A 115,343-nucleotide genomic window follows, 5' to 3' on the forward strand; every position below is an offset into this window, starting at 1 on the left:
TGTCGATTCCTGAAAATGCTATACACTAAAATCAGTGTATGGAAATAAAAGAAACAGAGTTTATCTATTCCGCCCGGAGTAGTAAACAGCAGAAGTTTGACAAACGTTTAATCGCCCATATTGTTGAGTTATCTGAAAAAGGAGTTCCCCGTAGGGATCTGCTCTCAGAGTATGGCATGAACAGCTGCACCCTATCAGAATGGATAAAAAAATATGGTTCTCGTGGATCCAGGCCCAAGACTTATACTACGGCTGAAAAACGTTCTGTTGTACGTGCTGTAGAATCCGGGATGAGCGTTAAGCAGGCACAAATTGCATTTAACATTTCTTACCCAAGTGTAATACGGGGGTGGATAAAGAAATTTAAGTTAGAAAATGCCGAACTTAGTGCCTGCAAACCTATAGAAGTGGCAAAAAAAATTACAGAAACTTCAGAAGAACTGGAACTGAAAGCTTTGAAAAAGGCTTTGGAAGAAGCTAATTTGAAGATTAGAGCCCTTGATACCATGATTGATATTGCTGAAGAGCAGCTTAAAATTGATATTAGAAAAAAGTCTGGTGCCAGGCAGTCATCAAAATGAAACAGGACTTTCCCAAATTTGGGATCAGGTTGCTGTGCAGACTGTTTGGCAGAACAAGACATGCTTATTACGATCATCAATGGAGACAGCAGGATCTGGGCCTGAAAGATGAGATTGTATTGCAGCATGTGATGGATATCCGTAAGAAACAAAACAGGATAGGCACTTTAAAACTGCACCATATCCTGCAACAACCATTAAAAGAACATGGGATCAAAATCGGCCGGGACTACCTTTTTGAGCTGATGCGCGAACATGGACTGCATGTGAGGACCCGTAAAAGAAAAGCGGTAACCACCAACTCAAGGCATTGGATGCACAAGTACAATAATCTAATTAAGAAACTGCTTATTAACGGGCCTGAGCAGGTATGGGTAAGTGATATCACCTACGTCCAGCTTGGAAAACAATGGGGATACCTGAGTTTGATTACCGACGCCTATTCCAAGAAGATAATGGGTTGGGCGCTCAGGAAAGATTTAGCAGCCCAAGGTTGCATAGATGCCCTGAAAATGGCTTTAACTGAGCGTAAATATCCACAAAATAGCCTTATCCACCATTCCGACAGAGGGTCACAATATTGCAGTAAAGGTTATATTGAAATACTTAACAACGCTTGTATTGCCGTTAGCATGACTGAAAATGGAGATCCTTATGAAAACGCAATAGCAGAACGGGTGAACGGTATACTTAAGACCGAGTTTAACCTATATGGTGCACAAGCAGGATTGAGGGAAACAACAAAAAAAATCAGGGATAACATTATAACCTACAATCAATTAAGACCGCATGCCAGCTGTGATTACCTAACACCTGAACAGGCACATCTTAAAAAGGGTGAACTAAAAAAAAGATGGAAGCCAAAAAAATATAAACTTAATCAAAATACAACTTGTATAACCAAATCAGAAATACCAAATTTGTGTGTATAGTCAATTCAAAATTAAATCATTAACCTGTATAGCTATAACAGGATAAGACAAGCCACCATAATAATCCACATCAATTTCTTATAAGTCCGACTCAAATCCGTATCTAGTCCGTGTTAAGTCCGTATTTCGGCTATACCTGCTTGCAGCTTGATCCTACTATGCTTTGGGGCTCCTTGCATCATACTTCGGTATTAGGAAACGAATGCTTAAGTAATTATGCAGTCTTAGCAGTGCGGTAGGGTAATAAAAGGGTAAAGCGGAGGTAAAGATTAGGTAATATTGAAGCGATTGTATCTTTAACTTGGATGGAAGATAGGCTCTGTTAATCGTTATTAACGGGATATTTTGCAAATTCGAAGTGAATAGCTTCGGCGGATGGTAAACCAGTTGATAGCCAAAATATTAAAAGAATATTCCAGAAAAATCTATCAAGTCCTTAATTACCTTAATGATAAAATCTTCCAGCAACTCCCTTCTCCTTGTAAGCTTCCCCATTTAAAAAGCGGAATAAAGGGAAGATGACCACGGTTGCTGAAAATCAACCTCGTTACCTGTCCCGAGCATTCGGGAATGAAGAGTTGTAGAGTAATAAACAATTGAACAATAAAACGCATCGCTATCTGCACCCTGCTTACTGGCCTAGGAGATAATGGAGAGAGAAAAGGATAAAGTTTTTGTAGCAACTTTAATTAAAACCACAGCTCAAGACATCGCACACGCTGCGATTTTTCATCGCAGCTTGTGATGCCGAAAAGAAACTTTATTCCTTTTATCCGACATCAGATCCACATGTCCCGAGTATTCGGGAAGCCTTGATGTTATGCCTAATTGTGTATGTTTTTAATGGTAGGCATGAGCTCGCAGAAATGCTCGGTTTTGTTTCTTTTGTATCAAGACAAAAGAAAGAGCCCTCAGCGGCGAGCCGAAGCAAGCCTGTAAAGCAGAAAATTACGAAACAGATTGCTTCGTACCTCGCAATGACGGCCTTAGGCCCCTATTAGAGTAGTAGTGAGCACCGAAAGGACTATAAGCAAATAATACTTTTGCTATAGCCACCCTGCTATCCGGCATAGCAGATTTTGGAAGCAGAAAGCAAGAGAATACTTGCAATAACCTTAACCTAACGAATGAACAAGGAGATTTGAAGCCTCAAGGACAAAAGCCNTTGTTCGGACTGAATTGTCACAAGTCCGAACAAACTCCGAACAAACTCCGAACTAACATCGAATTAACTCCGTCTTAACACTTAATCTTTTAAGTTCTAAAGATTATTGTTGTAATAAATTCGGTTTCTTCCTTGGTCGTATTTTCATCATCAATTGAATACGATTTTATTCCCAAAATCTTCAGTTCATCAATTACATCAATCAAATCTTTGTACCTCGATTTTTGGGTTGGCTTGATGATTACAATCATAAATTTATTCGGATTATTCTTGTGGAGTTTAGCGATATCCTTTTTGATTGTTGTAATTACATTTCCAATTGCACTCACTTTTTCCACTTTTAAATTCGCCTTATCCGTTTCCCCGAGATAGTACGCTGCTTTGTTATTATTCCCAAGCAATATTGTCATGGTTCTGGATGCCGGGTACGGTTCACTAATCTTTGATGGAATTGGTTTACTTACATCTGCCGCTTGCAGTTCTGACAAAGATGTTGTGAGCATAAAAAAGTGGTGAGCAGAAACATCAAATCGACCATTGCCGTTAAATCTACTCTTGGTGCTGTTTTTTTGGTTCTTCTGCCAGAAGCCTTGCCTCCGTTAGAAATTTCTTGTGTTGCCATAATTTAGGTTTTTCTTTAAGGATGACAACACAAGCATTATTTCATAAAAAAGGCGATTAAAAAATCGCCTTTCACTTATACATTAAAGTATTTTATTTGGATAGCTCTATAACACCACAACCAACCCTGGGACCAGAATTTCCAGTTGGTTGTGTTACGTAATCATCGGTTCCACCGTGAACAATTATCCCTCTACCAATAATATTTTTTACATCCCCATCTTTTATGTTCCATCTATCTGTTGTTACCGATACAGAACCATGTCCTTTATCATCTAAAACAATATTTCCAATATCACCAGAATGATATGCCGCAGAACCCCATTTGCCATGGTTTTCTTTTGTTGGATTCCAATGTCCATGTGTATTTTCGCCCATATTACTACAGTCGCCGTGTTCATGAAAATGTACGGCTACATTACTATCAGCCCTGCTGGCAAAATTAATTTCCAAATCCATCTTGATTTGACCATCACTCAGCTCATAAAATTTGGCTGTACCGATTGTTTTGGAATTATCTGCCGTTTCTGATAAAGTTGCGCTTGCAATCTGTTTTTCGGTTTTAGTGCATGCGCTTAAAAAGGCTAAGCCTGCAATTGATAATGTTAGGATATATTTTTTCATGTATCTAATGTTTTATTCCTTTAATTAACAACCTGAATATCATTTGGTTTTATAATTGAAACATTTAGGCAAAACCATTTCTCAACCCACTTGTTTAACTATTAATAAAAACTAAAAACTATGGAACAGCCAATTGCAATGAACACTTTGAGCCAGATTTTGGAGAAATTGAGGCTGAAAGGAAGAGATAACGAATTAAAAATGACCGACCATGGCAAAATGCAAAGCCAAAGAGGTAAAATTTATAAACCAGAAAACTTAACAATTGTAAAAACATACCGCTTTGAAGGGGATTCAGACCCAGGCGACAGCTCAGTGCTTTACATAACTGAAGACTCGGACAAAGAAATCGGCTATATTTTAGATGCTTATGGTATTTATTCGGATAATATAGGCTCTAGCTTTGATGATTTCTTGAAGAAGATACCCACAGCAGACCGAGATGAGCAAGAGTTATTCTGTTAGCAAAATACATAACTATAACAACAAGAAATGGGCACGAGCAATCGTGCCTTTTTCTATTAATGGAAATTTTTATCTTTAAAATTTATGGTTCTATTAGTTAATCATCTACATTTTGAAAGTATTCAATATCGTTTTCTCCTTAATTTTTATTCTATCAGCAGCATTACAATATAACGATCCCGACCCTTATATCTGGGTTCCAATTTATCTTTACGGGGCATGGTTTTGCTTTCAAGCATTCAGAAGAAAATATTACCCAAAGGCTTATTTAGCAGGCATTATAATTTACGCTATTTATGCACTTTACCTTTGGTTTGATAATAGCGGTGTTATGAGTTGGTATAGTGAACACAATGCAGAAAATATTGTTCAAAGCATGAAAGCTACCAAGCCATGGATTGAAGAAACAAGGGAATTTGGTGGACTTTTACTTTTAATTATTGCTTTAGGTATAAACTATGTTGTTTACAGAAAGCATTCTTCTATTCGGCTTTAGACAAAAGTTTGTGCTCTATTTTATCTACCCAAGAAGTTTATTTGTTTAAAAGACTAACAGCATAAGCAAGCATTACGAATGCGAAAATTGCAACTAAAAACGTTGCCATAATTTTATTGTTCGCCTCTATCTGGCGATTTGTTCTTCCTTGGTCCATGAAATAGAGATTTTTAAGAGTTAAGGAAGATTTTTGAAAGCGTATATCAGCCTGCACTCGATGGATATTAACTCAAATTTCATCACATTGTTTTGAAAAAAAGTATATAATCGAAGAAAGTCGATAATGTATTGCAATAAGTAGATAAAGTTAGGTTTACACACTAAATCTATATTTGACATCTAGCTAAAACAGATCTATCTATCTAAATCATCAAAACTTTTCAATTTAAAAAGGGTTATCAATAACAATAAATTAAGGTAATCATTGAAAAATAAAAATATAGCCATTTTAGGCGGCGGACCAAGCGGATTATTTATGCTCAAAAGATTAATTGAAGCCGGCGAAACCGACTTCACCATCGATATTTTTGAGAAAAATACGCAGTTAGGTGCCGGGATGCCCTACAGTACCTTAGGTGCTAATACAGAACATATTACCAACGTGTCTGGCAATGAAATCCCTGAAATGGTTACTACAGTAGCCGAATGGATTGGAACGCTACCTGCTGAAACACTAAGCAGATTTAAAATAAATCCTGAGGAATATAACGATTACAAAGTTATGCCCAGACTGCTTTTTGGTTTGTACCTTCAGAACCAGTTTGAGCTTCTATTAGATATCGCCAGACAAAAAGGCATTGAAGTAAAGGTATTCTTAAAAACAGAGGTATTGGATATCATTGATGTACCAGAGCGTAAAAAAGTAACGATTAAAACTGAAGCAACACCAGCAGGAGAATATGATTATCTAATGATTTGCACTGGCCATATCTGGCCAAAAAAACACGAAGGTAAAATAGAGGGTTATTTTGATTCGCCTTACCCACCTTCTAAACTTGATCTTAAGACCAATCATCCCGTTGCGATAAAAGGATCATCTTTGACGGCTATTGATGCGATAAGAACGCTTGCAAGGAGTAATGGAGCCTTCAGCACCGATAAAAGCGGAAAATTATCATTCAAAACCGCTGAGGATTGCCCGGAATTTAAAATGGTGATGCATTCAAGAAACGGTATGCTGCCTGCGGTAAGGTTTCATTTGGAAGATCCACATTTATTAAAAGATGCGACCTTAAGTAAAGCAGAAGTTGAAGCCAATATGCGTTTAAACAATGGATTTCTATCTCTTGATTATGTATTCGACCAGAATTTTAAGCAGTTGTTCAGAGAGAAAGAACCAGCATTTTATGAAAAAATTAAAGATTTACAAATAGAGGAATTTGTAGATATGGTAATGGATTTACGTGAAAAAATTGACCCTTTTTTACTACTAAAGGCAGAATATGCTGAAGCAGAAAAATCTATAAAAAGACAAGAATCGGTTTATTGGAAAGAATTACTTGCTGTACTCAGCTTTGCGATGAACTACCCTGCAAAACATTTTTCAGCAGAAGATATGTTGCGCTTAAAACGCAGCTTAATGCCATTAATTTCAATTGTAATTGCATTTGTACCCCAAAGCTCTGTTGAGGAAATGCTCGCCCTTCATGATGCAGGAGTACTCAGCATGGTGGCCGTAGATGCAGAAAGCCAAGTTAAACCAAATACCAATGGAGGTATAAATTATATATATCGTGATGAAGCGGGTGCCGAGAAAAATGTTTACTTTAAAACCTTTGTTAATTGCGTTGGCCAGCCGCATTTATGGTATCGCGATTTTACTTACCAAAGCCTGATAAAACAAAGGGTGGTTAGCGCTGCAAAGCTGAAATTTAAAAGTGAGCAGGCAGCCTTAGCCGAACTTAAAAATGAAAACGAGGAAGTAAGTCAATTTGCGGGGGATTATTATTTAAGCGTACCTGGTTTGAGCATTAACGATAACTTTCAATTGTTGGACAGTTACGGCGCATTAAATGAAAGGATTTACATCATGGCAGTACCTTACATTGCTGGCTTCAATCCCGATTATTCGGGTTTGGATTTCGGTGAAAAAGCATCGTCTATAATCATTGAAAGCCTTATAAAAAATTAGCATTAAATAGCCACTATTAAATCTGGCTATCTCATTTAAATATAAAATATGACGGAAATACTTAAACCAAAATTATTTATGTTGTTGCTAGGCTCAAAAGCACCAAAAAGAAATGTAGAGCAACACGATTACTTCTTCGGAATTGCAACCTCCGTTAAAGCATTGGTTCCAAAGATTAAATCATTCTGGCCTGAAGCTGGTTCGAGCATACATATTGATGGTTGGCGAGAAGTAAATCAAGTTGATGGCTACGAAATTAAAGTTATACCACGTAGCGAAAATACCGAAGCCAACAATCATAAGTTATTTTTCATTAACCTGGGTGGCTATCAATCAAATAAATTAGAAGAGCAACATTACGCCGTGCTCACCGTTCAGCAAGATAAAGCACAAGCCATTCAAGATGCGAAGAAAACCATTTTCTTTAAGCAGAATACCATTAAAGGTGCAACCTCTCATATAGATGATAAATACGGCATTGATGTAGATGATATTTATCGCGTGGATGATATATTAGATATTGACCAGAAAGAAAGTTACCAATTGCAAATTACACCCACCACAAACTTAATAGAAGATGAAATTCGTTTAGGGTATTTTAAATTGGATAAGTTGTAGGGGTAAATAAAATTCAGAGTAGATTTACAATGGTAGTGATTTAAGAATAAAGCCAATTCCACATAATAAACATACAATTATTGTACCCCAGCCTTGAACGTATAATGTTTGCGTAGGGCCTTCCCAATTATTTTTTTCTGATGAAGGGCCTTTTTCAATTCCCCTAAAGATTAAATATCCTACAACAAGAAAAACTACTCCCATAAAAAAATAATTCCAATCCATGTATTAACTAATTTAGCTATGTCTTTACTGGATTACCTGGTAACCCCAATTTAAAACGTCCAAGCGCTATGCTTAAAATTTCGAATGGTGAGCTAATCTCTAAAATAAAGTGTAATAAAAAAGAAAACTATCGGAAATACTAAGGCTATTATTGTTGTTATTATGCTAACAGTTTTTTGTTTCTCTGATTCATTTTCAAACTCTATTATAATTGATTTATGAAAGCCTTTCTTGTTCATAAAATAAGTCAGCAAAAAATGTAATGGTACGTAAAAAAGTAGTGGCCACAAATAAGCAATTGTACCTGGCTTAACTTCGGAAAACAATACTAATTCCCTATCTAACAACACACTAATAACATTTAATACCCAAAAGACCATGAAAGTTATCATTGAAAAAACACACAAGAAACCGACACTAAAGGAATTGCCCTTTCATTATCAAAATAACTGTAAAGCCTAAAATAAATATTTCTTATAATTTTCATGTCTGATAGTAATCTTCAATATGAAGATATGCTGAACGCTTTCTTTAAATTTTATAAGTATAATAAAAATAGAAAATAATCATGAAATCCTTAGAAACAAAAAATAAAAGCCTTAACTTTTTCAAGTTAAGGCTTTTGTTGCGGAATGGACGGGACTCGAACCCGCGACCTCCTGCGTGACAGGCAGGCATTCTAACCAGCTGAACTACCACTCCTTTTTGTTTACTTTTTAAAAGTTTAAACCTCTTTCCCCTTTCGAGGTTGCAAATATAGGCACAAAATCTATACTTGCAAATTTTTTTTTAAAATAATTATAACGCCTTAATTAACAGCACCTTCTTGCATCTTCTCTGCATTCTCTGCAAATTGCAAAGCATCAATCACCTCTTGAATTGCGCCATCCATGATGGTTGGAAGGTTATAAAGCGTCAATCCGATGCGATGTTCAGTTACTCTACCTTGCGGATAATTGTAAGTTCTAATCTTCGCAGAACGGTCGCCGGTTGATACCATAGTTTTACGTCTTGCAGCAATATCGCCATTCTTTTTCTGTACTTCAATATCATAAAGCTTACTGCGAAGCATTTCCATCGCAATAATACGGTTACCCAATTGCGAACGCTCCTGCTGGCAAACCACTACAATACCCGAAGGCTTGTGCGTTAGCTGAACCTTTGTTTCAACCTTGTTTACATTCTGCCCACCTGCACCACCTGAGCGTGAGGTTTGCAACTCAATATCTGCCGGGTTAATGTACAAATCAATTTCTTCTGCCTCTGGCAAAACTGCTACAGATGCTGCAGAAGTATGCACACGCCCCTGAGTTTCCGTATCAGGCACACGTTGTACACGGTGTACGCCACTTTCATACTTTAGCTGACCATAAACATCATCACCACTAACTTTCAAAATAACCTCTTTATAACCACCAGCAGTTCCTTCCGTTACATCAACGGTTTCAACTTTCCAGCCTTTGGTTTCAAAAAAGCGGGTGTACATTCTGTATAAATCGCCGGCAAAGAGTGCAGCTTCATCACCACCTGTTCCACCTCTAATCTCAAAAACAGCATTTTTAGCATCTTCAGGGTCTTTCGGAATTAACATTAAACGAATGTTACTCTCCATAGATTCTTGTTGTTCAAGCAATAAATCAAGTTCTTCCTTAGCCATTTCACGCATTTCTGCATCTTTTTCCACCGCTAAAATTTCTTTATTCGCCTCAATATTGCTCATTACATTTTTGTAGATTTTATATTCATCTACAATCTTGCCTAAATCTTTATATTCTTTATTTAAAGCTGCAAAACGTTTCATATCCTGAATCACATCCGGATTACTTAATTGCTCCTCTACATCTTCCCAACGCAGCTTTATTGCCTCTAATTTATCTAACATATTATTCTTCAATTTATAAAGAAATGCAAAAATAAGTAAAAAAAGCCGAATGGGCTAAGCAGATAAAATAAAGGGTGTTTTAAAATAATTTGAAAATGAATGTTTAACACTTTTGGCGGTCGAAAGCCCTGCTGTTGCTTATAGTCCTCGTTCGTTCCTCACTCCGGGCTATTTAGCGCCATCAGGTTTATTAATAACGATTTGTGCTACCGAAAAGCAAAACCGTAAATCAATAGCCCCGATTTAGCGAAAATACTTTTTTGTTGCACGAAAGATAAGATTACCACATCTTTACTTCTCGCAATAAACATAAATTGGAGCAGTACAGAAGTTTAAAAAGATTGTAGCGAGAGCGGGAATGCTTGAAACCGAAGCACCACAGGTTTTGCGCTTCAAAAAATTAATCAATTAATCTTCCCTGAAATATTTAAGTTCCAGATTCACACCATCAAACACGCCATAAGAATTGTATTTTAACCACTCGCCAATATTTACATAACGACTATTGTTTCCAAGGTTAATATCCATTGGTAAATGCCTATGGCCATAAATGAAATAATCGAAATGCGCTTTCTTCAAGATTTCCTTTGAGTAAACCGCAAGCCATTCGTAATTATCGCCGAAGAAAACTTCATCTGTACCGGCTCGCTTTTTACTATGCCCACTCCAGGCATTGGCTATACCAATACCTAAGTTTGGATGCAGGCGGGCAAAAAGCCACTGACAAAGCGGGCTTCTGAAAATTTTACGCAGAAACTTATATTTCTTATCGCCAGGCCCTAAGCCATCGCCGTGGTGCAGGTAAAACTTCTTACCATTTCTTTCCAGTATCATTTCATCACTGATAATTTCCATGCCTAATTCTTCGGTAAAATAATTTCTTACCCACATATCGTGGTTACCTTTAAAGAAATAGATTTTGATCCCAGCATCAGCCATTGCGACCAGTTTGCCTTGAAAACGAATAAAACCTTTCGGGATTACCTTTTCATATTCAAACCAGAAATCGAATATATCGCCCATTAAAAATAACTCGCTGCAAGTTGGTTCAATAAAGTTTAGCCAGGCTACAATGCGATCTTCTCGTTTGCGGCTCTCGGCATAATTTGGAGCACCTAAATGAAAATCTGAAGCAAAATAAATATTCTTTGTCATGAGCATGCCAAAGGTAAGGGAAAAAGCGGAAAGCCAAAAGCTAAAGGCGGAATGCTAAAAGGATAAAACTTTAAGATGTATAATCATAAGTACAAAATAATTTATATACTACAAAAACTATAGACCAATTATAATTTGATTAAAATACCTTAAAGAATTTATTTTTTGTTTTTACTATAGATAGAGCATATAAAATATTGAATACGATGAGCTTAGCAAATTATCTGGAATATTTCTAAATAAGGAAAAAGATTGTGGTTTATTTTGTAACTTTGCGTCAAATTTTTTCGAATGATCTCTACTGATATAGCCGTAATTGGCGCTGGTCCGGTTGGTTTATTTGCCATTTTCGAAGCCGGTTTATTAAAAATGCGTTGTCATTTAATTGATTACCTTCCGCAAGTTGGTGGTCAGCTTTCTGAAATTTACCCAAAGAAACCGATTTATGATATTCCGGGTTACCCATCGGTATTGGCGCAAGAACTTATAGATAATTTGATGGAGCAGGCAAAACCTTTCCATCCAACTTTTACTTTGGGCGAACGTATTGAAGGTTTGGAAAAACGCGGCGAAGCCGATTTCGTTTTAACAACCAACATGGGGACGGTTATCGAAGCTAAGGTTGTGGTTATTGCTGGTGGTTTAGGTTGTTTTGAACCTCGTAAACCTGCTGTAGAGAATTTAGTAAACTTCGAAAACGGTAAAGGTGTGAATTACATGATTTTGGACCCGGAGAAATACCGCGACCAGAAAATGGTAATTGCAGGCGGTGGCGATTCGGCGTTAGACTGGACAATTTACCTGGCTGAAGTTTGTTCTGAATTAACTTTGGTACACAGAAGCGAGAGTTTCCGTGGTGCGCCAGATTCGGTTGCGAAGGTTATGGCATTAGCGGAAAGCGGAAAAATCAATTTGATTTTAAACAGCAATTTGCAAGCCGTACACGGAACAGACAAACTGGAGCAAGTAGAAATTGTACAAAACCGTACAATGGAAAAAACTGTAGTAGAAGCCGACCATTTAATTCCTTTATTCGGTTTAAGCCCTAAATTAGGTCCGATTGAAGAATGGAACTTAAACATTAGCAAAAGTGCAATTGAAGTAAATACCGATGATTATTCGACAAACATTCCGGGTATTTACGCTATTGGTGACATTAATACTTACACAAATAAGTTAAAGCTAATTCTTTGTGGTTTCCACGAAGCGGCATTGATGAGCCATAGTGCTTATTCGTACATGAACCCAGGTGTAAAATACACCATGAAATATACAACTGTAAACGGAGTTTCTGAATTTTAAGCAATTATTTATATTTGCCAATATAAGTAAGCAGCGAAGAAATGGAAAACAATATTACAATATATATGGAAGAACCGGATGGTTCTGTTACACCTCACGAAGCACCAACCGATATGGGGCTGAGTTTGATGGAGTTTTTAAAGGCATCTGAATATGATATTTTAGCCACATGCGGCGGAATGGCCCTTTGCGCAACTTGTTGTGTTGATGTTTTAGAGGGCGAAGAAAAGCTTAATGAAATGACGGATGATGAATATGCAATGTTAGATACCTTGCCAGATTTATTACCTAACTCTCGTTTAGCCTGCCAATTACAGCTCAATAATAATATGGATGGATTGAAAGTTAAACTTCACGGTGTGAGTTAATTTCAACTCTTTGATATTACTATTTGGATTTGTATTGTCTTAGCCAGACATGCTTTTTTCTTTTTGCCGTCAAAAAGAAACAAAAAACGTCGCCTTAAAATTTTTGTTTTGAAGTCCCTGCTTTGGCTTGAACTGTACAACCCCAAAAATTTATTAGGCCGGATTTAAGTAGAATGTAGGTTTTATGCTATGGCTTTACATAGCGCCGTCAGCTTGAATTAATAAGTAGCTTTTTGATACAGCTAATGAGATGCTGAAATAAATTCAGCATGACGATCGCGTTAAAGACTATCTAATTTCTATTCTCTTTTTATCTACATTCCAGCCGTAAACTTCAATTGCGTTCTTTTCGTCACCAGTATATTCTACCGTAACAGTTTTACTTTCACCAGGTAAAATGCTAATGTAATTATCAGAATAAAATGCTGGTAAAATTCTTTCCCCTGTTACGCTATTTGTTAAAGCTATTCTATTAAAAAATGCTACCGGATTACCTTTATCGTTGCTTAAAATTACCTCAACTTTTCCTTTTGATTTCTGTGTGGCTGTTATGTTCACCGGAGTGATTTTCATTTTTTGCAAGCCTGTATATTCACCATTCTTTCCGGGCAACCAGTAAAAATTATCACTCAATACTTTCTTCTCAGTATTTAAAATCTGAAGGGATACAAAAACACCTTCTTTTTTATCTAGTTTCTCTAAGAAAGAATTTAAAGGAAAAAACCTCCTAACCGATGATGGCCCGATGCTATTGAATACTTGAGAATAGAAATATTCCTTTCCATCCATATCAAAAGCACTTGCCTTTATCATTAAATTATCAAGGTTTTTAAAACCATTATTTACAACTGTTACCATGCTATCTAATGGATTCATCATAATATGCAATGGCTCGCTACCTTTACGTAAACCGTATAAACAGGCATTTGGATCGAGGTAATAATCATACATTTGGCCGCGTAAGGCTGTCCAGGGGTTTTGTGTTTTCCAGATAATTGAACCGGTGTACCAATCCCACATTTTGTTAGAAAACCCTTCCATTAAAGCCCGGTATTGATCATAATTAACCAATTGCGCCTTCATAGCAAAATCTTCAGCATTTTTAGCTTTTCCGTAAGGATTTATATGCTCATCGTAACCGATGTACTTATGGTAATCCCACACAGAATCTGGCTTGCTTTTAAACTGCGGTGCAATCATATTTTCCTTCGGGATAAACCTTTCTAAAGAAACATAATCGCCAACCCCTACCGAACCAACCTCTGAGTTGTATGGAAAAGTTTGATTTGCCCAAAAGGTTTTAGTATTCTGAATACCATAAGGTCCATCGCCATTACCACCTAAAGCGTTAAACGACATTTCGTCGCTGTTTGAAAAATCGAATAAAATTCTTGTGCCATCTAAGCGAGGTAAAATATCATTTTTTAAAGGCTGTAAAATATCTTCTGGTGGTGTAATTTCGTTACCTCCGCACCAAAATGCCAGTGAAGCATGGTTGCGAATCATCTTTATCTGATCTTCCATTGCTGTTAGCACCAGATTATGGTTATCAGGATATTTTCTTCTTGTCCATTGGTCTTCCTTTTTCATTGGGTCTACCCAACGACCGTTACAATCGCCGCTAAACCAAAAATCCTGAAATACCAGCAAACCGTATTTATCACAGGCATTGTAAAATTCTGGTCTTTCAATTAATGCACCGCCCCAAATACGTATAAGGTTCAGGTTCATATCTTTATGGTAACGAACTTCTGCATCGTATCTGGCATCGCTAAAGCGTAACATTGCATCAGAAATTATCCAGTTGCCACCTTTAATAAAAATCTTTTGCCCGTTAACATAAGCACCCATACTTTTAGTATGTTCATTCCAGATGTTATCAATCTGACGGATACCAACATTAAGATTTTCCTGGTCAAAAACTTGATTATTAGCTAAAAATTTAACCTGCATATTGTACAGGTTTTGCGCTCCATAGCCACTTGGCCACCAAAGTTTTGGGTTCTCTAGTGTTAAATTAGGCAGAACAATTTCCATTTGCTTATTTGCTGCAATAACCACTTGCTTTGAAATAGTTTTACCGCCGATTACATATTGTAATGTTCCGCTAATCGGTTTTTCAGTTGGGTTTTCAACTTCTACGGTTACCTTAATGGTTGCTGGCTGCTGTTTGCCTTCTGGTAATCTTTTACCTGGTAATATAGTTACCACATGTGGATTTGAAATGTTGATTGCCTTAGTTTTCTCGATGGTAACTTTATCCCAAATACCTGTATTGCGGTCACGAATAGGCTGAATCCAATCCCAGCCAGCGGTATATTGCGTGGTTAAGCCTTTGGCTATTGTACCATCGCCGCCCTGACCGCCATTCGCATTACCCGGATGATCTGGTGGATAAACAATTACAGCCAATCTATTTTTACCATTTGCAGCCAATAATTTTGTAATGTTAAATTGCTGACGAAGGTGCATACCCTCATAAACCTGTGCATTAACTTTTTTGCCATTCAGGAAAATTTCTGCTCTATAGTTTATACCACGAAATTGAAGCCAAACCTGTTCGTTACTTAAAGCCTTTTCGGTGAAATCTTTAACAAACCAATAGGTATAATAGTCGTTTCCGGTTTTATAGATGTCTTGAATTTTTTCATTATTCATCCCATAAAATGGGTCGGGTACTTTCTTGTTGTTAAGCAATGTGGTAAGTACCGTTCCAGGAACGGTTGCGGGCATCCAGCCAGAAGTAACGAAGTTTTCTTTTGAAATTTGTATTCCGTTGGCATTAATTTCTTTAACATTAGCGCAAAACCAACCCGAATTTAGTTCATAACGTTGTTGTGCTTTTGAAGTAAAAGCAGCAAGAATTAAAAGGTATGTTAAAATTTTCTTCATAATTATTTATCTATTTTGTCTTAGCCAGACAGGCTTATTTCTTTTTGACGTCAAAAAGAAACAAAAAACGCCGGCTGAAAATTTTTCTATTCAAGTCAGTGGATTGGATTTGACTGTGCGCACCGAAAAATTTGTTAGGCCGGATTAAAGCAGAACGAAGATGCGCTGCTTTGGCTTAGCTAAATGTTAAATGCACAATACTAAACAAATTCAATACTCTAATAATATAATACATTGGGTTTCTCATCCGATGAAACACAAACTTCAATGATAAACCTGATAGAACGGAAATACTTTTTGTTTTTTAGCCTGAGCGAAGCGAAAGGCAACAAAAAGATTGCAGAGATAGCAGGACTGCTGACCGCCAAAAGCTTTGGTGATCATTTTCTAAAATAAAAATTACTTACCCGAAACTGGTCTATCGGCAGGTTTTACACCCCAGGTTTTAGATGGTTTGTTGCCCATATAAATATCCATATTCCCGCCAGCCATTATAGTTTTGTGCAACAAGAAGGATTTATTGTAAGCCTTTCCATTTAACACAATTTTTTGAATGTATTTATTTTCAGCGCTGTTGTTAACCACTTTTACATCAAAAGCCTTGTTGCTACCAAGTTCTATTCTGGCATTTTTTACCAAAGGTGTACCAAAAACATAGGCACCATTTGCCGGGTTTACCGGATAAAACCCAAGCGACGAAAACACGTACCAGGCGCTCATTTGGCCTACATCTTCGTTTCCGCACAAACCATCAGGTTTTGCCGTATAAAATTCACGGTCAATTTTTCTGATTAAATCTGCTGTTTTCCAAGGCTGACCTGCATAAGCATATAAATACGGAATGTGGTGACCAGGTTCGTTCCCTTGTGCATAATTGCCAATTAGGCCAGAAATATCTGGAGAACTTCCTGCATCTAAGCCCGGCGGCACGATGAACAGCGAATCTAACTTGTTCAAAAATGGTTTGTCGCCACCAAAAAGTTTTATCAAACCTTCTACATCTTGTGGTACCAGCCAAGTGTACTGCCATGCGTTACCTTCGGTATAATCATCGCCACGGTGTTTTGCCGCAACCGGACTAAAAGGCGAGCGCCATTTGCCATCTTCAGTTTTGCCACGCATAAATTGAACGTCTTTATCAAAATACTCTTTATAAAGTTGCGCTCTTTTTGAAAAGTATTTGTAATCTTCGGTTTTGTTTAATGCCTTTGCCATCATAGCGATACAATAATCGTCTATAGCGTATTCAAGTGCTTTTGCAACAGATTCCTCTACTTTACCTGATGGGATAAACTTTAACTGCTGAATGTATTCGATACCGTTTGTTTTTTGCAAAGCAGATTGTTTTACCGCTTGATAAGCCAGGTTTACATCAAAACCACGATAGCCCTTCAAATATGCATCTACAATAACCGGAACGGCATGGTAACCAACCATTGTATTGGTTTCGCTGCCCATTAAATGCCAAACCGGAAGCTTGCCTTGCTGTTTGTAAATGGCAAGCATGGTATTTACAACATCGCTTATTTTATCTTGGTGGATGATGGTGAATAGTGGATTTGCCGCACGGTAGGTATCCCAAAGGGAGAAGGTAGTAAGGTTGTTAAACGAAGCATTTTTGTAAACCTGTTTATCGGTTCCTAAGTAATCTTTATTTACATCATTATACAAAGATGGCGCAACCATTGTGTGGTAAAGTGCGGTGTAAAAAATCTTTTTCGTGTTATCTGTAGCATCAATTTTAATCTTTGATAATGCAGCATTCCATTTTGCATCTGCGGCCTTTACAGTCGAAGCAAAATCCCAACCAGGTAATTCTGTTTTTAGGTTTAGTATGGCGTTTTCAATGCTCACCGGAGATAAGGCTACTTTAATTTGAAGCTCCTGATTATTTAAGGAAGCAAATTCTACCGCAGCCTTAAGTTTAACGCCTTTTAAAGATTTGCCACTTTTTACTGCTGTACTATCATAAAGAATTAAATTTTTAATGGGTTGAGATAACTTTATTACAAAATATAAACGCTGATCGTTTGCCCAACCTTTTGAATTTCTATGGCCAACAATTGTAGTTTCATCAACTTGTTTTAGTGAAGATTCAACTGGGGCATCCCAACCAATGCCTTCAATTAAATCGATAATGATGTGCGGATTTTGTGCATTTTTTTCAAATGAATATTTATGAAAGCCAACACGTTCAGTTGAAGTTAATTCTGCCTTAATTGCATATTTATCTAATAAAACACTATAATAACCTGCTTTTGCAACTTCGTTGTTGTGCGAAAATTTTGAAAGGTAACCATCGCCATCTGCAGTTTTGCCTTTATCCATAATTAATTTACCAGTTGCGGGCATGATGGAAACATCACCTAAATCGCCAATACCAGTCCCACTTAAATGCGTATGAGCAAAGCCTGTAATGGTGTTACTTACATAGTTATAACCGCTGCACCAATCCCAACCTTCCATAATGTTGTTTGGCCCCAATTGTACCGCACCGAAAGGCACATTTGCACCTACAAAAACGTGTCCGTGTTTGGCTGAGCCAATTAACGGATCGACAAATTGTGCTAAATTATTTTTTTGTTGAGCGAAGGTTTGGAAGCCCAAAAGCACTAAAAGAATTAAGCTTAGTTTTTTAAATTGCATTATGGTTTGATTTTGTTATGCTAAAACAGAAACTAAAACGTTTTACCTATTTCTATCCTATATTGATTTCTTGCCTAAGGTAAATATTTATTTAGAAACTTCTAAAACGACAACATTATCGGTTTCCTGATTTGAAAAGCCAGTTGTAACTTCTACCGAACCACTTTTGCTTATAAATTTTACTGGCGATTTATCTTTAAGTAAATAAGCTTTTATGATTTTTTTAAAAGGAAACTGGTTAAGTTTAACGGATATATTTTCATTATCAAGAATGTGAATGTAAACCTTATTATCGGTTTGTGTTACGCTACCCCAAGCTTGCGACTTGATAAAGCCTGCTTTTGTACCATAAATACTTTCGCCATAAGTTTTTAGCCAACTACCCATTGCACTTAACCTATCCACAAATTCGGGTTGTATTTTTCCACTTGGCATTGGACCAATGTTAAGCAGTAAGTTTGCCCCTAAGCTTGATGCTTTAACCAATATGCTTACCAATTGCTTATTGCTTTTATAGCTGGTATCGCTTAGGTTATAGCCCCATGAATTTGAGATGGTTTCGCAAGTTTCTAAGGGCAATTTATCAGATGCCTTTTGAAAACTCAAGCCTGAACTGTTTTCGCCAGGTAAATCGCGTTCAAACATCTGAAAATCCTCGCCTGCAAATGGTGTTAAGTGATGGTTGTTTCCAATCATACATTGCGGTTGGAGTTTATGAATTAGTCCATAAATTTCATCATACTTCCAATCTAATCTGGAAGAACGGTCTGCAGCCCCTTCTGGCTGTGTTTGGTCCCAATGGCCGTCAAACCAAATCCCTCCAATTTCACCATAATTGGTTAAAAGCTCGGTTAATTGATTTTTCATAAACGCAAGGTAACTTGCGTAATCACTTTTAGCTTTCCTTCCAGAATGCTGACCGGTTCTTCCGGTTTCGTAAGGATAATCATCTCTGCGCCAATCGAGCAACGAATAATATAAATACAATTGAATACCTTGCTTGTGGCATTCATCCGCAAACATCTTAATAATATCTTTTTTGTAAGGCGTATTCATAATGTTAAAATCAGAATACTTGGTATCCCACATACTAAAACCATCATGATGTCTGGTAATTAAGGTAATGTATTTCATACCTGCATTCTTAGCCAGGCTTACATAAGTTGCAGCATCGAAATCTATCGGATTGAAGAAATCTTTGAGATTGGTGTAATTGTGAACGGTCAGTTTTCTATCGTTCATAACCCATTCGCCACTACCAGGTATGCTGAATGGCCCCCAATGAATAAACATTCCGAAGCGAGCATCTGCAAACCATTTGCGCTGGTCTATATTTTCCTGAGTAGGTGTATAATCCTGTGCAAAAGTGCAGAAACCGCAAAGCACAATAATTGCTGACAATAAAAGTTTTTTCATTGTTATATTTGGTTTATTGACTTGAAAGAATTCTAATCTATACTAGCGGTTTCTTTGACCGGTTTGCCAATCACCTTATAATTCCCATCGCCTTTTAAAATGGCAAGCATTTGAGTTTGATTGTTGAAAACAGATTTCGCCGCAGCCAATTCTTTATCGTACTGAAAACTCTGCTCGATTCTGCCCTTTTCGTAAAAATAACGACTTACTATTTGTGTTTCTAAAACCCTTTTAATTTCTGCCTTATGGTTGGCTAAATCCATTTTTTTAGCTGATGTAAGCTTGCTTTTCAGATTATCCAAATCCGCTTTTACTTCTGCGGTTTTGTTTTCCTTATCTGCTTCGTATCGAAGTTCTGTTAACAATCTTTCAGTTCGGCTTTGGTAGCTTAAATCTTTCTCGGCTAAACTGGCAGAAAAAGCAGTATAATCAGCATCACTTATTTGAAATGTTTTGGCAGATTGAATACTGGGTTTATCTCTCCTAAATTGATTGGCGTAATTAAAGAACAGGCTTTTATTTAACATGGTAATCGTTATAGGACTTAACTTATCGGCACTCACTACAACATCAGGATAAACGCCATTGCCGCTGTAAACATTTCTGCCTCCACGGGTTTTGTACATGGTAATTGTAGAATCTGCGAACCTATCTACAGAACCATCTGCATTTCTGTGTGCGTAATCTAACTTTTGAATGCATCGGCCTGATGGCGTATAATACTTGGCCACAGTAACCTTTACCAAACTGTTGTAAGGCAAATTAAAGGTTTGCTGCACTAATCCTTTACCATAACTACGCTGACCAATTACAATGGCCCTGTCTAAATCTTGCAATGAACCTGCCACAATTTCAGAGGCTGAAGCCGAACCATTATTTACTAAAACCACCAAGGGTACTGTAGGCGAAATTGCTGCATTCATGGTTTTATAGCTGATGGTTTTCTCTGCATTTTTTCCTTTTTGAGTAACGACAAGTAGGTCCTTATCAACAAAAAGATTTACAATTTTAACCGCTTCCTGTAAAATACCACCACCATTATTTCGTAAATCAAGTACAATGCCTTTTGGGTTTTCTTTGTTGATGCTAACCAATGCATCTTTAACTTCTTGTCCGGAGTTTTCTAAAAATTTATCAAGTTTGATGTAACCAATACCATCAGCAACCATACCTGAATAAGTAACATTAGGTTGTTTTATTTCTTCACGAATAATTTTTTTGGCGATTTCCTTTCCATCGCGAAGCAAAACTAAATCAACGGCAGTACCTTTTGGTCCACGAAGCAGCTGACTAATTTGCACTCTATCTTTACCTTTGGTTTCGATATTATTGATTTTGATGACCTGGTCTCCGGCTTTAATGTCTTGCTTGTTTGCAGGATAACCTTCACTTACTTCATTAACAAATAGTTTTCCATCAATAAACAAAGTACCAGCGCCAATACCACCATATTGTGTGCTTATATATTTAAGTTTGTAATCCTCTATTTCTGATTCGGGAACATATTCGGTGTAAGGATCTAAACTTTCCAGCATCGCATCAATACCGGCTTTCATCAAACCAGGAGCGTTGGTTTCATCAACATAGTTGATGTTAATTTCCTTATATAAGGAGGCAAAAATATCCAGATTTTTAGATACCAGAAACAGATCTTCTTTGAAAGAAAAGGATAAAATTGCAATGCCAGATACGGCTGCAAAGATTAAATATTTGATTTTTTTCATCCCTTTATGTTTGATACTTTAAAGGCCTGAGCATTATTTGCCAGCCTTAAAGATTATTGAATTGTACAAATGTAAATGTACAAAAAGGGATAAAGATTAAAAACAGCTTAGAACGGCTTAACGTAATTTAATCGTTATTAATTGAGCGCTTTCTCGATGGATTTCTAAAGTCTGTTACCTTTAGTATCAGCCAATGCCTTTTGAATGGTAAATTCAACGTAAGTGCGGTCGCGTTTAACAAGCTGCATAATATCTTGAACCAACTTATCTTCGTTACCTGGAGTAAAATCTAAAGGCGCATTAACAAGATCGCGATACTTTCTAAAAAACTTAATTTTTACTTTCTCTGCGTTGTCTTTTGTAAGTTGAAAATTTGCCATTTCTATTTCGTTTGATGCAAAAGTAAAAAATATTTGGGCGTAGTCTAATTGTTTTCGAACATTAAATGTAATTTTTTTCGAGCTAAGAAATTTTCTTGCATGATAATTGTGTTAAAAGTGCGTTATAGTTCAAAAAATCCAAAATATCGAAAAAATTAAACACAATTAAAATGAAAAAACTAATCTTCTCTATTGTTTTCCTAACCGTGGGTTGGGCAACATCCCACGCTCAAACATTTAATTTAGGTATAAAGGCAGGTGTTAACCTTGCAAAAATGAATGCTGATTTTGCCAGTGAGGAAAATCGTTTAGGTTATCAGGTTGGTGCCTGGGCAAGAATTGGTGGTGCAAGTTTTTATGTACAACCAGAAGCTTATATTGGTAGCAAAGGCAATAAATTTATCAGCTTCACAAATAATAACAATACAGAAGTTGCAGCAGAGGGTAAAGTTAAATTTACGACATTGGATATCCCGGTTTTATTGGGAACAAAATTTGGTGCTAAAAACTTAAACTTCAGATTAATGGCTGGTCCGGTTTTATCATTAATTCTTGATGACAGTTCTACTTTTAATTCGGCTTACCAACAAGCAACAGACTTTAGCAATTACAAAAACCAGGCTTTCGGTTTACAAGCTGGCGCTGGTGTAGATGTTGGTGCAATTTCTGTTGATTTACGTTACGAAGCTGGTTTAACCAACATCAGTAAAAGTGAAAAATACAAGCAAAATCCAAACTTATTTCAATTGAGTTTAGGTTTCAAAATTTTGTAATTAAAATACTAATTGCATAAAAAAAGCGACCAATTGGTCGCTTTTTTTATTTAATGTGTTTAAAGACTTATCGATTAGGCGTATTATCTATAAATGGCCTGTTCGCAGCTGTTGTAGATACCACAGTCATATCTCCCCGTATGCTAAAACTATAAGTGTTTGATTTAATTACAGAAACAGTAGATGTTCCGTTACGTGAAATAATATTGGCCGGGTTATTTGGATAACGGCAGTACAATTCATATATCCCGAAAGGAACCTTAACGAAGTTTGATGCAGATTTGTAGGCAATATTTGTAGCTATTACAGTTTCTACACCGGTAGTGGTGTTTTTAATTACGAAATTAAATGGATTTGCATTAGAGATTGCATGTACAAAGCGCACATAACCACCTGATGTATCTACAGGAGGTAGAACATCTTCTATAATAAACGACTCTACAGTTTTGGCTGTTGTGTTATATATCCCAGATAAATATAAAGAATAGTTTTTCCCATCTTGAACTGTCGTATTAAGTGTAGATATGGCAAGATTTGCATCAGTTGTAGCCGTTGAAGGCCTTTGACCTTTAAAATTATATGTTCCTGCGGGAATTACTGAATATGAATTTATCGCTGGAAATACTGCACCATATGCTGTACCGGCAGTACTGCTTTCTGCGCCAGTAGCAGATAGTGCCGCTGAAACTTTTGTATCGTTAGCATAAAAATTAACTACTGGTGCATTTACACCAAAATTGAAATATTTAAGCTGTGCGCCACTAACAGGAACATCTATAATTTGTACGGCAGTTTTTTCACAAGAATATAGAAATACAGAAAGTATTATTGCTAAAACTGGAATTAAAATATATTTATTTTTCATGTCTATTAGTTTTAAGGTAAAGTAATCCAGGTCTCCTTCGTATGATAATCTACAGCTAAACCGCCAATTTTATCAAGCTCTGCTCTGTTCCAAACATATTCTGAATTATATCGTGGTCTTATTCTGTAAACCAATTTTGTTGCATTATCAGGGTAAATGTTTACTGGCGTAGTAAAGCCAACAAACACCTGATTACCAGTAACCGGATCTTTATCTGTATAATGATACCTTCTCAAATCCATCCACTGTTCTAAATGACCCCAACCCCACTGCGCAATATACTTCTGACACATTATTTGCGAAAGTGTCAATGCATTTGCGTTTGTTGGAATAACGCCAGGCGAAGCCATATAGGCTGCTTTCTCTGCCGCAGTAATTTGAGTTGGCGACTGACCATCATCAGTATTACGGGCATTTACGAAATCAAAGTGTGATGAAATTCCTTTTGTGTATGCATCTAACGCTGTAGTTTTATCACCTTTTTTATAGGCTGCTTCTGCTTTTATAAATTGAAGTTGTGCATAAGTAAACGCTGGCATTTTAGTTTTACGAGCAAAAACGTATCTAGCTGGTGTGGAAACACTTGCATTTGCTAATGCTAATGTTGTATAACCCCAAAAGTTATTTGGTTGTTGCGCCGCAGTTAATGCGCCAATACCGAAAGTTGGCTCTAAACCACGATAAGCTCCATCAGGTGATGGCGATAACATTCTTGACAACCTTGGGTCAATTGTGCCAGTTAATGTTCCATCCAATAAACTTAAAATAAAACGAGTTTGTCTGTAACTTGTTAAGTTATCACGTGCTGCAGCATAAAAGTTAATGTCATCATTAGCAGTACCTGTATATGATAATAATGGATCATCAGCATTACTCGCTAATCCAGCATCAACAAGTGCAATAACGTCATCTGGTTTATAGCTAGCCTTATTCGAGTAATGATTTAAAATCATTGCTTTTAATGAATTTGCAAACTTTATCCATTTAGTAACATCACCTTTGTAAATAATATCAGTTTTACCTAATACAGCTGCATTAACACCACCATCAGTACGTTTTAAATTAGCTATTGCAGCATCTAACAATCTGATAGATTCTTCGTATGCATACTGCTGAGAATCATAAGCAAATGTTGTTTGATTTGCATTGATTGCTTCTTTAACAATAATTTCACCATGTAAATCGGTGGCCGTAATCCAACCCCAGGCTTTTAAAATTTGCCCAACACCTAATAAATCCCATCTTTGCTCATCTTGTGCTCTTTTGTTCATGTCTACCAAATTCTGACCGAAGTCAAAATAAGTCATTCTAAAAACCTGACCACCATTATCGGAACTTGGGTCATATCCCATTCTATCCCAAGTACTACTTACAGATGTTAATGTCCAGTTTTGAGTATAACGACCAACAAAACGGGCGTCGAAAGTAGGTGCAGTAATCATCCAGTGCAACATTGGAGATAGATACAAATTTGCTTCAACCTTTTCAGGGTTATTCGGATTTGTATTTACATCCAGAAATTTTTTACAGCTGCCCAAGGCCAAAAGCCCGAAAAGTGCTGTTATGATATATATCTTTTTCATTTTATTTTCTTTATAAACCGACTCTAATACCAAAGTTTAAACCAATAGGCATTGGAAAGTTACCATAATCAACACCTTGAGCGCCAGAACCACCAACAGCAGCTGTATTTCCGTTTACAACAGGGTCAAGACCTGAATAGTTTGTAATCAAGAACAAATCTGTACCAGTTACAAAAACACTTGCTGATTTAACAAATTTTTGGCGCTTTAATAATTTAGGTGATAAACGATAGTTTAAGGTTACATCTTTTAATCTAATCCAGTTGATGTCTTTTTCTATAAATAACTCCTCACTCATAGTATTATAAAATCCATTTTGATAAAAAGGAGTTACTGAAATATTATTAACTGTTGGATTTGCAGAGTTTTCTTTTCCATCTTGCAATACACCGGTTACAACACGTGGCTGTAAACGATCTAATGTTTTGGTTGATAAACCACGTTGCGTTAAGAAAGCTTGCGTACCGTTAAATACATCGCCACCTCTTCTAATATCTAACAGAAAAGAAAGTGAGAAATCTTTGTAACTGAAACTGTTTGTTATACCCAACTGGAAGTCTGGCTGTCTATCATAACCACCTTCGATAAATACGGTAGAACGTACTGGCAAGCCTGTTGCCGGGTTAATTAAAATTTGCCCACTGTTATTTCTTAGGTAAAAGAATCCAGTTAATGAACGTGTAGATTGACCTGGAGTTACACCATTACGAACGTTACCATACAACCAAGTATCCGAAACATAAGATTCAGGCAATGAACGAGGAAGTTCTAGTACTTTACCACGTGTAGCATCAAAGTTTGCTAAAATATCCCATTTAAAGTTTTCTGTTTTAAATGGTGTTCCTCTTAAACTAACTTCCCATCCTTTATTTTGAGTTTTGGCACCGTTTAAGTTGAATAAAACAAATCCAGTTGCGTAACTTCCTCTAATATCATTTACAATTTGATCGCGTGTTTCTTTACTGTAATAGGTTACATCTAAACCTAATCTGTCATTAAAAAAGGCTAACTCTGTACCAAACTCGTAAGAGCTTGCAAACTCAGGAACTAAGTTTGGATTCGGACCAGTAAAACCATATCCATATCCACCACCAACGGTCGTTTTGCTCTCCAAAGCAGGAACATACGCGTAAGGTCTGGCATCTTTACCCACATTAGCATAAGCCGCTCTCAACTTACCCGAAGTGAAGATTTTGCTTAATCCTGACTTGAAAGCAGGAACATCTGTAAATATAAAACTTCCAGAAACTGATGGGTAGAAGAATGAATTTTCTCCAACAGGAATTGTAGAAGTCCAGTCATTACGACCTGTTGCGGTTAAATAGAGATAATTCTTGTAACCAATAGTTGCTCTACCAAATAAACTCACAATTCGTTGTTCAATTGTAGTTGATTTTGCATTTCTTAAAGTTGCTGTTGTATTGTTTATAGATACAAAATTTGGATCCAAAAAGTTTTCCCCATAGGCACTCTCAGTTACTGATTTTAATGCTTTAACAGCATTACCAATCGTCATATCGAAGGTAATATCCTTGGTGATATTTTGTTTGGTTAAGTTAACTAAAGTTTGTGAGTTTAGGTTTCTGGTATTATCATTTGCTAAATCTAAAATACCTCCTTTTAACAAACCTCTTCTACTTTCCGGGTGACTTACCAATATTGCATTGTTATTGTAGGCGTCAATACCGAAAATAGTTTTGATGTTTAAAAATTTGAAAGGTGTAATAGTAAAACTAGCGTTTGATAAAATTCTATTGTTTTTAGTCGAGTTTTTATTCTTATTTACATTGAAATATGGATTTTCAACTTCAGATGTTAAATCAGTTGCGGTAGTAAAACGTCTACGCGTACCAGATGCTGTTAGATAATTTCTTGCATCATCTTCCTGAGGCCATAATAATAAACCAATTAGAGCACCACCATCACCTTTAAACGCTTGGTTATTCAGTGCATAAGAATAATTCATTGAAAAATCTGCAGTTAACCATTCATTTAATTTACCACCAGCAGAACCAGTTAAAGTAAAACGGCTGTAATCCGAACCAGGCACTACACCATTTTGGTCAGTATAAGATGTTGATAATCTGTAGTTAGCTTCATTTCTACCACCTTCTAGCGATAAATTGTGTTTTTGTGTAAATGCTGTTTGAAAGAAACCATCAATATTATCGTAGAACTGTGTATTAGGCGCATACCTTGGGCCAAAATAAGCAAATGCAGTACCCGCAGATACGCCACCTGTACCTAAGCCAAACTCACGTTGTAGTTCTGGTTGATACCTTGTTTTTTCTACTCTAAAGCTATTGTTGTAATTAATGATACCTTCCCCAGCTTTACCTCTTTTGGTAGTGATTACAATTGCACCGTTAGCCGCATCAATACCATATAATGCCGCAGCCTCAGGTCCTTTTAAAACTACTAAACTTTCAATATCTTCAGGATTAATATCGGCTGCACGGTTTGTAAAATCTACGCCTCTATTAAATAATCCGGTTGTAGAGCTATTATCAGAATAGAAAGACGATGTATTCATCGTTTTATTATCAATTGGCAAACCGTCTACCACAAACAATGGCTGATTACTTCCACTAATTGAACTGATACCACGAATAGTTATAGATGATGATGCACCAGGAACACCAGATGAACTTGTAACTTCAACACCAGCAACACGCCCTTGTAATGCATTAATAAAATTTTCTCTTTGTGTTCCTGCAATGTCAGCACCTTTAACGGTTTGCTGCGCAGTACCCAAAGAACGCTTTGATGCTGTTTGCCCCAAAGCCGTAACAACAACTTCATTTAGCGAGTTGCTATTCTGCTGCATCACGACATTAAAAATTGTATTATTACCAACGGTTTTTTCTACCGTTGTATAACCGATGTATGTAAATGTTAAAACATCAGTTTTTGCGACTTTGATGGCGTAATTACCGTCGCCATTTGTTTGAGTTACCGTTGTGCCTCCTTTTATTTTGACAGAAACACCGGGTATTGGTCCGTCGGACGACGTAACCTTACCGGTAACAGTTATCTGCTGAGCAATGGCATGAGCCAACAGCAAAAACGTACCGATAAAAACTAAGAGTAGCTTTTTTTTCATAAACAGCCAATAAGGTTAGTAAAAGTTTGTTTGTAGTTAGTTATTCCAGTTATAAAAAAACACGCATAATACCGCACGTTTTCCAATATTTAGCTAATATCATAAATGTTTTTCAATAAAAGAGCAAACTTTATTAATTATTATTTACAACCAGCAACACATAATTGCATAAAGCCGCAAAAACACGCAACTATTCAATATTTTTTTTACATTAGTGCAAACCAAACATATATGCTTAAAAAGGAACGTCATGATTTTATAATGCGCCAAATCAATTTGCACAACAGGGTGCTCACATCCGATTTGGTTCAGCTGCTCAATGTATCTAAAGATACCATTAGAAGAGACTTGCAGGAACTTGTCGATTTAGGCAAACTTTATAAAGTTCACGGCGGGGCACTATCCAAATCTTATCATTCATCATTTGATGATAGCACCGTTTATGCTCGTGACAGCAAAATAATCATCGCTAAAAAAGCAATAACCTTAATAAAAGATGGTATGGTGGTTTTAACCGGAGGCGGAACCACTGTGCTGGAATTTGTGAAGCAACTGCCCGAAAACCTAGAAGCCACATTTTTTACAATCAGTCCGCTAGTGGCGGTTGAACTTGCCAAATACAATAACATTGAAGTGATTTTAATTGGCGGCTCCTTTTCAAAAAACTCTCAGGTATCTTATGGCGGTAGCGTTATTAATCAACTATCAGAAATAAAAGTTGATTTATGTTTGATGGGGACGAGTGCTTTGCATCCTGAAGAGGGCATGACCGATACGGACTGGGAAATTAACCAACTGAAAAAAGCCATGCTTGCTGCCTCAAAGAAATCGGCTGTGTTATGTATTTCAGAAAAATTAGATATCTCGCTCCGATTGAAAGTTTGCCCAATAGAAAGCATTAGCTATTTGGTTACAGAATTAAATAACGAGGATGAATTACTTCAGCCTTATTTATCTAAAAGCGATGTGAAAATTTTATAAAAAAGCCCCAAAATATTTGAGGCTTTCTAATTTATAATAGACGAAACTTAGTTTACAGCTATATCTTTAGCCGGTTTATTGGTTTCGGGATTTTTTGGGAGTGATATCTTCAAAATTCCATCGGTATAACTAGCCGAAATATTTTCGCTAATTACTTTTCCATTTAAGGCAAAAGCTCTTTCGAATGCGCCGTTGCTATATTCTCTTCGGCTAAATTTTCTATCTGTTTCTACATCCTCTTTTGGTGTGTAAGAAATGGTTAAAACGTCATCTTTGGTTACAACCTTTAAATGCTCCTTTATCAATGCCGGGGCATAAAGATGAATGATAAATTCTTCATCCTTTTCTTCAATATTTGCAGCTACACTTCTAAATCTGTTAAAAAAGTGTTCTGCATGTCGGGCAAATCTGCCACCGTGGTGATGGCCAAATCTGCCGCCGTTTCCTACCCAACCTCTATTCATTTTGCCTTTATGGCATCTATCTTCGTTATACATTGTGTTATTTTTATTTATAAATATTAATTAATTTGAAACACCATATTGTGTTTTCGGAATACCCAATAATTGAGTTATGATGTTCGCGTAAGGATAAGCCGGTGAAAAAACAGCATAATCAAATTTTAACCCCTTAATTTGCCCAATAATATTGTCGATAAACTTCATTGGTTCTAATAATGACGTTATTAACCCTGATTTCTGGCTTTCGTTATCACTTTTGCTAAAAACATCCAAATTTGCGGCATAAGCTTTAAAGTCAGCACCGATGTTTTCTATAGGCTTTTTAAATTCATCTGAGCTAAAAAATGTAACCTGTTCGCCACGGGTAACCATTTCGCTGGCTAAGTTTAAAATAGGTTTAACCTCATTTTGCAACGGATTGCTTAAAAATAAAACTTGTGCCATTTGCTTATTTGTTTAAACTGTCAACCGGTGTAATTATATTTTCGTTAGCCTTTCTGTTGTGGTGACTAAAACCACGATGCCTGTTATATCCATCGCAGCAATTTTGATCGCGATAGTGTCTGTTTTTAAAATCTAACCTATCTCTGTATCCATTTTGAATTGCCAATACATTTAAGCTGTAGAATGTTGCACCTGCAACAACCAAGGCCAATAATACTCTAAATGCTTTCATCGATTTAATAATTTATGTGGATATTTTGAACCGAACCATTTCCCTGTATTGTAGGTCTGTACCATTGATTGTCAATCGGAACTACATTCGAATAATGGCTTTCAAATTCATTAAATCTTTCTATAAAGTGCCTGTGCTTTCTGTAGGCAAATATTCTGAAGACCATGCCGATTACCATTGCAATCAATATAAACTTAAATATGAAGGGTATGAAGAATGCGGTTGCACCAAGTACTATCCCGAATCCTATTGCTTTTAATATTTTTTTCATTTTGTTATATCCTGTTATTTAAATGGGTAGACGATGGAGATTTATTTTTACTTTAAATAATTTGAAAAATGTTTTACCACAAAAGAAAGCTTAGAAATTCTAGGCGATTTTTATAAATAAAAACATTTAGAACAATCGTCATTCCTGTGAAAACGGGAATCTTAATTCGGAAGAAACAAAATTTATGCTCACTTTTTAGGATTCCTGCATACGCGGGAATGACGACAAAGCGTTACTAAAACAAAACACAAAAAAAAGCCAGCTGAAAAGCTGGCTTTAAAATCATTCCTTATTGCGATGTCCCCATCCTCCGCACCTGCGCTTATATTCCTCTTTAAACTTTGCCCGTTGTTCTTCATCCATGCTATCCCATTTGGAGCGTAAGTTCCATGCTTTTTCTCTAAAACGATTTCCCGGACCACCGCCGCCCTTGTTAAAATTGCCGAATAGCAACCTGCATAAAACCAATAAACCCAAAGCTTGCCAGAAGTTAAGTCTTCCAACATGCGTTACTTCAGGTAAAATCCAGTTCCATAAATACATTACAATAAAGCCTAAGGCCGTAGCAATTAAGGCCACAACAGGTAGAAAGAAAATAAATTTCTTGCCTTTACTAAACTTTCTGTTTCTCATCTCCCACTAATTAATAGTTTATAAATTCTTGATATAAATTTTGTAATCGGCTACGCAAATGTTTCACCGCATAACCTTTTCTCGATATTAAAGTCTTAATGTTTTCGCCAGTTTCATCTGCCAATTCCTGAAAAGTTCGGTCTTCTAATTCATTCTGCACAAAAACGTAACGCTGATTTTCCGGAAGCTCTGCCAAGGCTGTAAATAATTGATCCCAAAAAAGCTTTTTTAAACTTTCCTCCTCTGGCGAGAATGATTCAGCAAATAAAATCTCCCTGAAATTAATTTCCCCATCTTCGTCTTCATAGCTCAAATCCTCAATTAAAACATCCTTTTGCTTGCGGTAACGGTCGGTAATTTTATTTCTGGCCACACGATAAAGCCAACCACCAATCTGCTCAATTGCCCCTGCTTCGGGTTGGTTGCTTAATTGATACCATACATCCTGCAAAATATCTTCCGCGTCCTCATCTGTATTCACCCGCCCGCGGATGAAACTGAATAAGCGTTTACCATAATCGGCAACCGTGGAAATAATATTTTGTGATTCGTTTGTTGGCACTAAAATTCGCTTTATAAACCAGTAGACGTACGGATGCTAGAATTACTTTAAATTATTTTATTTTTTTTCAAAAACGCTAATAAGCTAAAGTTAAGGAATATATTTTTTCGAAAATAAAAGGCAGTATTTCATGGCGGTTTGCAGTCCTGCTTTCCATTACAAGGCCGCACTCGTACCTCGCTTGCGGGCTTTTCATTACAATCAGGTTTATATAACTTCTTTTTTGTCTTTTATGAAAATTTTAAGCCACACTTTGCCCCTCCTAAATTTAGGAGGGGAGTAGGAAGAAAGTTATTTTATTGCTGAGTTTATAATTAAGGTCCAATTAGTAAACCCAAAACCTGCTTCAGTTCCTTTTGCAGTGTCCAACTCCCCTCCTTATTTTCAAGGAGGGGGCAAGAAGGTGGTCTCCAATCTAAAGCAACATCAGACTTACGAAGTTTAACCCAATAGAATGCATAAAAAACTTGGTAGGTCTTTCTGCACTATTTCAACGCTGCGGTGGGATAGGTCCCTTTATCTACAATTAACTTGCTGTTCCCTTTTAAATCAGAAACATAAATTTTACTCCCCAAAGATTTTTCCGAAGCGCTGTAGAAAATCCTTTCATCAGCCGTTACAAAAACATAAGGAACATTCATTCCAGCCGGAGAAATTTGGGTGATTTTCTTTGTTGATAAATCTAACAGAAAAACTGCTTCGTTTTGTTCATTTCGCTTATCAACAGCATTAAAAACCAAGCTTTTACCATCGCTTGTATAAAAAAACCGACTTCCGCTTGATATGCCATAATCCCCACCAATTAATTCGGTAATTGCCTGAGTATTTTTTAGTTTTCCGGCAACATCAAAAGTGTAAAGATTAATTAAATCATGCCCCAATACTTCTATTTCACCTTTCCAGGTTGGCGAGTATACATTAATTTGCGAAGTGGCATCCAAAATCACTAAACCTTTATTATCAGGTTTAACCACGCCAACTTTCCAGAAATTTTTATCGTTAAAAATGCTAAAAGCGATTGTATTTCCACTTGGCGACCACATCGCCTGGTCGTAATTACCGCTATTTGCCAACAATTGCAGCTGACTTTTGCTTTCCATATCGGCCACCCAAATGCTTCTGTGCCCTGAGCTGTCTGTAACCGTATAAGCTAATTTGTTGCCATCGGGAGAAATTGCCGGGTTTGTAGCCCCACCAAAAGAAATTTGTTTCATTGTATCAATACTCGTCGCTACGATTTTATTTTCATCCTGATAAGCCAAAGCAAAGTTTTTATTGCTTAAAGACACGGTATCTAAAATCGCCTTTGAACTTTTCTCAACGGATTGGTTGTTGCTGCATGAAACCAAAACCGTTACAAATGGAATTAAAAGGATTGCGAATCGGGCTGAAATTTTAGTCATGCACAATTTTACAAATTGTTTTTAAACAAAAAGATTGGGTTATAAAAGAACAAATAACTTTTTGTTTTTATGATGTTCATCTAACAATAAATGCAAGCTTATTATTGTGCAAACAACTACATATCATTTAAGCATTAAATGATAAAAATTAAATTGTATACAGCGAAATTAATGAATATACAAAAAGGTTTTTTATGAAAGTTTTTGTTTAATCAGCGCTAGGATTTATTGCACCTTTTGGGGTACTTGTTCGAGACTTCTTCGAGAAACTGGTGCTTTTTTCGAAGAAGTCTCGAAGAAGCTCCGAAGAAAATGCATCTTTTTAATTCGATTTACATTGGAATAGCAGAAGTTTTCCTCATCATTATTCTCCTTACGACTTAACTTTTCTTCTTATCCGCGTAACCAAAAACTTTCTGTAAAAGCGTTGTACTTCTTGAGTTGAAATTATTTCTGATTTTCAGTTCCTCTTTGGCTACCTCTATAAATAAACCATCAATTGCTTTTTGTGTAACGTATTCTGTTAAATTAGTGTTCACCGGTTTAACCAATGGTAAACGGTTATACTGCGAAGTTAAATCGCTGTAATATTTAGTGGCGTTTACTTTATTTAAACTTGTGGTTACAATCGGACTAAACTTTTGCATTAACTGCGCTGTGGTAACCCGTTTAAAATATTCTGTCGCCGCATCTTTATTTCCTAAAAGGATATTCGTGGCATCAGTTAAAGTCATGCCTTTAATTGCTGATACAAAAATCGGTTTAGCTTCTGTGGCTGCATCCTCTGCAGCACGGTTCAGGCTGGTAATTACATTATCGCAAAGTTTATTTAAACCGATACCCCTAAGCGTTCGCTCTACCTTTTGAGCTTCGGGTGGCATTAAAATTTTAACGGCTAAATTACCCAAGAAACCATCTTTAACCGATAACCTGTCTGCACCAGCAGTAACACCGATTTGGAGGGCTTCTTTAATGCCTTGTCCAATTTCGAAAGTAGAGGGCGTTCCGGTGGTGCTTGTGGTCGTCGATTTTTCGGTTACCTTTTTAAAAATGTCGCTCAATTTAAATTGAGCATTGGCATTCAAATTTGTAAATAATATTAATGCCAGAGATGCAGATAGAATATTAATTTTTTTCATTTTGTGTGTGTTTAAATTTGGTCTGCAAAACAACTGCCATAATTTTATCAACGCTCAAAGATAAAGCTTTGCGAAAATATGAAATGTTAATTTTACACCTCAATACCGTAGATTGAAATCTACAGGTTGAAATTAGCCATTAAATATTTAGGAGAAACCTGCAATGTAAACCCGACTGATTGAAAATCCTTTTAAAAAAAAGCAGTAACCTCGAATTAACTGTCGTGACAGAAGTTTTTTTTTAAAAGATTGCAACGAAAGGCGGGACTGCCGGAACCGATTTACGCAGTACCTCGCTTTTCAAAAACATTTTATGAAATCATCATTTCGACAGAAATATAAAAATTTTTAAATTAAGGCATTAATGGTCCGTGAAGACACAGACCATTGCGTTAAGTCGTCATTTCGACCGCAGTGGAGAAATCTTTGAACTTTAAATGCTTAATCTAAAGATTTCTCCATTTCGCGGTGCTCCAGTCGAAATGACGATGTGGGAATAAATAGGATTTTTTGGATACATAGCCTAAATTATTAGTTTATCGTCCATCACTCAGAAATATTTTTTATACTTGAAAGATAATTTGCCTTAGCTATCCATTACTTGAAGTTTATAAAGAACAAAGCTGGAAATAACCAGAAAGAAGATGCAGAATTAATTGCCGAGTATAAAAACACCGGCAATTTAGATGCGTTGGGTACGCTTTATAATAAATACATGCATTTGGTTTTTGGGGTCTGCTTAAATTATTTCAAGGATGAGGAGCAAAGCAAAGATGCGGTAATGCAAATTTTCGAAGAACTGGTGAGCAAATTATTGGTTCATGAGGTTCAGAATTTTAAAAGTTGGCTGCATGTATTAACCAGAAACCATTGTTTAATGGCGCTGAGGAAATCCTCGAAGCAAAATAACGTTTCAATTGATGATACTTTTGTGGAAAACACGGAGTTTGTGCATCTGGATATTGACAACACAAAAGAAACGCAGCTTACCATAATGGAAAAGTGCATGGAAACTTTGCCCGAAGAACAGCGAAAAAGCGTAGATTTATTTTATTTACAAGAGAAATGTTATAAAGAAGTAGCCGATATTACGGGCTACGATATGCTTAAGGTTAAAAGTTACATTCAAAACGGTAAGCGGAATTTAAAGATTTGTATAGAGAAAAATAGTAGTGAATAACGATTGGTTAGATATTGATGTTCTGGAAGATTACCTTGATGGTAAGCTTGATGCTAAAGCTATGCACTTTGTAGAACGCCAGGCCTTGGAAGACCCTTTCGTGGCCGAGGCTTTAGAAGGTTTGAAGCAGTCGCCAAAGCGCAAGCAAACACTATCTATCCTTCAAAAACAGCTTTATGATAGGGTTTTGCAGAAACCAATAAGGCGAAAAATGTGGGGTATTACTACCCAGCGCTTAAGTATTGCGGCAACAGCTACGGTTGCCTTTATTGCTGTAAGCATCTTGTTTTTTATGCGAGAAACCAATCGCAAGAATGCTGAAATTGCTTCAAGAAAATCGAACGGTGTGATGGTTGATGTTTCACCTAAATCTGATTTAGCGGCAGTTAAAGAAAAGCAAGCAGAAACAGCTGTTAATGATGGAACAAAAAGTGCCCTAATTGATAAGGCAATTACTGAGGCAAAATCTGGAGATTTAGCGAAGAATAATAAAGCGGCAAAGGTTTCTAAAAATGCAACTATTGCTGCAGCAGTCGCTGATAATGTTCCAGCTAAACAGGAGCGCCCAATGCTTTTACGTGATGCTTCTATTCATAAAACTGAGTCTGCTAGGATGGAAAGTGTGGCGCCATATGCTGAGAAAAAAGCGAAAACTAGCGCAGATGTTGCAAATAGTGATGCTGTAGCTTATTCAGCAGGTTCACTTTCTGATCGTGGTTTAGTTTACAGTGGCAACGTGATTTCACAAAGCGGACAACCAGTTTCTGGTGCAGTTATTAAAGTGGCCGGAACAAAAGCGGCAACAACCACAGATAATAAAGGGTACTTTTCACTTCCGGTTGATAGCTCTGATAAAAACAAAGAAATACTGGTTAAAGCACAAGGCTTTGATGATAAAACGGTTTCAACAGATCCGAACGCAATAAGAATGGCTTTAAGTGGAAATTATTCGCTAAATGAAATTGCTGTAATGACGGGCTCATCTGCAAGAAGGAAAGTAACTCCACCGGCTGCGCCTAAAATCGTTTTAAGAGCTGTTGAGAATTTAGATAAAAATGCTGTAGAAGTTAATAAACCCATTCCGGTTTCTACTGTAAATTACACGCAATACCTAGAGCGCAATAATAAACTTTTAAATCCCAAAGGACCAGAGCAATTTGTTATTGTAAGCTTCAAGGTAAAGAAGAATGGGCGACCATCTAACGTAAAGGTTGTAAAATCTATAAATAAAAATGCTGATGCTGAAGCCAAACGGCTTGTTTTAGCTGGCCCGGATTGGGTGTTACCTAAAAAAGGAACAGACAGTGTTGAACTGAGCATTAAGTTTTAGGCTAACAGCAGAAATCATCTATATCTCTTATAATTTTCCTATCCATTTTCCAATGTACAAACTTCCCTACTATACCGCAGAAAACCAGGATGAAGTTCTTGAATTTATGCATAAAAATACCTTTGTAACTTTAATTGGTTTTGATGGAGCATTTCCAGTAGCTACGCAAGTGCCGGTTAAAACTGCTGTTGAAGGAGCATCTGTGAAGTTAATCGGTCATATCATGACAAAAACCGACCATTGCAAAGCCTTTGCGGAAAATCCAAATGTACTTGTAATTTTTACCGGAGCACATGCGTACGTAAGTGCATCGGTTTATGAAGAGCCTTCAGCAGCATCAACCTGGAATTACAAATCGGTGCAGGCCAAAGGGAAAATTAAGCTTTTAAATACTGAAGAAACTTACCACGTAATTAAAGATTTAACAGATAAATACGAAAACCCTGAGCGTAGCCCTGCAGCTTTTAATAAAATGGATGAAGCCTACATTCAAAAGCATTTAAAAGCAATTACAGGTTTTGAAATTTCGGTTACACAATTGGACCATGTTTTTAAAATGAGCCAAAATCATTCTGCGAAAAATAAAGCCAGCATTGTTGAGTATTTAGAAAAAAGCGAGGATGTTTTGGCAAATGAGGTGGCCAGAGATATGAAAAACAAGCTGTAAGGTCATTGTTTTAAGGCACAAGACTATCTTTGAAGGTATCAAATTAAGATTACTTCCTTTCCTCGCAATGACGTTTCCTTTGCAGCCCCTTCATTATAAACCCGATATAAGCGACAGCCCCGAAATGCAATGAGGGCTACAGCGTTTAGCGGGGCTGAAGCTGCCGAAGAGCTGTGAACATTGCTTTCCAAATCCCTTATAACGAAAAAAGACTAAAGCAATTTGCCTTAGTCTCTAATAAGAATGATTTTTGAATTTTATTTGAAGTAATAAATTGCGGCGTAAATAATTGCGGCTAATGTTGCAGAAACTGGGATAGTTAAAATCCATGCCCAGATTAAGTTGATGGTTACACCCCAACGTACAGCCGAAACACTTTTTACAACACCTACTCCCACAATCGAACCTGTGATGGTGTGCGTAGTTGATACCGGAATACCGAAATGCTCGGTTATGCCTAATGTTATTGCGCCAGCACCCTCAGCAGCCACACCTTCTAAAGCGGTTACTTTAGTGATTTTAGAACCCATTGTTTTCACAATTTTCCAGCCACCACTCATTGTACCCAAAGATATTGCAGAATAACATGCAATTGGTACCCAAGATGGCATCGCTTCGAAATCCGGAATAACTTTAGCGGCAATTAATGCTGTAGCGATGATACCCATAACTTTTTGTGCATCGTTACCACCATGGAAGAAACTTAACGCTGCTGATGATAATAACTGCAAACGTTTAAACCATTTTTCTGCAGTTGCAGGTTTTGCGTAGCGACAAATGTTAATGATGATTAAAGTTAACACAACAGATATCACCATACCAATTATCGGTGCTAAAACAATAAAAGATACAATCTTAACCACATAACCCATGTTTACTGCATCCATCGGACTTGCACCTGTAAGCAAAGCATGTGTCATACCTGCACCTGCAAAACCGCCAATTAAAGTGTGCGATGAACTTGAAGGAATACCGTACCACCACGTTAAAAGATTCCATATAATTGCGGCAACTAAACCAGCAAGAATAACTTCTAAAGTAATATAGTTTTCAATTACAGTTTTAGCAACGGTATTGGCAACTTTATGGTCGGTAAAATAAAAGTAAGCGGCAAAATTAAATAACGCTGCCCATAAAACGGCTTGGAAGGGTGTTAGTACTTTTGTAGAAACAACCGTTGCAATCGAATTAGCGGCATCGTGGAAACCATTTATGTAATCGAAAGCAATAGCTAGAATTACAACAACAACCAGTAAGGTAGTTACCATTTTTGTTTTTTATTAAGCGTTTTTAACTAAGATAGTTTCAAGCACATTTGCTACATCTTCGCATTTGTCAGTCGCTTTCTCTATCGTTTGTAAAACCTCTTTTTGTTTAATTAATTCAATTGCGTTGGTTTCGTATTCAAATAAACGGGCAACCGCCAAAGTAAATACATAATCTGCCTGGTTTTCGCCACTGTTAATACGAATACAAGCATCAGCAATAACGCGAATGTTTTTAAAGCTGCGTAATTCTTTAATTGCTTTATCAATATCTGTACACATTTCTACCAAAAGCTCAGCGATTTTTACAATCGGTTCACTAATTGCATTCATGTTATACATTTGCATTCTATTAGCCGTACCATATATATAATCAGCTACATCATCAACTGCCGTAGCTAGCGCATGTATGTCTTCTCTATCGAATGGCGTAATAAAATTTCTGCTTAGTTCTAAAAAGATGGAGTGTGTAATATCATCACCCACGTGTTCTAAACGCTCAATTTCCTTGAAAATGGTTTTTCTGCTTTCTGCATCTGCAGTGCTAACCATTTCTAAAAGTGCCTCTGCTATTTTCAAAGCGTTGCTTCCGGCTTGCTCAAATAGAGGATGAAATTTTCTGTCTTGAGGTGTAAAGAACTTAAAAATATTGTTCATGTTAATTCTTAATATGTTGCAAAGCTACGAGCCCAATGTTAACTTAATGTTAAGTTGCTAATTATATTAACGAATTATCATGCTGTGTATTAATGCATAGTCTGTTTTACATCAACTATATTATAGTTTTAGAAAATTGAAGTGCGTATTTCATTGGAAATTACAGTCCCGCTAAACGCTGTAGCCCTCATTGCATTTCGGGGCTGCCGCTTATATCCGGTTTATAATGAATGGCTTATTACTCTTCGGAGAAAACAAAACAAGTAGAACTAGCCAATTTTCTGCAAGGTAAATGCAAAGGTTGTTCCAATTCCGGGTGTACTTCTAACTGAAATGGTTTGCTGGTGAGCCTCAAGGATATGCTTAACAATGGCTAAACCTAAACCCGTTCCGCCAACCTCGCGAGAGCGGTGCGTATCAATACGATAGAACCTTTCAAATAAACGTAACAAATGCTTCTCTTCTATTCCAATTCCATTATCGGTTACTTCGATTAAGAACTGATCATGGAGCTCAAAAATTTTGATGGCCGTTTCGCCTCCATCAATACCATATTTAATACTGTTAACCATTAAATTAATCAAAACCTGACGGATCTTCTCCCTATCAGCCGATACTAGTGTTAACGCAGTATATTTATCTTTGAAGAAAAGCTTAATGTTTTTTTGTTTCGCCCTGTCTTCAAGGTTTTCCATTACCTCCTTTGCCAATTGCACAAAATCGAATTTTTGGTAATTTATAGGCGCCTCGCCGGTTTCAAGCTTTGCGATAGCATCTAAGTCGTTAATTAAATAACTTAAACGTTCTACATTATTTTCAGCTTTTTTTAGGAATAGAACAGCTTGGTCTGGGTCATCAACAATACAATCTTGTAATGTTTCAATGTAACCTTGAATGGCAAAAAGTGGGGTTTTAAATTCGTGAGAAACATTGGAAAGAAACTCTCTTCTAAATTGTTCTTGCTTTTTTAGCAAATCAATTTCCTTTTTTTTCGCTCCTGCCCATTCTTTCACTTCTTGTTCCACATCGTTTATGGGGTCTGGGCTCACATATTCTCCAAGTGCATCTTTTAAATCTTTGCCTAATTTTAAGTTATGAATGAGTTTGTAGATGAGTTTAATTTTGGTATAAATATACTTCTCTAATAAATAGTAAAAAACTAAGAAGCTACTTAAAAAAGAAACGCCAAAAGAAATTGCAAGATAGTACCAGCTGTGCTGAAAGTAAAAGTTTACCATACCGATAGATAGCGCTACAGCAAGGGCAGTAAATAAAACCAGCACACTTAATTTCATGTTGCAATTTAGGCTTTTTGTGTTAATAGAATATTAACTCAATTGCTTTTCGGTTAAATATTTCCAATATCGTTTAGGAACATGCTTTATGTGTAACTTTGTATTTTTTCGGGCCACGATATTTGTGTTTTTGAAATAATCCTTCCATAAAACAGAATAAAGTTCTTCTTTTTCATCCATAAAAATAGCGGCCGGGTTAACTTTACTTATATTTTTATCGAAAGAAATTGTAATTTCTTCTACTGTGTTTAAATTATAATGCAAGCCATATTTCCTTTTCAAATCATAAATTATCCATTGTTGGTCGGCATATCTATTTTTAAAGTGATTAGAGATTAACGGCAAAACATTAAAATCTGGATCTACGCTGGCATAAAACATTCCATCGCCTGTTTTTTGAAAACGGATAAACGCTTCCATTCTGTGTTTTTCTCTTTCTACACTTTTTGCATATTTAGATAGTGCAATTACATGCTCGTTTCCAAAATTATTTTCTGCACCATTCTGATTTTGAAAAACATATATTGTAAATTGAAAAAGATGATTATAAGCTTCTGGGATTTCAGACAAATAGCTACAATAAAATTTCCGCAGCCAATCTTTCTTTATTTTCTTTTGCAAACCTGCCCAAACCCTATCAGATTTCTCTGCGTCTGTTTCCACTGTAAAGCTTTCTGCAAAAGCCTCTGGCTGAAAAACAGTAATCGACTTTAATACAACTTTACCTGGCTTACGTTCAAACCATTCAAAAACAGCCGTTAGAAGTCCTGCCAGAGAACCATCAAATACATAAATCATGTAAACAAAAGCATTTGATTATTATCTGTTTTTAAATATTTACTTTGGCTTTCGGCCAAAATAAAAGCCTTAATCTGTGTTCCTTGATAATCTTTTAATTGATAAGGAGAATCGGCACAAACTATAAAATGCTTAGCCCGGTTGTAGGCGACTCCGATTTTTTTCAGTTGGTTGATTCTAAGTTTTCCAAACTTACGGGCTTGTACAATTTTTTGTGCCGACATAACACCTATTCCCGGAATTCGTAAAATCATTTTATAATCAGCAGTATTTATATCAACCGGAAAATGTTGCATATTTCGAATCGCCCAACTTAATTTGGGGTCAATATCAACATCAAGATTTGGATTTGCGTCATTCAAAATTTCTTGAACTTTGAAGCCATAAAACCGCATGAGCCAATCGGTTTGGTAAAGTCTGTTTTCTCTTAAAAGCGGCGGCTGAGTACCTAAAACCGGCATCCGGCTATCATTGCTTATTGGCACATAACCAGAATAATAAACCCTTTTTAGAGAGAAGTTTTTGTAAAAAGCATTCGCAGTATACATAATTTCTTTGTCGCTTTCTGGTGTTGCGCCAATAACCATTTGTGTACTTTGCCCGGCAGGAACAAATTTTGGGGTATGTTTTATTAACTTTTTTTCTTCAGTTAGCTGAATCATTTGCTTGTTCACAAAATCAAGCGGTTTTATAACATCTTCATGATTTTTTTCAGGAGCGAGTAATTTTAAACCAGCCTCAGTTGGCATTTCCAAATTAATACTCATTCTATCGGCATACAAGCCCGCTTCTCTAATTAAATCTTCGCTAGCGCCAGGGATGGTTTTTAAATGTATGTAGCCATTGTAACGCTGTTCTAAACGAAGTTTTTTACAAACTAAGAGCAAGCGTTCCATTGTAAAATCGGCATTTTTAAAAATCCCCGAACTCAAGAATAAACCTTCAATATAATTTCTCCGGTAAAAATTCATGGTTAAATCTACCACTTCGTCAACAGTAAATGCCGCACGTTTAATATCGTTGCTTTTACGAGATACGCAAAACAAACAATCGTAAATGCAATGGTTTGTTAGCAAAATTTTCAAAAGTGATACGCAACGACCATCTTCTGTATAAGTGTGGCAAATTCCTGAAGTATGCCCATTTCCTAAACCCTTATTATCGTTTTTTCTATTGCTTCCACTTGATGAACAGGAAACATCATATTTTGCGGCATCAGCAAGAATGCTCAACTTTTCACGAATTCTATCAGACATACACAAAAATTTACTAACAAATATAGCTTTAAAACTAAATATATTAGCAATTTATAGCAAAGTAATTAACGCTCTTTAGGAATACTAAGCTCGGCAAAATTAATGTTAAGACTTTTTGTTGATGGGCCTTTTATCCGCTCAGTTGAAAATGTAGTGATACTATTCTATCAAAAAAACAAATAACTTGTTTTAGAATCTTTTTAAAAAGGCAAATTTATTATCATGACTGGTATTTCTACCTTTAATTAATTTCCCTCCCATTCACTGTAAAAGTTATCCAAATAGGTTATCATAAAATTATGACGTTTTTCGGCAATCGCTTTCCCGCTTTCGGTATTCATCATATCCTTTAATAATAAAAGTTTTTCGTAGAAATGATTAATGGTGGGCGCAGATGTATTTTTATAACTTTCTTTTGAATGATTTTGTTCTGGTTTGATTTGCGGATCGTATAAAACACGGTTTTTATAACCGCCGTATGTAAAAGCTCTGGCAATACCAATTGCTCCAATAGCATCTAACCTATCTGCATCTTGAACAATATTCATTTCCTTAGAGGTAAAACCTGTGTTATCAAAACTATTCTTAAACGACATATTTTGAATGATTAGCTTTACCTGACTAATTATATGTTCATTTACCTCAATAGATTTTAAGAATTCTGCAGCTACATTGGGTCCTAATTCTTCATCACCGTTATTAAATTTAGGATCGGCGATATCATGCAAGAGTGCTGCAAAGGACACAATCAATTCATCGCCTTTTTCAATCTTATTAATATTTAGGGCAGTTTTAAAAACCCTTTCGATGTGAAACCAATCGTGACCAGCTTCAGCATTTTCAAGGGTTTTTTTAACGAATTTGATTGTTGTATCTATATAATTCTGCATACCCAAAGGTATTAGAATTTAGAGTTGAAAGAAAAACCGAATGGCTAATTTTTCTGATTAGTTGTGTTTACTTTGTACCAACACCTTCCAATTGATTTTCGGAAGAAATATTTTTGATTAATTCTGTATGATCCAAAGTTAGTAATTGCGTTACATCGATATCTAAAATTGCAGAAATCTGAAATAATCTTTCAATTGTTAGTTTACTGTAACCAAGTTCTATTTTACTGTATGCATTTTGCGAAATCTTTAATTTAGCTGCAAGATAATCTTGAGTATAATCTCTGTATTCTCTGATTTTTCTAATGTTCCCTGCAACATTTTTCGTCTTCAAAGCCATCTGATCTTCCATAGGGGTGAGGATTTTTTTTATTAACTAATACGCATATAAACGAAAATTGTTCCAAAAAGGATCTTACAAAAGTGCTTTTTGCCAAAAAACAGCTTTTCTATTCAGGAAATATATATTTTGTTAATATGTATTTGACAATTAAAATGAACAAATTAAAACAAATACTACAACTTTTTAAGAAAAATTTACGTAAAATTTAATCGAGAGATTATTTGAGATACATTTTTTTACTCTTCTACCGAAGCTACTCTTCTCGTACCATCATACAATTCATACTCTAAAAGTCTGCAATCTAGCTTTCCGTTATAAAACTCTACCTTTTTAGAAGCTTTCAAACCGATTTTTTTTGCTAAATCAGGATTCCCTGTAAAAATATAACCAGAATAGCCTTTGCAATGTTGCTTCATAAAATCGCCCATTCTTTTGTATGTTAATTCAAGTTTACTGTGTACACCTAAGCGTTCGCCATATTCTGGATTAAAAACAACCGAACCTTTTCCTCCTTCAGGAACTGGTGTTTGCTCGAAATCACACACCTGAAAATCAATAAGTGTATCTACACCGGCCGTTTTTGCATTACGTCTGGTAACTTCTACAGCATCTTCGGAGATATCGGAAGCGATGATTTTTATATCAACGTTTTTAATGACCTGGTCTTTAAGTAATCTACGCTCGGCAAAAAATACTTCTTCATTATAACCCATAATATGCATAAAACCATAATTCATACGGTATAAACCAGGGGCACGATTTGTTGCAATTAAAGCTGCTTCGATAGCCAATGTTCCAGAACCGCACATTGGATTTATAAATGGTGATTTTTTATCCCATTGCGTAGCATAAATTACACCTGAAGCCAGTGCTTCTAACATTGGCGCTTTACCCGGTATTTTACGATAGCCATGTTTTGCAAGCGTTTCGCCCGATGTATCTAAGAAAACATCAGCTTCTGCATCTTTCCAATATAAATGAACCACTGTTTTATTTGCATCAGAACCAGAATTTGGCCTGATTCCTTTAATCTCTTTTAGCCTGTCCACGATAGCATCTTTAACCTTTAGATTAGCAAAAAGTGGCGTTGTAATATTTGGATTATCTACGTTTGATGTTACAGAAAAGTATCCGGTAAAATCAATCAACTCTTCCCATTCAATAGCCTTAATTTTTTCGTATAAATCATCAGGTGTTATGGCTTTAAATGCTTTAATTGAATACAAAATCTGGCTAGCGCAACGCAGATTCAGGTTTAACTTAATACACTCCGTTAGGGTAATATTTAGTTCAACACCTGTTGAAAAGACTCTTTCAATAGTGTAGCCTAAAGCCGAAACTTCTTCTTGTAAATAGGGAGAAAGGCGTTTGTTGCAGGTGATTATAACCTTGCTTTTATTGTGGAAAACTTGCATCATATTATATGCGAAGTTATCAATAAAATTATAGAGATTTGATCTTTATAGTACAATAAAGTAGTATTTAATATGGAAATTAAGGGAAAAGTACACGAAGTAGGTGCCACACAGCAAGTAAGCGAAACATTTAAAAAACGTGATTTAATTGTAGAGTATGCAGAAAATCCAACATATCCGGAATATATCCGTTTTGAGGCTTTGCAAGATAAAACTGCATTATTAGATACATTTAAAGCTGGCGATGAGGTTGAGGTTTTCTTTAATTTACGTGGCCGTCCATGGACAGATAAAACTGGTAAAACATCTTACTTTAATAGTCTTGTAATCTGGCGTATTAATGCAATTGCCGCAGGAGCACCTGCAACTGTTGCCCCAGCTTACGCTGCTCCGGCAGATGTAAGTAATACAGCAGGAGAAGACGATGATTTGCCTTTCTAAATAAAGAATCTTTTTTAAGCAAACAATTTTGAACCATGCCGAGGCTTTAGCTTCGGCATTTTTTGTTTATAATCTGCTGTTAAAATATGTTAAAAACAAACACTTACATTCTCTATTGACTATTTTTGAAGTTAGGAAGGGTTTTTTATTAGATATTAATTCTAAATCAATTAACTTCCACCAAACACAAATAAATGAAGAAAAGGAGTTTTTGGTTAATTACTGTTTTAATGACGGTAGCTTTACTTGGTGTATTTGTAATGCAATTGTATTACATAAGGGAAGCTTACAACCTAAAATCTCAGCTATTCGATGAGCAGGTTAACCAAACCTTAACATCAGTAGTAAATAAAGTGCAACGGTTAAATGCCGCCGATAGAATCAGTAGAAAAGATTTTGAAAATAAGGTAAAGAGAAGTCAAGATTTAAGGCAACGTGAACTTGATATTAAAGATTTAAGACAACAGTTTGCTGAGGCCTCAGAAATACGTCAAGCCGAACGGGAAAACGAGATTGAAAACTACCTTAACCAGCAAGACAGCTTAATTAGAAACCGTTATTCTGCACCCAAAGTAATTTCAGAATTAGAATTTGTTTCTTTATCGCCAGGTGGAGCTGCAAGGTTGGACTTACAAATGGACGCTTACATCGACATAAAAAATTATGCGCTTAGAGGTTTAAGCTTACGTTCGAAACCACAAGCCACTAACGATAAAACTTTTAATTTCAGAAGTGCACAAACACTACCAGATACTATTCGCTATCAGGTTTTTGAGCCAAGTACTGGTAAACCTCTATTACTTACACTCCCAAAAATTTCTGATGATTTAGAGAAGAAATTTAAACGGGAGGATATAATCGCAAAAAGACAGTTAAAATTTAAAATTGCAGCTTTAGGTAAAGATACAACTCCATATAAAAATGGCTACAATTTGCTTGAAGATGTTGCGAAGGAGATGACGGAGAAAAATATTCCCTTAAATCAACGCATAAACTTTACTTCTCTTAATAAACGGTTGAAACAAGAATTTTTAAATCATAGCATTACTCAAAATTACAATTTCAGAATTAAACTGGCAGAAAAAGACTCTATTCTATATCTTCAGGCATCAAACTCAATCAAAGATTTTTTACCGAAAAATACGTATAGAACCACACTGTTTGGCAACGATTTGTTTCGCGACCCAGGAATTTTGGAAGTTACTTTTCCGAATAAAAACTCCGCAATTATTGGCAATTTAAGTGTTACACTGGCTTCATCAGTCGGTTTGTTGTTAGTATTGGTTTTTATTTTTAGTTATACACTTTATGCCATTCTGAAACAGAAAAAAATATCGGAGATGAAAACAGATTTCATCAACAACATGACGCATGAATTTAAAACGCCTGTTGCTACAATAATGATTGCAAGCGAAGCGCTTAAAGACCCAGAAGTAACAGAAGATAAATCTCGTTTAAAGCGGCTTGCAAATATTATCTATGATGAAAATGTACGTTTAGGAAGTCATATAGAACGCGTTTTAAGTATTGCACGATTGGAAAAAGGCGAACTGAAGATGGAGAATGGCGATGTAGATATGAATGATTTGATTGTAATTGTTTTAGATAGCATGAGCCTTCAACTTCAAAAGAAAAATGCTATTTTAACAGTTAATACAAATGCAGAGCATGCAACTGTTTTTGGCGATGAACTTCATCTTTCTAATGTACTTTACAATTTGATAGATAACGCCAACAAATACAGTAGAGAAACTCCCGAAATAACTATAAACACACGAAACGTTGGTAAAAATTTGGTTATAGAAATTGCAGATAAAGGCATTGGAATGAACAAAGAACATACTAAGCGTATTTTTGATCAGTTTTATAGAGTACCAACTGGTAACTTACACGATGTTAAAGGTTTTGGACTTGGTTTAAATTACGTACAAGACATTATTAAAAACCTCGATGGAACAATAAAAGTGAGTAGTGAAAAGGATAAGGGAACTACTTTCGACATAATTTTACCATATAAAAAATAATATTTTGACTATCGACACAAGTGCAGTCTTTGTCGATTTATTAAAAATTTTGCAGGCATTCATTCTGTATATAGCTGTTGATTAATTTAACTATTTCCAACTTGATTAAACCGTTATGCAGAATTTCACTCAAACCTTAAGTAGCGTTTACTTTAAAGGCAGCGTTTACTCAAATAAAATAAATAAGATGAAAAAAATACTTCTGGTAGAAGACGATCCAAATCTTGGCCTTTTGTTGCAAGATTACCTGCAATTGAAAGGTAAATTTGATGTAGTTTTATGTACCGACGGAGATGAAGGATTAAAGGCATTTAATAAACAGAGTTTCGATTTATGTATTTTAGATGTGATGATGCCTAAAAAAGACGGTTTTACATTGGGTAAAGACATTAGAAAGGTAAATGCACAAGTGCCAATAATTTTTGCAACGGCTAAAACCATGCTCGAAGACAAAGCTGCCGCTTATGATTTAGGTGGTGATGATTATATTACCAAGCCGTTCCGCATTGAAGAATTGTTATTACGTATTAATGCAATGTTTAAGAGGATTGCTAACAAAGTTGATAATACCGAAGAAACTATAGAAAGTCAATTCTCAATCGGTAAATATAATTTCGATTACACAACACAAATTATTACACATGACGATCAGATACAGAAGCTTTCTACAAAAGAAGCAGAATTGTTAAGGTTGCTATGTTTGAAAAAGAATAACGTTTTAACCAGAGAAGAAGCTTTACTGACCATTTGGCACGATGATAATTATTTTAACGGTAGAAGCATGGATGTTTTCTTAAGTAAGCTCAGGAAATATTTACGCGAAGATTCTTCTGTAGAGATTATAAATGTACACGGTAAAGGCTACAAGCTTTTAGTGAGCTAGCAGAGCGAGGATAAAGGAGCAAGGACAAGAGACTATTCATCTTTGGTTTGCCCATTTTTTGGAACCCAGCATCAATCCTTGCTCTTTCATCTATGTTCATTAATGCTGCTATACATATAAATTTTTAGGTACAGCTGGTATCAAGTTTCGCTCCTGAGCAAGGTTAAATAGGGTATTTACTGCTTTTTGGCCTTCTTCTCCTAAATCAATACTATATTTATTTACATAGAGTTCTATGTGTTTATACATGACTGCCTCGTCCATTTCTTGTGCATGTTGCCGGATGAATTCTATGCATGACTTTGGATTCGCAAAAGCATATTCTACAGATTTTCGAATTAACCTGTTTACTTTTAGTTGAACTTCCTTATCTAACTTTCTGTTGATCACAATTCCACCTAGCGGAATGGCGCATCCAGTTAATTTTTCCCAATAGTCACCCAAATCGACTATTTTATTAAGGCCTTTATCCTGATAAGTAAATCTGTTTTCGTGTATAATTAAACCCAAATCAATTTCTTCATTTAGCAAAGCTGATTCTATCTCTGAAAAAACCATAACTTTTTTATTCTGCAATTGTGGATATGCGATGCCTAACAGAAAATTAGCTGTTGTATATTTGCCAGGAATCCCAACTTTTAAGTTGTCGGCTAAATCATCATCAAATTTTTGCTTGCTAATAAGCAATGGCCCCACACCAAAACCGAGTGCACTACCAGCATCAAGCAAAGCGTATTGGTTGGCAACATAAGCAAATGCATGAAAACTTAATTTAGTAATGTCTAGCTCACCTTTTAAAGCTTTTTGATTTAGTGTTTCAACATCATCAAAATAAACTTCAAATTCTAAACCTTCGGTATCAATTTTATTGTGAATTAATGCATCGAAAATAAACGTATCATTGGGGCAGGGTGAAAAACCGAGTGTAAGTTTCATATGCAAATCATGTTTTTTATGGTCATATGGAATACGCCATGTATCTCATATGTGTTTGAGTGTTTCGTTACATGGCTATTTCAAAATTCAAAATTATAAAACAAAGCAGCATTAGTTCGTCATAATCAATTCATATCTCCAATAAAAGAAATTGCCCAATCGTTTAGGTTTTTAATAGCCAAACCAATTTTCCATTTGTCTTTATTTCGAGGTTCAACATAGTTGGAAATGCTCCTAACCTGCAAACAATCAATTTTTTCATAATGGCAGGCATATAATACGGCCGCACCCTCCATACTTTCTGTTGTGGGATTTAGTCTTTTTACCAAGTTTCTAATATTCTTATCATTTCCGCTAACGCGATTAACCGTAATACCCGAAACTTGTGGCAAATCTACCTTAACATTACACTTGCTAGTGTAAGTACTTTCACCAAAACCCAAATCGGTGATGGTTAAGAAATTATCGCCATCTTCTGCCCCTAGCTCGGCAAAAGTATCTTGTGTAATATTTACAATTTTTCCCAACTCAATACTTCTATCAAAACCACCCGCAATTCCTAGATTCAAAATCAAATTGTATTTTGATGATAGATGTTTGCCTAAAGAAAATGCCGTTGCAACCATTCCAACTCCAGTAATCAGCACATCGAATTTTTTTTCTTCGATAAAATCGCCTTCAGGCAAACTAAAATGCTGATAAAAGAAAGTAAGTTCTGCTTTGGTTGCTGCAACGATAAGTATTTTCATAGTTTGAAATTATGTTTTTAAATATTGATATGGAACATGCCAGAATCATAGGTTTAAAGGTAAAGAATGCGTGCTGAAACTTCCATAAATAAAACGGCTAAGTTTATCAATCATTTTACCTGTTTTATAATTCGTTTGCCTTTGGAGGTAATACGTATATTTGCATTTTATTATTTGAATAATGATCTATATAACAAGAAAAGCATCATTTAATGCGGCTCATAAATTAGCCAGAACAGATTGGGATGCTGATAAAAATGCTGAAGTTTACGGCAAGTGTGCTAATCCAAATTGGCATGGGCACAATTACTGGTTATACGTTACGGTTAAAGGCGAAGTAAATCCTGAAACAGGTTTTTTAGTTGATTTAAAGTGGCTTAAAGATGTAATGAATACTTATGTTGTGGATAAGGTTGACCATAAAAACTTAAATCTCGATGTAGATTTTATGAAAGATAAATTGGCTTCGACAGAAAATTTAGCAATTGCAATTTGGGACCAGCTTTTAGCGCCAATTAGCAAAGCAGGTGCTATTTTACATTGCGTTAAAATTTACGAAACTGAAAATAATTTTGTTGAATACTTTGGTTAAACCTTAATGGAAAAGAAAGACATTTTAAAAGGAGAATCGAGAGATGGTTATGTAAAGATAGACCGCTACGATGAATCTAAAATTGAAGCTGTAGCCACACATTATAAAGATATTTTAGTTAATCTGGGCGAAAACCCTGAACGTGAAGGTTTATTAAAAACGCCGGAAAGAGTTGCAAAAGCCTTGCAATATTTAACTCATGGTTATGATTTAAAACCTGATGAAATTTTAAAATCGGCAATGTTTGAAGAAGATTATAGCCAAATGGTTGTAGTTAAAGACATTGAGGTTTATTCAATGTGCGAACACCATATGCTGCCTTTCTTCGGCAAAGCACATATTGCATACATACCAAACGGACATATTGTTGGCTTAAGTAAAATTCCAAGAATTGTTGATGCCTTTGCTCGTAGGCTGCAGGTACAAGAACGTTTAACCAACGAAATTAGAGATTGTATCCAAAACACACTTAGCCCTATGGGTGTTGCCGTTGTAATGGAATGTAAACACCTTTGTATGGCGATGCGTGGTGTCCAAAAGCAAAATTCGGTTACCACAACTTCGGCATTTACCGGCACTTTTTTGAGTAATGATAAAACCAGAGCTGAGTTTTTAAGGTTAATTACAGCGAGTTTAGATTAGATAAGTATCAAGTAAAAAAGTGTCAAGTATAAAGATTACAGAATAACGATACTAAATGCATTAAATAAAAAATACAAGCTAAGCGTTTTGGTTAACATCGCCATGCGTAATGCGCTAAATAACATAGAATGAAAGCATATATTTTTCCTGGTCAGGGAGCACAATTTGTAGGAATGGGTAAAGATTTGTACGAAAACCCAACAGCTGCAGCATTATTTGAAAAAGCAAACGAAATTATTGGTTTCCGCATAAGCGACATAATGTTCGGTGGAACTGATGAAGAGCTTAAGCAAACCAATGTAACGCAGCCTGCAATATTTTTGCACTCCGTTATTTTGGCTAAAGTTTTAGGCGATGATTTTAAACCAAATGTTGTTGCAGGACATTCTTTAGGCGAATTTTCAGCGCTTGTATCTGCAAACGCTTTAAGTTTTGAAGATGGTTTAAGATTGGTAATTGCTCGTGCTAATGCGATGCAAAAAGCCTGCGATGCGCAACCATCAACAATGGCTGCAATTTTAGGATTGGCAGATGATGTAGTTGAAAAAATTTGTGCCGAAGTTGATGCCGTAGTAGTACCTGCAAACTACAATTGCCCTGGTCAATTGGTAATTTCTGGAAGTATTGAAGGTATTGATTTAGCTTGTGCAAAATTAACAGAAGCTGGAGCAAAGAGAGCTTTAAAACTTAATGTGGGTGGCGCTTTTCACTCTCCATTAATGGAGCCTGCAAAAATCGAACTTCAGCAGGCAATAGAAAATACACAAATCTCAACACCGATTTGCCCGATATATCAGAACGTTGATGCAAAACCATACACCGACCCTGAGCAAATAAAACAAAACTTAATCAAACAATTAACTGGTGCGGTACGTTGGACACAAACTGTTACACATATGTTGGCAGATGGCGTAACAGAATTTGTAGAAGTTGGCCCAGGCAATGTATTACAGGGATTAGTAAAAAAAGTAAACCGTGAGGTAAGCACAAGTAGCGCAACTATTGCTTAAAGCCTTTTTACAATTCATATTTGGCGCCATAAGCATTCATGTTTATGGCGTTGTTTTTTATCAATATTTAATATCTTTATCAGTAGATGAACCTAAGCTTTGGTGTTAAAATAAGATTTCTCTTGCTTATTCTAGGCTGCTGCCTGATTGCGACATCTATCTCGCTAAGTCGTTTTACCACTAAAACCGAACTTTTAGAACGTGAAGCAAAAAAAATTCAAGAAAATCTATCTCTAAAGGAGCAAATCGTTGATGATTTTTTATCAGATAAAAAGCGGGTAAAGCAGGCTGAAAAATTTCATTTAAATGCTGCAGAGGGCATTGGTTTTTTAGAAGTTTATCGCAAAAACGGTATCAATTTACAAACATTTCAAAAAAACCAACTCAAATACTGGAGCACAATTAAGGTTACAGATATAAATCCTCATTTTATTAAAGAAGGAAAATCTGTACTGCAATTATCTAACGGTTACTATGAAATTATTAAGAAAACCGATGGTAATTTTACGCTGATTTTCTTAATAGCGATTCAATCTCAATATGCTGTTCCAGAAAACAGGTATTTCAAAAACGATATTGATGTACTGCTCACTGATTCTAAGATAATTACACTCGCCTCATATTACGATAAAGATGCTTATGCAATTAGAAGCAATGATAATTCATTTCTATTCAGTTTAAAAATTAAACCAAGTTATGCAGATGATTATTATTCTAATACACAGCTTTGGCTTTTTGTTGCCGGAATTATCTGTATCTGCATGTTTGTTAATTCACTTTGCTCGCTAATTGCCAGAAAAGGTTATTTAATATTTGCCAGCTTGTTGCTTCTTGCCTTTTTCATCGGCGGCCGTTTAACAGATATGTGGCTAGGCTGGTTTAACCATAGGTTTCCGTTAGAACTATTCGACCCAAAAATTTACGCCAATAGTGATTTAATGCCTTCACTAGGAGATTTCTTGATGAATGTTTTAGCTGCAACATGGTGGCTTTTGTTTGTGTATAATCATAAAGAGCAATACAAATTTCCCGAATGGATAAGAAATAGTAAATGGATTGGAATTACCATCCACGTATTGCTCCTTATTCATATTGGGGCAATCGCATTCTTTGTTGATGATCTGTTTTTTGGTTTAATTAATAACTCAAAAATTAACTTTGATATTATTAATATACTCAAATTAAGCGGTAACAGTTGGGTAAGTATTGTTATTTTATGCTTGGTATGGTTTCAAATTTATTTAATAACCATTGTATCAATAGAAGTTAGTAAGCAACTAAATGTGACCAATAAAGAACGTGTTATACTGTTTATTATTGGCTTTTTAGGTGTTCTTATTTACAGATTACTAAACAATTTCACTGCCTTTTTTATTGTTTATGCACTTGTATTGTATATTGTTGCCAGAATATCCTATGTTAAATCAAAGCATTTTTCTATTGGTTTATTGGCAATTTTATTTTTCTGCTTGGCTTTTAACACATCAATAAAATACATCAAGTATAAAGATATTAAAGAACGAAGTGAACGCGAACTTTTAGCCAGAAAGGTGCAAGCTTCTGATGACCCGAATGCAATTATCGCCCTTGGCAAGTTAGAACGACAATTGCTTGAAGATGAATTTCTGGTTAAATATTTTAAAACTACCAAAGGGCAATCTAATTTTGTGGTTTTAAAAAATCATCTTAAAGGCTATTTGGATGGCTATTTAAGTCGCTACGATTACAATATTTACGATTACAATAGGTTTGAGAATCCGCTAAATAAAACTGATGTTCAGCCCATTGATAAATACAAACGCCTGGTTGAATCCGGTTCAGTGAAAATTGAAGCTTCAAACTTTTTCTATCAGGTTAATAATACTTTTGGCTATCAGGATTATTTTGGAATAATTCCGGTAGTAAGCAAAAGTAGCTTATTAGGCACTTTAATTATCGAGCTACGTTCAAAGCCTTACAACTACAGCAACCGTTTACCTGATTTACTTGCCGATCAGAAGTATAGTAAAGATGAAGAGTTTAAAGGTTATTCTATTGCATTATATAGCAATGATAAGCTTTTAAATCAATCTGGGGCTTATACTTATCCGCTCAGTGGAAAAATTTACAAAGGCAAACAAGATGATTTTGTTGTTGTAAATGACGATGATCAACGTTATAGTCACGTACTTTTTAAGCCAAGCGCCAGTAAAATGGTTGTAATTAGTAAAGAAAAAGTTGGTTACGTAGAAAGATTGGCTGCACTATCATTTTTCTTTCTCGTTTTTATTATTTTCTGTTTTATACTATATGGATTAATCTGGCTTATCAAAAACCTGGATAATGATAAAGTTGGCTGGTTTAGCATAAATCGCTCACTAATGATTAATGCAAACAAAATTCTATACAAAACCCGTATTCAGGTTTCGATTGTATTAACAGTTGTGGCAACTTTGCTTGTTGTTGGTTGGACAACTTACGGCTACATGAACAAGGAATACAGGGGGCAACAAGACGTTTTAATCAAGGATAAAATCAGAAAGGTTCAGCAAAATTTTGAGAAGCAGGTTTTTAACGATGGAAACATAAAAACGGACGACAATGCCATTGCAGATTTCAACAACTTTGCTGATATAAACAATGCTGATTTAACTTTATATGATACCAAAGGTGATGTAATTATGACTACTTACCCGAAGCTTTACAATTATAAAATAATTGGAAAAAAGATGGGTACTGCTGCATTTTTAAACCTCAATGGGTTGCAGCGATCAGAATTTATTAATCAAGGCGAGAAAATTGGCAGCCTAACATATGCCGCAGCTTATGCACCAATTAGGAATGCACAAAACAAAACTATTGCATTTATAGGCTTACCGAATTACTCTAATGAAGATGAATACAAGGATAAAATTGCCTTATTTGTTAGTAATCTGATAAACATTTATGCTTTGGTTTTTGTGGCCATTGGTGTACTTGCCGTTTTTCTGGCTAATCAGATTACAAGCCCTTTAACATTTATACAAGAAAGTATTAGTCGCACAAAAATTGGGCAGAAAAACGAGCCGATTGTTTGGCGTAGGCACGATGAAATTGGTACACTTATAAAAGAATATAATAATATGATTGCCGCCCTGGAAGAGAGTTCTGCAAAACTTGCCCGTTCTGAAAGGGAAAACGCCTGGAGAGAAATGGCAAAGCAAGTTGCCCACGAAATCAAAAATCCATTAACTCCATTAAAATTAGGCGTTCAGTTGCTAGAAAAATCATGGAAAGAGAACGACCCTAATTTTGAACTTAAGTTTAATAAGTTTAGTAAATCATTTATCGAGCAAATTGAGAGTCTTTCAAAAATCGCATCTGAGTTTTCCAACTTCGCAAAAATGCCAGATACTAAGCTAGAACAAACTGCTATTCTACCAGTTATTGAGCAGGCAAGAGAAGTATTTAAAAGTGCTGAAAACGTAGAAATAACTGTAACAAACAAAGCAGAAATTAACGCATATATCCAGGCAGATAGAGATCAATTATTGAGAACTTTTAATAATCTTTTTAAAAATGCAATTGAGGCAATTGATGCCGATGCGGCATGCCATATAAATGTACTTTTATATAATGATAATAAAAACGCTCATATCGAGATAAAAGATAACGGAAAAGGAATTCCAGAGGTATTGCATGATAAAATTTTTGTTCCAAATTTCACCACTAAAACATCTGGTACTGGATTGGGCTTAGCTTTTGTTAAACAAGCGGTAGAAAACGCAGGCGGAAGTATAACTTTTACATCGGTTGCAGGAAAAGGCACAACTTTCTATTTAAGTTTCCCTTTGGTTTAAAAAACTATTTTAATTCGATTTGAGCTTTACCCATTGTACCGCCATCAGCATATAAAATAACAGTGTAAATACCTTTAATAAATGGTTTCGGATTGGACCAATCTATTGAATAAACAGAGTTATCATTGTTATAATCAATAAAAATAGAATAGCTGAACTGCATTTCCTGGCCATCAGCTTCAAAACGATTACTATCATCAGCTAAAAGATTTCCAGCTGGGTCAAATACTCTGATGAAAACATTATGATGGCCTTTTTCAGCTAATTCATTTGGGATAAGTTCGAACCTGATATTCAGTTTTTCAGCTGTTGAAGATTTAGTTACTTCAATTTTTTTTCCACTTGATTTCGTACGGTAAGCGAACACATCAGCCTGCTTTAATTTGAGGAGCGCTGCTGTTTTAACTTTAGCATTTAATGCCGAGTTTTCATTTGCAAGATTAGCCGCTTTATCGTTAGCACTTCGCAGTCCGCTCTCAAGACTATCTCTAGATGATTTTAAAAAAATATTTTCATTTTGAAGCTGAATTACCTGGTCATTATAGTTCTTAATGAAAACCTTAAGTTCATCTATTTGGGTTTGAGCTTTATCTAGTTCTCCCTGGGTAATTTCTCCTTTTTCTAAGGCAGCCTTTAGTTCATCTATTTTTGTTCTGGCTAATTTTTGTTCGGCTAATAACTTTTCATTTAAATCAAGGTTGAGGGCGTTTACCTTATCTAACTCTACTTCAATTTTCTCAACTTCTAAACGTAGTTTATCCTTTTCCGTACTTACAGTCACCAATTTCTCGCCTTGCTGTCTATCCTTAAAAAACAAGTATCCATTTGTTCCAAGTAGCGCCGCAATTACAATTATCAGGAAGTAAATTTTATTTCTATCGCCTTTATTAACGTTTTGTGGTTCCATTTTTTTAATAATGCTCTTTCGTTTCAGTTTTAATATACTTTTGTCTTCACAGGTAAATGGTAACACAGGTGATATTTGTAACTTTGGCACAAATTAAAATTTTTAATAAAATATATGAGTTTTTAAAAAAAATCGTTTAATTGCTAAAGTTCAAAATGTATAATTGTTTAAACAACTATACAGCTGAAATAAAATAACACACAGAAATAATGCTTAAAAACTTCCTATACGCACTTTTATCTTTTACAATACTACCATATATATTAAATGCACAAGCAATATCAAAAATTGCACCAAAAAGAGAGTTTAGAGGTGTTTGGGTGGCTACATTATCTAATATCGATTGGCCATCGAGACCTGGTTTAACAGCCGACCAACAAAAGCAAGAGTTTATTGGTATTTTAGAAAAACATAAATCGCAAGGCATAAATGCGATAATATTACAAGTTAGACCAGCTGCTGATGCATTTTATGGTAAATCTCGCGAACCTTGGAGTCAGTGGCTTATGGGTAAGCAAGGTGTAGCACCTGCCGCAGGTTACGACCCTTTAACTTTCGCTATTAAGGAAGCGCATTTCAGAGGAATTGAGCTTCATGCGTGGTTTAATCCTTATCGTGCGAGCATGAATAGCGTTACGCCTTTAAGCGATACGCATATTACTAAGAAACATCCTGAATGGTTTTTCACTTACGGTGGAAAAAAGCAATTTGACCCAGGAATTCCGGAGGTTAGGGAATACATTACCCAGGTAATTTTAGATGTTGTTAAAAACTATGATGTGGATGGCATCCATTTCGATGATTATTTTTACCCATATCCAATTGCCGGACAAAAAATAGATGATGGAAACACATTTTACAAAAACCCAAACAACTTCTCCGACATTAAAGATTGGCGAAGAAACAACGTTGATTTGTTAATTAAAATGGTCGATGACAGTATTCATCATTATAAAAAATATGTAAAGTTTGGCATTAGCCCATTTGGAATTTGGCGTAATAAATACGAAGATGCAGAAGGTTCTGCAAGTAGTGGTTTATCTAACTATGCCGAACTTTACGCCGATAGCAGGAAGTGGGTAAGAGAAGGTTGGGTGGATTATATCAATCCGCAGATATATTTTACATTTACCAGAAAAGCCGCACCATTTGGTGTATTGTTAGACTGGTGGACCAATAATGCATATGGAAGGCATGTTTATGTTGGGCATGGTGCTTATTTGGTAAATTCAAGAGCAGAACTAGCCTGGAGAAATCTTTCAGAAATACCTAATCAGATTAGAAAGTTGAGAGAAAGCAATCGTATTCAAGGCAGCGTTTTCTTTTCTTCAAAATCGTTAAGCACCGTTGCACGTTCAGTAGCCGATTCTTTAAAAAACGATTTATATAAATATCAGGCTTTGCCGCCACAAATGCCTTGGCTAGATGAAACCCCACCAAATGAACCGCAGTTTTTAACCGCCGATGCGATGAAGGACGGTGTACATTTAAAATGGCAACTTCCAACTAAAGCTAAAGATGGCGAAACGGCCTCAGGCTTTGTTATTTATCGTTTTGATGAAGGCGAAAAGATTTCCATTTTAGATGCCAAAAACATTCTAAAAATTAGCTTTGAAGATTATGTTTCATTCATTGATACAACTGTGGAGAGTGGCAAAAGATACAGTTATCTCGTTACTGCTTTAGATAGATTGAAAAATGAAAGTGACCCAAGTGGCCCTGTTGGTGTAGAAATACCTTTAGCAAAGGAATAATTAAACTTTAATAATGATGTTTTTCTTGTACATGATGTAAAGCAATACATAGAAACCTAATACATAACTTATTGCCCAAACCAGTGATGCATTAATTGGCGAAAAAAATGGTGTGTAACAAGTTTCGTAAAAACGCACCAAAATTCCGGTTTTAGTACCGTCAGGCTTTGAAACCTGAATCATATTCAACACCCTTGGCATTAATCCTGCTAAGAAAAAAACTGTAATTGCGTTAACACCATATACCACAAAGGGAGTAGTAAACTTTTTATATCCCTGAACATCAATTATCCAATAACAAAGGGCAAGCGCAACCGAAGCTAAACCTCCTGTGTATAAAACGAAAGAACTTGTCCACAAGGATTTATTAATCGGGAAATTCAAATCCAACAAAAGCCCTAAAATTGCAGCGAATATGCCTGCTGAAAATAGCCAGGCTACTTTTGTAGGGTTATCTACATCCTTACGTTTCATCCAGATGCCAACCAGTATTCCAAACAAACAGGTTCCTACAGCGGGCAATGTACTTAAAACGCCTTCAGGGTCCCAGGTTTTTGCTGATGCCCAAATGTGTGCTTCAGTTAAAATACCACGATCTATCCAAGCAGCCAGATTGGTTTCCTTTTCCATGTTCGCATAACCAACGCCCGGAACTGGAACTAAAGTCATTAATGCCCAATAAACCGCAAGAATTACAATCAAAGTTTTAAAGATATTTCTTTCAGAAACCTTTAAGAAAATAATAGAGCTAATGATAAAGACGATTCCAATGCGCTGCAATACGCCTAAAAGCCTAACAGTTTGCAAAGCATTTGCAGGATCGTTAATCAGCTTACCAAAAATAGCAAGGAAAAAGCCTAAAAAGTATAATATTAAACCACGTTTAATGGCTTTAACAATTGTTTTATTATGTGTTGATGGCTCAGCTTTGCTACTACTCATTGCAAATGCAATTGATACACCGACAATCCACAAAAAGAAGGGAAAAATTAAATCAGTAGGTGTGCAACCATTCCATTCTGCATGTTCAAGTGGCGCATATATGTGTCCCCAACTTCCAGGATTGTTCACTAAAATCATGGCAGCTACAGTTAATCCTCTAAAAAAATCAAGAGATAGCAAGCGTTGTTTGGGTTGGGACATTGGAGTTGGTTTGAAGAACTAATTTAAAACATTGTTTTAATAAAGAGAAATAATTTGATTTTTGGATTAAAAACAAAAAACCTGCTTTGAACCAACAAAGCAGGTTTTTTATATTAAAGTTAAGACCTTAATCCGTAAACTTCCACCGAACGAAAGCTTCCATAGCTTCATATTCTGCCAAGCCTAAAGCATCGTAAGCTTTTGCCGTGTCTCGGTTTCGATCTTCAGCCCTTTGCCAAAATTCTCTCGAGTCATCGCCAGGGAAAACAGCTCTGTCTTTCTGACTTTGGTGTTTGAATATTGCATATTTCTTGCGTTCCAATTCTTGCGGACTAATTGGCACCGCCATTTCAATTTCATGTGTTTCAAATTCATGCCATGCGCCACGGTACATCCACAACCAGCAATCTTTTGCCCAAGCTTCTGTTTTACGAAGCTCGGTTAAAGCAGCTAGAATAATATTGAAACACACGATGTGCGTTCCATGTGGGTCTTCGAAATCGCCAGCAGCAAAAACCTGCTCTGGTTTTACCTTTTGTAAAAGTTCTTTTGTTAGTTCTACATCAAGCTGCGTAACCGGATTTTTTTGATTCTTACCACTTTCATAAAAAGGAAGCGCCTGGAAATGAATGTGATCATCTTCCAAACCACAATACCTTGCTCCTGCTATTGCTTCACCCTTTCTTATTAAGCCTTTAACGGTCTGAATTTCAGGGGTATCTACCTGATTTGGTTTCTTTTTATCAATAAATGTTCTCATTCGTTGATAAAGTTCCTTCAAATGACTGTTATCCATACCCATCTTTTCAGTAAAATCTACATTAAATTCTACGAAACGTAAGGCATCATCATCCCAAACTGCGGTATTGCCAGATGTTTGATACGCCACATGTACATCATGTTTTTGGTCAACCAAACGGATAAAAGTACCACCCATTGATATTACATCATCATCCGGATGCGGAGAAAAAATAATTACTCTTTTTTTCGCTGGCTCTGCTCTTTCAGGTCGCTGAGAATCATCTGCATTTGGTTTTCCTCCTGGCCAACCGGTTATGGTGTGTTGTAACTTATTAAAAATATGAATGTTGATGTTGTAAACCGGACCTTTTTCAGTCGCCAGTTGCGCCATACCATTATTGTTGTAATCGTCTTCAGTAAGCTTTAAAATTGGCTTATTTAAAGTATTTGCCAACCAAATTACAGCCTTACGGATTAATGCATCGGTCCAGATACAATCTTTTACCAACCAAGGCGTATCGAAACGCGTTAAAGCTGATGCTGCTGGTTCATCTAAAATAAACTCAACATTTTCAGATAATTGAAGATAAGTTGCCGGAACGTCGCCAGAAATTTCGCCTTCTACCGCTTTTTTAATAATTGAAGCCTTTTTACGGCTCCAAGCCATTAAAATGATTTCGCGGGCTTTGAAAATTGTTCCAATACCCATGGTGATGGCTTTTGTTGGCACAAAAGATTTTCCACCAAAATCACGGGCAGCATCGCGGCGTGTTAAGTCATCTAAAGTAACTAAACGTGTACCAGAGTTTGGCGCAGAACCCGGCTCATTGAAACCAATGTGACCAGTACGACCAATACCTAAAATCTGAATATCCAATCCCCCTAAATCGCCAATCTTCTTTTCATAGTCCAAACAAAAAGCAGGAATATCTTCCAATGCTAATGTTCCATCAGGAATGTGAATGTTATTCTTATCGATATCGATATGATCGAAAAGGTTTTCATTCATAAACGTTACATAACTTTGCGCTGCATTAGGTTGCATTGGATAATATTCATCCAAATTGAAAGTGATAACATTTTTAAAACTTAAACCCTCTTCTTTATGCAATCTCACCAGTTCGGCGTAAACTGCAATTGGGGTAACACCTGTTGCTAAGCCCAGTACGGCAGGTGCGTTGTTTGCTTGTTTTGTCCTAATAAGACCTGCAATGCGTTGCGCAACATTTACAGAAGCAATTTTTGGATTTTCGAACACGCTTACAGGGAGTTTCTCGAAGCGTGTCTCCTCCAGTAGATTTAATCTTGCCATTTTTTGTATGGATTTTAATGTACGGAGCAGTAAATATAGCAACATATGGTCGGTATTTACCAAAGGTTTTTTACTTTTATTGCAATAAAACCTACAAATGTGGCTTTAAGTATAAATCAAACGTTTGCTCGTTTTTCAATAAAAATTAATTGGTTATGAATCTTCAAATAAATAGACTTTACGAAAAAGCGAATAAATCAGAAAGGCTTATAATTGGTTTGATGAGCGGAACATCGATGGATGGTTTAGATATTGCGCTTTGTAACATTAAAGGAAATGGAGCAGAAACCGATGTTAAAATATTAAAATTTAAAACGGGCGATTATACTGATGATTTCAGGGCAAAGATTAAAGCTATTTTCTCCAAAAAAGAAGTTGATTTACAGCTTGTTTGTTTAATGAACGAACATATTGCAGCAGTGCATAGCGAATTAATTAATGAAGCCTTAAATGAATGGGGTTACAAAAATAGTGATGTAGATTTTATCGCCAGTCATGGTCAAACGATATTTCATGCACCAAAATCACTTCATAAGCTTGATGAATACCCTAATGGCACATTACAAATTGGCGATGGTGATCATATTGCCATGAAAACTGGAATTATTACCTTATCCGATTTTAGACAAAAGCACCTTGCAGCCGGAGGTGAAGGTGCACCTTTGGCCGTTTATGGCGATTACCTTATGTTTTCAAAAGCAGGAGAAAATCGTGTTATGCTAAATATTGGAGGGATTTCAAACTTCACCTATCTACCGGCGAATTCAAATGCTGATGAAATTTTCTCAACTGATGTAGGCCCGGGAAATACCATGATGGATCAGTTTATGCAACAGCATTTTAACAAATTTTACGATAAGAATGCAGAGATATCATCGTCTGGAAAATTAAATAATAATCTTTTATCAGCTTTGCTGGATTGTGATTTTTTTAATGGCAGTTTCCCAAAAACCACCGGACCAGAATTATTTAACCTCGATTATTTAAAATCGGCGCAGAGAAAATCATCAACAGAAAATATTAGTAACGAAGATGTAATGGCGACATTATGCCATTTCTCTGCGGAAACAATATGTAACGCAATAAAAAGTTGCTTTGATGAAAGCGCTGAAATTTATATATTTATGAGTGGTGGCGGCATGCATAACCCATTGTTAGTTACATTGTTAAAGCTAAAATTACCAGCTGCTATTTTTAAAACTACCGATGATTTAAACATTAACCCAGATGCTAAAGAAGCTGTGCTATTTGCGGTACTGGCAAACGAAACACTTTGCGGAAAACCAATAAACTTTGGTAAAAGACAAGGGGTACCTTCTGTTTGTATGGGAAAAATTAGTCTGCCAGAATAAAAAATTTGGTTTATGTGGTAATTTGCTAAATTTGTTGAATAACTAATCATATTTTCAACAAACCAAATTTTATGGAAAAAAGTTACCTAAAATGGTCGCCAAAATTATTATTAATTTTGATGATCTCATTTGTGCTACTTTTACACTCAGAAATGGCAAACGCTCAAAATAAGCGCTATACTATTACAGGAAAAGTAACCGAATCTGCAAATAAAGAACCAATACCTGGTGCAGTTGTAAAAATCTTAAATACTAATTTAGCTACGAGCACCTCAGGAAATGGTAGCTATAATTTTAATGTCGATCTTCCGGCGGGTAAATATCAAATTCAATTTTCTTATGTCGGATTTAAAACCTCTATACAAAATCTTGATTTAGGCACAGCAGATCAAGTTCAAGTAAATGGATCGCTTACCGGCGATGCGGTTGGCCTGGACGAGGTAATTGTTACAGGTACATCTCAAGGAACAACAAGAAAACAACTTGGTAGTTATGTAAGTACAGTTAAAGGTGATGATTTGAACAAAGCGCCAAGCGGAAATGCATTGGCATCGCTTCAAGGTAAAACTCCAGGTGCACAAATTAGTCAAAACTCTGGAGATCCGGCAGGAGGAATTTCTGTGCGATTAAGGGGTGTAAGTTCTGTAAATTCATCGTCAGAGCCGTTATATATTATTGATGGTGTAATTGTAAATAACTCTACAACAAGAGTAACCAATACATCTGCTAATTATGATGGTGGAAACTTTGTTGGAAGTATCGGTCAAAATCGTATGGTAGACATTAGCCCTGCAGATATTGACCGTATAGAAGTATTAAATGGTGCTGCTGCAGCTGCAATTTATGGTTCAAGAGCAAATGCGGGCGTTATCCAGATTTTTACCAAGAGAGGTAAAACCGGCGAACCACAAGTAAGTTTTAACACGAGCCTAACCATTAGCGAGTTGCGTAAGCAAATAGACTTTAATCAATCGCCAACAAAATTTGGTGGACCAACTGATGGTGCAACCGCACAAACTCAAGATGTATTAACGCCTACGTTAACTAATACCACTCCGGTAACCAGATATAACTATCAAGATTATATTTTTAGAACTGGTATTGGAACTGATAATTCTGTATCCGTTTCCGGAGGTAATGACAATACGAAATTCTACACTTCTGCGGGTTATTTTTCTAATCAAGGGATTATTAAAAATACAGATTTCAGAAGGATGAACTTTAGAGCAAACCTTGACCAAACCATTAACAAATGGGCAAAATTAACTGCTGGATTTAATTACATTCACAGTGATGCAAATGAAAAACCTGATGGCAATTCATTCTTTTCTCCAATGAATTCGGTTACAATTATTGGTAACTTCCATGATATTTTCGCGAGAGATGCTTTAGGTAATTTAAAAGCAATTGGAGAACGCGGTCGTGTAAATCCAGTTTCTGTGATTGAGGATATTAAACAACGTCAGTTTACAAATCGAATTATTGCAAATACAGGTTTAAAACTTACGCCAATTAAAAACCTTACCATTGATTACAGCATGGGTGTTGATAATTCTATCCAAAATGGAACAACATTTATTCCTCCGTTTGCGTACAACGTAAGTACAGGTTTTTATGGTGGTGGGCCAACTTTAGATCCATCATTAAATGGTTATGCTAGTGCAGCAAATGCTACAACAACATTATTTAATAACGAGCTAAATTTTACTTACGATACCAAGATTACAGACCTACTAAGTTCAACAACGCAGTTAGGTGGTTCTTATCAATATCAAAAAGATCTTTTCAGTTTACTTAACGGTCGTGGTTTAGCGCCTTTTGTGCAGGTTGTAAATGGAGCAAGTACAATCCTTCCAAATAGCGACAGCCGTTCAGAATTTTCGATAAGCGGTGCTTATTTACAACAAAACTTTAAGTATAAAGATCATTTGTTTGTAACTGGAGCGATTAGAGTCGATCAGTCTACTGTGTTCGGCGAAGAAAATAGAACGCAATATTATCCAAAAGCAAATGTAAGTTATGTGCTTTCATCAGCCGATTATTGGAAAGATTTTGGCGTTTCATCTTGGTGGAATGCATTTAAGTTAAGAGCTGCTTATGGCCAATCGGGTAACTTGACAGGTATTGGTGCTTATGATCGTTTTAATGTGTATTCGCCAAGTGCACTAAACAGTAAAACATCGTTAACATCATTAACCACGTTGGCAAACACCAATGTAAAACCTGAACGCCAACAAGAACTTGAGGTGGGTACAGATATGTCTTTTTTTAATAATAGATTAGGATTAACCTTTAGTTATTATGATAAAACTGTAAAGGATTTACTATTAGGAGTGGTTATTGCACCAACAACAGGTTATTCAAGTTTATTAGATAACATTGGCGGAAAACTAAAAAATAAAGGTTTCGAGCTAATGTTAACAGGTGTTCCATTGAAAAGCGATAATTTCTCATGGACATCAACCGTGATTTTCAATAGAAATAGAAATAAAATTGTGGGTTCCGGTGCACAAAGGTTAATTTCTACTAATGCTGGTGCACCAGTTTCTATTACTGATGGTTATCCGGTAGGTGTATTTTATGGTACTTTCTTCGCACGCAATCCTGATGGAAGCTTGCTGTTAAATGCTCAGGGAATCCCTCAAACAGAAAGAGGTACTCAAACATCGGCTACAACTTATGAAACTGGAAGAACTGGCGGACAGCCATCAGGAAATGTGCTTCGTAAAGTAGTTGGAGATCCAAATCCTGATTATACAGGCTCATTTGTAAATGATTTTACCTATAAAAAATTAAGTCTGCATGTACAATTAGATGCTGTTCAAGGTGGTGATGTTTGGAATGCAGACTGGAGAACTCGCCAAGGTGTGGGTAATGGTAAAGTTGCTGAAGAAGAACAATTGGGCCAACTGCCAAGAGGTTATGTTGCAGGCGCATATAATGTTGAGGAATGGCGTATAGATGATGGCTCTTTTGTGAAACTAAGAGAAATTTCTTTGAGTTATAATATCGGCCAGGTTAAATTTATCAAAAGCCTAACTGTTAATTTAAGCGGTAGAAATTTAGTTTCTTGGGATAACTATAAAGGCTACGACCCTGAGTTAAATTCTGGTGGTCAATCTACAATTTTAAGAAATATAGATTTTGGTTCTGTGCCAATTCCACGTACTTACTCTTTAGGTTTACAAGCAAGGTTCTAAATAAAAAGACTTATTATGAATAATTTAAAATCAAAATATATAGGATACGCATTTCTGGCTACAACAGTTGCTTTCACAAGTGCTTGTAATAAGGAATACTTAAATCCTAATGCGGCAACAGCCGAGGATGTATTAACTTCTGCAAAGGGTTTAACAGGTGTTACTGTTGGACTGCAAAAAAACTTCTCGACTACAAGAGCTGGTGTTTTATATGCATCAATTACTTTAAATGGATTAACTACAAATGAGTTAATATCCATAAATACTGGTAATACGAACGAAGAGCGTTTGGTTGCAGGCGGCGTTCAGGTAGATGGAACAAATACAATATTACTGAATGTTTGGGCAGGCTCGAATAAAATCATTTTCGATGCTGATAACGTAATTAATAATGCCACAAATCTTCCTGACAAGAATTATGCTTCAGGATTAATTGCTCATGCAAGTATTTTTAAGGCATTGGCATTAGGTAACTTATCTGAGTATTGGGAAAGGGTTCCTGCCAGCATAGGTCAAAATGTTTCTTTTATTAGTCGTGTAGAAGGATTTAACAAAGCAATTGCTACAATTGATAATGCATTAGCAGTTATTGCTGCAAACCCAATTAGCAGCTCATTTTCTGGCAACATCCCAGCAGGAATTGATATTCCAAACACTTTGAATGCGCTAAAAGCACGTTACGCTTTATTTGCCGGTAATTATGCATTGGCTTTAACAGCAGCAAACGCAGTTGATTTAAGTTTATCAAAAAAATCAACTTTCACCTACGACGCATTAAACTTAAACCCTATTTTCGAGATTGCTACTTCAACAAATAATGTAATTCAGCCTAAAAACATAAGCCTTGGGCAAACAGGTGCCAATGTACCAGATGCAGGTGATGCCAGAATTCCATTTTACACTGTAGTAAATACAACGGTTCGAATTAATGGATTTGGAGCAGGTACTTTTACGCAAATCCCTGTTTATCTACCAGGCGAGATTACGCTAATTAAAGCAGAAGCTTATGCTCGTCAAGCTACGCCAAATTTATCAAGTTCATTAACAGAGCTTAATAAAATTGTAACAAAAACTGCAGCTACAGATGCTTTCGGGGTTGGCGCAAACTTGCCTGCATTAACCGGAACTTACACACAGCAACAGCTTTTAGATTTAATTTACAAGCACCGTTGTATAGAACTATTTATGTCTGGCTTAAAGCTGGAAGATATGAGAAGATTTAACCAGCCGCTTACAGATAGAAAGCGTAACTTCTTCCCTTATCCTTTTCAAGAGCGAGATAATAATTCTAACACTCCTGCTGATCCGGCATTTTAAATGCACTTAAAATGACTAGAAAGCCTCAAGTTACACTTGGGGCTTTTTTTGTCTGGAAAACCGTTTTAATTTCTTGTACTTTTTTTGATGTTCTAAACCCGATTTAACGAAAATACTTTTTTGTTGCAAAAACGCGAATTAAGCAAAAACGTGCAAAAAAAGATTGTAGTGAGAGCGGGACTGAATTAACCGAAATGTGCAGAAAATTGCTTTCCAAATTCTTATTTAAAATTGATATAGATTGCCGTTTGCTATTCGGCTTAATTTGAGGTACTTTTGCTAAATTACATAAATACAACAGATTGAATTTTAACGACTTTAATTTTAACCCCGATTTATACGAAGGACTTATGTCTATGGGGTATAAAAGCGCTACTCCGATACAAGAACAAGCCATACCGGTAATTTTAGATAACCATGATCTTATTGCCTGTGCCCAAACAGGTACCGGGAAAACAGCAAGCTACCTTTTACCAGTGATGGATAAAATTAGCCGTGCCGCCGATAGACACAACAATACTTTAATTTTAGCGCCAACCAGAGAGCTTGCCCAACAAATTGATTTGCAGGTTGAGGCGCTCGCTTATTTTACCAATATAAGCTCTTTAGCAGTTTATGGCGGTGGCGATGGAATTGCATACGAACAACAAAAACGTTCGATGCGAGAGGGTGTAGATATTATTATTGCCACGCCCGGACGTTTAATGGCACATTTATCTTCAGGCGTTTTAAAGCTTGAGCACTTGCAACATTTAATTTTAGATGAAGCAGATAGAATGTTGGATATGGGTTTTTACGATGATATTATGCGCATTGTAAGTTATCTGCCAAAGAAAAGGCAAACGCTTTTATTTTCGGCTACCATGGCACCTAAGATTAGGAAAATGGCTGGAAGCATATTAGATAATCCGCAGCAAATTACCATATCAATTGCTAAACCAGCAGAGGGAATTGACCAGCAAGCTTACAACATACACGACCAGCAAAAACAAGCTTTATTAACCGATATTTTTAAGGATGAAACTTACAAAAGTGCCATCATCTTTGCATCAACAAAAGAAAAGGTTAAGGCTCTATATAAAACTTTTAAAGGTTTAAAAATTAACGCAGAGGCTTTCCATTCAGATTTAGGGCAAAAAGAGCGTGAAGATATTTTACTTGCTTTTAAAAACAAAAGATTACCAATTATTATTGGTACCGATGTTTTATCTCGTGGTATAGATGTTGAAGGCGTTGATTTAGTTATCAATTATGATGTTCCGGGTGACCCGGCAGATTACGTGCACCGAATTGGCAGAACGGCCAGAGCTGCAACAAAAGGCACTGCTATTACGCTTGTAAACGGACGCGATAAACGTAAGTTTGATAATATTGAAAGGCTTATCGAAAAACAAGTTCCGCGGATGATTTTACCTGAGCACATTGCAACAATGGAAATTACGCATGTTGAAGAAAAAAAACCACAACACCCAAGAAATAATGGAAAGAAAAAGGTTTGGCATAAGAAAAAGCCTAAACCAAACAATCCAGCTTAATGTATTTAAACGCCAGTAGAATTTTCTAATTGGCGTTTTTCTTTTATAAATTACCTTTAAATAATTAATGGCAAACTTTATTTTAATCGGATTATGCATTCTGGCAGGCATTCTTTTCAGAAAAAGCAAAACGCTACCAAAAGATGCACATAAAGGCATTAATGCATGGATAATTTATATTGCGCTTCCGGCAGTTTCTTTTAAATACCTACCACACATAACCTGGACGAAGGAACTGCTTTTTCCGGCATTTGCGCCTATTTGTGTTTGGTTACTTGGTTGGGCATTCATTACAATTTATTCAAAATTCATTAAAGCAAGCAGAGCAACATCAGGCGGTTTAAAATTGGTAAGCTCATTAAGCAACACCTCTTTTATTGGCTTCCCGTTGATTATTGCCTATTTTAGTGAGAAAGAATTGGCTATTGCCATCATCTGCGATCAGATTACGTTTACATTGCTTTCAACCATCGGAATTATCGTAGCCATTCGTTCTTCGCAACAACAAAAACTTAGTGCAAAACTGGTATTACAAAAAGTGCTAACCTTCCCACCACTTATTGGATGTGTTTTAGCCTTAATTTTGCCTCGGTATTTGAATTTATCATCATTTGATGGATTATTCGACAAATTAGCAGGAACGGTTGGTCCGCTAGCGTTGTTTTCGATAGGCTTACAATTAAAATTTGGTGGCTGGTTTAGCGAAATCAAACACATCAGCTTCGCTTTATTGTACAAATTAATTTTAGCGCCACTTTCCATTTTAATAATTGCTTTAATATTGGGTTTGAATGGTACAATTGCAAAAATAACCATCTTCGAAATGGCTATGCCAACATTGTTAACGGCAGGTGTTGTTGCCGACCAATATAACTTAAATCCGAAAGTTTCTAATTTAGTAGTTGGGATTGGAATTTTACTTTCCTTTATAACAACTGGTTTATGGTGGTTGGTATTAACTTATTCTGGTTTGTTTTAGGTGTTTTAAACTGCAATTTTTGTAGTTTGGCTTTCCTTATTCTTTTTGAAAATGGAGTTGTCAAAGCTATTGGCGGCCTGCAGTCCTGCTAACATTACAAGTCCGCACTCGTGCCTCGCTTGCGGTCTTTCCATTTATATCAGGTTTAATTTACGCAGGTTCTTCGCCCTTTTGAAAATTTAAATCACCCCTTGCCCCTCCTAAATTTAGGAGGGGAGTAGCCAGTAAATTATTTATTATTGTGATTTTTAAAATATGCTGTGCTTTTAACCATTGATGAAGTTTTGATATTTTACTGTCCAACTCCCCTCCTTTTTTCAAGGAGGGGCAAGGAGTGTTCATTATTAAATAACTCAAGGAAGAACTAATCCAAAAACCACCACATTAAATTATAGCCCCGACATAAACGAAAATACTTTTGGCTTACCAAAACTTACGAAGTTTCTTCTCAATGTGCTCATTAAACTTCGTAAGTTCCGACTGGGGTTTCCTGAGCCAAAAGATTGCAGTGTTGGCGGGAAGAAAGTTTCCGAAAAACACAAAATTTGCGCTTCAAATTATCTTTAAACTTTTGAAGAACCTAACATTCTGGCAAACTAATCGGGATATTTGTTGCCAAACCACCATCCGATGTTTCCTTGTATTTCGCATTCATATCCAAAGCGGTTTCCCACATGGTATTCACAACTGCATCTAAACTTACTTTAGCTTTATCGGGGTTACTTTGCAAAGCCAGCTGACTCGCCGTAATTGCCTTAATTGCACCCATTGTGTTTCTTTCGATGCAAGGAATCTGGACCAGACCGCCAATTGGGTCGCAGGTTAAACCTAAATGATGTTCCATTGCAATTTCGGCAGCCATTAAAACCTGACGCTGCGAACCGCCCAAACATTCTGTTAAAGCCGCAGCCGCCATTGCTGACGAAACTCCAATTTCTGCCTGACAGCCGCCCATTGCAGCAGATATTGTTGCTCCTTTTTTGAAAATGCTGCCGATTTCTGATGCGCAGGCTATAAACTGCATGATTTTTTCTTCAGAATAACCATCGCAAAAAACAATGAAATACTGTAAAACTGCCGGAATTACTCCAGCAGCACCATTTGTTGGCGCAGTTACCACACGCCCGAACGAAGCATTTTCTTCATTAACAGCCAATGCGAAACAACTTACCCAATCTAAAATATAGTTAAAGCCGTTGCCGCCTTTTCTAATGGCATCTATCCAGGTATCGTAATTTGAGTATTCTGCTTTATTGATTAATCTTTTATTTAGCGGAAAGGCTCTCCTGGCAACATCTAAACCACCTGGCAAAAATCCTGTAGTGTGGCAACCGCGGTAAATGCAATCACGCATTACCGCGAAGTGTTGTAAAATACCAGCTTTAGTAACTGATTCTGGTCGCCAAGCCAACTCATTTTCCATCACAATTTCACTCACTTTTAACCCGGTTGATAAACACCAATGCAGTAATTCTTTCGCTTTCTCTACAGGAAAAGGTAAATCTACCTGAGGTTTTTGGCTGTTGTCTTCACCTTCTTTTACAACAAAGCCACCACCAATAGAATAATAGGTTTCGGAAACCGCTTTGCCATTTTTTAATAATGCCTGAAAGGTTACCGCGTTAGGGTGGAAAGGAAGACTCTCCGCGAATAGGAAAAGTAAATCATTTTCGTAATCAAAATCTATCACTGCCTGTTCAGCCAGATTGAGTTTTTTATCTGCTTTAATTTTTTCAAATGTTGGCGTTACCGCATCAACATCAAAAGTTACCGGGTCTGCACCGGTTAAACCCAATAAAATTGCAACATCAGTTCCGTGGCCTACACCTGTTTTTGCAAGTGAGCCATAGAGTAATATTTTTATCGTCTCAACATCAGCAAGCAGATCATTTTCTTGTAATGATGCGGTGAATTGTTGTGCTGCCCGCCACGGTCCAAGTGTGTGAGAACTTGATGGACCAATCCCTATTTTAAAAATATCGAAAACCGAAATTTGTTCTTTTATCATGAATTTAGTTAGTTACAGATTATCCATTGTAGGGATGAATCCGTTATACAAAGCTATGATTTGTTTTTAGTTTTTTACAGAAATTAATTTTGCATAACATTAAGAATGACTTATATTGATGTTAATTTTAAACGCTCAAAATGGATTTTAACACAACAAATTACGAAGAAATTGACTATCGCTTTTGTCAGGCCTCTTCAGGGTTAAGGTTTGCAAACTACCTAATCGACACAATCTTTATTTATTTGCTAATGTTTGCGCTTGGGGTAATTACTTACTTTGTAGCCCCTGAATTTATCAATTCTATTGATGATGGCATTACCAATAGGATTTTAGGTATGATATTCTATGGGGTAATCATGTCGTTTACCGAAGCAATGCTAAATGGTAAATCTATTGGCAAATACATTACCAAAACCAAGGCTGTGAGTTTGGATGGTAGCGACCTTACTTTCGAGAAGGCATTTACCCGAAACTTGCTAAGAATTATTCCTTTTGAACCGCTTAGCGCTTTAGGAACTCCTTCAAATCCCTGGCATGATAGGTTATCGCAAACAATGGTTATTGAAGAAAAGAAAGTGGCTTTGCAAATCCAGAAAACAGAATTATTCTCGTCCGTTAAAAATCAAACTCTATAATATCGTTATCCTTTAGCATTTGCTCTACAAATTTTTGATGATTTTTCGGCGTTCCGGTAGCGGTCCAGTTTCCGGTAATTATATTATTAACCAACTGGTGTTTCCCGCGTTGTGGCTTAAGTTTGTTCTCTCTGAAAACTTCTTCATAGCTTTCTAAATCGCCATGACTATGTTGTTTTTTAACAATTCTGTAAACACGTTTGGTAAAACGTCTGTCGCCTATTTCTTCTAAAAAAGGGAAAATGATTAAGGCCAACAGTACCACTCCAGTTACTCCAATTGCCTGCTCGTAATAACCGCCACCAATTGCCATGCCTATTGCGGCAACAATCCAAATAATGCAAGCCGTTGTTAAACCTTTAACCCGGTTTTCTTCTTTGAAGATTACGCCTGCACCTAAAAATCCAATTCCAGTAACAATATTTGAGGCAATTCTATCTTGACTGCTTGCACCGATTTTTATTGAAAGGATAGTAAAAAGTGTAGCGCCCAAACCAATCATCATCATGGTTTTTAATCCGGCAGATTTACTTCTGTATTCCCTTTCTGCACCGATTAAACCACAAAGCAATGTGGCTAGCAAAAATTTATTGACTTCACTTTGTGTGATGAAATGTTGATTATCTAAAATATCGTTCATGGGTTTGCCTTATCAAAAGCAAATTAGTAAAAATCATAACATCTTAATCCATTTGAGCGGCCATAATTTGAACTATTCGGCCAATACTTTTCGTACCCAACTCCAATTTCTGATGTTCCGCCAGTGTTTGTATAATTCAATTTGGAAGTTGTAGCATCGTGACTTAAGCCAATTCTAAACTTTTCTCCATTGGTGCGTCTGTTAAAAATATCGAATATCACCGAAAAAACAATTGCATCGTTACCATTAGTTCCGCCATCATTTCTATACCAAATACCAGCATTTACACCCGCATATTTAAATTGTGTTCCCAAACTAAACGACATTACATTTTGCTGGCGGTAAGCAACAATTGATGGAATAAGATAAGCGCCATCTCTATCATATTGATCTGGAACAATGGCCAACTTATAGCTCATATTAGCCGAAATCCTCACAGGTAACCTGGTTTGGAAACCTGATAAAGATTCATCAGGACGATTTAGATGATGCGCACCTAAACCCAACATAAAATTTTTGTAAACGATATTGCCTCCAGCGGCAGCATCGAAGTAAAATCTACTGTCTACATTTGGTCTTTCGGCACCAGAGATTCCTCCTGGTATAATCCCGGCGTTTATATCAATCTGATCGCCAAAAACCAATTTATCCCAATTTAATTTTTGATTGGTTATTCCGCCTTGCAAACCAAATGAAAGCGTAAAATCATCGCCACCAATAATGTAAGAATAACTAATGGCAATATTATTTTTCTGCAGATACGCTGTTCCTTCACTGCTTCGGTTAAAAATTAAACCTACTCCACTATTAAGCTTTTGAAGGTTCAAATCGGCTGATGCACTCATGTAAGAAAAGTCTCCAGAAAGCCCCGTCCACTGATTTCGATACAAGGCATTAAACCTGATATCACCTTCAAACTGTCCGGTTAACGCAGGATTTAAATAAATGGGTGAGTTATAGAACTGACTGTAAATATGATCTTGCCCTTTACTTAAAAAAGGGAAAACAATAAACACTATAAATAGGTTAATCCAACTGCCCTTCATTATCGTATTAAATATATTGTACCCGTTTTACGCGGTGCGGAATTATCATAAGACATACCTTTCCAATCGCCACCATTTATAAACTTCACTTCAATCTTCCAAAAATAAACGCCTTGCGGTTGTTCTTGCCCATTAAATGTCCCATCCCAACCTTCAGATGGTGCACCATCATCCAACTTGCTTGTTTCCCATAAAGCTTGCCCCCATTTATTAAAAACGGTCATTTTCCAGGTATCAATTCCCCTTCCTTTTGCTTTAAATGTTCTCAACTCGTTTTTAGCACTGGCAGGCATGAACGAATTCGGCACATGTAGCGTTCCTGGCACACCAATTACCCTAACCATTTGTGTTGAAGTGGATGCACAACCTTCTTTATTTATAATTTTAAGTGTAACCATGTATTCGCCAACATTACTGTATGTATGTGATGGATTTTGTAAGGTTGAACTTGAACCATCTCCAAAATTCCACTCCCAACTTCCTGCACCATTAAGGCTTGCATCCCTGAAATTGAAAGTATAGTTTGGTATGGAAAGTTCGTTTCCGGGCAATACATTAAAATTGGATTGTGGTGGTGTAACCAGCTGGATGTAATTTGGCAGAACAGAAACATTCTTACAGCCTTGTGTATTTGTTGCCGTTAAGGTTACCGTATAATTTACCCCGCTACCCGTAAAAGTATGTTCTGGCTCAAATTGGTTTGAAGTCGTTCCATCACCAAAATCCCAGAGGTAGGCGACTGCGTTTTTACTGTTATTTTTAAATTTGACAACTGTACCACTACAGCCTATAGTTTTATCTGCTGCAAAACCAACCGTTGGTTGTTCTAACACCACAATTGTTTCTGTAGTGTAATTCATTGAGCAATCATTAGAAGCATAAAGGGTTACTAGATATGTTCCAGGTTTTGTAAAGGTATGCGCAACCATTTCTGGAGCACTATTTGTTAATGCTGAGGCACCATCACCAAAATCGTAATAGAAAGTATTAGCACCTTTCGTATTATTTTTAAAGTTAACTAGAAGTGGTGCACACCCCCTCAATTCCGGAGCATCTACCACCAATTCGGGTATAATGTTATTTGGAGAAACCCTGACAGTATACTGAGACGTGTTTGAACCACATTCATTTGTTGCCGTCATTTTCACAATATAATCGGTAACCTCATTAGTAATATAAGTATGGGTAATTGTACTTTTATCATTGGTTGTAAAAGTTGGCGAGCCATCACCAAAGTCATAAGTAAAACTTGTGTAAGTTCCTGGAGAGGTATTGCTGAACGTTGTTGTAAATGGAGAGCATCCAGCCGTTTTATTTGGAGAAAAAACTGAAATAGGTGCAGCTTTGACTAATACTGTTGATGTTCTGGTGATTACGCCACAAGCCGTTGTTGCCCTAAGTATAACTGTATAAGTGATATCTTCTCCTGCCGGATCTGAACGATAATCTATTCTTGGAGGATTAGCCAAATTTGAAGTTGTACCATTTCCAAAATCCCAGAAGAATGTTGAACCTGTTAAATCGGATGAGGTATTGACAAAGTTTACACTGAATGGCCCGCAATCTGCTGTCTTATCTTGAGTATAAGCAATTGTAATGTTATCTCTGGTTGTAAAAGTATGTGTTGTTTCATCTGCCAAACATCCCGAAGCGCTTGTTACAACTAATCTTATACCCACACTTGCATTGCTGGTTAATATGGTATAACCTGGAAAGGTTGCTCCAGTTCCAATTTGTACATTATTTGCAAACCAGGTGTAAGTTGCGTTCCTGCCAGGATAAAGCCCTGCCTGAACAATTGTTGGTGTTAATGCAAATGGTGCACAACCAATATCTGTAGTATAAACAATTTCTGCTTTGGCATTTTGATTAACGGTTATTAATATTGGAATACTTTCATTTGCAGAACCTCCTGAACATGCAGCACTCGTGACTAAGCGACGGTAGCGAATGCTAACCGTGGGTTGTGGTGGCGTGTAGTCTTTTGCCGTTGCACCAGCAACATCTGTCCATGTTGTACCGTTAAAACTCGATTGCCATTGATAAATAAATGTTCCGTTCGCACCTGTTGGTAAACTGCCAGTTAATGGATTTACAGGAGTTCCTTCACAAATAGTTTGATCTGCTGAGATAGCATTATTTGCAATTGCTGGCAATACATCCAATTTTATTGAATTACTTTCTGATGAACAAAAACCACTGGTTACAATTCTTTTAAAATAGATTATAGAACTTACAGAAATGCTTAAATCCTTTGTCGTTCTACCTGGCAAATTTGCCCAGGTAATTCCGTCTGTACTGCTTTGCCATTGATACGTATATGTGCCAATTCCTCCTGTTGGGGTTGTGCCCGCTACTGTAATGGTTTGGCCTGAACAGACAGTTCCAGATGTCGTACTAATTGTATTTATAATCGCCGCCGGATAAGAAATCGTTACTTCATCAAAACTATTTGGACATGAACCTCCGGTAGTTGTCCATCTAAAGCCGTAGTTATTCCCTGCTGATAAATCCGAAACTGTTGTATTGTTTTGAGACGGATTGTTAATGGTAGCTGGAGGACCTGAAACCTGTGTCCATATACCTACTTCATTATTGCCGCTTAAAGTTGCTGTTGTTCCTGTACATAAGGTTTGATCAGGACCAGCATCTGCACCTTGAACAGTAACAGTTTGGGGAGCAGAAACTACAGCACCACAAGCACCACTTGTTACGCTTAAGGTTATTGTATAACTTCCTGCAGTGGTAAAATTAAAAATAGGGTCTTTACTAGCCGCGGTTGTACCACCAGAAAATGTAATCGCAGGAGTAACTGTCCATAAATAAGTCGGAACAGCATTACATGTATTATCAATTTCAGAAATATTTACTGGAGCAAGTGTGCTAGGTGCACATACTGTGGTACTTGGCAATGTAAATATCGGTTTTGGCGGATCTTGAATGCAAATTTGCTGCTCAACCAGATCAGCATCGCAAGCACCAGAGCTCACAGAAGTTAATTTAATGGTATGGATTCCCCTGGTTAAAAATTTATAAACAAAATTATAAGAGCGTGGCTTATTTGCCTCTATCAAAGTACCATCAACATACCAGTTATAAGTTACATTATTTGGCTCGCATCCTGCTGATGTAGTATTTGGGTTTTCACCCAATTGTGAGGTATTAGTAAATGTAATTTCGGTATTTGTACATGCAGGACTTTCATATGTAAATGAATTAATAGGTTTGATAACCACTTTTGCATAAGCACTTAACGGGTCTCCTAAATTTCCGCAGAAATCATTAGCTACTCTGATAGATACATTAAATGCATTATAAATTGGACCAGATGCGGTGGTTGAAACCCGGCCACAGGAAGAAGTCGTATAATCATGACCTACTTTACCTGCGGCCTTTAAAATATCGCAATAGGTGTAAGTTGTCGATGTACCGTCGCCCCAATTGATTACATATCTATCTCCTGGAAAATTATTTATAATTCCAACTGTAGATAAATAATCAACATTAAATTGAAAAGAAGCCAGCGGTAAGCATACAGGATTATTATTTACAGTTGCAAATGCAGTTATAGCTTGGTTGTTAATGATAAAATATGCCTTTGTTCCAACTGTTCCATCTGGCATTGTAGCTTTTGCAAAAACAGTGTAATGTGCAAGTTGTGCGGTAAAAGTTTTTGGCGTATTGAGGTCCAATGAGGTTGTAACGCTGCTGATTTCATTTTTTACAGTAGCATTTACAGTAGCATTAGCTGATGAATTGTTGGAAAGAATAAGATCATAATTTGCTCTTGTTATGCATGGCCCAAAAGCCTCTTGTCCGGCAGGTGTGTTTAAAGCTGTAGATATAACCTCAGCACGTACAGGTGTTCCTGCTTTTATTTCAAAGGCAGCTGATTCTGTACTAACATCAGCCGGAGCAATAGATTTTACCCTTACTTTATAACCTGTTCCGGCAGGAGTGTTTGTCGGAATTATTCCGTTTACATATGTGCTGTAAAAACCAGAATAGGTTCCAATCCGTCTTTCGCCAGTAAAATTACCATTTGCATCAGACAGATACAATTCGAAAACATTTGTTGTTACCATACAGGAAGCATTTCCAATAGTAAATGGAACTGCGATTGTGCTTCCGGGTGTGTAAGGACCAGCATCTACACCACTTACTGTTAATTGTGAGTACGTGTTTAATGCAAATAATATTAACGTCGAGAAAACAAATACAGCAGCTGTAATTTGTTTACACCAAATTTTCATAAATCTTTAACAATAGGGGGTTATTAAAGAAAGTTCTTCACAAAAGAGCACAACAAATTGAAAGCGCTGGTTAAACCTATATTAAATCAGTTTGTTTGGTAAAGTTTTGTTCGATAGAAATATTCTTCAATAGTTGTAAAGCACAAAATTATCCAAAGGAAATTAATCTAACTAAAATTTTACACGAAAGCCATTTCCAACAGATTGCAAATACGATAAACTTGCGTTTTTAAAAAGATTTCAAATAAAAAATCCCCCAAAACTTTAGTTTTGGAGGATTTAATTTACACGTAATTCTTATGAACTGAATGATTACATCATGCCGCCCATGCCGCCTCCGCCCATTGGAGGGTGAGCTGCTGCACCGCCTTCTTCAGGCTCATCAGCTAAAACAACTTCTGTTGTTAATAACATTGCTGCAATAGATGCTGCATTTTCTAATGCTACACGACTTACTTTAGTTGGGTCGATAACACCAGCACCGATTAAGTTTTCGTAAACATTAGTACGAGCATTGTAACCGAAATCTGCAGTTCCTTCTTTAACTTTTTGTACTACAATAGAACCTTCAATACCTGCGTTTTCGCAAATCTGACGTAATGGTTCTTCAATCGCACGACGAATAATTTGAATACCTGTGTTTTCATCTTCGTTAACACCTTTTAAATCAGATAAAGAAGCTACCGCACGGATGAAAGCAACACCACCACCAGCAACAATACCTTCTTCTACAGCTGCACGAGTTGCATGTAAAGCATCATCAACACGGTCTTTTTTCTCTTTCATTTCAACCTCACTCGCTGCACCAACGTAAAGAACTGCAACACCGCCAGCTAATTTAGCCAAACGCTCTTGTAATTTTTCTTTATCGTAATCAGATGTAGTTGTTTCGATTTGAGCTTTGATTTGGCTAACACGAGATTTAATATCTTCTGAGTTACCTGCACCGTTGATTACAGTTGTATTGTCTTTATCAACTACAACTTTCTCAGCAGAACCTAAGTAAGTTAAATCAGCATTTTCTAATTTATAACCTCTTTCTTCTGATACAACGATACCGCCAGTTAAGATTGCGATGTCTTCTAACATTGCTTTTCTTCTATCGCCAAAACCTGGTGCTTTAACCGCAACAACTTTTAACGAACCACGGATTTTGTTAACTACTAAAGTAGCTAAAGCCTCGCCATCTAAATCTTCAGAAATGATAACTAAAGGTTTACCAGTTTGAACAGTTTTTTCTAAAACAGGCAACAATTCTTTCATGTTGCTGATTTTTTTGTCGTAGATTAAAATGTATGGGCTATCTAATTCAGCTTCCATTTTATCTGCATTAGTAACAAAGTAAGGCGATAAATAACCTCTGTCAAACTGCATACCTTCTACAGTTTTAACTTCTGTTTCAGTACCTTTAGCTTCTTCAACAGTAATTACACCATCTTTACCAACTTTGCTCATTGCCTCAGCAATTAAAGCGCCGATAACCTCGTCGTTATTAGCCGAGATAGATGCAACTTGTTTAATTTTGTTATTGTCTTCGCCAACAGTTTGCGATTGAGTTTTCAAGTTCTCTACAACAGCAGCAACCGCTTTATCAATACCACGTTTTAAATCCATTGGATTTGCGCCCGCAGCAACGTTTTTAATACCAGTTGTAATAATTGCCTGAGCTAAAACCGTAGCAGTTGTCGTACCATCACCAGCAATATCAGCTGTTTTAGATGCAACTTCTTTAACCATTTGAGCGCCCATGTTTTCAACCGCATCTTTCAATTCGATTTCTTTAGCAACCGTAACACCATCTTTAGTAATGGCTGGCGAACCGAATTTTTTATCGATAATTACGTTACGACCTTTCGGACCTAAAGTTACTTTTACTGCATTCGCTAAGATATCAACACCACGTTTCAGGGCGTCGCGTGCTTCCACGTTATATTTTACTTGTTTTGACATTTCGTTTTTAAATTTTGAAGATTGTGTGAGTGAATAATTGATTATCCGCTCTAATTCTATAATTATTATTTTCTAATTGATGCTGAATTCAAGCATTCTAAATTCAGTCATTCAATCATTATTTATCCAACTACCGCGTAGATATCCGTTTCACGCATAATCAGGTAATCTTTACCTTCGTAAGGGAATTCGGTACCACCGTATTTACCATAAATAACAACATCGCCAACTTTTACACTAGCTTTTTTACCTTCAGAATCTTCTTCAGAAACAGAAACTACAGTTCCTTTAGATGGTTTTTCTTTTGCAGTATCAGGGATATACAAACCCGATGCAGTTTTTTCTTCTGCCGCAGCCGGTTCAACAATAACTCTGTTCGAACTGCCAGCAATTGGTTTAAGGTTTAACGCCATAACTTTTTATTATTTTATTTTGAGTTTAATTTTAATTACTAAGCATACAATTAACACTTTTTATGCCAATAGCCATTGAGGGACAAATTTGCCAATTTTTTAAACAATTAGAGAATGTTGCGTGTCAGCTTGGCAGGGCTACTGAAAAAAATTCTTTTATAAGTAGGATTTGGAAAGGAACATCAGTAGCTTTTCGGTTTAGCTTGGCCCCGCTTTGCACTACAAGTCCTCGTTACACAGCGGGCTTTTCGTTGCAATCGGGTTTAGATAACTTCTTCAGAAATTCTTGGGAGAGTTTACAATTATCGCTGTAGCATGCGTATCGCGTGTGGATTAAATATACACACGCGTGTGCCAGCCAGAGAAACCAACGGATACAAAATCAAAATACCTTTAAAACAAAAAAAGCTTTCCCTTTTGAGGAAAGCTATTTAAAATGTTTTGTTGGTTTAAATTATTTTTTGGTTGTATCTGCTGTTGCAGGTGCTACCGGAGTTGCATTATTAGTTGCGCCACCACCAATTGGAGAAGGTGTAGGCATTTTGTTTAAACGCTCCTGTAATTCTGTATTGCCAGTTGCAGCAGTGCCACCAGATTTGCCCATTGTAGTAATACCTAATGTTAAAACAACAATAACGGCTAACAAAATCCACGATCCTTTCTCTAAAACATCGCCAGTACGTTGCACACCAAACATATTGCTGGTGCCGCCACCTGTTGCCAAACCACCACCTTTAGGGTTTTGTACCAATACGAATAAACCTAAAGCTACACACGCAACGATTAATAAAATGATTAAAAGGGTTATCATGATAAAATATATTTTATAATTTCTTTTCTATAGATTGGATAAGGTCGGCAAAGTAACCACTTTTTTCTGGATATTTCAAACTTAATTTTTTATAAGTATCTATGGCCTTGTGGAAAAGCATTTGTTCGATATAAATCTTTGCCAATGTTTCCGAAACTAAGTCGTAATGGTCTTCGGCGCTTTTTTTTGCCTTATTTTCATTATCGATTTGTTCTGGTTTTGGTGGCTTAATGGTTGGGTCTTCCTTTAAAAACTTCTCAATAATTTCAGCACCTTTAACATCTTTAACTTCTGCCGAAGGGTATTCAGCTAAATGATCTGCAACTTCAAAAGGTGTTTGAATGTGAAAAATATGTTCTACATATTGCTGTTGAAATGTTGCCTGTTGTTGCGGCTTTACTTCCTGTTGCTTTACAACCGCAGGCGCAGGTTGCGCATAAGGCTGAAATATCTGCTCATGCTCTTTTCTGGTTTTGGCAAGCCACCACAAAAATGTGTATGGCATTTTATCATCATCGTATTTTGATAAATAGCTATTTTCCGGCTCATCAGGAATTACAGTTTCGATATTTGGAGCAGTAGCAACAACATCAGTACTTAATTTTTGTTCAAAAGCAAAAAAATCAGCCGAAACTACACTTTCAATATAATCCGTATCCTTAATTTCGGTTTGTAAATCTTCTTCAACTAATACAGTTTTTTCAACTTGCTCAACAACTGGATTCGCCGCAATCTTTACTTCTCCAATTTCTTCGTAAACTTCAGGTTCTTCTTCAGCTTCAATATATTCGGTCTCAAAAGTTTCAATTTGCGGTAAATTCAGATTTGAATCCGCCTCTGTTAAAACTATTTCTTCTTCAATGCTTTCTTCATCAACAACAATTTCATCCTCAACATTAGCTATTTGCAAAATATCGTACAAAACATCTCCATTGCTGTAAAGTGCAGCCTTCGAAACAAATTCAGCATCAGCTTTAGCTAAAAGTAAGTGTATGGGCTGTGCGTAAGGAAATTGAGCCAACAAATCCAACAAAGCCGGCACATGTGCCTTCCTTACTTTTCCGGGTTGAGCCAATAAATCGGTAAGAAGTTGTTTGTTATTCATTGTTGAGGTTTGCCACTAAGTTAAAAATTGCAGTCGATTTTTAAAATTTTTAGCTACCACTGCGCAAAGGCACGGTTAAAAATATCTTCAGTTAACTGTCTATTAATATTCTCTATCGCCTGTGGTTGAACCGCTTGCAAAGAACCTCCTAAAGGAAAATCGAAAAAACGTGTGAAACTTTCTTCAAAGCTTTCTTTTTCGTGGCCTTCTATATTATTCTTGTATTTGACAGAAATGGTAATGGTAATGCGGTTATTTGAGGCTGTTGGTGTACTGCTTGAAGTTAATGCAACAGGTTTAATGCTGTAATCTGTTATCCTGCCTTCAAAGATAGCATCACCATCGTTAGGTGTAATGCTTAATTTAGTTTGGGTTCTGATACGCGATTTTAGTGATTCAGTAAAATCCTGACTTAAAGTTGGAATAACCAAAGGCGCTGTATTTTCAAAAAACCGTACGGTAACTGTTTTTAAACCTTCGGTTGATGCCCCACTAAAAGTATAAGCACATGAGCTTAATACAGCAGTAAGTAGAAGTGCAAATATTTTAATTTTCATAATTCAGTTTCAAACCCAAAAAGAAAAATTGGCTTATAAATTTAGTTCCTTAATTTTTCTATACAATGTACGTTCAGAAATACCCAATTCTTGTGCGGCAAATTTACGCTTGCCTTTGTGTTTTTTCAATGCCTTTTTTATCAAATCTGATTCTTTATCAACTAACGATAATGATTCTTCAACTTCCTCAGCATCGTGGGCAAAATAATCCGAATTATTATTGTTGTTGATGTTATTATTAGAAGTTGGATGTTGAATGGTAAAAGCATGCTCCTGACCCGCAGGTAACTCCACATCTCTGTAAAGCTGGTTTATGTATTGTGGATTATCAGCCAAAACGGTAGCCGTATTTCCGCCATGCTGAATAATCTCTGCTACAAGTTTTTTCAGTTCAACCATATCCTTTTTCATATCGAAAAGCACTTTATACAGAATATCCCTTTCTGTAAAATCTTCCTTCGATTGTGCATTTATCGCCATTGGCAAATTACTTCCGGCTTCGTTTGGTATGTAATTTAAGATTGCTTGTCCGCTAACATTTCTATCTTTCTCCAACACACAGATTTGCTCTGCAATATTCTTTAACTGACGAACATTTCCAGGCCAGCTATAATTGGTTAATATTTGTACCGCCTCAGGTTCTAATTGCAAACCCGGTGAACGATATTTATCACTAAAATCGGCTGCAAATTTTCTGAAAAGTAAATAAATATCTTCCTTACGCTCTTGCAATGCAGGAATACGCAATGGAACTGTATTTAACCTGTAATATAAATCCTCACGGAATTTGCCATTTTTAACACGGTTGTAAACATCAACATTTGTTGCTGCAATAATACGAACATCGGTTTTTTGTACTTTTGATGAACCTACACGCAAATACTCTCCACTTTCTAAAATCCTTAACAAACGGGCTTGAGTTCCAAGTGGGAGTTCTGCTACTTCATCTAAAAAAATAGTTCCACCGTTGGCCACTTCAAAATAACCTTTACGGGCTTCGTGTGCCCCAGTAAACGAACCTTTTTCATGTCCAAACAATTCTGAATCTATTGTACCCTCCGGAATTGCTCCACAGTTTACCGCAATGAAAGCACCATGTTTTCGGGCACTCATTTGGTGGATAATTTGCGAAAAAACCTCTTTACCACTTCCACTTTCGCCGGTAATTAAAACCGACATGTCTGTTGGCGCAACCTGACTAGCAATATCTATGGCACGATTAAGCAATGGTGAGTTACCAATAATACCGAACCGTTGTTTAATATTTTGTGTATCCATTTAGTAACTTAGTAGTTAGTATAAAGTATTTAGACTTTTTTCTTTATTCCTTTATCCTTGTTCCTTAATCCGTTAAACTATCTTTCCAATCAGCGTAGCTGAAGTACATCTTTCAATGTAAACATTTGCATATTGACCAGGTTTTACACCATCAATAGCCGGGAATATTGCCATTGCACCGCTGTCTCCTCTTCCGCAATAATCTTTATCCGATTTTTTTGATGTACCTTCTATTAACACACGTACAGTTTTACCAACCCATTCTTGCAAACGCATTAAAGAGTGTGCTTGTTGCTTGGCTAAAATTTCAGCCAAACGGCGCTTTTTAATATCTTCCGGAATATCATCCTCAAGCTTACGGGCTGCTAAAGTTCCTGGTCTTTCAGAGTATGTAAAATTGTAAGCAAAGTCGTATTGAACATAATCCATCATGCTTAATGTTTCTTCATGCTCCTCTTCTGTTTCGGTACAGAAACCAGCAATAATATCTGTAGAAATTGCACAACCCGGAATAATATTTCTAATCGCATCAATGCGGTTAATGTACCATTCTCGAGTATAGGTTCTATTCATCAACTCCAAAACACGTGTATTACCCGATTGAACAGGCAAGTGAATGTAATTGCAAATGTTATCGTATTTGGCGATGGTATGCAAAACTTCATCAGTAATATCTTTAGGATGAGAAGTAGAAAAACGAACCCTTAAATCTGGACTAACCAAAGCCGTTTGCTCTAAAAGCTGAGCGAAATTTACCGTTTCCGTTCCATCTTCTGATGTCCAGGTATATGAATCAACGTTTTGACCAAGAAGCGTAACTTCTCTGTAGCCTGCTTCAAATAGTGTTTTTGCTTCTTCTATAATCGAATGCGCATCTCTACTGCGCTCGCGACCGCGGGTAAACGGTACAACACAGAAAGAACACATATTATTGCAACCACGGGTGATGGAAATAAAAGCCGTAATGCCGTTGCTATTTAAACGAACCGGACTAATATCTGCATAGGTTTCCTCACGGGATAATAGAACGTTAACCGCTTTATGCCCACTTTCAACTTGCTCAATTAAGTTTGGCAAATCACGGTAAGCATCTGGCCCTACTACAACATCAACTAAACGTTCTTCTTCTAAAAACTTAGATTTCAATCGTTCTGCCATGCAACCTAAAACGCCAACAATTAACTTCGGATTACGACGTTTTTCTACCCCAAATTGTGAAAGACGATTTCTTACCCTTGTTTCTGCATTTTCGCGAATAGAACAAGTATTGATGAAAATTACATCGGCCTGATGGTAGTCTCCAGTGGTTTCAAATCCAGTTTCTGAAAGAATAGAGGCTACAATTTCACTATCGGCAAAATTCATTGCGCAACCATAACTTTCAATATATAACTTACGGGCATCGGCTTTAACTGGTGTATCTAAAATTAAAGCTTCACCTTGCCTAGCCTCATCGTGTGTTTTATCCTGTATTTGTAAATCAATCATTCCTTTAAAAACTTTTGGGGATTGCAAAAATACACAAATAAAATTAAAAGTGACAAATTGACATATTTAGTTTAAATGTTTACAAAGGGATTATTTTAGATGGATTTTACAACTCCAATTCAAAAACTGAATAGATTTACCGATGTATAAATTATTAAATTTGCCATTATGCTAAAAGCTGAAATAAGAAAGTTAGCGCTTAAAGAAAGGTTGAGTCTTGGCGAAGAAGATTGCGAAAAACTAAGCAAATTATTGTTAAATCAATTTAAAAAGCTTGATTTTGAACGAATTAAAACCATTCACATTTTTCTGCCCATTAGCGAAAAAAGAGAACCTAACACATTCTTATTTATTGAGTGGCTTGCAGAAAATCATCCTCAAATTAAAATCATCGTACCAAAAGCAGATTTTGAAACCGCTTTAATGACTAACCACGAATATTTGGGCATAAACGATTTACAGAAAAATCTCTACAATATTTTAGAACCTCAAAAGGGAAATCTTCATACTGGCGATGTGGATTTGGTTTTGATTCCCCTTTTAGCTTTTGATAAACAGGGCTATCGGGTGGGATATGGCAAAGGTTTTTACGACCGTTTTCTCGAAAATATAAATGCTCAAAAAATAGGCTTATCTTTGTGGCCTGCAATAGAAAAAATTGACGATGTAAACGAACACGACATCTGTTTAGACTTTTGCATTACACCAACAGAAACCATCAAATTTTAACTTAGCATCATGTCAAAAGAAATCGTTATTAAAACTGAAAAACAATACGAAGACAACATGATTGCTGTATTCGAACTTCAGGAAAAAGAAGAACTCACTGCCGAAGACCTGAAGCAAATTGAATTAATGTTAAAGGCTGGCGAAAAATACGAAGCAGAGCATTTGTAGGTTGTAGCAAATTTCGTCACCCTGAATTTAGTTTTTCTTAGCCGTCATTTCGAATGAAGCGCAGCGTAACTGAGAAATCTTTGGAACTAATCTTTGTTTGACACTTCTTACACCTGCGCTTTAACAAAATCGCTTACCAAATAAGCAATTAATTTTGAAGTTAATTTACTTACTCTCCCGTCAAGTAATCGGGTTGCACCTTCGCTAATGTGTAAATAAGAAAACCTGTTGGGGTTCTTTAAAATCAATCTACGAACATCATTTACTGAAAATCCTGATGGTGTTTCTGCACTGGAAAGGACATTTTGAATGCTATCTAAATCTATTTCCAAACCAACCGTTTCACCCAAATCTGAAAGCATATTTTCACCTTGCTCACCTTTCAAAATATCATCAAAAAACAAAGCTTTTAATTGAGGATTGGTTTCTATTTGATTTAATATCGCTTCGTTATTATAGTTTTGATGTAAACCGTACATGAAATAATTCTGTAGAAATTTTTCGGCCAAAGCATAGGTAAATCCGTTTCCACTATGCCTTCCTTCTGGTTCTCTTAAATCAGCATGGGCATCTACATTTAAAACATCGATGGCTTTTTTATACCCTAAAGCTGTTCCCTTAATCATTGGATAAGCGTTATTATGCCCACCACCAATTACAATTGGAATTTTACCCGCAGCAACAATCTTTTCAATAACTGGATAAACCAAATTGTCGATTTCGGCAACTTTATCTCTCAAACTATCAACGGCTGAATCTTCAGGTTCTTCAATTTCAAAATGACCTAAAACAAGAATTTCCTTACCGCTTAAAAAACGATTACTTTGGATATTCAGAAAAGCCATTAAAGCTGGTCGCCAGGTTGTGGATGCACCTGCAATACCCGAATTAGCTCGAATGCCAATATCTTCCGGAATACCTAAAAGCACAAATTTAGATTGACTATCTTTAAGTCCATTTAATGAGATTGCCGCAGTCGATGAAGAATCTCCTTCGCAATGACGATATATATCAACCCTTTCGCCAAGCTTGGTTTCTCCATCACGATAAATTATGAGGCTATCAATATCGCTCTGCGAATATATTTTAAGGCTATCCATTATAAATTTCGCCATTTAAAATGATGGTCTCTATTTGCGTTTCGCCAAAGCTATAAGGCAAATAGGCTATTGAAGGCATCGGTTTCGTGATAAATAAATTTGCCTTTTTGCCGATTGCGATGCTGCCGTAATCATCGCTGATTTCCATAGCTGCCGCACCGTTTAAAGTTGAGGCATTTATGGCTTTTTCGGGTTGCATTTTAAGTTTTATGCAGCCTAATGAAACCACAAAATTCATATTTCCAGATGGTGTAGAACCTGGATTATAATCTGTGGCCAACGCAACGGCAACATTTTCGGCGATTAAGCTTTTCGCATCGGCAAAAGGTATACCAAGATAGAACGAACAAGAAGGTAATAGTGTTGCTATGGTAGAACTATTTTTTAACGCAGAAACCGTTTCATGATTGGTTTCTTCGAGATGGTCTACAGAAATTGCATTATTTTTTATGCCTATTTCTACTGCACCGGAAATGGAAAGTTGGTTGGCGTGTATTTTAGGTTTCAAACCATACTTTGCTCCAGCCTTTAATATTTCATCCGTTTGTTCGACAGAGAAAAATCCTTTTTCACAGAAAACATCTATATAATCGGCTAGTTTTTCTGCTGCTATTTTCGGCAACATTTCATTGATTATTAAATCGATGTAAGCTTGTTGATTATTTTTATATTCTGCTGGAAAAGCATGAGCAGCCAGAAAAGTTGCTTTTATTGGGATAGGAAATGCTTTTTTCAATCGGTTAATCACCCGTAGCATTGTGATTTCGCTTTCAACCGTTAGGCCGTAGCCACTTTTTATTTCTACGGCACCAGTTCCTTGCAAAATCATCTGCTTTAACCGAATGGAGGCGCTTTCAAACAATTCATCTTCAGTAGCTTTTTGAAGTTTATTTGCTGAGTTTAAAATTCCGCCACCTGCTGCTGCAATTTCCTCGTAAGTTTTGCCTTGAATTTTCATTGCAAACTCTTCCTCACGCGAAGCGGCAAAAACAATATGCGTATGACTATCACACCAGGAAGGGAAGACATATTTACCACTTACGCTGGTAGATGGAAGATTTGAAATGGAAGATGGCATTTGGCTCATTTTACCAAAATCCTTAATCAAATCATCTTCAATTAAAAGCCAAGCATTTTCCAAAATGGGTAAATTATTCATTTTGCTTCCGCGAAGGAGCAATGTATTTTTTGGGTGTAACCCAGCGAGGCCTTTAATATTTGTGATTAGCATTGAGTTTTTTAAGTATCAAGTAGCGAGAGTCAAATATAAAGATTAGACTTAAAGTCCATCATCCATTTCACATATTACTTCAATCCATTTCTAACAAAACCGGACAATGGTCGGAATGTATCGCATCGGGTAAGATTCTGACATTTTTTAACCGGCTTTCCATTGCTCTCGTGGCTAAATGGTAATCAATACGCCAACCTAAGTTTTTGCCACGAGAACCTGCTCGATAACTCCACCAGGTATAATGATGCGGGTCTTTATTAAAATGACGGAATGTATCGATAAAGCCATTATCTAAAAACAGTTGCATCCACTCACGTTCTTCAGGCAAAAAGCCCGATGAATTTGCATTTGATTTCGGGTTATGAATATCTACCGAAGTATGGCAAATGTTATAATCTCCACTTACGATCAGATTTGGAATTTCCTTTCTAAGTTCGCCAATGTAAACATCGAAGAAATTCATAAAAGCGTATTTTTTTAATTGCCTTTCATCCCCACTTGAACCAGATGGCATATACAAGCTCATCAACGAAAAATCATCAAAATCGGCCCTTAAGATTCTACCCTCTTTATCAATCCACTCTTCACCACAGCCAAATTCTACATGATTAGGTTTCATTTTAGTGAGAATGGCCACGCCGCTGTATCCTTTCTTCTCTGCAGGAAACCAATAATGATGATAACCCAATTGCTCTACCAATGCAATAATTTCAGGAATTTGCGCCGGCATCGCCTTTACTTCTTGCAAGCAAACCATATCGGCATTTGTTGCCTGCAACCAGCCAAAGAAGTTTTTTGTGCTTGCTGCACGTATGCCATTAACGTTGTATGAGATAATTTTCATGAAAGGTAAATTTAGAAATTAAATGATTAATGGCTATAGCAATTGAAGTTTCGTTTCGTTAAATTTGTTTATGAGCATCGAGGAATTAAAAATCGAAATCGCCAAAAAAGTTTTCGAAACTGATAATGAGCAATTATTGGAAGAATTAGATATGATTTTAAGCAGCAGTGAAAAAGTTGTATTAGAAGATTTGCCAAAACATGTTCAGGATGGAATTAAAAAAGGGCTTAAACAGGCTGAGGAAGGGAAATTAATTCCTCATGAGGAGGTAATGAAATTATACAGCAAGTATTTATGAGCTTACCTGTATTTTGGAGTGATGAAGCTAAAGAAACCTTTGACAGTATCTTTTGGTTTATTTTCAACAAATTCGGCGAAAAGGCAGCCCGGAAATTTTTAAAACAAAGTAATAAGGTTATTTCAATAATAAGAGTTCAACCGGAAATATTTGAAGCTATATCTTCAGAAAGATTTAGAAAAGGAAGAATTACAAATCAAACGTCCATTTTCTACGAAATTCAGAATAGCAAAATCCATTTATTATTTTTCTGGGATAATCGCCAAGAACCGCTAGTTTCTAAGTAGTTTTTTTTCTGTTAAAGAGTCTTTCATCAACATCTTCTCCAACTTCTTCGCCTCTCTTCTTTTCAAAATTGTAATGTCCATCTTAACATCGCTTTTTGGTCTATTATTTTTATCGGTTTCTAAAACAGCAATTTTATCTACCATTTCTAAACCCGAAACAATTTCACCATATACCGTATAATTTCTATCCAAATGAGGTGTACCACCAATGGTTTTGTAAACTAATCGTTGCCATTCTGGAATTTTAAATTTTAGTCTTTTCTCCTCTAAATTATTTAATTGCTCATCGGTAAAAACTTTTCCCTGCACCAAATAAAACTGACTTCCACTTGAAGCCTTTTCTGGATTATTATCTCTTGCCGCAGCCAAAACGCCTTTTTTATGAAAAAGACTATCCCTAAACTCAGCTGGTATGGTATACTTTGGACCGCCTTCTCCTAGCAAAGAATCTGGTTTCGCATTTCTAGAATCAGGGTCGCCACCTTGAATCATAAAATCTTTTATCACCCTGTGAAATAAAGTACCATTATAATATTTAGCTTTTGTTAGTTTTAGAAAGTTATCACGATGCAGTGGAGTTTCATTATATAGCTTTACAATGCACTCACCATATTCGGTTTTAATAAGGATATATTGAGTTTTAGGTTTTACGGCAAATGTGGCTAAAACCGAAAAAGTGCAGATAAACAAAAGTAATTTCTTCATTTAAATAGTGTTTGTGGCTAAATTAAGCTAAAAAATGAAATTCAATAAATAAAGTCCTTTAATAATCGGTTTTTTTTGCCTTAACTTTGTAGCAATGAAGCTAAAACAAAAAATAGCACTTTCTTTGGCCGTATTTTATGCGGTTAGTGTTATGGGTTTGGCTTTAAGTTTGCATTTCTGCGGCGGCAAACTAGAAAATGTTAAGCTTTTTAGCAATGTGGTTTCTTGCAAGTTTTGTAAAGATATTCCTGCCGAAAAGATAAAGGATGATGGCTGTTGCAAAAATACACAAGTTACGGTTAAGGTAAAAGATAGCCATCAAACAGCGGCGAAAGTAGAAATGCCAAAGCTATTTTCTATTCAGCTTTTTTTACATCCGCCAGTTTTAGAATTTCTAACGAACATTACGCCCACTTTTTTCAGCAAAATCAGCAACAAAGCACCGCCACTTTCCTCGAGGGTAGCTTTGCATGTTTTCAATTGTATTTTTAGGAATTAGGATTTAATAAACCCGTCATGCTGAACTTGTTTCAGCATCTATCATGCTATTAAAGGTTCTGAAAGAAATCAGAGTTGTTGATAGCCAAAAAGTTTATTCTAATTCAAAAAAATCATGAAAACTATAAAATTATTCAGTATTATTATGCTTCTTTTTGCCGTTAAAGTTTCGGCACAACAAATATCAACAGCAGATTTACAAGTAACCGGTTTAACCTGCTCGATGTGTTCTAATGCCACTCAAAAATCGTTAGAAACATTAGGCTTCATTAATACTGTAAAGCCAGATTTAAATAAAAACATTTTCGTTTTAACCTTTAAAAAAGGTGCTGATATTAACATCGATTTAATCCGTAAAAAAGTTCAGGATGCTGGTTTTTCTGTTGGTGGTTTAACTGCTGATTTCACTTTCAATCAGGTAAAAGTTGACGATAAAGGCCAGGCTATTGTAGATGGCAATGTTTATCGCTTTGTAAACGCAAAAAACAAAACTTTAAACGGAACGATAAAAGCTTCGGTGGTTGATAAAAATTTTATCTCTGGTACGGCCTTTAAAAAGCAATCAACCTCTGTAAATTCTGATGCTTATGCAAGCGGAATGGCTGTTGTAAACGGAAAGAAAACTCGTGTTTATCATTTAGTGCTTTCTTAGAAAATGAGAAGAATATTAATTATGGTGCTGGTTTTAGTCGGCACTATTAATCTCGTTTCAAGCCAGGAATTATATGTTTTTACGGAGCCTGCGAGTAATATGCCAACTAAATCAATTGGCGTTCGTTTAACCAATGAAGGCATGTTCAATAACCCTGGCTTTGTAAGCAGAACGATACCAGAGGTGATGTTTGGTTTCAACAAAAACCTGATGATGCATGCACAGGCTTTTCTATCAGATATGGATGGAAGATACCGTTTGGAAGGTGGAAGTTTATATGCCAAGTATCGTTTTTTATCAATTGATGAAGCTCAAAGCCATTTCAGGGCCGCAGCTTTTGGGCGTGTAAGTACGAGCAAACGACCAGGTTTTAGCAAAGATATAAACCTTGAAGGCGATAATTCGGGTTGGCAAGCAGGTTTAATATTTACCCAACTTTTGCATAAACTGGCATTATCAGCAACTTTGGGTTATGCTGATGCTTTTGCGAAAACAGATAAAGTATTACGACTTAATACCCCGCAACCCGATAAAATGCTTTCATATAGTCTTTCTTCTGGTTATTTGGTTTTACCAGTTGTTTACAAAAACTATAAAGAACCTAACTTTAATATCTATTTTGAAATGTTAGGCAAAACCGACCCTGGTACAGGTCAATCTTATTTGGATTTGGCTCCTGCCCTTCAGGTAATTTTGAATAGCAGCACCAGGATTGATTTGGGCTATCGCTTTCAGGCAATAGGCAATATGGTAAACCGATATACAAAAAACATGTATCTGCTTAGGGCAGAATTTAATTTTTTTAATGCTTTAAAATAACATAAAATGAAAAAAATAATGATAATGATGGCTATAATTGCCATCGCAACAACAAAACTAACTTTCGCACAAAGTAAAACTGATGCTGCTTTTAATCAGGTTTTAGCAGCATACTATGATGTGAAAAATGCTTTAGCTACTGATAAAAAAGATTTAGCGACAGAAAAAGTAAAAGCATTGTCGGCTAAAGTTGAGGCTATTCCACACAAAAATTTACCCGCTACAAAACATACGCTTTGGATGGAGCAAGCTAAAATCATTAAAGCAAAAGCAAGTGAATTGGCGGCAGGAAAAGACATCAAAGCACAGAGAAAATCTTTCGAAGGTATTTCATCCGCAATGATTAAAACGGTAAGAAATATTAAATTTAATGCGGCAACAGTTTATGTTCAGCATTGCCCAATGGCGAAAGCAAGCTGGTTAAACGAGAAAGAAAACATCGAAAATCCTTACTATGGGAGTATGATGTTTGATTGTGGCGATATTGCTGAAACCATAAAATCGAAATAATGAATTTGCATATCAAAAATATGGTATGCAACCGCTGTAAAATGGTGGTTAAAGCGGAGTTGGAAAAACTCGGCTTTAATCCTCTTTCGGTTGAATTAGGCGAAGTTTCATTTAAAGAAAATATTTCTGCTGATGATAAGCTCAAGATTTCCAATCAATTAAAATCATTTGGTTTTGAGCTTCTGGAAGATAAGAAAACCCAAATTGCCGAGCAAATTAAGACTTCAATTATAAACCTAGTTCATTATTCAAAAGAGCCATTAAAAATTAATCTTTCAGCTTATTTAAGCGAACAGCTTAAGCTGGAATATGCTCAACTCAGCGCTGTTTTCTCTGAAGCCGAAAATCAAACTGTTGAAAAATATTTCATCGCTCAGAAAATAGAGAAAGCCAAAGAAATGCTTACTTATGGCGAATTAACCCTTAGTGAAATTGCTTATCAATTAAACTACAGCAGCGTTGCCCATCTCTCTGCACAGTTTAAAAAAGTTACAGGCTTAACGCCATCTGCATATAAAGCTGAAACTTCGGATAAAAGGAAAACACTTGATGAGCTATAAGTTTCCGTAGACTGAAGTCGAGGGCAATGAATGTAGAACGAACAAGATAGCATTAGCTTAAATCCATTTTCCACGAACCCATTTTCTTTACCGTCGGTTTTAACCGACGGATTTGAAAGAAGAGTCTTACCTTTTTTCTTAACCTACATCAAGTTGCAATCATTTGACAGGCAATATCTTTGTGTATAAATTCAATTTATGTCAACATTATCTCAATTCAGAAGTTTTACTCAACGCTTACCACAAACTGATTTAATGCCAACAATTTTTATTGGTCATGGTTCGCCGATGAACGGTATTGAAAATAATGAGTTTAGTCAGAATTGGGTTGAATTGGCACAAAATATACCTGTGCCAAAAGCCGTTTTAGTGGTGTCAGCACATTGGTATACACACGGAACTTTTGTTACGGCAATGGATTTTCCATCAACCATTCATGATTTTGGGGGATTTCCGCAAGCGTTGTTTGATGTTCAATATCCTGCGCCTGGAGATGCAAAATTAGCTCAAGAAATCCCATCGTTAATTCATTCTACGAATGTTGGTTTAGACCATGATTGGGGTTTAGACCACGGCACATGGACCGTTGTAAGGCACATGTATCCAGAAGCGAATATTCCTGTTTTGCAATTAAGTATTGATTATACAAAATCACCGGCGCAACACTACGAAATTGCTAAAGAGATTTATGCTTTGCGCAAAAAAGGCGTTCTAGTTATTGGTAGCGGCAATATGGTTCACAACCTCCGAATGTTGAGTTGGGAAATGATTAATGGAGGCGGTTACGATTGGGCAAATGAAATGAACGATAAATTTAAAAACCTAATTGCAAACGGCGACCATAAACCTTTAATTGATTATAGAAATTTGGGCAGCGATGCAATGTTGGCCATACCAACCCCAGAACATTATTTGCCGTTGATTTATACCTTGGGTTTGAAAAACGATAAAGAAGAAATTTCTTTCTTTAATGATAAAGCGGTTGGCGGTTCTTTAACCATGACTTCGGTTTTGGTTGGGTAGGATTTCCATTAAATTTTTAGCTGCAACTTCTAATACATGTCATTCATAAGGTTAATTTATTTGAAAAAATCAATATGAATGATGCTTTAGGGCGCTCGTCATTGCGAGGCACGAAGCAATCTTATTTAAAAAATTGATAAAAATAAGATTGCTTCAGCTCGCACAAACCCAGCTTCGCAATGACGATAGTTTTCAAAATTCTATAACATTTTATGATTATTCTGTAACGCGATTATGTTGCTGTTCAGGTAAATTTGTATAAAAATTATATTATGACACATACCTATCAACTTACTGGCATGACTTGCAGTGGTTGCGAAAATAAAGTAAAAAACAACCTTTTAGTTTTACCTGATGTAACTGCTGTTGAAGTATCAAAAGATGCAAATTCTGCTACCATAAGCATGGATAAACACATTGGTTTAGATGCCTTGCAAAAAGCATTGGGCGGCAACGATAGCAAATACCAAATTACGGCAACAGCGCACACCGAAATGCTCGAAGAAACCAAATCGTGGGTAGAAACCTACAAGCCAATTTTATTAATTTTTAGTTATGTAACGGCAATATCGCTAATCGTTTCGTGGCAAAATAATACAGTAGACTTTATAGTTTTCATGCGTATTTTCATGGCTGGTTTTTTCTTAACCTTTTCTTTCTTTAAAATGCTAAATCTTAAAGCATTTGCCGAGAGTTATGCGATGTACGATATCGTGGCAAAAAAATTTAGTGCTTGGGGTTATATTTATGCTTTTATAGAACTTGGTTTGGGTTTAAGTTTTGCACTCAATTTGTCGCCAGTTATTGTTAATTGGGTTACGCTAATTGTGATGACGGTTAGTATTCTGGGTGTTTTAGAAAGTGTTTTGAACAAGAAAAAGATTCAATGTGCTTGCTTAGGCGCTGTTTTTAATTTGCCGATGAGCACCGTTACCATTGTTGAAGATGCGATAATGATTACAATGAGCGCAGCAATGTTAGTATGGATGTAAGAAAATTTAATGTTTAGAAATGGTGTTGGTTATATGCGCCAAATGGTGTTTTCCATGCCAGGCATAAGTGCCTAACATATTAGCTAAAGAAAATTCCATACCATGCTCAGGGTGGATATATGTTCGTTGAAAATGTTCAGTTTTTAAGGTTTTAAGAAATGTGACCAAACGCTGGTGCAAAGCCGCGAGTAATTCTACCGAAATTGAAATGTCGCCATTTTTTGCTTCTTCGGTTTCTGCCCAACGTTCTTCAAAATAAGGTCTGATAATTGGGGTATTTTCAGTAACTGCTAGTTTGAAACGAATGTACGCATTCATATGGCTATCCGGAAGATGATGAATGACTTGCCTCAATGTCCAACCATCAGGGCGATAAGTTTGATTTAGTTCTTCGTCACTTAAATACGCTGTCGAATTTTTGATTTGATTGGGCAAAGCCTCAATTTCTGAAATCCAGATTTTTATTTGCTGCTCATCGAAAATTTCAGGCATTGTAAACTTGCCTATAGGGTATTTTAGCTGTTCTAAATCCATACTGCAAAATAGCATTTTTAAGATTAGATTCTGCCACGGAAACACAGAAATCACGGAGAAAAATCTTTGAAGAAAGATACTGACCAGAAGCAAAGTGGTAAATGAAAGCGCAAAACAGATTCAGCGTGACAATGTGCTTTCTAATCCTTCTTATCCTGAAAATCCTCAAATCCTGTGCTACATCAATTTTTTAAGCCACTTTAAAAGTCCCATCTTTTCATCGTATGGAGGATAAACCATTTTGGTTACCCCTAATTTAGATTGGAAAACAACAGCCCTCTCGTGCGAGAAATTTTTGAAGCCAAATATTCCATGACTACTACCCATGCCGCTACTGTTAACCCCACCAAAGGGAAGATTAGGATTGCTGATGTGCACCAAAACATCATTTACACAAGTACCACCCGAGCTGGTTTCATTTATAATTTTTTCCTTATTCGCCGAGTTTTCAGAGAAGATGTAAAGTGCTAAAGGTTTATCTTTTGAATTAACAAAATCAATGGCTTTTTGAAGATTTTTATACTTCACTATCGGTAAAATTGGACCAAAAATTTCTTCTTGCATTATGCTGTTTTCTCCATTTACCGAAGTTAAAAGTGTAGGATGAATGGTTAAATTTTTTGCGTTTGTTTCTCCGCCAAATTCTAATTTAGCGCCATCATTCACGGCACTTTTTATTAGGTTACTTAATCTATCAAATTGTTTTTTGTTGATAATCTTACCGAAAACCTGTTCGTTAATTTTCCCATTATTAAAGAACATTTTTTGTACTGCAGTTTTAAAATGGTTTACAAATTCGGCTTCCAGTTTTTCATCAATTAAAGCATAATCGGGTGCTATGCAGGTTTGCCCTGCATTTACCAATTTGCCCCAGGCAATTTTTTCTGCGGCTTTCTTTAAATCAGCGGAGCTATCAATTATTGCAGGCGATTTTCCGCCCAGCTCCAACGTTACAGATGTTAGATTTTTAGCCGCCGCTTCCATTACCACTTTCCCAATTGCCGTACTTCCTGTAAAAAATATGTGGTCGAACGGGCGTTTTAATAACGCCGTAGAAACTTCAACATCCCCCTCAAAACAGGCGATTTCTTTCTCATCAAAAGTTGTTGATACAATTTTATGAATAACACTAGCCGTTGAACTGCTTAGTTCAGATGGTTTTATCATTACACAATTTCCAGCCGCAATTGCCGAAATCAGTGGACTCATAACCAATTGAAAAGGATAATTCCAGGGTGCAATAATTAAGCATACACCTTTGGGTTCATAATAAATTTTATTCCCTGCAAAAAGATTACTCATGGTTTTACCAACCGATTTTGGTTTCATCCAATTGGCTAGCTTTTTTATCGCATGGTCTATCTCCGCGTAAGTAAAAAATAGTTCGGTTACAGCGGTTTCAAAACGACTTTTACGTAGGTCGTTTTCCAAAGCAACATATATTTCCTCTTCAGAATTTTCTATCGCCTGCTTAAGAATTTTCAATTTTGAAATACGGGTTTTAGCATCCGTTTTACGTAAATCGAATTTGTGCTGCTGTTGTAAATCAAAAACTGATTTTATTTTTTGTTCAATCATTATCTGTCATCTTGAGCTATTCGAAAGATAATGCTAAGTCTTCGATAAACTAAGACTGAGACACTATTTCTATTTAAATTTAGTTAAAATCAACTCATTTCATCAAAAACTCATCCATTTAAAGCATATTGCAATAAATTTAAATCGCACAAATGAAGAAATTGTTTTTTGTTTTAGCATTATTAATCCCAACGGTTATTTATGCACAAACCATTAAAACAGATGTTTTGGTTTTAGGTAATTCGAATGCTGCTTTTGCCGCTGGTGTACAAGCATCAGAATCGGGCGTAAACTCCATCATTTTAACACAAAGTGATGGTTTCAAACTAAGCACCTTCAAAAATCTACCAAGTGGTGGAGTGAAAAAAGCTTTTGAAAAAAGGGCGAGAAAATCTTTAAAAATTGGGGATAGTGTTGCACTTCCTGAAATGACCAATCAAATTTTAAATGCAGTTATAAAAAACTGGGCAGATAGTTCTAAACTTTTGGATGTAATTAACAACACACCTTATTACGAAATAAAACGTTCTGGAAGTGGTTGGGAAGCAAAGCTTACTAAAGACAAAAGCATTAAAGCAAAGGTTTTAATCGTAACTGATGATATTGAAAAAGTGCTTCCGGCTTTAAAAGTTTCGAGTTTGAGACCAACAGAAACAAATGCTTTAAATTATTCTGAAAACCTTTACCGCACCACAATTGGCGGGATAAGCGAAACATCAAATTTTCTTTCACTCTATAATTTACTGATACCCAATCAGGAAAATATACACTTTATCAAACCTGATAATATCGAAATTGGCCAAGCAGCTGGTGCAACCGCAGCCTATGCAGCATTTTTTAAAACCAAAACCAGTTTATCTAATTTAAAAGGAATTCAAGGCGAATTATTAGCTTACAAGTTAGCACTTATACCTTTCGAAGATGTTAAAGTCGCTGATTCAAATTGGCTAGCCATACAAAAAGTTGGCATCACAGGAATTCTAAAAGCAGATATCGAGAATGGAAAGGTTTTCTTTAATCCTGAAAAAGTGGTAAGTTATAGTGAAATCAAACAGCCAATAAAAGATTATTATTACAAAGCTCAAATTTGGTTTGATGATCACCAGAATATTCCGATAAATTTAGAAAATACCATAGCTATGATTTGTTATGTTGGTAATAAAGCAGTAGATGCCACAAAATCTGAGTTAGAAAAGAAATGGAATAAGACTTATAAATTTTCTTCGAAATACGACTTAAAAAAGGTTTTAACACGAAGAGAATTTTCGGTTATCATAAATGAATATTTAAAGCCATTCGATTTGGTGAACGTGGATAAAACGGGCAGAGTAATAAGATAAATACATTTTTGCCACGGAAACACTAAAGACACGGAAAAGGTTAAATTTTATTGGTTTTTTTATTTTCTACTATTTAAATATCTCCGTGAATTCCGAGCTTCCGTGGCAATATTTTTTATACCTGGATTATGAAAAAAGTCAGTGGTTCCGTGGCAATTCTTCAGCATAAGGCGTTGTAACATTTCCATTTCCTTATAAATTTAGCTCTCGCATTATCTAAATTGCAGCATCCAAACAAAAATTCATGAAAAAATATTTATTATTCCTTTTGCTCTGCAGTGGAGAATATACTTTTGCACAACAAATAGCACCCTTAACTGTCGAGAAAATAATGCGTGACCCAAAATGGATGGGAACTTCGCCAACAAATTTTCGCTGGGCAGCTGATAGCAAGACACTTTACTTCAATTGGAATCCAGAGAATAAAACAAAGGAAGAATTATATAAAATATCTGCACTTTCTACAAAACCAATTAAAGCAGTTGAGAAAGAAGATGAAAAATTATTAAGCATCAACTATGTTTATAATAAGGATAAATCTTTGGGTTTGGTAGAAAAAAGTGGAGATATCTATCTTCAAAATTTTAAAACTAAAAAAGAAACGCGTTTAACCAATACTATGGAACGCGAAAGCAGTCCTGTATTTTTAACTAATGGAGATATCGCCTATCAATTAGGAGATAATATTTTTCAATTGGATTTAAAAACTGCCGAAACCAAACAGGTTACCAATTTTGTGAAAGGTAAAGCATCAGGTAGAACGCCTGCGAAACCTGCAACCGAGCAAGATAGTTGGCTTAAAGCGCAACAAACTGAATTATTTGACATCATCAAAAAAAGAAATGCGGAGAATCGTGGCGGAGGCACTCGTGGAAGCAGAGGTCGTTTTGGTGCATCATCATCCGATACTAAATCATTAAAACCACTTTATACTGATGATAGGTTTTTAAATGGAGTGGTGATTAGTCCTGATGCAAGGTTTGTCACCTACAAATTAACTGCGCCTGCACAAAACAACCACAACACCATCGTACCAAATTACGTAACTGCATCTGGTTATACAGAAGATATTCCTGGCCGAACCAAGGTTGGCGAAAACGAAAACATCTCTCAAGGATTTATTTACGATACGCAGAAAGATTCTGTTTACGCCATACAAACTGCCACGATCCCCGGAATTAAAGACATTCCAGATTTTTATAAAGATTATCCGAAGCAATTAGATTCCATCAAAAAGAAAAACGCTGACAGACCTGTTAATTTCTTTGGTCCGATGTGGAATGAAAGCGGAACTACAGGAATTATGGTTGCCACTTCGGCTGATAATAAAGACCGCTGGATTTTAAAATTAGATGCGCTCACAGGCAAATTTGACTTAATCGACCGCCAACATGATGAAGCCTGGGTTGGTGGTCCGGGTATCAGCGGATTCTTTCAGGGAAGCACGGGCTGGATAGACAATAATCGTTTTTACTACCAAAGCGAAGCTACAGGATATTCGCATTTATACGTTGCTAATGTTTTAACTGGAGATAAGAAGCAATTAACTTCAGGCAAATGGGAAGTTCAGTCGGTTCAGCTATCAAAAGATAATACCACGTTTTACATCAAGGCAAATAAAGAACATCCAGGTATTACTAATTTCTTTAAAATTAGTGTAAATGGCGGCGAGCTGGCGCAAATTACCAAAATGAAAGGTTTAAACGATATTACCCTTTCTCCTGATGAAAAGTACATCGCAATTAATTATTCTTACATGAACAAACCTGGTGAATTATACATTCAGCCGAATAAAGTTGGGGCTAAAGCCGTGAAAATTACGGAGTCTACCTCAGCTGAATTTAATTCTTACAAATGGCATGAGCCAGATATGGTGAGTTTCAAAAACCGTTATGGTGCTGATGTTTATGCAAGGGTTTATAAATCAGAAAATCCACATCCGAATCATCCTGCTGTAGTTTTTGTGCATGGGGCTGGCTATTTGCAAAACATTCATTATGGCTGGAGTACTTATTTCCGTGAGTATATGTTTAACAATTTACTGGCGGATAATGGTTACACAGTTATTGATATAGATTATACTGCAAGTTCGGGTTATGGCCGCGACCATAGAACCGGAATTTACCGCCACATGGGTGGGAAAGATTTAACCGACCAGGTTGATGGTGTGAAGTTTTTAGTAGAAAAATATGGTGTAAATCCTAAGCATGTTGGTTTATATGGTGGCTCTTACGGAGGTTTTATTACGTTAATGGCCATGTTTAACGAATCTGATGTTTTTGCTAGCGGTGCTGCTTTGCGTTCGGTTACCGATTGGGCACATTACAACCACGGCTATACTTCAAATATTTTAAACGAGCCATTTAACGACCCGATTGCATACAAAAGGAGTTCGCCAATTTATTTTGCGGATAAGCTTAAAGGCAACTTATTAATGGCGCATGGCATGGTCGATGTAAACGTTCACTTTCAGGATATTGTTCGGATTTCGCAACGTTTTATAGAACTTGGAAAAGATAATTGGGAGCTCGCTGTTTACCCTGTTGAAGACCATGGTTTTATTGAACCAAGTAGTTGGACCGATGAATATAAACGGATATTTAAACTATACGAAAATACATTGAAGAAATAGAACTTTTGAAATGCCTCTTGATGAAGTTAAGAGGCATTTTTTTGTTTGAGGGTTTAAAATCTTTATAAAAAAGAAATGCCTTTGGGAACCACTCCAAAGGCATAATCAACCTAAACCTCAAACTAAACTATGAAAAATCTTTTGTCTGTTAAGACTATATTTTTGTTTCCGCAAAGCGGATATTATTATTAATTTCTTTAAGAGATAAAATAAAATATTTGTTTCTCTTTTTGGTGGTGCAAAGGTAAGAACAAATAATTAATAAAAAAATATTTTTTTAAAATATTTTAGATAATACAAATCCATGACAAAAAGCAAAGTTTATAGACAATAGAAATCGATGCTAATCTATTTAAAATCAGCTATTTGAATTTGCGCTGTACAGAATTCATATTCTGAAATTTGGTTCGAACCAATTATCGTTAGCCTGTCTTTTGTGAAATTTTCTATAAGCTCGTGGTACCAACTTATGCCTTGAACGTCTAAATTACTGGTTGGCTCATCCAAAAACAGAAGCGGAGCATTAGAGCAGCAAGCTAAAGCTAACTTGGTTCTTTGCTTCATACCCGATGAAAAATATTTGATTTGTTTATTTATCGATTTCTCCAATCCTAAAACTGAAATTATAGATTTTGCATCCACTCCGTTGGCATAACTTTTAAACTTGAAGTGGAAATCAATTGCTTCTCTCAACGTAAAAGTTTCGACTAATTCCAGATATGGGGCTGCTAAACTAATATGTTTGTAAATATCCTCAACTGGAATGTCTGCATTGTTTTTCGAGAAAGAAAGGTTTCCTTCAGATGGGGTTAAATTACCGATAATCACGCTCAATAAAGTTGACTTTCCTGAGCCATTTGGCCCTAAAATGGCGTAACTATTGCCTGAATTAAATTCAAAGTTTAGATTTCTAAAAATCCATTCCTTATTAAATCTTCTACCAACGTTATCTAAAACTATCTTCATATTAGGTATAGAGGTATTGGCACTAGATGTCAAGGTTTGCTATTGTTTTAGCCATACAAACGCTATTATCCACACCAATATATTGCCCATAATTTGGTATAATGTGGTATCCAACCTTTTGATAAAGAGAAATTGCTTCTGGCTGTTTCTTTCCGGTTTCCAAAACACATTCGGAGAAACCGAGTTCTGCAGCCCATTTTTCTAATTCAGTTAAAATTTTAGCAGCATAACCTTTTTTTCTATTATCAGGATGAACAAACATCCGTTTAACCTCCGCTGCAACATCAGAAAATGGTTTTATTGCCCCACAAGCTACCGGATTCCCATTTAGATAAGCAATAACAACTTCTCTGATAGCATCAACTTTGTTGAATTGAGAATAAAAAACATGCTCATCACCGTCTCTAACAGCTAAATCCTTATCTAACAAGAGTACCAATTCTCTAAAATCGGTATTGTTTGAATCAGTTCTGATTAGCGTTAAACCACTCATGTATTATTTATTTACCACCTTAAATACTTAAGAAAATCTAATATAGAGCCTCTAAACTTTACTCTAAGCCAAATTAGCTTCCCATGCCGAAGCCTTTCATCACGCCTCTATTAGAATTGCGAATGAAATCAACAATCTCATCACGAATTTCAGTAGGTTTAAATTCAGCCTCAATCATATCCAAAGCTTTGGTTACGTTATTGTGTTTTACAAAAAGTACTCGATAAATTTCTTGAATTTCATCAATTTGCTCATTTGTAAAGCCTCTTCTTCTTAAGCCAACAGAGTTGATGCCTGCATAAGAAAGTGGTTCGCGTGCAGCTTTAACATATGGAGGTACATCTTTACGCACCAATGAACCGCCTGTTACGAAAGCGTAAGAACCAACCTTAACAAATTGATGAATTGCCACCAAACCAGCCAAAACAACATTATTACCAATCGTAATATGACCAGCTAAAGTTGTGCTGTTTGAGAAGATGCAGTTATTTCCAACTTCACAATCGTGAGCAATATGAGAATAAGCCTGAATTAAACAATTACTTCCAATTACGGTTTTCCACTTATCTTTTGTACCCCTATTAATGGTTACGCATTCGCGGATGGTTGTATTGTCGCCAATTTCTGCTGTGGTAACTTCTCCTGCAAACTTTAAATCTTGTGGCTCACCAGAAATTACTGCGCCGGGAAAAATACGACAATTTTTACCTATACGTGCTCCATCCATGATGGTTACATTAGATCCAATCCAAGTTCCTTCGCCTATAACAACATCTTTATGTATTACAACAAATGGTTCAATTACTACGTTTTCGGCAATTTTTGCCTGGGGATGTATGTATGCTAAAGGTTGTATCATTGTTGAGCAGGTTCTGTTTGTTTAACTTTTGAAATTTGTGCCATCATTTCGGCTTCTACAACGATCTTTTCGCCAACCATACCAACACCCTTCATTTGAGCGATACCTCTTCTAATTGGCTCAAGTAAATCGCAACGGAAAACGATTGTATCGCCAGGAAGAACTTGCGCCCTAAAACGTACGTTGTCGATTTTTAAGAAATAAGTAAGGTAGTTACTAGGATCTGGAACAGTACTTAAAACCAAAATACCACCAACCTGAGCCATTGCCTCAATTTGAATTACACCTGGAAAAACTGGTGCGCCTGGAAAATGACCTTTAAAAAATTCCTCGTTCATGGTTACGTTCTTAACCCCCACAACGTGATTTTTTGAAAGCTCAAGAATTTTATCTACAAATAAAAATGGCTGACGATGAGGCAAAATGTCCATAATTTGAACAATATCATACAATGGTTTTGCGCTTGGATCGTACACTTTCTGAATTTTCTTATTTTTTTCTTTCTTAATAGCTGCCTTTATCTTTTTTGCAAAAGCAACGTTTGCAGCATGCCCGGGTCTGGCTGCCATAATATGACCTTTAAGGTGCATACCAACCAATGCCAAATCGCCAATCATATCTAAAAGTTTATGACGAGCCGGTTCATTTTGATAACGTAACTCCATGTTATTCAAGATTCCCTGAGGAGCAACATCAATATCTTTTCGGTTAAAAAGCTTTGCCAAATGATTTAATTCATCTTTGGTTACTTCTTTATCAACAATTACAATGGCATTATTTAAATCGCCACCTTTAATTAAGTTATGTTGTAATTGATATTCCAATTCGTGCAAAAAGCAAAAAGTTCTACAAGAAGCAATTTCCTTTTTAAACTCAGCAATTGTATTAATACCGGCATGTTGACTACCCAAAACAGGAGAGTTATAATCAATCATACAAGTAAAACGATAGTCATCTAAAGGCATGGCCACAATCTCTACCTTTCTATCAGCTTCTGTGTAAGTAATGTTATGAGGGATAGTGAAGTATTCACGATCGGCATTTTGCTCAATCGTTCCAACTTCTTCTAATAAATCAATAAACTGAATGGAACTGCCATCCATAATTGGCGTTTCAGGTCCATCTAATTTGATTAAAACGTTATCAAGATCCATACCTACCAAAGAAGCCATTACATGCTCTACAGTGCTAACACTAGCGCCATTTTGTGTAATGGTTGTTCCGCGAGAAGTATCGGTAACGTTATCTGCGTCTGCATCAATAATCGGCTCACCTTCTAAATCTATACGTTGAAATTTAAAGCCGTGATTTTCTGGCGCAGGGCAAAAAGTTAAGGTAACATTAGCACCAGTGTGTAAACCCACGCCCGAAGCTGATATTTCTTTGTTAATCGTTCTTTGTCTAACGTTCATTGTTTATTGTATTCTTTTCGATTTCAGATGTAAGTCTTTTTATTTCTTCTTCGAGTACGTTTATTCTTTTTTCAACATCAGGTAGATGTTTAAAAATTACTGAAGCACGCATCCAATTGCGCAAAGGTTGCGCAGGGCTGCCATGCCATTGTTTGTTTTCTTCGGTAATATTAAAGTTTATTCCGGCTTGCGCACCGATTTGCGTTCCTTTAGCTAAAGTTAAATGTCCGGCAATACCAACCTGTCCACCAATAACGCTATTTGGGCCTATTTTAGTACTACCAGAAACGCCAGATTGAGCCGCCAAAACTGTATTTTCTCCAATTTCTGCATTATGCGCAATCTGAATCAAATTATCAATTTTTGCTCCTTTTTTAATGATGGTAGAACCCATTGTAGCTCTATCTATTGTTGTATTCGCACCAATTTCAACATCATCTTCTATGATAACATTACCAATTTGTGGTATTTTATTGTAAGTGCCGTCCTTTTGAGGTGCAAAACCAAAACCATCGCTGCCGATAACTGTATTTGAGTGGATAATAACTCTTTTCCCAATAACAGAATTATGATAGATTTTAACCCCCGGGAAGAAAGTGCTGTTTTCCCCTATTTTAGAGTTGGCACCAACAAATGTTTGTGCCTTAAGCTTACATCCATCAGCAATTTCTACATTTTCAGCAACGTAGGCAAAAGCATCAATAAAAACATTTTTACCGATTTTTGCAGTTGGGTGAACAAATGCTAATTTATCAATACCAGTTTGTTCAGATTGCGCATTCATTGCTTCGTTATACTTATCCAACAATACAGTAAAAGAACTGTAAGGGTTTTCTACACGAATCAAAGTGCTTGTATATTTTTGAGTTGGACTAAAATCTTTAGATACGATAACAACCGAAGCTTTAGTGGAATACAAAAAGTTCTCGTACTTAGGATTGGAAAGAAAGGACAAAGAGCCTTCTTTACCATCTTCTATTTTAGAGAGTTCGCTAACGGTTACATCAGGGTTACCATCAATGGAACCATTTAAAAACTCGCTTATCTGCTTGGCAGTAAATTGCATCGTACAAAGGTAAATGTTAAATTGATATGAACAAAAAAACCTGTAAGGGTTAAATAGTGTATATTTTACACAATAATAAGACTTAAAACGCCTCTAAAAACTAAATATTTTGTTAAATAATCTTAAATGCCACGGGGGTAACAAAGAATATATTTCTCTACCGTTTTTTGTAGCGACTCTAAATTCGATAAATCAGATGCTTTGGCTATATCAACAATATCGTTGTTCTTCATTAATATTTTAATGTTACCAACGCCTGCATTATACGCCCGATTTTGGATAGTATCTGTAAAAACAAAGTAGCTTGCTTCTTCTACATTAATCCCCAATAAATCTTTGGTTGCGTTTTGTAAAAAATCTACGCGTTCATCACTTGCTTTTTCATTACTCATTTCCACTTTATACAAGTTTCTGGATGTTAACATTTTACACAAAGTTGATAAAATTTTATCTGGATGCTGAACCCAAACTTTTACCGCAGCATAAATATCTTGATCATCCAAATTGGTAAAGTGCTCTAAATGCGCTGGATTTTCAAAAAAATTACGTTCGTTAATATTGTTCTTTAAAAAATAATTTAGTGATGGCGATGCGAACAATTCTGCCCCAATATTAGTCAAATGTTTTGCTCTTTCTAATAGTTTAACCAGAATCATCTCGCCAGAAATAACAGTTTTATGCAAATAAACCTGCCAATACATTAATCTGCGGGCGATTAAAAATTTCTCAATAGAATAAATTCCTTTTTCTTCGATAACTAAATCATCATCAAAAACATTAAACATTTTTATTATTCTGTCGAAACTTATTACACCTTCGCTTACGCCGGTAAAAAAGCTATCGCGATTCAGGTAGTCCATTCTATCTAAATCCAGCTGACCAGAAATTAATTGGTGAAGGAATCTTTTAGGATACGTACCATTAAAAATCTCAATTGCGTGAGTTAGTTTTCCGTTAAAATGCTGGTTTAAATCCTGCATCAACTTTGCTGAAATATCTTCGTGCTTAATTCCGGTAACTAAAGAATGTTCGAGTGCATGAGAAAAAGGACCATGACCAATATCGTGCAGTAAAATAGCCAGTATTGCAGCTTCTTCCTCCCCATCGGTAATTACATGCCCTTTACTTTTTAAAAGAGCAATGGCCAAACTCATTAAATGCATTGCACCTAGAGCATGATGAAAACGAGTATGCAAAGCGCCTGGATAAACCAAATGCGTCATACCGAGTTGCTTGATGTAACGTAATCGCTGAAAACTGGAGTGTGAGATTACATCATAAACCAGTTCGCTATGGATACTAATAAATCCGTAAACCGGATCGTTTATTATTTTTTTCTTGTTCAATCGTTAAAAATAGTTAAATAGATAGATACGGTACAAAAATTGCTATTTTTATTTATAGTTTGATTTACCTGCCGGAATATAAAGGCGCTTATACCCTATTTTTACAAAAACATGCAAGAAACTAAAATTTTGTGGGCCGATGATGAAATCGACTTGCTAAAACCTCATATATTACTACTTAATGATAAAGGTTATACTGTGGATACCTTTACAAATGGCAATGATGCGCTAGAAGCGTTCGGTAAATCGCATTTCGATTTAGTTTTTTTAGATGAAAATATGCCGGGCATGACTGGCATAGAAACCTTATCAGCTATTAAAAATCTAAATCCTGATGTTCCGGTAGTTTTAATTACCAAAAGTGAAGAAGAAAACCTGATGGAAGATGCTATTGGTAGTAAGATAGACGATTATCTGATTAAGCCGGTAAACCCTAAACAAGTACTGCTTACCATTAAAAAGCTAATTGATAATAAGCGTTTGGTTAGTGAAAAAACCTCAATGGCTTATCAACAAGATTTTCGCCGGTTAGGTATGACTTTGAGCGATAAGCTTAATTACGAAGAATGGATTGATGTTTACAAGAAAATTGTTTTCTGGGAATTAGAGCTTGAAAAATTAGATGACCCACAAATGCATGAAATTTTAACCATGCAAAAGCAGGAAGCAAATACACAATTCTCGAAATTCATAGAAGAGCATTATCTAGGTTGGATTAAAGAAAAAGACAAAGCGCCTTTACTTTCAAACGAGTTATTAAAGAAAAAAGCTTTTCCGCACATTAACGATACCACTCCGGTATTTTTTATATTGATTGATAATCTTCGTTACGACCAGTGGAAAATCATTAATCCGTTAATTTCTGAGTATTTCCGTATTGATGAAGAAGATATGTACACCAGTATTCTTCCAACAGCAACTCAATACGCTCGAAACGCTATTTTTTCTGGCTTAATGCCTTTAGAAATGGAGAAACGTTTCCCTGCCTTATGGCAAAATGATGATGATGAAGGCGGAAAAAACATGCACGAAGAAGAGTTTTTAGCTGACAATATCAAGCGTAGCTTACGTAAAGATTGCAAGTTTAGCTACAATAAAATTCTAACTTTTGAGCAAGGCAAAGATTTAGTGGAGCAAACCAATAACTTGCTTAAGAATGATTTTAATGCAATTGTTTTCAATTTTGTTGATATGTTAAGCCATGCCCGTACGGATATGCAGATGATACGCGAACTCGCAAATGATGACGCAGCTTATCGATCTTTAACATTATCATGGTTTGAGCATTCGCCCTTATTCGATTTATTGAAAAAAATATCGCAAAAACAGGTTAAGGTTGTCATCACTACAGATCACGGAACCATCCGTGTTAAAAAACCGGTTAAGGTAATTGGCGATAGAAGCACAAATACAAACTTAAGATATAAACAGGGCAGAAATTTAAACTTCAATGCGAAAGAGGTTTTTGCGATTAAAAACCCCCATGATGCCTTATTGCCGAAAATTAACATCAGCAGCAGTTATATCTTTGCAAGAGAAGACAGCTATTTCGTTTATCCGAATAACTATAACCAATTTGTAAATTATTATAACGAAACGTTTCAGCATGGCGGAATTTCATTAGAAGAAATGATTATTCCTGTGGTAACGTATTCTCCAAGGTAGATATTACAATAGCTCGTCGTCATTTCGAGTGCAGCGCAGCGGAATCGAGAAATCTTTTAACTTGAAAAAAAATAATTCCAAAGATTTCTCCGCATCAGTCGAAATGACGTTTAATAATTGTATGAAGATAACTCTAAAGGCAAAAGCGATACATTTATGTATTACTTTTGCCTTTATTTTTTATTATGGAAATAACCGTTAATAGTATAGCCGATTTACCAAAAGTTGCCCAACAGCTTTTAGATTTTGCCAACGAAGAAAAGATTTTCATTTTTAACGGCGAAATGGGTGCTGGCAAAACCACATTCATAAAAGTTTTATGCAACGCACTTGGCGTAACTGATGTTGTTTCAAGTCCAACATATTCCATCGTTAATGAATATGTAAGTCAAAAAGGTTCAGTTTTTCATTTCGATTTTTACAGGATTAAAAATATTCAGGAAGCTTATGATTTAGGTTACGAAGAATACTTTTATGGCGGAGGAATTTGCCTGATTGAATGGCCTGAAAGAGTTGAAGAATTATTACCTGAAGAATTGATTAAAGTAGATATCGGCATTGCTGATGATGGGCAAAGAACATTTATCTTTTCCAAAGGACAGAATTAATAGTTTTTCTTGATTTTAATTAGAAAATGAACATTTAGCAATTATTGGCAATTTTAGTCCCGACAGCCGCGGCAGCCTCCCGAAGAAAAATCGGGAGGCTGCCGCGGCTGTCGGGTTTACAATTAAAGTTTTTTGCTAAAGCCGCTAGTTTGCTTAATAAAACAGGCAGCTGAAGCAGCCTGCAATGATGGCAATTTTCTCCAAATGCACATTATCTGCAATCGCAATTCATTGCCGTTGGTTTCAACCAACGGATTAAAAAACAGCTAAAAGAATTTATGGATTCTAGTAGATAAGCCTAGCCAAAAGCAGATTAGATGTTTAATAGCCCCGACATACACGAAAATACTTTTGGTGTACCCTATTTCTTTACACCAACAACTATAAAAAAGCAAAAAAATTAGTTAGATAGCACTAACCTTAACAAAAGATTGTAGTATTGGCGGGAACAGATTTACAAAAGCACTACAGGTTTTGCGCTACAAAAAAATTAGTGAAACCTGATTTCGGTTTTAGATTCCTTGCATTTAGTTATCAGGATTTTAACAGATTTTATGTACCTTCATCAACCTAAAACATAAACATTTTTTTTTAATACATCATGGCTACAGGATTACGCGAAGGAATGGCCGATATAGCTCGCCAGGGTTTACTGCAAACTCAGGAGGCGACCTTAGAAACCCGAAACAGAAAGAATAATCTAAACATCGGAATCCCAAAAGAAATATCTTTTCAGGAAAATAGAATTGCTTTAACACCTTTATCTGTAGCGCTTTTGGTTAATAATGGGCACAGCGTTATTTTGGAAAGTGGTGCAGGTATTGCAGCAAATTTTTCTGATACTGAATATGCAGAACAGGGTGCAAAAATTGCCTACGATAAGAAGGAAGTTTTTGATTGTGATATTCTGGTAAAAATAGCCCCACCAATGTTAGAGGAAATTGCTCTAATGCACAAAGGGCAAACCTTAATTTCATCGTTGCAAACCGGAACGTTAAAGCAAGAATATCTTAAAGCTTTAATGCACAAAAAGATAAATGCGTTATGTTTTGAGCATTTGCGTGATGAAGGAAATATTTTGAGCGTAGTTAGAGCAATGAGCGAAATTGTGGGCTCTACATCTATATTAATTGCAGCAGAATATTTAAGCAATGTTACCGGTGGTAAAGGTTTAATGTTAGGTGGTTTTACAGGCGTGCCGCCTACTGAAATTGTAATTTTAGGCGCTGGAACCGTTGGTGAATATGCAGCAAGAACTGCATTGGCTTTAGGTGCAGAAGTTAAGGTTTTCGATAGTTCTATTTATCGCTTACGCCGTTTGCAGAATAATTTAGGGAATAGTAGAGTGTTTACATCTGTAATGCAGCCAATTGTTTTAAACAAGGCCATTGTAACCTGCGATGTTGTAATTGGCGCAATCAGGGCAAGCCATGGACGAAGCCCTTGCATTGTAATGGAAGAAACAGTTGCCCGGATGAAACCACATTCTGTTGTTATTGATGTGAGCATAGATCAAGGCGGTTGCTTTGAAACTTCGGAGGTAACCAACCATACCAATCCAGTTTTCAGAAAATACGATGTGATTCACTATTGCGTTCCGAATATTGCCTCTCGTGTACCAAGAACTGCATCATACGCATTAACAAATATTTTTGCCCCGATTTTATTGGATATTGGTGAATTTGGTGGACTAATGAATATGGTTTGGAATAATCCTGGTATTCGCGAAGCGTTATACATTTACCAAGGCAATGTAACCAATAAAGATTTAGCAGATATGTTTAATTTGCCTTTTAAAGATTTGGAATTGTTAGTGGTTTCTAATCAGTAAATTTTTTTTCGTCATTGCGAGGCACGAAGCAATCTTATAATGAATGTAGATTGCTTCGTGCCTCGCAATGACGACAGCCTAAAAAACTTATGAAAATAACTTTCCTATTTTTGCTTGTTTGCCTTTCTGCATTTGCTCAAACGAAACCGGAAGCATCACAAAAATTAGTTGTAGTTAATTCTTACAATCAATATCTGGCTTCTATCAAAACTAATCCAAACAATGAATTGGTAGAAATAAAAAAAGCCATTCCGAGTATAAAATTAGATATACGATATGCTACAAAAAATAATTTTATGCAGCAGATAATGTATAAACAAGCTAGGGCTTTTGCCAGAAAACCTGTTGTAGAATCTTTAAAAAAAGTGCAAAAAGAGCTAAATAAAAAGGGCTTAGGGTTGAAAATATTCGATGGTTATCGCCCGTATAAAATTACGGTTGAGTTTTACAAAAAAGCAAGTGATAAAAATTTCGTTGCGAATCCGGCAAAAGGCTCTAAACACAATAGAGGTTGTGCGGTAGATTTAACGGTTATCAATTTAAAAACTGGTAAAGAAGTAGAAATGGCAACGCCTTACGATAGTTTTTCGAAAGCTGCAGCCGCAAATTATGAACCTGTAACCGATATTGTTAGAAAAAACCGACAATATTTGATTACAGTAATGAAAAAAAACAAGCTGAATGTTCTAGATAACGAATGGTGGCATTACGATTTTCAAGGTTGGGACAGCTTTGATATTATGGATATTCCTTTTGAAAAGCTATAAATGATGAGGAACGCCAAATTGGTCCATTTTAACTTTGGCTTTATCGCCTTTAACATTTAACCGGAAAATAAAATCATAATCATCATCGGTTAGCTCTTCTCTTGGGCGCTTTCCACCGAAGGCTTCGATAATCTCGAGAACAGTATTTGAATGGCCTGCAATAATAACTTTTTTGCCCAGGTAATTTGCTTTAACACTGTCAACCAGTGCTTTGATATCATTATACTCGATAACTTTTGGTATTACTAAAGAATCTAAAGTTTGTCGCGTTCTTTTGTAAGGTGTGGTATAAGCCGCGTCGAAATTTATCTTTTTTAAAAATTTTGCTAAATCTCCAGCTCTTGTTCTACCTTCGTCAGATAAATCAGGGTTTTTTTCCTGTGGATTCGATTTCTCCTTTTCTGCATGTCTAACTACCCAAACTTCTGTAGTTTGCGCATGTACATTTATCAGAAATAAAATTGATAACGATAAGAGGCAAAAAAACTTTTTCATTGCTTTTGATTTTGGTTATAAATATTCAAAAAAATATCGGATTGAGGAAAATAATATTCTAGAACAGGCTATGTAGTAATTTAAGCTAAAACTGTAATCAATTTCTGTATTTGTTCTTCAGTATGCCAGCTAGAAATAATTACCCTGTTAATTGATGTATTATTTGTTCCCGGATAAGGAAAAGAGGATATTAGAATCTGCTTTTTCAAAAGTTTATCTGCTAATGCTGAATCATTAAATAAAAAAGCCGGAAAATTTGGCTCGAAAGAGCAGTTTGAATCAACCGATTCTTCAAAAAGCGTAATGTTTTCATTAAGCTTTTTTAATTCATTTTTATAAATTTCTTCACCATTTGCAAACGCAAATAAACCAGCAGCTGATGGTGGAGATGCACCAATAAATGTATTGGTAGATTTTAACTGTTCGATTATTTTTTTTGAACCGAGAATTACACCAGCATCAACACCTAATGCTTTCGCCATTGATGCAACCACTACACTTTCTATATTACTGCGTTTTGGAAGTTTTACATAAGCACCATAGCCATTATTATTTATGCCAATTCCATGAGAATCATCAACAATTAGAATTATATTTTTATGGTTATCGATCTGCTCCAAAAAATTGAAATCGTAAATTTC

At 36.2% G+C, this 115,343-nt stretch carries 106 protein-coding genes and 1 tRNA gene (1 of these 107 running past the window's edge); 44 read left to right on the top strand and 63 right to left on the bottom strand.

The genetic code is table 11. From position 1 onward, the window contains the following. The first annotated feature begins 38 nt into the window (after positions 1-38). On the top strand, positions 39-581 hold the full coding sequence (locus tag QWY86_RS07405; protein ID WP_290240395.1) for a helix-turn-helix domain-containing protein: 543 nt from the start codon (positions 39-41) through the stop codon (positions 579-581). Then, a complete protein-coding gene (locus QWY86_RS07410; protein WP_290240397.1) occupies positions 578-1,513 on the top strand; it encodes an IS3 family transposase in 936 nt (311 codons plus the stop codon). Before QWY86_RS07405 ends, QWY86_RS07410 begins: the two co-directional genes overlap by 4 nt. Before the next feature lie 1,254 nt (positions 1,514-2,767). Here QWY86_RS07410 and QWY86_RS07415 read toward each other — a convergent pair. The 3 genes from QWY86_RS07415 to QWY86_RS07425 all read right to left on the bottom strand — a co-directional run bounded on the left by QWY86_RS07415 (position 2,768) and on the right by QWY86_RS07425 (position 3,923). Continuing rightward, positions 2,768-3,181, bottom strand: a complete 414-nt coding sequence (locus QWY86_RS07415; RefSeq protein WP_290240399.1) for an ExbD/TolR family protein — start codon at positions 3,179-3,181, stop codon at positions 2,768-2,770. Further along, the gene (locus tag QWY86_RS07420) at positions 3,139-3,300 is read right to left on the bottom strand and encodes an ExbD/TolR family protein (protein WP_290240401.1); all 162 of its coding nucleotides are present in this window, start codon (positions 3,298-3,300) and stop codon (positions 3,139-3,141) included. The genes QWY86_RS07415 and QWY86_RS07420 overlap by 43 nt, the downstream gene beginning before the upstream one ends. Positions 3,301-3,392: 92 nt before the next feature. Continuing rightward, positions 3,393-3,923 (bottom strand): superoxide dismutase family protein, encoded by a 531-nt coding sequence (locus QWY86_RS07425; RefSeq protein WP_290240403.1) that lies wholly within the window; start codon positions 3,921-3,923, stop codon positions 3,393-3,395. Between the two features lie 120 nt (positions 3,924-4,043). Here QWY86_RS07425 and QWY86_RS07430 point away from each other — a divergent pair, with 120 nt between their 5' ends. The 4 genes from QWY86_RS07430 to QWY86_RS07445 all read left to right on the top strand — a co-directional run bounded on the left by QWY86_RS07430 (position 4,044) and on the right by QWY86_RS07445 (position 7,633). Next, complete coding sequence (locus QWY86_RS07430; RefSeq protein WP_290240405.1) at positions 4,044-4,388, top strand: hypothetical protein; 345 nt, start codon at positions 4,044-4,046, stop codon at positions 4,386-4,388. A gap of 112 nt (positions 4,389-4,500) precedes the next feature. After that, the gene (locus QWY86_RS07435; protein WP_290240407.1) at positions 4,501-4,884 is read left to right on the top strand and encodes a transmembrane 220 family protein; all 384 of its coding nucleotides are present in this window, start codon (positions 4,501-4,503) and stop codon (positions 4,882-4,884) included. 424 nt (positions 4,885-5,308) lie between these two features. Then, on the top strand, positions 5,309-7,015 hold the full coding sequence (locus QWY86_RS07440; RefSeq protein ID WP_290240409.1) for an FAD/NAD(P)-binding protein: 1,707 nt from the start codon (positions 5,309-5,311) through the stop codon (positions 7,013-7,015). Between the two features lie 48 nt (positions 7,016-7,063). Further along, the gene (locus QWY86_RS07445; protein WP_290240411.1) at positions 7,064-7,633 is read left to right on the top strand and encodes a DUF1543 domain-containing protein; all 570 of its coding nucleotides are present in this window, start codon (positions 7,064-7,066) and stop codon (positions 7,631-7,633) included. A 24-nt stretch (positions 7,634-7,657) separates the two neighbouring features. On the opposite strand, the gene QWY86_RS07450 is transcribed toward QWY86_RS07445, so the two are convergent. From QWY86_RS07450 to QWY86_RS07465, 4 genes are all read right to left on the bottom strand, one after another. Then, positions 7,658-7,858 (bottom strand): DUF1206 domain-containing protein, encoded by a 201-nt coding sequence (locus tag QWY86_RS07450; protein ID WP_290240413.1) that lies wholly within the window; start codon positions 7,856-7,858, stop codon positions 7,658-7,660. Between the two features lie 628 nt (positions 7,859-8,486). After that, positions 8,487-8,560: transfer RNA gene (locus tag QWY86_RS07455), tRNA-Asp, on the bottom strand. A 106-nt stretch (positions 8,561-8,666) separates the two neighbouring features. Further along, positions 8,667-9,740 carry a peptide chain release factor 1 gene (gene prfA, locus QWY86_RS07460; RefSeq protein ID WP_290240416.1) on the bottom strand — a complete coding sequence of 358 codons (1,074 nt, stop codon included), beginning with the start codon at positions 9,738-9,740 and terminating at the stop codon, positions 8,667-8,669. 408 nt (positions 9,741-10,148) lie between these two features. Then, complete coding sequence (locus QWY86_RS07465; RefSeq protein ID WP_290240418.1) at positions 10,149-10,895, bottom strand: UDP-2,3-diacylglucosamine diphosphatase; 747 nt, start codon at positions 10,893-10,895, stop codon at positions 10,149-10,151. 291 nt (positions 10,896-11,186) lie between these two features. Between QWY86_RS07465 and QWY86_RS07470 the strand changes: the two genes are divergently transcribed. Together QWY86_RS07470 and QWY86_RS07475 are read left to right on the top strand one after the other, a co-directional pair. After that, positions 11,187-12,197, top strand: coding sequence for an NAD(P)/FAD-dependent oxidoreductase (locus tag QWY86_RS07470; RefSeq protein WP_290240420.1), 1,011 nt, complete (start codon positions 11,187-11,189; stop codon positions 12,195-12,197). A gap of 41 nt (positions 12,198-12,238) precedes the next feature. Further along, positions 12,239-12,565, top strand: coding sequence for a 2Fe-2S iron-sulfur cluster-binding protein (locus QWY86_RS07475; RefSeq protein WP_290240422.1), 327 nt, complete (start codon positions 12,239-12,241; stop codon positions 12,563-12,565). Between the two features lie 288 nt (positions 12,566-12,853). On the opposite strand, the gene QWY86_RS07480 is transcribed toward QWY86_RS07475, so the two are convergent. From QWY86_RS07480 to QWY86_RS07500, 5 genes are all read right to left on the bottom strand, one after another. Beyond that, the gene (locus tag QWY86_RS07480) at positions 12,854-15,457 is read right to left on the bottom strand and encodes a glycoside hydrolase family 2 protein (RefSeq protein ID WP_290240424.1); all 2,604 of its coding nucleotides are present in this window, start codon (positions 15,455-15,457) and stop codon (positions 12,854-12,856) included. Positions 15,458-15,856: 399 nt separating this feature from the next. Further along, the gene (locus tag QWY86_RS07485) at positions 15,857-18,103 is read right to left on the bottom strand and encodes a GH92 family glycosyl hydrolase (RefSeq protein WP_290240426.1); all 2,247 of its coding nucleotides are present in this window, start codon (positions 18,101-18,103) and stop codon (positions 15,857-15,859) included. Positions 18,104-18,190: 87 nt separating this feature from the next. Continuing rightward, on the bottom strand, positions 18,191-19,519 hold the full coding sequence (locus QWY86_RS07490; protein WP_290240427.1) for an alpha-L-fucosidase: 1,329 nt from the start codon (positions 19,517-19,519) through the stop codon (positions 18,191-18,193). Between the two features lie 32 nt (positions 19,520-19,551). After that, positions 19,552-21,243 (bottom strand): S41 family peptidase, encoded by a 1,692-nt coding sequence (locus tag QWY86_RS07495; RefSeq protein WP_290240429.1) that lies wholly within the window; start codon positions 21,241-21,243, stop codon positions 19,552-19,554. Positions 21,244-21,407: 164 nt separating this feature from the next. Further along, on the bottom strand, positions 21,408-21,623 hold the full coding sequence (locus QWY86_RS07500) for a hypothetical protein (protein WP_290240432.1): 216 nt from the start codon (positions 21,621-21,623) through the stop codon (positions 21,408-21,410). A 170-nt stretch (positions 21,624-21,793) separates the two neighbouring features. Between QWY86_RS07500 and QWY86_RS07505 the strand changes: the two genes are divergently transcribed. Then, a complete protein-coding gene (locus tag QWY86_RS07505) occupies positions 21,794-22,396 on the top strand; it encodes a porin family protein (RefSeq protein ID WP_290240434.1) in 603 nt (200 codons plus the stop codon). A gap of 67 nt (positions 22,397-22,463) precedes the next feature. Here QWY86_RS07505 and QWY86_RS07510 read toward each other — a convergent pair whose 3' ends face one another. The 3 genes from QWY86_RS07510 to QWY86_RS07520 are packed head-to-tail and all read right to left on the bottom strand — an operon-like array spanning position 22,464 to position 27,947. Then, positions 22,464-23,261 carry a DUF4397 domain-containing protein gene (locus QWY86_RS07510; RefSeq protein ID WP_290240436.1) on the bottom strand — a complete coding sequence of 266 codons (798 nt, stop codon included), beginning with the start codon at positions 23,259-23,261 and terminating at the stop codon, positions 22,464-22,466. A gap of 11 nt (positions 23,262-23,272) precedes the next feature. Further along, entirely contained in the window at positions 23,273-24,844 is a 1,572-nt protein-coding gene (locus tag QWY86_RS07515) for a SusD/RagB family nutrient-binding outer membrane lipoprotein (RefSeq protein ID WP_290240438.1), read from the bottom strand. A 10-nt stretch (positions 24,845-24,854) separates the two neighbouring features. Then, positions 24,855-27,947: a SusC/RagA family TonB-linked outer membrane protein gene (locus tag QWY86_RS07520; RefSeq protein WP_290240440.1), complete on the bottom strand. Its 3,093-nt coding sequence runs from the start codon at positions 27,945-27,947 to the stop codon at positions 24,855-24,857. Between the two features lie 231 nt (positions 27,948-28,178). On the opposite strand from QWY86_RS07520, the gene QWY86_RS07525 reads away from it, so the two are divergent. Beyond that, positions 28,179-28,928, top strand: a complete 750-nt coding sequence (locus tag QWY86_RS07525) for a DeoR/GlpR family DNA-binding transcription regulator (RefSeq protein ID WP_290240442.1) — start codon at positions 28,179-28,181, stop codon at positions 28,926-28,928. 47 nt (positions 28,929-28,975) lie between these two features. On the opposite strand, the gene QWY86_RS07530 is transcribed toward QWY86_RS07525, so the two are convergent. From QWY86_RS07530 to QWY86_RS07565, 8 genes are all read right to left on the bottom strand, one after another. Then, positions 28,976-29,425 (bottom strand): Hsp20/alpha crystallin family protein, encoded by a 450-nt coding sequence (locus QWY86_RS07530; RefSeq protein ID WP_290240444.1) that lies wholly within the window; start codon positions 29,423-29,425, stop codon positions 28,976-28,978. 27 nt (positions 29,426-29,452) lie between these two features. Then, the gene (locus QWY86_RS07535; RefSeq protein WP_290240446.1) at positions 29,453-29,833 is read right to left on the bottom strand and encodes a glycosyltransferase; all 381 of its coding nucleotides are present in this window, start codon (positions 29,831-29,833) and stop codon (positions 29,453-29,455) included. A 4-nt stretch (positions 29,834-29,837) separates the two neighbouring features. Next, positions 29,838-30,065, bottom strand: coding sequence for a hypothetical protein (locus QWY86_RS07540; protein WP_290240448.1), 228 nt, complete (start codon positions 30,063-30,065; stop codon positions 29,838-29,840). Between the two features lie 4 nt (positions 30,066-30,069). Next, positions 30,070-30,336 carry a hypothetical protein gene (locus QWY86_RS07545; RefSeq protein ID WP_290240450.1) on the bottom strand — a complete coding sequence of 89 codons (267 nt, stop codon included), beginning with the start codon at positions 30,334-30,336 and terminating at the stop codon, positions 30,070-30,072. Between the two features lie 282 nt (positions 30,337-30,618). Next, complete coding sequence (locus QWY86_RS07550) at positions 30,619-30,969, bottom strand: hypothetical protein (RefSeq protein ID WP_290240452.1); 351 nt, start codon at positions 30,967-30,969, stop codon at positions 30,619-30,621. 10 nt (positions 30,970-30,979) lie between these two features. Beyond that, the gene (locus QWY86_RS07555) at positions 30,980-31,531 is read right to left on the bottom strand and encodes an RNA polymerase sigma factor (RefSeq protein ID WP_290240454.1); all 552 of its coding nucleotides are present in this window, start codon (positions 31,529-31,531) and stop codon (positions 30,980-30,982) included. Between the two features lie 485 nt (positions 31,532-32,016). Next, positions 32,017-32,934: a TolB family protein gene (locus QWY86_RS07560; protein WP_290240456.1), complete on the bottom strand. Its 918-nt coding sequence runs from the start codon at positions 32,932-32,934 to the stop codon at positions 32,017-32,019. 380 nt (positions 32,935-33,314) lie between these two features. Next, positions 33,315-34,073, bottom strand: coding sequence for a DUF4197 domain-containing protein (locus tag QWY86_RS07565; RefSeq protein WP_290240458.1), 759 nt, complete (start codon positions 34,071-34,073; stop codon positions 33,315-33,317). A 601-nt stretch (positions 34,074-34,674) separates the two neighbouring features. Between QWY86_RS07565 and QWY86_RS07570 the strand changes: the two genes are divergently transcribed. The 3 genes from QWY86_RS07570 to QWY86_RS07580 are packed head-to-tail and all read left to right on the top strand — an operon-like array spanning position 34,675 to position 37,250. Continuing rightward, the gene (locus QWY86_RS07570; protein ID WP_290240460.1) at positions 34,675-35,253 is read left to right on the top strand and encodes an RNA polymerase sigma factor; all 579 of its coding nucleotides are present in this window, start codon (positions 34,675-34,677) and stop codon (positions 35,251-35,253) included. Next, positions 35,246-36,583: a carboxypeptidase-like regulatory domain-containing protein gene (locus QWY86_RS07575; RefSeq protein WP_290240462.1), complete on the top strand. Its 1,338-nt coding sequence runs from the start codon at positions 35,246-35,248 to the stop codon at positions 36,581-36,583. Before QWY86_RS07570 ends, QWY86_RS07575 begins: the two co-directional genes overlap by 8 nt. Before the next feature lie 52 nt (positions 36,584-36,635). Continuing rightward, positions 36,636-37,250 carry an FMN-binding negative transcriptional regulator gene (locus QWY86_RS07580; protein WP_290240465.1) on the top strand — a complete coding sequence of 205 codons (615 nt, stop codon included), beginning with the start codon at positions 36,636-36,638 and terminating at the stop codon, positions 37,248-37,250. Positions 37,251-37,507: 257 nt separating this feature from the next. On the opposite strand, the gene QWY86_RS07585 is transcribed toward QWY86_RS07580, so the two are convergent. From QWY86_RS07585 to QWY86_RS07620, 8 genes are all read right to left on the bottom strand, one after another. Beyond that, entirely contained in the window at positions 37,508-38,518 is a 1,011-nt protein-coding gene (locus QWY86_RS07585) for an inorganic phosphate transporter (RefSeq protein WP_290240467.1), read from the bottom strand. A gap of 12 nt (positions 38,519-38,530) precedes the next feature. After that, complete coding sequence (locus QWY86_RS07590) at positions 38,531-39,172, bottom strand: DUF47 domain-containing protein (RefSeq protein WP_290240470.1); 642 nt, start codon at positions 39,170-39,172, stop codon at positions 38,531-38,533. Between the two features lie 269 nt (positions 39,173-39,441). Continuing rightward, on the bottom strand, positions 39,442-40,467 hold the full coding sequence (locus QWY86_RS07595) for a sensor histidine kinase (RefSeq protein WP_290240472.1): 1,026 nt from the start codon (positions 40,465-40,467) through the stop codon (positions 39,442-39,444). Between the two features lie 33 nt (positions 40,468-40,500). After that, on the bottom strand, positions 40,501-41,265 hold the full coding sequence (locus QWY86_RS07600; protein ID WP_290240473.1) for a TIGR03915 family putative DNA repair protein: 765 nt from the start codon (positions 41,263-41,265) through the stop codon (positions 40,501-40,503). After that, complete coding sequence (locus QWY86_RS07605; RefSeq protein ID WP_290240475.1) at positions 41,262-42,521, bottom strand: putative DNA modification/repair radical SAM protein; 1,260 nt, start codon at positions 42,519-42,521, stop codon at positions 41,262-41,264. The genes QWY86_RS07600 and QWY86_RS07605 overlap by 4 nt, the downstream gene beginning before the upstream one ends. A 245-nt stretch (positions 42,522-42,766) precedes the next feature. Next, positions 42,767-43,411: an HD domain-containing protein gene (locus QWY86_RS07610; protein ID WP_290240477.1), complete on the bottom strand. Its 645-nt coding sequence runs from the start codon at positions 43,409-43,411 to the stop codon at positions 42,767-42,769. A 67-nt stretch (positions 43,412-43,478) separates the two neighbouring features. Beyond that, positions 43,479-43,763, bottom strand: coding sequence for a helix-turn-helix domain-containing protein (locus QWY86_RS07615; protein ID WP_290240479.1), 285 nt, complete (start codon positions 43,761-43,763; stop codon positions 43,479-43,481). Positions 43,764-43,990: 227 nt separating this feature from the next. Continuing rightward, a complete protein-coding gene (locus QWY86_RS07620; RefSeq protein WP_290240863.1) occupies positions 43,991-45,169 on the bottom strand; it encodes a THUMP domain-containing class I SAM-dependent RNA methyltransferase in 1,179 nt (392 codons plus the stop codon). 72 nt (positions 45,170-45,241) lie between these two features. Between QWY86_RS07620 and QWY86_RS07625 the strand changes: the two genes are divergently transcribed. The 3 genes from QWY86_RS07625 (at position 45,242) to QWY86_RS07635 (ending at position 48,517) form a co-directional block, all read left to right on the top strand. Next, positions 45,242-45,610: a DUF3127 domain-containing protein gene (locus QWY86_RS07625; protein WP_290240481.1), complete on the top strand. Its 369-nt coding sequence runs from the start codon at positions 45,242-45,244 to the stop codon at positions 45,608-45,610. 194 nt (positions 45,611-45,804) lie between these two features. Continuing rightward, on the top strand, positions 45,805-47,634 hold the full coding sequence (locus QWY86_RS07630; RefSeq protein WP_290240482.1) for a sensor histidine kinase: 1,830 nt from the start codon (positions 45,805-45,807) through the stop codon (positions 47,632-47,634). Positions 47,635-47,821: 187 nt separating this feature from the next. After that, positions 47,822-48,517, top strand: a complete 696-nt coding sequence (locus tag QWY86_RS07635) for a response regulator transcription factor (protein WP_290240483.1) — start codon at positions 47,822-47,824, stop codon at positions 48,515-48,517. Between the two features lie 108 nt (positions 48,518-48,625). Here the strand turns inward: QWY86_RS07635 and QWY86_RS07640 are convergent, their stop codons facing one another. After that, the gene (locus QWY86_RS07640) at positions 48,626-49,453 is read right to left on the bottom strand and encodes a menaquinone biosynthesis family protein (RefSeq protein ID WP_290240485.1); all 828 of its coding nucleotides are present in this window, start codon (positions 49,451-49,453) and stop codon (positions 48,626-48,628) included. Positions 49,454-49,578: 125 nt separating this feature from the next. Continuing rightward, complete coding sequence (mqnB, locus tag QWY86_RS07645; RefSeq protein ID WP_290240487.1) at positions 49,579-50,202, bottom strand: futalosine hydrolase; 624 nt, start codon at positions 50,200-50,202, stop codon at positions 49,579-49,581. A 181-nt stretch (positions 50,203-50,383) separates the two neighbouring features. On the opposite strand from mqnB, the gene QWY86_RS07650 reads away from it, so the two are divergent. From QWY86_RS07650 to QWY86_RS07665, 4 genes are all read left to right on the top strand, one after another. Continuing rightward, a complete protein-coding gene (locus QWY86_RS07650) occupies positions 50,384-50,794 on the top strand; it encodes a 6-pyruvoyl trahydropterin synthase family protein (protein WP_290240489.1) in 411 nt (136 codons plus the stop codon). A 6-nt stretch (positions 50,795-50,800) separates the two neighbouring features. Next, a complete protein-coding gene (folE, locus tag QWY86_RS07655) occupies positions 50,801-51,436 on the top strand; it encodes a GTP cyclohydrolase I FolE (protein WP_290240491.1) in 636 nt (211 codons plus the stop codon). Positions 51,437-51,564: 128 nt separating this feature from the next. Beyond that, complete coding sequence (gene fabD, locus QWY86_RS07660; protein WP_290240493.1) at positions 51,565-52,446, top strand: ACP S-malonyltransferase; 882 nt, start codon at positions 51,565-51,567, stop codon at positions 52,444-52,446. A gap of 86 nt (positions 52,447-52,532) precedes the next feature. Continuing rightward, entirely contained in the window at positions 52,533-56,264 is a 3,732-nt protein-coding gene (locus QWY86_RS07665) for a sensor histidine kinase (RefSeq protein ID WP_290240495.1), read from the top strand. A 4-nt stretch (positions 56,265-56,268) separates the two neighbouring features. Here the strand turns inward: QWY86_RS07665 and QWY86_RS07670 are convergent, their stop codons facing one another. After that, complete coding sequence (locus QWY86_RS07670; RefSeq protein ID WP_290240497.1) at positions 56,269-57,171, bottom strand: DUF8428 domain-containing protein; 903 nt, start codon at positions 57,169-57,171, stop codon at positions 56,269-56,271. A gap of 209 nt (positions 57,172-57,380) precedes the next feature. Here QWY86_RS07670 and QWY86_RS07675 point away from each other — a divergent pair, with 209 nt between their 5' ends. After that, entirely contained in the window at positions 57,381-58,925 is a 1,545-nt protein-coding gene (locus QWY86_RS07675; protein ID WP_290240499.1) for a glycoside hydrolase family 10-like protein, read from the top strand. On the opposite strand, the gene QWY86_RS07680 is transcribed toward QWY86_RS07675, so the two are convergent. Next, positions 58,926-60,068, bottom strand: a complete 1,143-nt coding sequence (locus QWY86_RS07680; RefSeq protein ID WP_290240501.1) for an acyltransferase family protein — start codon at positions 60,066-60,068, stop codon at positions 58,926-58,928. It lies immediately after the preceding gene. 127 nt (positions 60,069-60,195) lie between these two features. Continuing rightward, on the bottom strand, positions 60,196-62,121 hold the full coding sequence (gene nagB, locus QWY86_RS07685; RefSeq protein WP_290240503.1) for a glucosamine-6-phosphate deaminase: 1,926 nt from the start codon (positions 62,119-62,121) through the stop codon (positions 60,196-60,198). 155 nt (positions 62,122-62,276) lie between these two features. Here nagB and QWY86_RS07690 point away from each other — a divergent pair, with 155 nt between their 5' ends. From QWY86_RS07690 to QWY86_RS07710, 5 genes are all read left to right on the top strand, one after another. Further along, positions 62,277-63,473, top strand: a complete 1,197-nt coding sequence (locus tag QWY86_RS07690) for an anhydro-N-acetylmuramic acid kinase (RefSeq protein ID WP_290240504.1) — start codon at positions 62,277-62,279, stop codon at positions 63,471-63,473. Positions 63,474-63,544: 71 nt separating this feature from the next. Continuing rightward, positions 63,545-66,673, top strand: a complete 3,129-nt coding sequence (locus QWY86_RS07695) for a SusC/RagA family TonB-linked outer membrane protein (protein ID WP_290240506.1) — start codon at positions 63,545-63,547, stop codon at positions 66,671-66,673. Between the two features lie 15 nt (positions 66,674-66,688). Continuing rightward, entirely contained in the window at positions 66,689-67,990 is a 1,302-nt protein-coding gene (locus tag QWY86_RS07700) for a RagB/SusD family nutrient uptake outer membrane protein (RefSeq protein ID WP_290240508.1), read from the top strand. Positions 67,991-68,292: 302 nt separating this feature from the next. Further along, complete coding sequence (locus QWY86_RS07705) at positions 68,293-69,525, top strand: DEAD/DEAH box helicase (RefSeq protein ID WP_290240510.1); 1,233 nt, start codon at positions 68,293-68,295, stop codon at positions 69,523-69,525. Positions 69,526-69,592: 67 nt separating this feature from the next. Continuing rightward, positions 69,593-70,504, top strand: coding sequence for an AEC family transporter (locus QWY86_RS07710; protein WP_290240512.1), 912 nt, complete (start codon positions 69,593-69,595; stop codon positions 70,502-70,504). Between the two features lie 5 nt (positions 70,505-70,509). Here QWY86_RS07710 and QWY86_RS07715 read toward each other — a convergent pair whose 3' ends face one another. The 3 genes from QWY86_RS07715 to QWY86_RS07725 form a co-directional block, all read right to left on the bottom strand. Next, complete coding sequence (locus QWY86_RS07715) at positions 70,510-70,638, bottom strand: hypothetical protein (RefSeq protein ID WP_290240513.1); 129 nt, start codon at positions 70,636-70,638, stop codon at positions 70,510-70,512. A 16-nt stretch (positions 70,639-70,654) separates the two neighbouring features. Then, entirely contained in the window at positions 70,655-70,807 is a 153-nt protein-coding gene (locus QWY86_RS07720; RefSeq protein ID WP_290240515.1) for a hypothetical protein, read from the bottom strand. A gap of 277 nt (positions 70,808-71,084) precedes the next feature. Further along, positions 71,085-72,512, bottom strand: coding sequence for an L-serine ammonia-lyase (locus QWY86_RS07725; RefSeq protein WP_290240517.1), 1,428 nt, complete (start codon positions 72,510-72,512; stop codon positions 71,085-71,087). 140 nt (positions 72,513-72,652) lie between these two features. On the opposite strand from QWY86_RS07725, the gene QWY86_RS07730 reads away from it, so the two are divergent. After that, complete coding sequence (locus tag QWY86_RS07730; protein WP_290240519.1) at positions 72,653-73,150, top strand: RDD family protein; 498 nt, start codon at positions 72,653-72,655, stop codon at positions 73,148-73,150. Here QWY86_RS07730 and QWY86_RS07735 read toward each other — a convergent pair. From QWY86_RS07735 to miaB, 10 genes are all read right to left on the bottom strand, one after another. Then, entirely contained in the window at positions 73,131-73,790 is a 660-nt protein-coding gene (locus QWY86_RS07735; RefSeq protein WP_290240520.1) for an MgtC/SapB family protein, read from the bottom strand. The two genes, QWY86_RS07730 and QWY86_RS07735, sit on opposite strands and share 20 nt — an antisense overlap. A gap of 23 nt (positions 73,791-73,813) precedes the next feature. Then, the gene (locus QWY86_RS07740) at positions 73,814-74,836 is read right to left on the bottom strand and encodes a PorP/SprF family type IX secretion system membrane protein (protein ID WP_290240523.1); all 1,023 of its coding nucleotides are present in this window, start codon (positions 74,834-74,836) and stop codon (positions 73,814-73,816) included. Continuing rightward, a complete protein-coding gene (locus QWY86_RS07745; protein WP_290240526.1) occupies positions 74,836-79,089 on the bottom strand; it encodes a PKD domain-containing protein in 4,254 nt (1,417 codons plus the stop codon). The genes QWY86_RS07740 and QWY86_RS07745 overlap by 1 nt, the downstream gene beginning before the upstream one ends. 312 nt (positions 79,090-79,401) lie before the next feature. Next, the gene (groL, locus tag QWY86_RS07750; RefSeq protein ID WP_290240528.1) at positions 79,402-81,039 is read right to left on the bottom strand and encodes a chaperonin GroEL; all 1,638 of its coding nucleotides are present in this window, start codon (positions 81,037-81,039) and stop codon (positions 79,402-79,404) included. Between the two features lie 122 nt (positions 81,040-81,161). Beyond that, on the bottom strand, positions 81,162-81,452 hold the full coding sequence (locus QWY86_RS07755; protein WP_025141798.1) for a co-chaperone GroES: 291 nt from the start codon (positions 81,450-81,452) through the stop codon (positions 81,162-81,164). A gap of 454 nt (positions 81,453-81,906) precedes the next feature. Continuing rightward, entirely contained in the window at positions 81,907-82,263 is a 357-nt protein-coding gene (gene secG, locus QWY86_RS07760) for a preprotein translocase subunit SecG (RefSeq protein ID WP_290240542.1), read from the bottom strand. A 13-nt stretch (positions 82,264-82,276) separates the two neighbouring features. After that, on the bottom strand, positions 82,277-83,368 hold the full coding sequence (locus QWY86_RS07765; RefSeq protein WP_290240544.1) for a DUF8458 domain-containing protein: 1,092 nt from the start codon (positions 83,366-83,368) through the stop codon (positions 82,277-82,279). 53 nt (positions 83,369-83,421) lie between these two features. After that, the gene (locus tag QWY86_RS07770) at positions 83,422-83,925 is read right to left on the bottom strand and encodes an LptE family protein (protein WP_290240546.1); all 504 of its coding nucleotides are present in this window, start codon (positions 83,923-83,925) and stop codon (positions 83,422-83,424) included. A 33-nt stretch (positions 83,926-83,958) separates the two neighbouring features. After that, positions 83,959-85,203 carry a sigma-54 interaction domain-containing protein gene (locus QWY86_RS07775; RefSeq protein WP_290240548.1) on the bottom strand — a complete coding sequence of 415 codons (1,245 nt, stop codon included), beginning with the start codon at positions 85,201-85,203 and terminating at the stop codon, positions 83,959-83,961. A gap of 72 nt (positions 85,204-85,275) precedes the next feature. Beyond that, the gene (gene miaB, locus QWY86_RS07780; RefSeq protein WP_290240550.1) at positions 85,276-86,691 is read right to left on the bottom strand and encodes a tRNA (N6-isopentenyl adenosine(37)-C2)-methylthiotransferase MiaB; all 1,416 of its coding nucleotides are present in this window, start codon (positions 86,689-86,691) and stop codon (positions 85,276-85,278) included. A gap of 168 nt (positions 86,692-86,859) precedes the next feature. On the opposite strand from miaB, the gene QWY86_RS07785 reads away from it, so the two are divergent. Together QWY86_RS07785 and QWY86_RS07790 are read left to right on the top strand one after the other, a co-directional pair. After that, a complete protein-coding gene (locus tag QWY86_RS07785; protein WP_290240552.1) occupies positions 86,860-87,420 on the top strand; it encodes a 5-formyltetrahydrofolate cyclo-ligase in 561 nt (186 codons plus the stop codon). A 9-nt stretch (positions 87,421-87,429) separates the two neighbouring features. Continuing rightward, a complete protein-coding gene (locus tag QWY86_RS07790) occupies positions 87,430-87,588 on the top strand; it encodes a hypothetical protein (protein WP_290240554.1) in 159 nt (52 codons plus the stop codon). A gap of 107 nt (positions 87,589-87,695) precedes the next feature. On the opposite strand, the gene QWY86_RS07795 is transcribed toward QWY86_RS07790, so the two are convergent. From QWY86_RS07795 to QWY86_RS07805, 3 genes are all read right to left on the bottom strand, one after another. Then, complete coding sequence (locus tag QWY86_RS07795; protein ID WP_290240556.1) at positions 87,696-88,688, bottom strand: formimidoylglutamase; 993 nt, start codon at positions 88,686-88,688, stop codon at positions 87,696-87,698. After that, positions 88,681-89,919: an imidazolonepropionase gene (gene hutI, locus QWY86_RS07800; RefSeq protein ID WP_290240559.1), complete on the bottom strand. Its 1,239-nt coding sequence runs from the start codon at positions 89,917-89,919 to the stop codon at positions 88,681-88,683. Before hutI ends, QWY86_RS07795 begins: the two co-directional genes overlap by 8 nt. 79 nt (positions 89,920-89,998) lie before the next feature. Continuing rightward, on the bottom strand, positions 89,999-90,766 hold the full coding sequence (locus tag QWY86_RS07805; RefSeq protein WP_290240561.1) for an exodeoxyribonuclease III: 768 nt from the start codon (positions 90,764-90,766) through the stop codon (positions 89,999-90,001). A gap of 70 nt (positions 90,767-90,836) precedes the next feature. On the opposite strand from QWY86_RS07805, the gene QWY86_RS07810 reads away from it, so the two are divergent. Together QWY86_RS07810 and QWY86_RS07815 are read left to right on the top strand one after the other, a co-directional pair. Continuing rightward, complete coding sequence (locus tag QWY86_RS07810; RefSeq protein ID WP_290240563.1) at positions 90,837-91,064, top strand: hypothetical protein; 228 nt, start codon at positions 90,837-90,839, stop codon at positions 91,062-91,064. Then, on the top strand, positions 91,061-91,351 hold the full coding sequence (locus QWY86_RS07815; RefSeq protein ID WP_290240566.1) for a type II toxin-antitoxin system RelE/ParE family toxin: 291 nt from the start codon (positions 91,061-91,063) through the stop codon (positions 91,349-91,351). The genes QWY86_RS07810 and QWY86_RS07815 overlap by 4 nt, the downstream gene beginning before the upstream one ends. On the opposite strand, the gene QWY86_RS07820 is transcribed toward QWY86_RS07815, so the two are convergent. Then, positions 91,337-92,056: a peptidylprolyl isomerase gene (locus QWY86_RS07820; protein ID WP_290240569.1), complete on the bottom strand. Its 720-nt coding sequence runs from the start codon at positions 92,054-92,056 to the stop codon at positions 91,337-91,339. The two genes, QWY86_RS07815 and QWY86_RS07820, sit on opposite strands and share 15 nt — an antisense overlap. Before the next feature lie 94 nt (positions 92,057-92,150). Between QWY86_RS07820 and QWY86_RS07825 the strand changes: the two genes are divergently transcribed. From QWY86_RS07825 to QWY86_RS07855, 7 genes are all read left to right on the top strand, one after another. Further along, positions 92,151-92,555, top strand: coding sequence for an HYC_CC_PP family protein (locus tag QWY86_RS07825; protein ID WP_290240571.1), 405 nt, complete (start codon positions 92,151-92,153; stop codon positions 92,553-92,555). 114 nt (positions 92,556-92,669) lie between these two features. Continuing rightward, positions 92,670-93,206, top strand: a complete 537-nt coding sequence (locus QWY86_RS07830; protein WP_290240573.1) for a heavy-metal-associated domain-containing protein — start codon at positions 92,670-92,672, stop codon at positions 93,204-93,206. Positions 93,207-93,209: 3 nt separating this feature from the next. Next, positions 93,210-94,025 (top strand): hypothetical protein, encoded by an 816-nt coding sequence (locus tag QWY86_RS07835; protein WP_290240575.1) that lies wholly within the window; start codon positions 93,210-93,212, stop codon positions 94,023-94,025. Between the two features lie 6 nt (positions 94,026-94,031). Next, positions 94,032-94,535, top strand: coding sequence for a DUF3347 domain-containing protein (locus tag QWY86_RS07840; protein WP_290240577.1), 504 nt, complete (start codon positions 94,032-94,034; stop codon positions 94,533-94,535). Then, positions 94,535-95,095 carry a helix-turn-helix domain-containing protein gene (locus QWY86_RS07845; protein WP_290240579.1) on the top strand — a complete coding sequence of 187 codons (561 nt, stop codon included), beginning with the start codon at positions 94,535-94,537 and terminating at the stop codon, positions 95,093-95,095. The genes QWY86_RS07840 and QWY86_RS07845 overlap by 1 nt, the downstream gene beginning before the upstream one ends. Positions 95,096-95,293: 198 nt before the next feature. Next, positions 95,294-96,118, top strand: a complete 825-nt coding sequence (ygiD, locus tag QWY86_RS07850) for a 4,5-DOPA-extradiol-dioxygenase (RefSeq protein ID WP_290240581.1) — start codon at positions 95,294-95,296, stop codon at positions 96,116-96,118. A 272-nt stretch (positions 96,119-96,390) separates the two neighbouring features. Next, positions 96,391-97,110, top strand: a complete 720-nt coding sequence (locus QWY86_RS07855; protein WP_290240584.1) for a heavy-metal-associated domain-containing protein — start codon at positions 96,391-96,393, stop codon at positions 97,108-97,110. A 6-nt stretch (positions 97,111-97,116) separates the two neighbouring features. On the opposite strand, the gene QWY86_RS07860 is transcribed toward QWY86_RS07855, so the two are convergent. Together QWY86_RS07860 and QWY86_RS07865 are read right to left on the bottom strand one after the other, a co-directional pair. Further along, entirely contained in the window at positions 97,117-97,644 is a 528-nt protein-coding gene (locus QWY86_RS07860) for a YfiT family bacillithiol transferase (protein WP_290240586.1), read from the bottom strand. Positions 97,645-97,821: 177 nt separating this feature from the next. Then, complete coding sequence (locus tag QWY86_RS07865; RefSeq protein ID WP_290240588.1) at positions 97,822-99,222, bottom strand: aldehyde dehydrogenase family protein; 1,401 nt, start codon at positions 99,220-99,222, stop codon at positions 97,822-97,824. A gap of 152 nt (positions 99,223-99,374) precedes the next feature. On the opposite strand from QWY86_RS07865, the gene QWY86_RS07870 reads away from it, so the two are divergent. Continuing rightward, positions 99,375-100,562, top strand: a complete 1,188-nt coding sequence (locus tag QWY86_RS07870; RefSeq protein ID WP_290240591.1) for a hypothetical protein — start codon at positions 99,375-99,377, stop codon at positions 100,560-100,562. Positions 100,563-100,806: 244 nt separating this feature from the next. Next, entirely contained in the window at positions 100,807-103,194 is a 2,388-nt protein-coding gene (locus QWY86_RS07875) for a S9 family peptidase (RefSeq protein WP_290240593.1), read from the top strand. A 348-nt stretch (positions 103,195-103,542) separates the two neighbouring features. Here the strand turns inward: QWY86_RS07875 and QWY86_RS07880 are convergent, their stop codons facing one another. The 6 genes from QWY86_RS07880 to QWY86_RS07905 form a co-directional block, all read right to left on the bottom strand. After that, entirely contained in the window at positions 103,543-104,160 is a 618-nt protein-coding gene (locus QWY86_RS07880; RefSeq protein ID WP_290240595.1) for an ABC transporter ATP-binding protein, read from the bottom strand. A 22-nt stretch (positions 104,161-104,182) separates the two neighbouring features. After that, the gene (locus tag QWY86_RS07885; RefSeq protein ID WP_290240597.1) at positions 104,183-104,653 is read right to left on the bottom strand and encodes a GNAT family N-acetyltransferase; all 471 of its coding nucleotides are present in this window, start codon (positions 104,651-104,653) and stop codon (positions 104,183-104,185) included. Positions 104,654-104,726: 73 nt separating this feature from the next. After that, the gene (gene lpxA / locus QWY86_RS07890; RefSeq protein WP_010599175.1) at positions 104,727-105,512 is read right to left on the bottom strand and encodes an acyl-ACP--UDP-N-acetylglucosamine O-acyltransferase; all 786 of its coding nucleotides are present in this window, start codon (positions 105,510-105,512) and stop codon (positions 104,727-104,729) included. Beyond that, positions 105,509-106,924 (bottom strand): bifunctional UDP-3-O-[3-hydroxymyristoyl] N-acetylglucosamine deacetylase/3-hydroxyacyl-ACP dehydratase, encoded by a 1,416-nt coding sequence (locus tag QWY86_RS07895; protein WP_290240610.1) that lies wholly within the window; start codon positions 106,922-106,924, stop codon positions 105,509-105,511. The genes lpxA and QWY86_RS07895 overlap by 4 nt, the downstream gene beginning before the upstream one ends. Further along, positions 106,914-107,990, bottom strand: coding sequence for a UDP-3-O-(3-hydroxymyristoyl)glucosamine N-acyltransferase (gene lpxD / locus QWY86_RS07900; protein WP_290240611.1), 1,077 nt, complete (start codon positions 107,988-107,990; stop codon positions 106,914-106,916). Before lpxD ends, QWY86_RS07895 begins: the two co-directional genes overlap by 11 nt. 122 nt (positions 107,991-108,112) lie before the next feature. Then, positions 108,113-109,336 carry an HD domain-containing protein gene (locus QWY86_RS07905; protein WP_290240613.1) on the bottom strand — a complete coding sequence of 408 codons (1,224 nt, stop codon included), beginning with the start codon at positions 109,334-109,336 and terminating at the stop codon, positions 108,113-108,115. Between the two features lie 111 nt (positions 109,337-109,447). Here QWY86_RS07905 and porX point away from each other — a divergent pair, with 111 nt between their 5' ends. The 4 genes from porX (at position 109,448) to QWY86_RS07925 (ending at position 114,207) form a co-directional block, all read left to right on the top strand. After that, the gene (porX, locus tag QWY86_RS07910) at positions 109,448-111,001 is read left to right on the top strand and encodes a T9SS response regulator signal transducer PorX (protein WP_290240615.1); all 1,554 of its coding nucleotides are present in this window, start codon (positions 109,448-109,450) and stop codon (positions 110,999-111,001) included. 185 nt (positions 111,002-111,186) lie between these two features. Next, on the top strand, positions 111,187-111,609 hold the full coding sequence (gene tsaE / locus QWY86_RS07915) for a tRNA (adenosine(37)-N6)-threonylcarbamoyltransferase complex ATPase subunit type 1 TsaE (protein WP_290240617.1): 423 nt from the start codon (positions 111,187-111,189) through the stop codon (positions 111,607-111,609). A 601-nt stretch (positions 111,610-112,210) separates the two neighbouring features. Beyond that, a complete protein-coding gene (locus tag QWY86_RS07920) occupies positions 112,211-113,440 on the top strand; it encodes an alanine dehydrogenase (protein ID WP_290240619.1) in 1,230 nt (409 codons plus the stop codon). 89 nt (positions 113,441-113,529) lie between these two features. Continuing rightward, positions 113,530-114,207, top strand: coding sequence for a M15 family metallopeptidase (locus tag QWY86_RS07925; protein ID WP_290240621.1), 678 nt, complete (start codon positions 113,530-113,532; stop codon positions 114,205-114,207). Here the strand turns inward: QWY86_RS07925 and QWY86_RS07930 are convergent. Beyond that, the gene (locus QWY86_RS07930) at positions 114,202-114,702 is read right to left on the bottom strand and encodes a phosphoglycerate mutase family protein (protein WP_290240622.1); all 501 of its coding nucleotides are present in this window, start codon (positions 114,700-114,702) and stop codon (positions 114,202-114,204) included. The two genes, QWY86_RS07925 and QWY86_RS07930, sit on opposite strands and share 6 nt — an antisense overlap. Before the next feature lie 80 nt (positions 114,703-114,782). Then, positions 114,783-115,343 carry the 3' portion of an aminotransferase class I/II-fold pyridoxal phosphate-dependent enzyme gene (locus tag QWY86_RS07935; RefSeq protein WP_290240624.1) on the bottom strand. Its footprint extends 480 nt past the window's final position, so the window shows 561 of its 1,041 coding nt (coding positions 481-1,041); the start codon falls outside the window, past its right edge; it ends in the stop codon at positions 114,783-114,785.

Origin of the sequence: Pedobacter aquatilis, assembly GCF_030409415.1 — a bacterium.
GTDB lineage: Bacteria > Bacteroidota > Bacteroidia > Sphingobacteriales > Sphingobacteriaceae > Pedobacter > Pedobacter aquatilis.

What these genes read in the sequence shown, in the direction of transcription:
- QWY86_RS07695 (WP_290240506.1), top strand. Translation starts at nt 63,545, where the DNA reads ATGGAAAAAAGTTACCTAAAATGGTCGCCAAAATTATTATTAATTTTG.
- QWY86_RS07425 (WP_290240403.1), bottom strand. Translation starts at nt 3,923, where the DNA reads ATGAAAAAATATATCCTAACATTATCAATTGCAGGCTTAGCCTTTTTA.
- QWY86_RS07680 (WP_290240501.1), bottom strand. Translation starts at nt 60,068, where the DNA reads ATGTCCCAACCCAAACAACGCTTGCTATCTCTTGATTTTTTTAGAGGA.
- QWY86_RS07785 (WP_290240552.1), top strand. Translation starts at nt 86,860, where the DNA reads ATGCTAAAAGCTGAAATAAGAAAGTTAGCGCTTAAAGAAAGGTTGAGT.
- QWY86_RS07625 (WP_290240481.1), top strand. Translation starts at nt 45,242, where the DNA reads ATGGAAATTAAGGGAAAAGTACACGAAGTAGGTGCCACACAGCAAGTA.
- QWY86_RS07725 (WP_290240517.1), bottom strand. Translation starts at nt 72,512, where the DNA reads ATGATAAAAGAACAAATTTCGGTTTTCGATATTTTTAAAATAGGGATT.
- QWY86_RS07840 (WP_290240577.1), top strand. Translation starts at nt 94,032, where the DNA reads ATGAAAAAAATAATGATAATGATGGCTATAATTGCCATCGCAACAACA.
- QWY86_RS07470 (WP_290240420.1), top strand. Translation starts at nt 11,187, where the DNA reads ATGATCTCTACTGATATAGCCGTAATTGGCGCTGGTCCGGTTGGTTTA.
- nagB (WP_290240503.1), bottom strand. Translation starts at nt 62,121, where the DNA reads ATGGCAAGATTAAATCTACTGGAGGAGACACGCTTCGAGAAACTCCCT.
- QWY86_RS07875 (WP_290240593.1), top strand. Translation starts at nt 100,807, where the DNA reads ATGAAAAAATATTTATTATTCCTTTTGCTCTGCAGTGGAGAATATACT.
- QWY86_RS07430 (WP_290240405.1), top strand. Translation starts at nt 4,044, where the DNA reads ATGGAACAGCCAATTGCAATGAACACTTTGAGCCAGATTTTGGAGAAA.
- QWY86_RS07735 (WP_290240520.1), bottom strand. Translation starts at nt 73,790, where the DNA reads ATGAACGATATTTTAGATAATCAACATTTCATCACACAAAGTGAAGTC.
- lpxA (WP_010599175.1), bottom strand. Translation starts at nt 105,512, where the DNA reads ATGATACAACCTTTAGCATACATACATCCCCAGGCAAAAATTGCCGAA.
- QWY86_RS07670 (WP_290240497.1), bottom strand. Translation starts at nt 57,171, where the DNA reads ATGGAACCACAAAACGTTAATAAAGGCGATAGAAATAAAATTTACTTC.
- QWY86_RS07765 (WP_290240544.1), bottom strand. Translation starts at nt 83,368, where the DNA reads ATGAATAACAAACAACTTCTTACCGATTTATTGGCTCAACCCGGAAAA.
- QWY86_RS07615 (WP_290240479.1), bottom strand. Translation starts at nt 43,763, where the DNA reads ATGGAAGATCAGATGGCTTTGAAGACGAAAAATGTTGCAGGGAACATT.
- QWY86_RS07880 (WP_290240595.1), bottom strand. Translation starts at nt 104,160, where the DNA reads ATGAAGATAGTTTTAGATAACGTTGGTAGAAGATTTAATAAGGAATGG.
- QWY86_RS07580 (WP_290240465.1), top strand. Translation starts at nt 36,636, where the DNA reads ATGTACAAACTTCCCTACTATACCGCAGAAAACCAGGATGAAGTTCTT.
- QWY86_RS07540 (WP_290240448.1), bottom strand. Translation starts at nt 30,065, where the DNA reads ATGAAAGCATTTAGAGTATTATTGGCCTTGGTTGTTGCAGGTGCAACA.
- QWY86_RS07715 (WP_290240513.1), bottom strand. Translation starts at nt 70,638, where the DNA reads ATGGAAAGACCGCAAGCGAGGCACGAGTGCGGACTTGTAATGTTAGCA.
- QWY86_RS07560 (WP_290240456.1), bottom strand. Translation starts at nt 32,934, where the DNA reads ATGACTAAAATTTCAGCCCGATTCGCAATCCTTTTAATTCCATTTGTA.
- QWY86_RS07665 (WP_290240495.1), top strand. Translation starts at nt 52,533, where the DNA reads ATGAACCTAAGCTTTGGTGTTAAAATAAGATTTCTCTTGCTTATTCTA.
- QWY86_RS07635 (WP_290240483.1), top strand. Translation starts at nt 47,822, where the DNA reads ATGAAAAAAATACTTCTGGTAGAAGACGATCCAAATCTTGGCCTTTTG.
- QWY86_RS07865 (WP_290240588.1), bottom strand. Translation starts at nt 99,222, where the DNA reads ATGATTGAACAAAAAATAAAATCAGTTTTTGATTTACAACAGCAGCAC.
- QWY86_RS07450 (WP_290240413.1), bottom strand. Translation starts at nt 7,858, where the DNA reads ATGGATTGGAATTATTTTTTTATGGGAGTAGTTTTTCTTGTTGTAGGA.
- QWY86_RS07835 (WP_290240575.1), top strand. Translation starts at nt 93,210, where the DNA reads ATGAGAAGAATATTAATTATGGTGCTGGTTTTAGTCGGCACTATTAAT.
- QWY86_RS07490 (WP_290240427.1), bottom strand. Translation starts at nt 19,519, where the DNA reads ATGAAAAAACTTTTATTGTCAGCAATTATTGTGCTTTGCGGTTTCTGC.
- QWY86_RS07775 (WP_290240548.1), bottom strand. Translation starts at nt 85,203, where the DNA reads ATGGATACACAAAATATTAAACAACGGTTCGGTATTATTGGTAACTCA.
- QWY86_RS07475 (WP_290240422.1), top strand. Translation starts at nt 12,239, where the DNA reads ATGGAAAACAATATTACAATATATATGGAAGAACCGGATGGTTCTGTT.
- QWY86_RS07810 (WP_290240563.1), top strand. Translation starts at nt 90,837, where the DNA reads ATGAGCATCGAGGAATTAAAAATCGAAATCGCCAAAAAAGTTTTCGAA.
- QWY86_RS07465 (WP_290240418.1), bottom strand. Translation starts at nt 10,895, where the DNA reads ATGACAAAGAATATTTATTTTGCTTCAGATTTTCATTTAGGTGCTCCA.
- hutI (WP_290240559.1), bottom strand. Translation starts at nt 89,919, where the DNA reads ATGCTAATCACAAATATTAAAGGCCTCGCTGGGTTACACCCAAAAAAT.
- QWY86_RS07730 (WP_290240519.1), top strand. Translation starts at nt 72,653, where the DNA reads ATGGATTTTAACACAACAAATTACGAAGAAATTGACTATCGCTTTTGT.
- QWY86_RS07755 (WP_025141798.1), bottom strand. Translation starts at nt 81,452, where the DNA reads ATGGCGTTAAACCTTAAACCAATTGCTGGCAGTTCGAACAGAGTTATT.
- QWY86_RS07640 (WP_290240485.1), bottom strand. Translation starts at nt 49,453, where the DNA reads ATGAAACTTACACTCGGTTTTTCACCCTGCCCCAATGATACGTTTATT.
- fabD (WP_290240493.1), top strand. Translation starts at nt 51,565, where the DNA reads ATGAAAGCATATATTTTTCCTGGTCAGGGAGCACAATTTGTAGGAATG.
- QWY86_RS07410 (WP_290240397.1), top strand. Translation starts at nt 578, where the DNA reads ATGAAACAGGACTTTCCCAAATTTGGGATCAGGTTGCTGTGCAGACTG.
- QWY86_RS07870 (WP_290240591.1), top strand. Translation starts at nt 99,375, where the DNA reads ATGAAGAAATTGTTTTTTGTTTTAGCATTATTAATCCCAACGGTTATT.
- QWY86_RS07445 (WP_290240411.1), top strand. Translation starts at nt 7,064, where the DNA reads ATGACGGAAATACTTAAACCAAAATTATTTATGTTGTTGCTAGGCTCA.
- QWY86_RS07415 (WP_290240399.1), bottom strand. Translation starts at nt 3,181, where the DNA reads ATGCTCACAACATCTTTGTCAGAACTGCAAGCGGCAGATGTAAGTAAA.
- QWY86_RS07530 (WP_290240444.1), bottom strand. Translation starts at nt 29,425, where the DNA reads ATGTATAACGAAGATAGATGCCATAAAGGCAAAATGAATAGAGGTTGG.
- QWY86_RS07620 (WP_290240863.1), bottom strand. Translation starts at nt 45,169, where the DNA reads ATGCAAGTTTTCCACAATAAAAGCAAGGTTATAATCACCTGCAACAAA.
- QWY86_RS07820 (WP_290240569.1), bottom strand. Translation starts at nt 92,056, where the DNA reads ATGAAGAAATTACTTTTGTTTATCTGCACTTTTTCGGTTTTAGCCACA.
- QWY86_RS07805 (WP_290240561.1), bottom strand. Translation starts at nt 90,766, where the DNA reads ATGAAAATTATCTCATACAACGTTAATGGCATACGTGCAGCAAGCACA.
- QWY86_RS07885 (WP_290240597.1), bottom strand. Translation starts at nt 104,653, where the DNA reads ATGAGTGGTTTAACGCTAATCAGAACTGATTCAAACAATACCGATTTT.
- QWY86_RS07930 (WP_290240622.1), bottom strand. Translation starts at nt 114,702, where the DNA reads ATGAAAAAGTTTTTTTGCCTCTTATCGTTATCAATTTTATTTCTGATA.
- QWY86_RS07860 (WP_290240586.1), bottom strand. Translation starts at nt 97,644, where the DNA reads ATGGATTTAGAACAGCTAAAATACCCTATAGGCAAGTTTACAATGCCT.
- secG (WP_290240542.1), bottom strand. Translation starts at nt 82,263, where the DNA reads ATGATAACCCTTTTAATCATTTTATTAATCGTTGCGTGTGTAGCTTTA.
- QWY86_RS07630 (WP_290240482.1), top strand. Translation starts at nt 45,805, where the DNA reads ATGAAGAAAAGGAGTTTTTGGTTAATTACTGTTTTAATGACGGTAGCT.
- QWY86_RS07610 (WP_290240477.1), bottom strand. Translation starts at nt 43,411, where the DNA reads ATGCAGAATTATATAGATACAACAATCAAATTCGTTAAAAAAACCCTT.
- folE (WP_290240491.1), top strand. Translation starts at nt 50,801, where the DNA reads ATGGAAAAGAAAGACATTTTAAAAGGAGAATCGAGAGATGGTTATGTA.
- QWY86_RS07480 (WP_290240424.1), bottom strand. Translation starts at nt 15,457, where the DNA reads ATGAAGAAAATTTTAACATACCTTTTAATTCTTGCTGCTTTTACTTCA.
- mqnB (WP_290240487.1), bottom strand. Translation starts at nt 50,202, where the DNA reads ATGAAAATACTTATCGTTGCAGCAACCAAAGCAGAACTTACTTTCTTT.
- QWY86_RS07700 (WP_290240508.1), top strand. Translation starts at nt 66,689, where the DNA reads ATGAATAATTTAAAATCAAAATATATAGGATACGCATTTCTGGCTACA.
- QWY86_RS07675 (WP_290240499.1), top strand. Translation starts at nt 57,381, where the DNA reads ATGCTTAAAAACTTCCTATACGCACTTTTATCTTTTACAATACTACCA.
- QWY86_RS07830 (WP_290240573.1), top strand. Translation starts at nt 92,670, where the DNA reads ATGAAAACTATAAAATTATTCAGTATTATTATGCTTCTTTTTGCCGTT.
- QWY86_RS07590 (WP_290240470.1), bottom strand. Translation starts at nt 39,172, where the DNA reads ATGAACAATATTTTTAAGTTCTTTACACCTCAAGACAGAAAATTTCAT.
- QWY86_RS07600 (WP_290240473.1), bottom strand. Translation starts at nt 41,265, where the DNA reads ATGATTTATGTATTTGATGGTTCTCTGGCAGGACTTCTAACGGCTGTT.
- QWY86_RS07525 (WP_290240442.1), top strand. Translation starts at nt 28,179, where the DNA reads ATGCTTAAAAAGGAACGTCATGATTTTATAATGCGCCAAATCAATTTG.
- QWY86_RS07690 (WP_290240504.1), top strand. Translation starts at nt 62,277, where the DNA reads ATGAATCTTCAAATAAATAGACTTTACGAAAAAGCGAATAAATCAGAA.
- QWY86_RS07710 (WP_290240512.1), top strand. Translation starts at nt 69,593, where the DNA reads ATGGCAAACTTTATTTTAATCGGATTATGCATTCTGGCAGGCATTCTT.
- lpxD (WP_290240611.1), bottom strand. Translation starts at nt 107,990, where the DNA reads ATGCAATTTACTGCCAAGCAGATAAGCGAGTTTTTAAATGGTTCCATT.
- QWY86_RS07510 (WP_290240436.1), bottom strand. Translation starts at nt 23,261, where the DNA reads ATGAAAAATAAATATATTTTAATTCCAGTTTTAGCAATAATACTTTCT.
- QWY86_RS07545 (WP_290240450.1), bottom strand. Translation starts at nt 30,336, where the DNA reads ATGAAAAAAATATTAAAAGCAATAGGATTCGGGATAGTACTTGGTGCA.
- prfA (WP_290240416.1), bottom strand. Translation starts at nt 9,740, where the DNA reads ATGTTAGATAAATTAGAGGCAATAAAGCTGCGTTGGGAAGATGTAGAG.
- QWY86_RS07815 (WP_290240566.1), top strand. Translation starts at nt 91,061, where the DNA reads ATGAGCTTACCTGTATTTTGGAGTGATGAAGCTAAAGAAACCTTTGAC.
- QWY86_RS07770 (WP_290240546.1), bottom strand. Translation starts at nt 83,925, where the DNA reads ATGAAAATTAAAATATTTGCACTTCTACTTACTGCTGTATTAAGCTCA.
- QWY86_RS07585 (WP_290240467.1), bottom strand. Translation starts at nt 38,518, where the DNA reads ATGGTAACTACCTTACTGGTTGTTGTTGTAATTCTAGCTATTGCTTTC.
- QWY86_RS07895 (WP_290240610.1), bottom strand. Translation starts at nt 106,924, where the DNA reads ATGAACGTTAGACAAAGAACGATTAACAAAGAAATATCAGCTTCGGGC.
- QWY86_RS07790 (WP_290240554.1), top strand. Translation starts at nt 87,430, where the DNA reads ATGTCAAAAGAAATCGTTATTAAAACTGAAAAACAATACGAAGACAAC.
- QWY86_RS07405 (WP_290240395.1), top strand. Translation starts at nt 39, where the DNA reads ATGGAAATAAAAGAAACAGAGTTTATCTATTCCGCCCGGAGTAGTAAA.
- QWY86_RS07515 (WP_290240438.1), bottom strand. Translation starts at nt 24,844, where the DNA reads ATGAAAAAGATATATATCATAACAGCACTTTTCGGGCTTTTGGCCTTG.
- QWY86_RS07795 (WP_290240556.1), bottom strand. Translation starts at nt 88,688, where the DNA reads ATGGATAGCCTTAAAATATATTCGCAGAGCGATATTGATAGCCTCATA.
- ygiD (WP_290240581.1), top strand. Translation starts at nt 95,294, where the DNA reads ATGTCAACATTATCTCAATTCAGAAGTTTTACTCAACGCTTACCACAA.
- tsaE (WP_290240617.1), top strand. Translation starts at nt 111,187, where the DNA reads ATGGAAATAACCGTTAATAGTATAGCCGATTTACCAAAAGTTGCCCAA.
- QWY86_RS07520 (WP_290240440.1), bottom strand. Translation starts at nt 27,947, where the DNA reads ATGAAAAAAAAGCTACTCTTAGTTTTTATCGGTACGTTTTTGCTGTTG.
- QWY86_RS07605 (WP_290240475.1), bottom strand. Translation starts at nt 42,521, where the DNA reads ATGTCTGATAGAATTCGTGAAAAGTTGAGCATTCTTGCTGATGCCGCA.
- QWY86_RS07745 (WP_290240526.1), bottom strand. Translation starts at nt 79,089, where the DNA reads ATGAAAATTTGGTGTAAACAAATTACAGCTGCTGTATTTGTTTTCTCG.
- QWY86_RS07505 (WP_290240434.1), top strand. Translation starts at nt 21,794, where the DNA reads ATGAAAAAACTAATCTTCTCTATTGTTTTCCTAACCGTGGGTTGGGCA.
- porX (WP_290240615.1), top strand. Translation starts at nt 109,448, where the DNA reads ATGCAAGAAACTAAAATTTTGTGGGCCGATGATGAAATCGACTTGCTA.
- QWY86_RS07925 (WP_290240621.1), top strand. Translation starts at nt 113,530, where the DNA reads ATGAAAATAACTTTCCTATTTTTGCTTGTTTGCCTTTCTGCATTTGCT.
- QWY86_RS07495 (WP_290240429.1), bottom strand. Translation starts at nt 21,243, where the DNA reads ATGAAAAAAATCAAATATTTAATCTTTGCAGCCGTATCTGGCATTGCA.
- miaB (WP_290240550.1), bottom strand. Translation starts at nt 86,691, where the DNA reads ATGATTGATTTACAAATACAGGATAAAACACACGATGAGGCTAGGCAA.
- QWY86_RS07420 (WP_290240401.1), bottom strand. Translation starts at nt 3,300, where the DNA reads ATGGCAACACAAGAAATTTCTAACGGAGGCAAGGCTTCTGGCAGAAGA.
- QWY86_RS07550 (WP_290240452.1), bottom strand. Translation starts at nt 30,969, where the DNA reads ATGAGAAACAGAAAGTTTAGTAAAGGCAAGAAATTTATTTTCTTTCTA.
- QWY86_RS07535 (WP_290240446.1), bottom strand. Translation starts at nt 29,833, where the DNA reads ATGGCACAAGTTTTATTTTTAAGCAATCCGTTGCAAAATGAGGTTAAA.
- QWY86_RS07855 (WP_290240584.1), top strand. Translation starts at nt 96,391, where the DNA reads ATGACACATACCTATCAACTTACTGGCATGACTTGCAGTGGTTGCGAA.
- QWY86_RS07485 (WP_290240426.1), bottom strand. Translation starts at nt 18,103, where the DNA reads ATGCAATTTAAAAAACTAAGCTTAATTCTTTTAGTGCTTTTGGGCTTC.
- QWY86_RS07920 (WP_290240619.1), top strand. Translation starts at nt 112,211, where the DNA reads ATGGCTACAGGATTACGCGAAGGAATGGCCGATATAGCTCGCCAGGGT.
- QWY86_RS07500 (WP_290240432.1), bottom strand. Translation starts at nt 21,623, where the DNA reads ATGGCAAATTTTCAACTTACAAAAGACAACGCAGAGAAAGTAAAAATT.
- QWY86_RS07595 (WP_290240472.1), bottom strand. Translation starts at nt 40,467, where the DNA reads ATGAAATTAAGTGTGCTGGTTTTATTTACTGCCCTTGCTGTAGCGCTA.
- groL (WP_290240528.1), bottom strand. Translation starts at nt 81,039, where the DNA reads ATGTCAAAACAAGTAAAATATAACGTGGAAGCACGCGACGCCCTGAAA.
- QWY86_RS07740 (WP_290240523.1), bottom strand. Translation starts at nt 74,836, where the DNA reads ATGAAGGGCAGTTGGATTAACCTATTTATAGTGTTTATTGTTTTCCCT.
- QWY86_RS07825 (WP_290240571.1), top strand. Translation starts at nt 92,151, where the DNA reads ATGAAGCTAAAACAAAAAATAGCACTTTCTTTGGCCGTATTTTATGCG.
- QWY86_RS07565 (WP_290240458.1), bottom strand. Translation starts at nt 34,073, where the DNA reads ATGAAAAAAATTAATATTCTATCTGCATCTCTGGCATTAATATTATTT.
- QWY86_RS07650 (WP_290240489.1), top strand. Translation starts at nt 50,384, where the DNA reads ATGATCTATATAACAAGAAAAGCATCATTTAATGCGGCTCATAAATTA.
- QWY86_RS07845 (WP_290240579.1), top strand. Translation starts at nt 94,535, where the DNA reads ATGAATTTGCATATCAAAAATATGGTATGCAACCGCTGTAAAATGGTG.